The 115,343-nt window shown below is 48.7% G+C and carries 87 protein-coding genes, 4 tRNA genes and 7 pseudogenes (1 of these 98 only partly in view); 9 read left to right on the top strand and 89 right to left on the bottom strand.

Going from position 1 to position 115,343, the window contains the following annotated elements; genetic code table 11:
* The 16 genes and pseudogenes from DWX76_RS03150 to DWX76_RS03070 form a co-directional block, all read right to left on the bottom strand.
* On the bottom strand, positions 1 to 272 hold the 5' end (the start) of the coding sequence (locus DWX76_RS03150; RefSeq protein WP_107000287.1) for a CpsB/CapC family capsule biosynthesis tyrosine phosphatase. The gene continues 505 nt to the left of window position 1, outside the view; 272 of the gene's 777 nt are visible here — the first part of the coding sequence; it begins with the start codon at positions 270 to 272; its stop codon lies off the left edge, out of view.
* 83 nt (positions 273 to 355) lie between these two features.
* Positions 356 to 616 carry an AP2 domain-containing protein gene (locus DWX76_RS03145; protein WP_147353830.1) on the bottom strand — a complete coding sequence of 87 codons (261 nt, stop codon included), beginning with the start codon at positions 614 to 616 and terminating at the stop codon, positions 356 to 358.
* A gap of 961 nt (positions 617 to 1,577) precedes the next feature.
* A complete protein-coding gene (gene recN, locus DWX76_RS03135) occupies positions 1,578 to 3,245 on the bottom strand; it encodes a DNA repair protein RecN (protein WP_118570088.1) in 1,668 nt (555 codons plus the stop codon).
* A 59-nt stretch (positions 3,246 to 3,304) separates the two neighbouring features.
* Complete coding sequence (argR, locus tag DWX76_RS03130) at positions 3,305 to 3,754, bottom strand: arginine repressor (RefSeq protein WP_022359930.1); 450 nt, start codon at positions 3,752 to 3,754, stop codon at positions 3,305 to 3,307.
* A 14-nt stretch (positions 3,755 to 3,768) separates the two neighbouring features.
* Positions 3,769 to 4,638: an NAD(+)/NADH kinase gene (locus DWX76_RS03125; protein ID WP_118570087.1), complete on the bottom strand. Its 870-nt coding sequence runs from the start codon at positions 4,636 to 4,638 to the stop codon at positions 3,769 to 3,771.
* Positions 4,635 to 5,483, bottom strand: coding sequence for a TlyA family RNA methyltransferase (locus DWX76_RS03120; RefSeq protein WP_107000291.1), 849 nt, complete (start codon positions 5,481 to 5,483; stop codon positions 4,635 to 4,637). The genes DWX76_RS03125 and DWX76_RS03120 overlap by 4 nt, the downstream gene beginning before the upstream one ends.
* A gap of 42 nt (positions 5,484 to 5,525) precedes the next feature.
* Positions 5,526 to 7,405, bottom strand: a pseudogene (gene dxs / locus DWX76_RS03115) (1-deoxy-D-xylulose-5-phosphate synthase).
* Between the two features lie 61 nt (positions 7,406 to 7,466).
* Positions 7,467 to 8,357 (bottom strand): polyprenyl synthetase family protein, encoded by an 891-nt coding sequence (locus tag DWX76_RS03110; RefSeq protein ID WP_118570118.1) that lies wholly within the window; start codon positions 8,355 to 8,357, stop codon positions 7,467 to 7,469.
* 5 nt (positions 8,358 to 8,362) lie between these two features.
* A complete protein-coding gene (gene xseB / locus DWX76_RS03105) occupies positions 8,363 to 8,572 on the bottom strand; it encodes an exodeoxyribonuclease VII small subunit (RefSeq protein ID WP_107000293.1) in 210 nt (69 codons plus the stop codon).
* 109 nt (positions 8,573 to 8,681) lie between these two features.
* Positions 8,682 to 9,893, bottom strand: a complete 1,212-nt coding sequence (xseA, locus tag DWX76_RS03100) for an exodeoxyribonuclease VII large subunit (RefSeq protein ID WP_118522080.1) — start codon at positions 9,891 to 9,893, stop codon at positions 8,682 to 8,684.
* A gap of 3 nt (positions 9,894 to 9,896) precedes the next feature.
* A complete protein-coding gene (gene nusB / locus DWX76_RS03095; protein ID WP_107000295.1) occupies positions 9,897 to 10,340 on the bottom strand; it encodes a transcription antitermination factor NusB in 444 nt (147 codons plus the stop codon).
* 429 nt (positions 10,341 to 10,769) lie between these two features.
* Positions 10,770 to 12,223 (bottom strand): annotated as a pseudogene (gene guaB / locus DWX76_RS03090) (IMP dehydrogenase).
* A 381-nt stretch (positions 12,224 to 12,604) separates the two neighbouring features.
* Positions 12,605 to 14,230 carry a chaperonin GroEL gene (groL, locus tag DWX76_RS03085; protein WP_022359939.1) on the bottom strand — a complete coding sequence of 542 codons (1,626 nt, stop codon included), beginning with the start codon at positions 14,228 to 14,230 and terminating at the stop codon, positions 12,605 to 12,607.
* 74 nt (positions 14,231 to 14,304) lie between these two features.
* Positions 14,305 to 14,589 (bottom strand): co-chaperone GroES, encoded by a 285-nt coding sequence (locus DWX76_RS03080; RefSeq protein WP_022359940.1) that lies wholly within the window; start codon positions 14,587 to 14,589, stop codon positions 14,305 to 14,307.
* Between the two features lie 184 nt (positions 14,590 to 14,773).
* A complete protein-coding gene (locus tag DWX76_RS03075) occupies positions 14,774 to 15,130 on the bottom strand; it encodes an Hpt domain-containing protein (RefSeq protein ID WP_107000297.1) in 357 nt (118 codons plus the stop codon).
* Positions 15,131 to 15,142: 12 nt separating this feature from the next.
* On the bottom strand, positions 15,143 to 17,257 hold the full coding sequence (locus DWX76_RS03070; protein WP_412693972.1) for a diguanylate cyclase: 2,115 nt from the start codon (positions 17,255 to 17,257) through the stop codon (positions 15,143 to 15,145).
* A gap of 239 nt (positions 17,258 to 17,496) precedes the next feature.
* Between DWX76_RS03070 and DWX76_RS03065 the strand changes: the two genes are divergently transcribed.
* Genes DWX76_RS03065 through DWX76_RS03055 form a run of 3 tightly spaced genes read left to right on the top strand, consistent with a single transcriptional unit; the run spans position 17,497 to position 19,431 of the window.
* Entirely contained in the window at positions 17,497 to 17,955 is a 459-nt protein-coding gene (locus DWX76_RS03065) for a hypothetical protein (protein ID WP_107000298.1), read from the top strand.
* 18 nt (positions 17,956 to 17,973) lie between these two features.
* Positions 17,974 to 18,738 carry an IclR family transcriptional regulator gene (locus DWX76_RS03060; protein ID WP_107000299.1) on the top strand — a complete coding sequence of 255 codons (765 nt, stop codon included), beginning with the start codon at positions 17,974 to 17,976 and terminating at the stop codon, positions 18,736 to 18,738.
* 15 nt (positions 18,739 to 18,753) lie between these two features.
* A complete protein-coding gene (locus DWX76_RS03055) occupies positions 18,754 to 19,431 on the top strand; it encodes a choline-binding protein (RefSeq protein ID WP_118467961.1) in 678 nt (225 codons plus the stop codon).
* 102 nt (positions 19,432 to 19,533) lie between these two features.
* Here DWX76_RS03055 and hgdB read toward each other — a convergent pair whose 3' ends face one another.
* The 21 genes and pseudogenes from hgdB to DWX76_RS02950 all read right to left on the bottom strand — a co-directional run.
* On the bottom strand, positions 19,534 to 20,685 hold the full coding sequence (gene hgdB / locus DWX76_RS03050) for a (R)-2-hydroxyglutaryl-CoA dehydratase subunit beta (RefSeq protein ID WP_107000301.1): 1,152 nt from the start codon (positions 20,683 to 20,685) through the stop codon (positions 19,534 to 19,536).
* A gap of 2 nt (positions 20,686 to 20,687) precedes the next feature.
* On the bottom strand, positions 20,688 to 22,127 hold the full coding sequence (gene hgdA, locus DWX76_RS03045) for a (R)-2-hydroxyglutaryl-CoA dehydratase subunit alpha (protein WP_107000302.1): 1,440 nt from the start codon (positions 22,125 to 22,127) through the stop codon (positions 20,688 to 20,690).
* A gap of 34 nt (positions 22,128 to 22,161) precedes the next feature.
* Positions 22,162 to 22,955: pseudogene (gene hgdC, locus DWX76_RS03040) on the bottom strand ((R)-2-hydroxyglutaryl-CoA dehydratase activase HgdC).
* A gap of 436 nt (positions 22,956 to 23,391) precedes the next feature.
* The gene (locus DWX76_RS03035; RefSeq protein ID WP_107000304.1) at positions 23,392 to 25,158 is read right to left on the bottom strand and encodes an acyl-CoA carboxylase subunit beta; all 1,767 of its coding nucleotides are present in this window, start codon (positions 25,156 to 25,158) and stop codon (positions 23,392 to 23,394) included.
* 145 nt (positions 25,159 to 25,303) lie between these two features.
* A pseudogene (gene gctB / locus DWX76_RS03030) lies at positions 25,304 to 26,112 on the bottom strand (glutaconate CoA-transferase subunit B).
* 21 nt (positions 26,113 to 26,133) lie between these two features.
* Positions 26,134 to 27,234, bottom strand: coding sequence for a CoA transferase subunit A (locus tag DWX76_RS03025; RefSeq protein WP_022359951.1), 1,101 nt, complete (start codon positions 27,232 to 27,234; stop codon positions 26,134 to 26,136).
* Positions 27,235 to 27,375: 141 nt separating this feature from the next.
* Positions 27,376 to 28,515: a sodium ion-translocating decarboxylase subunit beta gene (locus DWX76_RS03020; protein ID WP_117796388.1), complete on the bottom strand. Its 1,140-nt coding sequence runs from the start codon at positions 28,513 to 28,515 to the stop codon at positions 27,376 to 27,378.
* 11 nt (positions 28,516 to 28,526) lie between these two features.
* Positions 28,527 to 28,964 (bottom strand): biotin/lipoyl-containing protein, encoded by a 438-nt coding sequence (locus tag DWX76_RS03015; RefSeq protein WP_118570086.1) that lies wholly within the window; start codon positions 28,962 to 28,964, stop codon positions 28,527 to 28,529.
* A gap of 183 nt (positions 28,965 to 29,147) precedes the next feature.
* Positions 29,148 to 29,563 (bottom strand): annotated as a pseudogene (locus DWX76_RS03010) (biotin/lipoyl-containing protein).
* A gap of 46 nt (positions 29,564 to 29,609) precedes the next feature.
* The gene (locus DWX76_RS03005; RefSeq protein WP_022359955.1) at positions 29,610 to 29,906 is read right to left on the bottom strand and encodes an OadG family protein; all 297 of its coding nucleotides are present in this window, start codon (positions 29,904 to 29,906) and stop codon (positions 29,610 to 29,612) included.
* Between the two features lie 466 nt (positions 29,907 to 30,372).
* Positions 30,373 to 32,073 (bottom strand): glutamine--tRNA ligase/YqeY domain fusion protein, encoded by a 1,701-nt coding sequence (locus DWX76_RS03000; RefSeq protein WP_118570085.1) that lies wholly within the window; start codon positions 32,071 to 32,073, stop codon positions 30,373 to 30,375.
* A 259-nt stretch (positions 32,074 to 32,332) separates the two neighbouring features.
* Complete coding sequence (locus tag DWX76_RS02995) at positions 32,333 to 32,761, bottom strand: flavodoxin (RefSeq protein WP_022359957.1); 429 nt, start codon at positions 32,759 to 32,761, stop codon at positions 32,333 to 32,335.
* A 41-nt stretch (positions 32,762 to 32,802) separates the two neighbouring features.
* Complete coding sequence (locus DWX76_RS02990) at positions 32,803 to 33,372, bottom strand: DUF3793 family protein (protein ID WP_107000310.1); 570 nt, start codon at positions 33,370 to 33,372, stop codon at positions 32,803 to 32,805.
* A gap of 266 nt (positions 33,373 to 33,638) precedes the next feature.
* The gene (locus tag DWX76_RS02985) at positions 33,639 to 34,442 is read right to left on the bottom strand and encodes a YitT family protein (RefSeq protein WP_412693971.1); all 804 of its coding nucleotides are present in this window, start codon (positions 34,440 to 34,442) and stop codon (positions 33,639 to 33,641) included.
* Between the two features lie 138 nt (positions 34,443 to 34,580).
* Positions 34,581 to 34,653, bottom strand: a tRNA-Lys gene (locus DWX76_RS02980).
* Positions 34,654 to 34,664: 11 nt separating this feature from the next.
* Positions 34,665 to 34,733, bottom strand: a tRNA-Gln gene (locus DWX76_RS02975).
* A gap of 24 nt (positions 34,734 to 34,757) precedes the next feature.
* Positions 34,758 to 34,831: transfer RNA gene (locus tag DWX76_RS02970), tRNA-His, on the bottom strand.
* Between the two features lie 27 nt (positions 34,832 to 34,858).
* A tRNA-Arg gene (locus tag DWX76_RS02965) sits at positions 34,859 to 34,932 on the bottom strand.
* Positions 34,933 to 35,119: 187 nt separating this feature from the next.
* Positions 35,120 to 35,659 (bottom strand): transcription repressor NadR, encoded by a 540-nt coding sequence (locus DWX76_RS02960; protein WP_333489813.1) that lies wholly within the window; start codon positions 35,657 to 35,659, stop codon positions 35,120 to 35,122.
* Positions 35,660 to 35,706: 47 nt separating this feature from the next.
* On the bottom strand, positions 35,707 to 36,513 hold the full coding sequence (gene nadC / locus DWX76_RS02955) for a carboxylating nicotinate-nucleotide diphosphorylase (protein ID WP_412693976.1): 807 nt from the start codon (positions 36,511 to 36,513) through the stop codon (positions 35,707 to 35,709).
* A pseudogene (locus DWX76_RS02950) lies at positions 36,493 to 37,736 on the bottom strand (L-aspartate oxidase); the annotation flags it as partial. The pseudogene DWX76_RS02950 and the gene nadC, both read right to left, overlap by 21 nt.
* Positions 37,737 to 38,099: 363 nt before the next feature.
* On the opposite strand from DWX76_RS02950, the gene DWX76_RS02945 reads away from it, so the two are divergent.
* Complete coding sequence (locus DWX76_RS02945) at positions 38,100 to 38,924, top strand: EFR1 family ferrodoxin (protein WP_118570084.1); 825 nt, start codon at positions 38,100 to 38,102, stop codon at positions 38,922 to 38,924.
* Positions 38,925 to 39,029: 105 nt separating this feature from the next.
* Here DWX76_RS02945 and DWX76_RS02940 read toward each other — a convergent pair whose 3' ends face one another.
* From DWX76_RS02940 to rsmH, 8 genes are all read right to left on the bottom strand, one after another.
* Positions 39,030 to 39,770 (bottom strand): DUF5979 domain-containing protein, encoded by a 741-nt coding sequence (locus DWX76_RS02940; RefSeq protein WP_118570083.1) that lies wholly within the window; start codon positions 39,768 to 39,770, stop codon positions 39,030 to 39,032.
* A 39-nt stretch (positions 39,771 to 39,809) separates the two neighbouring features.
* The gene (locus DWX76_RS02935; protein WP_118570082.1) at positions 39,810 to 43,244 is read right to left on the bottom strand and encodes a right-handed parallel beta-helix repeat-containing protein; all 3,435 of its coding nucleotides are present in this window, start codon (positions 43,242 to 43,244) and stop codon (positions 39,810 to 39,812) included.
* A gap of 34 nt (positions 43,245 to 43,278) precedes the next feature.
* A complete protein-coding gene (gene srtB / locus DWX76_RS02930; protein WP_182429714.1) occupies positions 43,279 to 44,079 on the bottom strand; it encodes a class B sortase in 801 nt (266 codons plus the stop codon).
* A gap of 199 nt (positions 44,080 to 44,278) precedes the next feature.
* Complete coding sequence (locus tag DWX76_RS02925; protein ID WP_147353829.1) at positions 44,279 to 46,726, bottom strand: VWA domain-containing protein; 2,448 nt, start codon at positions 46,724 to 46,726, stop codon at positions 44,279 to 44,281.
* Positions 46,642 to 48,423, bottom strand: coding sequence for a VWA domain-containing protein (locus DWX76_RS02920; RefSeq protein ID WP_182429713.1), 1,782 nt, complete (start codon positions 48,421 to 48,423; stop codon positions 46,642 to 46,644). The genes DWX76_RS02925 and DWX76_RS02920 overlap by 85 nt, the downstream gene beginning before the upstream one ends.
* Positions 48,424 to 48,471: 48 nt before the next feature.
* Entirely contained in the window at positions 48,472 to 49,137 is a 666-nt protein-coding gene (locus tag DWX76_RS02915; RefSeq protein WP_118524622.1) for a hypothetical protein, read from the bottom strand.
* Positions 49,138 to 49,382: 245 nt separating this feature from the next.
* Positions 49,383 to 50,228, bottom strand: coding sequence for a tyrosine-type recombinase/integrase (locus DWX76_RS02910; protein ID WP_118472132.1), 846 nt, complete (start codon positions 50,226 to 50,228; stop codon positions 49,383 to 49,385).
* Positions 50,229 to 50,538: 310 nt separating this feature from the next.
* A complete protein-coding gene (gene rsmH, locus DWX76_RS02900) occupies positions 50,539 to 51,597 on the bottom strand; it encodes a 16S rRNA (cytosine(1402)-N(4))-methyltransferase RsmH (RefSeq protein WP_107000320.1) in 1,059 nt (352 codons plus the stop codon).
* Between the two features lie 525 nt (positions 51,598 to 52,122).
* On the opposite strand from rsmH, the gene DWX76_RS02895 reads away from it, so the two are divergent.
* On the top strand, positions 52,123 to 52,908 hold the full coding sequence (locus tag DWX76_RS02895; protein ID WP_118570078.1) for a MerR family transcriptional regulator: 786 nt from the start codon (positions 52,123 to 52,125) through the stop codon (positions 52,906 to 52,908).
* 234 nt (positions 52,909 to 53,142) lie between these two features.
* Here DWX76_RS02895 and DWX76_RS14835 read toward each other — a convergent pair whose 3' ends face one another.
* The 10 genes from DWX76_RS14835 to DWX76_RS02855 all read right to left on the bottom strand — a co-directional run bounded on the left by DWX76_RS14835 (position 53,143) and on the right by DWX76_RS02855 (position 67,965).
* Positions 53,143 to 54,096, bottom strand: a complete 954-nt coding sequence (locus DWX76_RS14835; protein ID WP_412693970.1) for a PD-(D/E)XK nuclease family protein — start codon at positions 54,094 to 54,096, stop codon at positions 53,143 to 53,145.
* A gap of 47 nt (positions 54,097 to 54,143) precedes the next feature.
* Positions 54,144 to 56,969 (bottom strand): helicase-exonuclease AddAB subunit AddA, encoded by a 2,826-nt coding sequence (gene addA, locus DWX76_RS02890; RefSeq protein ID WP_412693969.1) that lies wholly within the window; start codon positions 56,967 to 56,969, stop codon positions 54,144 to 54,146.
* A 66-nt stretch (positions 56,970 to 57,035) separates the two neighbouring features.
* Positions 57,036 to 59,534, bottom strand: a complete 2,499-nt coding sequence (locus DWX76_RS02885; RefSeq protein WP_412693975.1) for a PD-(D/E)XK nuclease family protein — start codon at positions 59,532 to 59,534, stop codon at positions 57,036 to 57,038.
* Positions 59,534 to 60,502, bottom strand: coding sequence for a hypothetical protein (locus DWX76_RS14830; RefSeq protein WP_412693968.1), 969 nt, complete (start codon positions 60,500 to 60,502; stop codon positions 59,534 to 59,536). The genes DWX76_RS02885 and DWX76_RS14830 overlap by 1 nt, the downstream gene beginning before the upstream one ends.
* 34 nt (positions 60,503 to 60,536) lie before the next feature.
* Entirely contained in the window at positions 60,537 to 62,039 is a 1,503-nt protein-coding gene (gene rpoN, locus DWX76_RS02880; protein WP_118570077.1) for an RNA polymerase factor sigma-54, read from the bottom strand.
* A gap of 90 nt (positions 62,040 to 62,129) precedes the next feature.
* The gene (locus DWX76_RS02875) at positions 62,130 to 62,468 is read right to left on the bottom strand and encodes a DUF1292 domain-containing protein (protein WP_022358993.1); all 339 of its coding nucleotides are present in this window, start codon (positions 62,466 to 62,468) and stop codon (positions 62,130 to 62,132) included.
* A 290-nt stretch (positions 62,469 to 62,758) separates the two neighbouring features.
* Positions 62,759 to 63,292 carry a hypothetical protein gene (locus DWX76_RS02870; RefSeq protein ID WP_118570076.1) on the bottom strand — a complete coding sequence of 178 codons (534 nt, stop codon included), beginning with the start codon at positions 63,290 to 63,292 and terminating at the stop codon, positions 62,759 to 62,761.
* A gap of 14 nt (positions 63,293 to 63,306) precedes the next feature.
* Positions 63,307 to 63,888, bottom strand: coding sequence for a cob(I)yrinic acid a,c-diamide adenosyltransferase (locus tag DWX76_RS02865; protein WP_118570075.1), 582 nt, complete (start codon positions 63,886 to 63,888; stop codon positions 63,307 to 63,309).
* A gap of 225 nt (positions 63,889 to 64,113) precedes the next feature.
* Positions 64,114 to 67,476 carry a TRAP transporter large permease subunit gene (locus tag DWX76_RS02860; RefSeq protein WP_118570074.1) on the bottom strand — a complete coding sequence of 1,121 codons (3,363 nt, stop codon included), beginning with the start codon at positions 67,474 to 67,476 and terminating at the stop codon, positions 64,114 to 64,116.
* A complete protein-coding gene (locus DWX76_RS02855; RefSeq protein ID WP_117796365.1) occupies positions 67,477 to 67,965 on the bottom strand; it encodes a TRAP transporter small permease in 489 nt (162 codons plus the stop codon).
* Between the two features lie 548 nt (positions 67,966 to 68,513).
* On the opposite strand from DWX76_RS02855, the gene DWX76_RS02850 reads away from it, so the two are divergent.
* Positions 68,514 to 69,542: a 3-deoxy-7-phosphoheptulonate synthase gene (locus tag DWX76_RS02850; protein ID WP_118472094.1), complete on the top strand. Its 1,029-nt coding sequence runs from the start codon at positions 68,514 to 68,516 to the stop codon at positions 69,540 to 69,542.
* Between the two features lie 246 nt (positions 69,543 to 69,788).
* On the opposite strand, the gene DWX76_RS02845 is transcribed toward DWX76_RS02850, so the two are convergent.
* From DWX76_RS02845 to DWX76_RS02775, 15 genes and pseudogenes are all read right to left on the bottom strand, one after another.
* A complete protein-coding gene (locus tag DWX76_RS02845; RefSeq protein ID WP_118467923.1) occupies positions 69,789 to 70,526 on the bottom strand; it encodes a GntR family transcriptional regulator in 738 nt (245 codons plus the stop codon).
* Positions 70,527 to 70,824: 298 nt separating this feature from the next.
* Positions 70,825 to 71,823: an SIS domain-containing protein gene (locus DWX76_RS02840; protein ID WP_118467921.1), complete on the bottom strand. Its 999-nt coding sequence runs from the start codon at positions 71,821 to 71,823 to the stop codon at positions 70,825 to 70,827.
* Positions 71,820 to 73,598 (bottom strand): hydantoinase B/oxoprolinase family protein, encoded by a 1,779-nt coding sequence (locus DWX76_RS02835; protein ID WP_118481819.1) that lies wholly within the window; start codon positions 73,596 to 73,598, stop codon positions 71,820 to 71,822. The genes DWX76_RS02840 and DWX76_RS02835 overlap by 4 nt, the downstream gene beginning before the upstream one ends.
* A gap of 1 nt (position 73,599) precedes the next feature.
* Positions 73,600 to 75,663, bottom strand: coding sequence for a hydantoinase/oxoprolinase family protein (locus tag DWX76_RS02830; RefSeq protein WP_118467918.1), 2,064 nt, complete (start codon positions 75,661 to 75,663; stop codon positions 73,600 to 73,602).
* A gap of 168 nt (positions 75,664 to 75,831) precedes the next feature.
* Positions 75,832 to 76,668 (bottom strand): sugar phosphate isomerase/epimerase family protein, encoded by an 837-nt coding sequence (locus DWX76_RS02825; protein ID WP_118467916.1) that lies wholly within the window; start codon positions 76,666 to 76,668, stop codon positions 75,832 to 75,834.
* A 29-nt stretch (positions 76,669 to 76,697) separates the two neighbouring features.
* Positions 76,698 to 77,600, bottom strand: a complete 903-nt coding sequence (locus tag DWX76_RS02820; protein ID WP_118467914.1) for a fructoselysine 6-kinase — start codon at positions 77,598 to 77,600, stop codon at positions 76,698 to 76,700.
* A 128-nt stretch (positions 77,601 to 77,728) separates the two neighbouring features.
* Positions 77,729 to 78,781, bottom strand: coding sequence for a TRAP transporter substrate-binding protein (locus DWX76_RS02815; protein ID WP_118570073.1), 1,053 nt, complete (start codon positions 78,779 to 78,781; stop codon positions 77,729 to 77,731).
* A gap of 87 nt (positions 78,782 to 78,868) precedes the next feature.
* A complete protein-coding gene (locus DWX76_RS02810; RefSeq protein WP_118467911.1) occupies positions 78,869 to 80,164 on the bottom strand; it encodes a TRAP transporter large permease in 1,296 nt (431 codons plus the stop codon).
* Positions 80,157 to 80,609 carry a TRAP transporter small permease gene (locus DWX76_RS02805; RefSeq protein WP_270224273.1) on the bottom strand — a complete coding sequence of 151 codons (453 nt, stop codon included), beginning with the start codon at positions 80,607 to 80,609 and terminating at the stop codon, positions 80,157 to 80,159. Before DWX76_RS02805 ends, DWX76_RS02810 begins: the two co-directional genes overlap by 8 nt.
* A 494-nt stretch (positions 80,610 to 81,103) precedes the next feature.
* Positions 81,104 to 82,339 (bottom strand): MFS transporter, encoded by a 1,236-nt coding sequence (locus DWX76_RS02800; protein WP_118467907.1) that lies wholly within the window; start codon positions 82,337 to 82,339, stop codon positions 81,104 to 81,106.
* The gene (locus DWX76_RS02795) at positions 82,336 to 83,427 is read right to left on the bottom strand and encodes a sialidase family protein (RefSeq protein WP_118472096.1); all 1,092 of its coding nucleotides are present in this window, start codon (positions 83,425 to 83,427) and stop codon (positions 82,336 to 82,338) included. Before DWX76_RS02795 ends, DWX76_RS02800 begins: the two co-directional genes overlap by 4 nt.
* 14 nt (positions 83,428 to 83,441) lie before the next feature.
* On the bottom strand, positions 83,442 to 83,882 hold the full coding sequence (locus tag DWX76_RS02790) for an RbsD/FucU domain-containing protein (RefSeq protein ID WP_118472097.1): 441 nt from the start codon (positions 83,880 to 83,882) through the stop codon (positions 83,442 to 83,444).
* Between the two features lie 168 nt (positions 83,883 to 84,050).
* A complete protein-coding gene (locus DWX76_RS02785) occupies positions 84,051 to 85,316 on the bottom strand; it encodes a diaminopimelate decarboxylase (RefSeq protein WP_118467901.1) in 1,266 nt (421 codons plus the stop codon).
* Between the two features lie 410 nt (positions 85,317 to 85,726).
* Positions 85,727 to 87,162 (bottom strand): annotated as a pseudogene (gene pyk, locus DWX76_RS02780) (pyruvate kinase).
* Between the two features lie 178 nt (positions 87,163 to 87,340).
* Positions 87,341 to 88,183 (bottom strand): rhomboid family intramembrane serine protease, encoded by an 843-nt coding sequence (locus DWX76_RS02775; protein WP_118570072.1) that lies wholly within the window; start codon positions 88,181 to 88,183, stop codon positions 87,341 to 87,343.
* A 351-nt stretch (positions 88,184 to 88,534) separates the two neighbouring features.
* On the opposite strand from DWX76_RS02775, the gene DWX76_RS02770 reads away from it, so the two are divergent.
* Together DWX76_RS02770 and DWX76_RS02765 are read left to right on the top strand one after the other, a co-directional pair.
* Positions 88,535 to 92,791: a 2-hydroxyacyl-CoA dehydratase gene (locus tag DWX76_RS02770; protein WP_118570071.1), complete on the top strand. Its 4,257-nt coding sequence runs from the start codon at positions 88,535 to 88,537 to the stop codon at positions 92,789 to 92,791.
* Positions 92,792 to 92,941: 150 nt separating this feature from the next.
* A complete protein-coding gene (locus DWX76_RS02765; protein ID WP_107000334.1) occupies positions 92,942 to 93,427 on the top strand; it encodes a hypothetical protein in 486 nt (161 codons plus the stop codon).
* Between the two features lie 40 nt (positions 93,428 to 93,467).
* Here DWX76_RS02765 and DWX76_RS02760 read toward each other — a convergent pair whose 3' ends face one another.
* The 11 genes from DWX76_RS02760 to DWX76_RS02705 all read right to left on the bottom strand — a co-directional run bounded on the left by DWX76_RS02760 (position 93,468) and on the right by DWX76_RS02705 (position 105,172).
* A complete protein-coding gene (locus tag DWX76_RS02760; protein ID WP_243022437.1) occupies positions 93,468 to 93,881 on the bottom strand; it encodes a sodium:solute symporter family transporter in 414 nt (137 codons plus the stop codon).
* Positions 93,881 to 95,206 carry a nickel-dependent lactate racemase gene (larA, locus tag DWX76_RS02755; RefSeq protein ID WP_118570070.1) on the bottom strand — a complete coding sequence of 442 codons (1,326 nt, stop codon included), beginning with the start codon at positions 95,204 to 95,206 and terminating at the stop codon, positions 93,881 to 93,883. Before larA ends, DWX76_RS02760 begins: the two co-directional genes overlap by 1 nt.
* A gap of 135 nt (positions 95,207 to 95,341) precedes the next feature.
* On the bottom strand, positions 95,342 to 96,187 hold the full coding sequence (gene xerA / locus DWX76_RS02750; protein ID WP_118468091.1) for a site-specific tyrosine recombinase/integron integrase: 846 nt from the start codon (positions 96,185 to 96,187) through the stop codon (positions 95,342 to 95,344).
* 363 nt (positions 96,188 to 96,550) lie between these two features.
* On the bottom strand, positions 96,551 to 97,111 hold the full coding sequence (locus tag DWX76_RS02745; RefSeq protein WP_147353827.1) for a hypothetical protein: 561 nt from the start codon (positions 97,109 to 97,111) through the stop codon (positions 96,551 to 96,553).
* 213 nt (positions 97,112 to 97,324) lie between these two features.
* Positions 97,325 to 97,897 carry an NUDIX hydrolase gene (locus tag DWX76_RS02740; protein ID WP_117796358.1) on the bottom strand — a complete coding sequence of 191 codons (573 nt, stop codon included), beginning with the start codon at positions 97,895 to 97,897 and terminating at the stop codon, positions 97,325 to 97,327.
* A 55-nt stretch (positions 97,898 to 97,952) separates the two neighbouring features.
* Positions 97,953 to 98,750, bottom strand: coding sequence for a pyrroline-5-carboxylate reductase (gene proC / locus DWX76_RS02735; RefSeq protein ID WP_022359673.1), 798 nt, complete (start codon positions 98,748 to 98,750; stop codon positions 97,953 to 97,955).
* A gap of 598 nt (positions 98,751 to 99,348) precedes the next feature.
* Complete coding sequence (gene rny / locus DWX76_RS02725; protein ID WP_107000340.1) at positions 99,349 to 100,896, bottom strand: ribonuclease Y; 1,548 nt, start codon at positions 100,894 to 100,896, stop codon at positions 99,349 to 99,351.
* Positions 100,897 to 101,116: 220 nt separating this feature from the next.
* A complete protein-coding gene (locus DWX76_RS02720) occupies positions 101,117 to 101,725 on the bottom strand; it encodes a regulatory protein RecX (RefSeq protein WP_107000341.1) in 609 nt (202 codons plus the stop codon).
* A 95-nt stretch (positions 101,726 to 101,820) separates the two neighbouring features.
* On the bottom strand, positions 101,821 to 102,897 hold the full coding sequence (gene recA / locus DWX76_RS02715; protein WP_022359677.1) for a recombinase RecA: 1,077 nt from the start codon (positions 102,895 to 102,897) through the stop codon (positions 101,821 to 101,823).
* A gap of 362 nt (positions 102,898 to 103,259) precedes the next feature.
* The gene (locus tag DWX76_RS02710; RefSeq protein WP_022359678.1) at positions 103,260 to 104,150 is read right to left on the bottom strand and encodes a S8 family peptidase; all 891 of its coding nucleotides are present in this window, start codon (positions 104,148 to 104,150) and stop codon (positions 103,260 to 103,262) included.
* A 71-nt stretch (positions 104,151 to 104,221) separates the two neighbouring features.
* Complete coding sequence (locus DWX76_RS02705) at positions 104,222 to 105,172, bottom strand: polysaccharide deacetylase family protein (protein WP_107000344.1); 951 nt, start codon at positions 105,170 to 105,172, stop codon at positions 104,222 to 104,224.
* Positions 105,173 to 105,616: 444 nt separating this feature from the next.
* Between DWX76_RS02705 and DWX76_RS02700 the strand changes: the two genes are divergently transcribed.
* The gene (locus DWX76_RS02700) at positions 105,617 to 107,023 is read left to right on the top strand and encodes an amidophosphoribosyltransferase (protein WP_118491852.1); all 1,407 of its coding nucleotides are present in this window, start codon (positions 105,617 to 105,619) and stop codon (positions 107,021 to 107,023) included.
* A gap of 149 nt (positions 107,024 to 107,172) precedes the next feature.
* Here the strand turns inward: DWX76_RS02700 and DWX76_RS02695 are convergent, their stop codons facing one another.
* The 8 genes from DWX76_RS02695 to DWX76_RS02665 form a co-directional block, all read right to left on the bottom strand.
* Positions 107,173 to 107,496, bottom strand: coding sequence for a DUF3870 domain-containing protein (locus DWX76_RS02695; protein WP_022359681.1), 324 nt, complete (start codon positions 107,494 to 107,496; stop codon positions 107,173 to 107,175).
* 461 nt (positions 107,497 to 107,957) lie between these two features.
* Complete coding sequence (locus tag DWX76_RS02690) at positions 107,958 to 108,968, bottom strand: GGGtGRT protein (protein ID WP_107000346.1); 1,011 nt, start codon at positions 108,966 to 108,968, stop codon at positions 107,958 to 107,960.
* A 174-nt stretch (positions 108,969 to 109,142) separates the two neighbouring features.
* Positions 109,143 to 109,835 (bottom strand): iron-sulfur cluster assembly scaffold protein, encoded by a 693-nt coding sequence (locus DWX76_RS02685; protein ID WP_022359683.1) that lies wholly within the window; start codon positions 109,833 to 109,835, stop codon positions 109,143 to 109,145.
* A 114-nt stretch (positions 109,836 to 109,949) separates the two neighbouring features.
* Entirely contained in the window at positions 109,950 to 111,296 is a 1,347-nt protein-coding gene (locus DWX76_RS02680) for an MATE family efflux transporter (protein ID WP_337376874.1), read from the bottom strand.
* A gap of 20 nt (positions 111,297 to 111,316) precedes the next feature.
* Entirely contained in the window at positions 111,317 to 112,714 is a 1,398-nt protein-coding gene (gene gltA, locus DWX76_RS02675; RefSeq protein ID WP_118570067.1) for an NADPH-dependent glutamate synthase, read from the bottom strand.
* The gene (locus tag DWX76_RS02670) at positions 112,714 to 113,604 is read right to left on the bottom strand and encodes a sulfide/dihydroorotate dehydrogenase-like FAD/NAD-binding protein (RefSeq protein WP_118570066.1); all 891 of its coding nucleotides are present in this window, start codon (positions 113,602 to 113,604) and stop codon (positions 112,714 to 112,716) included. Before DWX76_RS02670 ends, gltA begins: the two co-directional genes overlap by 1 nt.
* Positions 113,605 to 113,695: 91 nt before the next feature.
* A complete protein-coding gene (locus tag DWX76_RS13890) occupies positions 113,696 to 114,388 on the bottom strand; it encodes a dihydrofolate reductase (RefSeq protein ID WP_412693883.1) in 693 nt (230 codons plus the stop codon).
* Positions 114,385 to 115,083, bottom strand: a complete 699-nt coding sequence (locus DWX76_RS02665) for an MBL fold metallo-hydrolase (protein WP_182429719.1) — start codon at positions 115,081 to 115,083, stop codon at positions 114,385 to 114,387. Before DWX76_RS02665 ends, DWX76_RS13890 begins: the two co-directional genes overlap by 4 nt.
* Positions 115,084 to 115,343: the final 260 nt, after the last annotated feature.

Here is a 115,343-nt window from a genome sequence, read left to right as displayed (position 1 = left end):
TAGAGTTCAAGATCGGGCATCGCCTTCTGGACACGAGCCGCCAACTTCTCCATAAGCTCTTGTATCTGCTGCGGTTTTGTCCGCCAGTGATACGCTACATAGTGTGGGGTGGCTATCACCTTCCGGACGCCCTGCTTATAAGATCTCCGAAGCATCCGGTAACTGAGTGCCATTTTCTCTGCCCCATCATCTATCCCCGGGAGCACGTGTGTATGGATATCCACCACACCCAGCTCTATCTTGTCCGGTCTTCTCTGCGTTTTGCGCGCCATTGCACTTCTCTCCTTAGTCAGTCATTTTTCTGTCTGAATACACGCGAAATAGACAGCTTACACCATCGTTTTTTGCTGTCCACCTACTTCGTCCTGTTCTGATATTGCTCTAAAAATGTGTCATAATACTTTTTCTCTGCTTCCAATCTGGCTTTTACTGCATCCTCATAGTCCACAAATGTCCCAAGGTTATAAACTTTTCCCTGGAACCCGATGCTGGCACGCCATTTTCCATTTTCTCTCCGGTATACACCTCGGTGTCCACTGGTGTTGTTCACTGCCTCTTTCCGGCTCGCGATCCGCTCCAGACAGGTATTTTCTGCAAAATGGATGGATTTGCGCATATTTACTTTTCTCTGTTCCTGCCTAAGGCAGCCACAGCTTCTGGTTTTTCCCAAGCGCAGGTTTTCTTTTTCGATAGCAGCCGCAACTTTTGGTGTGTCCTGTCTTCAGATGCGTCCCGGCTACAGAACATATAGTTCCGCAGTCGCATTGACAAAGCCAGTAGGAATGTATGCTTTTCCTCGTATCATCTCTTTTTAAAACCAGAAGATGATCGAACTTCGTCCCAACGAGGTTTTCACGTCCCATATACTCCCCCTGTACCACATAATATGTATTATGTGGTGCGCGGTCTCCTCCTGTTTTTATAATCAACATGATACTACCATCTAAAAACAGAAAAATCACCCCCTTAGAAGCATATCAGCATAATTTTATAAACTTATGAGTTGCAGGGATTTTGAAAAATTCAGTAAAATCCAGCATTTTTGAAAAAGAAATACCTCTGCTTATTTCTGTATTCCCCTTATGTACCACATAATACATATTATGTCGTCCTGTTTTTCTGACAATATAAAACAAAATCCCAGAAAAACGGAGACTCCTATCATGCCTTGTATTTTTGTGCAATAATGTTTCATTACATATTTATATTTTGCACAGTTGATTTTGTGTGGTTTTCTTTGTTTTTATCTTGTTCAACCTTCTGACTGCTACAAAATCAAAAAAGGATGCATTTCCTGTGACCAGATCCTTCAACCATGTTTTTCCATATTCGGTCGGAATATCCACATAAACAGGCATTCCATCCGTATTATAAATACATGTTTTTGCTTTTTGAAATGTCTTTGTTCCAGTTAAGATTTCTGCCGTTCTTATTTTTATCCCCAATACTTTCTATTTTAACTTTATCATATATGCATCTATTCCAAAACCACTTCGACCTAATTGGTATCTGGGGATCAAAAAAATGCCGCCTTACGCGACATTTTTCTGAATCCGAATCTTATATTTAATTTATAATCACACCTCCAGCTTCCGCTTCTTTGCCAGCTTCTTCATCTCCTCCGCATTCTGCCGCACGGTCTCGGTGATCTCCGCGCCGCCCAGAAGTCTCGCAAGCTCGTCCACCATCGCTTCGCGGTCTAAGGCGCGGATGGAGGTTGCCGTCCGTCCATCGGACGCGGATTTGCGGATCTCGAAGTGCTGGTCCGCCATCGCCGCGATCTGCGGCAGGTGCGTGATGCAGATGACCTGACGGCATTTAGAGAGGATCCGCAGCTTCTCCGATACCATCTGTGCAGTCCGCCCGCTGATACCGGTGTCAATCTCATCAAAAATCAACGTTGGAACCTGATCGGTCTCCGCCAGCACCGTCTTGATTGCCAGCATGATACGCGACAGCTCACCGCCGGACGCCACCATACCGAGCGGCCGAACCGGTTCGCCCGGATTCGTGGAAATCAGGAATTCCGGCTCGTCGATACCGCCCGCCGTGAAATGATCCAGCCGCCTAAACTCCATCTCAAACTGCACATCAAGGAAATTCAGTTCCCGAAGCCCGTCTGCGATCTTCTCCACCAGCTCCCCGGCAAACTGCTTACGCGCTGCTGACAATGCCTCGGAATGTTCTTTCAGTACTGCTTCTGCCTGTTCCAGTTCTTTTTCCGCCTGTTCCCGAAGTTCATCGTAATTCTCCAGTTCCTGCAGTCGCGCTTTCTTTTCTTCCAACGCCTGAAGTACCTCCGGGATCGTCTTCCCATACTTGGTTTCCAGGCTCCGGATCAGGTCAAGCCGCTCCTGTGTCTCCCGAAATGCCGCTTCGTCAAAGGTCATATCGTCCATATATCCGGCGATCTCCCTGGAAAGATCCGAAAGAAGGGAATCTACATCGCACAGCTCGTCACGGATCCCCTTCAATCCCTCGTCAAATGCCATCGCACCATCGATCTCACGGAACGCCCGCGACACCGCATCGCCGGACACCGCGTCATATGCCTGTGAAAGACTCTCAGCGATCCGTCTGGCATTGGAAAACCGCTTAAAATCGGCTGCCACCTTTTCCTCTTCGCCATCCTTTAACGCGGCATTTTCAATCTCCTCGATCTCAAACCGGCAGAAATCCATCTCCCGCAGTCTCGTCTCCTGATCGGATGCAAATGCGGTACATTTCTGTTTTAACTGCATATACAAGCGATAGGCAGCTTCCGTATTCTGTTTGAATGGGAGAAGTTTCTCCCCGCCATACGCATCGAGGATTTCCAGATGTTTTGACGCATTCACCAGCGACTGGTGTTCATGCTGTCCGTGCAGATCGATCAGAAGGCCCGTGATCTCCCGCAGCCTTGCAGCCGTTACCGTCTCGTCGTTGATGCGGCTGATGCTCCGGGTCGGTGTGATTTTCTTAGAAATGATTAAAATTCCCTCTTCATCAGGGTAAACATCGTGTTCCTTCAGCTGCTCGCGCTTTCTCTCATCATCGATGGAGAAAACCAATTCAATGTAGGCGCTGTCGCAGCCCCGGCGGATCATCTCTTTCGGTGCTTTTCCGCCCAGCGCGATCTGGACCGAACCGATGATGATCGATTTTCCGGCTCCCGTCTCACCGGTCAGAATGTTGAGTCCGTCCCCGAACTCCACCTCCGCCGAATCGATCAGAGCCAGATTTTTCACTCGTAAATGATAAAGCATCCGCTTTCCGTTCCTCCTTATCAGCGGTTCCCGCAAAAAATGCGTGAACCCACCTTCCCTCATCCCGCAATCAGCTTGCGGATCTTGTCCATCAGCACGATCGTATCGTCCACCGTACGGACTGCACACATGACCGTATCGTCCCCGGCGATGCAGCCGACAATCTCTGAAAAATGGATGGCGTCGAGCGCTGCCGCGACTGCCATCGCCATGCCTGACACCGTCTTGATGACAAGGATGTTCTGCGCCATATCCATGGAAACGAAGCTATCGTGCAGAATACGGGTATATTTATCATTGAACGCCGTCTGAGGATGGAAAACCGCATATTTCTGTCCGCCGTTTTCTGTCTGGATCTTAGACAGCTTTAACTCCCGGATATCCCTGGAAACCGTTGCCTGCGTGACATTGTATCCCTCTTTATTCAGATATTCCGCCAGCTCTTCCTGCGTTTCAATCTCATATTTTCCAATCAATTCCACAATCTTGCTGTGACGTTCCATTTTCATGGCTCTGACTCCTTTTATATCTGTTTCATTTTGTTCCGTATATTTTCCAAAAATGGCACCTGTTTGAGCTGAATCAATGTCGTCTCGATCTCTGATTTTGCTATCTCGATTGTATCACCCGGCTCAATATCAACCACCGTATCGCCGTCAAAGCTCAGCGAAACCTTCGTCCGCCCGGTCGTCTGAATCCGCAGGCTCAAATGGTTATCCGGCGGCAGAACGATGCTGCGCGAATTGAGTGAATGCGGGCAGAGCGGTGTCAATACCATCAGATCCGCCTCCGGCGCCACGATCGGACCGCCCGCTGACAGGTTGTATGCCGTCGAACCGGTCGGGGTCGCAACCACCATGCCGTCCGCCGAATACTCGTTAAACAGCTGTCCATTGACAGCCAGCTCAAACCGGAACGCATCGATTCCCATACGGTTCAGGACGATATCATTCAACGCGATATCCTCCATGACGACCTTCCCGCCGGAAATCACGCACCCCCTGAGCATCATCCGGCTTTCCAGACGGTAGTGATCTTCCATCAGATCCCGCATGGCAGGCAGAATGTCCTCCTCATGCCCGATCTGCGTCAGATACCCCAGATGCCCCATATTGATGCCAAACAGTGGAATCTTCCGTCCCGCCAGATCACGCGCCGCCTGAATCAGCGTTCCATCACCGCCCAGACAGATCACGCAGTCTGTGTCCTCCGGCACGGTCCGACGATCCGTATAGCGATACGCCGGTATCACCCCAGCATCCCGGCGAAGCCCGTCGTGACGGTCCAGACGGATGCAGCGGCAGCCCTGTTCTGCAAAAAAGCTGCAAATCAGATCGGCTGCCTCCTCTACACGCGGCTTTTCGCGGTTTACAATCAGATAGAAATTTCTCATGTTTTGTCTAACTCCCTGTGAGCTTCCTCAACAACCTGTTCCGGTGAAACCGGACACTCTTTTTCCGCTTTTGCAAGTGCTTCCTCACCAGTCACAGTTTCCTCCGATGCCTGCTCCGGTTTATGCAGGTACAGGAGGTACTCGATATTTCCCTCCGGTCCCTTGATAGGGGAAAATTCCAGATTCCGGATCTCAAAACCGATCTCTGCCGCATATGCCATCACCATCTGAATGACCTCCAGATGCGTGCTCTTCTCGCGGACAACGCCCTTCTTTCCGACTTTCTCACGTCCCGCCTCGAACTGCGGCTTGATCAGTGCAACCACCTCGCCGCCCGGGCTTAAAATCTCCTTGACCGGACCTAAAACCTTCGTCAGGGAAATAAAGGAAACGTCGATCGAAGAGAAATCTACCGGCTCGCCGATATCCTCCGGTGTCACATAACGGATGTTTGTCTTCTCCATGCAGACCACACGCGGATCATTGCGAAGTTTCCACGCCAGCTGTCCATGTCCTACATCGACCGAAAACACCTTGACCGCGCCATTCTGCAGCATACAGTCGGTAAATCCGCCTGTGGACGCGCCGACATCCATACAGACCTTTTGATCCAGCGTCACTCCGAAATGCGTCATCGCCTTCTCCAGTTTCAGACCTCCGCGGCTCACATATTTTAAGGTAGATCCACGTACCTCGATCTTCGCATTTTCATCGAAGGTCGTACCCGCCTTGTCTTCTTTCTGATCTTCTACATATACAATCCCAGACATGATGATCGCTTTCGCCTTCTCACGGGATTCTGCCAGACCTCTCTTGACGAGAAGTACATCTAACCGTTCTTTCATTCTATGTTCTTCCTTCCGCTGCTGCCACTCTTTTGTTTCCCCTCATGCTTCCGCGTCAGTCTGCAGCACACCTTCACGTTTCAGCTGCGCCAGAATCGAATCACTGTCAATTCCCAGCTCATTCCGGAGCACCGACACATTTCCGTGTTCGACGTAGGCATCCGGCAGCGCTATATTAACTACCTTGATCTGCGGATAATGCTTCTGTACATAATCCGTCACCCGCTCGCCGTAACCGCCGCGCAGGACATTTTCCTCCAGTGTCACGATCGTATGGTGCGTTCCTGCCAGATGGTCGATCACGTCGGTATCCATCGGTTTCACAAACCGCCCGTTGACCAGCGTACACGGCTGCCCGGCACTCTTTAATTTCTCCCGGATATGCTCTGCCGTGCTGACCATGCTTCCGACTGCCAGAAGCGCCGTCCCTCTCTCCTCATACAACATCTCGCTGACGCCATACTCGACCGGTGCCAGAAATTCCTTCAAGCCCCGGTAGGCCTCGCCCCTCGGATAACGGATCGCAATCGGTCCATCGTAGGAGATGGCAAACTGCAGCATCTTTTCCAGTTCCCAGCGGTTCTTCGGCGCCATCACGCTCATATTCGGCACAGAGGAGAGAAATGTCAGATCAAAAATACCCTGATGCGTCTCCCCATCGCTTCCGACCAGTCCCGCGCGATCCACGCAGAACACAACCGGAAGATTCTGGATACAGACATCGTGAATGACCTGATCATATGCCCTCTGTAAAAAGGACGAATACACCGCCACCACCGGTTTCAGACCGGCTGCCGCCATACCTGCCGCCGAGGTAACCGCGTGTTCCTCCGCGATTCCCACATCGAAAAAGCGGTCCGGATATTCTTTCGAGAACCGTTTGAGCCCCGTTCCATCCGGCATCGCCGCTGTCACCGCCACGATCTTCGGATTTTCCGCTGCCAGACGGCAGATTTCTCTGGAAAATACATCTGTATAGCCCGGATGTTCCTTTTTCCGGAGCGGTTTTCCCGTTTCAATATCAAATGGTTCAACTCCGTGAAATGCCGACGGATTCTTCTCCGCCGGACGGTATCCCTTGCCCTTTTTCGTAATCACATGGATCAGTACCGCGCGGTTGATCTTTTTCGCCTCGCTGAAAATACGGATCAACCCCTTAATATCATGTCCATCCACCGGTCCCAAATACGTGATTCCCATATTTTCAAACCACATGCCCGGAATCAGAAGCTGCTTGATGCTGTTCTTTGTCCGGAGCAGCGTGCCGACCAGATCCGAACCGATCATCGGGATACGCGATAACGTGCCCGCCACATTCTTCTTCAACAGATTGTAGCCCTCATCTGCACGAAGATTATTCAGATACCGCGACATACCGCCGACATTTTCCGAAATGGACATATTATTATCATTTAAAACAATAATAAAATTTGTCTTGAGCCGTCCCGCATTGTTGAGCGCCTCATACGCCATGCCGCCGGTCAGCGCGCCGTCCCCGATGACGGAAACGATCGAATAATCCTCGCCCAACAGATCGCGCCCCTGCGCCATACCAAGCCCCGCCGAGATCGAAGTCGAGCTGTGTCCCGTGTCGAACGCATCAAACGGGCTTTCCTTCCGCTTCGGGAAACCGCTCAAGCCCCCATACTGGCGCAGCCATCAAAATTATCCTTCCGCCCGCTTAAAATCTTGTGCGTATAGGACTGGTGCCCTACATCCCAGATAATCTTATCCTTCGGAAGATTCAGCGCGCAGAACATTGCAATCGTCAGTTCTACCACGCCTAAATTGGACGCCAAATGACCGCCGGTCCGGCTTGTCGTCTCGATCAGAAACTCTCGGATTTCCGCCGCCAGCTCCTTGCGTTCTTCCTCGCTCAACCGTTTTACATCCTCCGGTCCTTTTATCGTATCTAATACCATTCTTTCATCCCCCAAACCGTTTTCCACATCCGCTGTCGTCCCCGGCCTTCGATTGGATTTTTTATTTTTCACGGCTGACCAGCATCTCGATCAGCTCTTCGAGGAATTCATTCTTTCCAGGCAGGGAATAGAGAATATCAACCGCCGTCTCCGAAAGCTGTTTGACATCATGCTTCGATTTCTCGATTCCCTCCAATGTCACATAAGTGGTTTTATTGTTTTTCTCATCGCTCAGAACCGGTTTTCCAAGCACCTCCTGGCTGCTGGTAACGTCGAGAATATCATCCTGGATCTGGAACGCCAGACCGATCGCCGCCGCCATACGCTCTACTGTCCCGCACTCAGCTTCGCTCGCGCCCGCCATCACGGCTCCGATCACCATCGACGCCTCCAAAAGTGCTCCCGTCTTTAAACGGTAGATAAAATCCAGCTTATCCTTCGGAATCGGCTGATTCGTCAGTTCCACATCCACCGTCTGACCGCCGATCATGCCGTAAATACCCGTTTTTTCGGATAAAATCTGGATACAACGTCCCACCTTTGCCGCATCCGGCGTCATCGCAAATGCCTTTGCCGCCGTCTCGATCGCGTAGATCAGAAGGGCATCTCCCGCCAGAACTGCCATATCATACCCATATGCAACCCAGGTCGTCTTTTTGCCACGGCGGTACTCATCATTGTCCATACACGGAAGATCGTCATGAATCAGGGAAGATGTATGAATCATCTCGATCGCCGCCATCAGCGGCTCAATCTCTTTTCCCTGACCGCCAAACAGACGGTATACCTCACGCATCAGAATCGGACGAAGGCGTTTGCCGCCTGCCTTCACGCTGTAATTCATCGCTTCAAAGATCGTTTTCTGATGCCCTTCCTCTGCCGGAAGATAAGAATATACAATCTCTTCCGCTTCTTTGACTACCTGTGCCAGCCGTTCCTTTGCATTTTCCATCTCTGTCACGCCTCCGTCTCCTCGCCGTTTACGACCATAATCTGTTTTTCAACCTTATCTATCTTTTCACTGCAGGCGCGGACCAGACGCATTCCCGCCTCATACGACGCAAACGATTCTTCCAGCGTGCTGCGGCTGTCCTCCAGCGTCCGCATAATGCCATCCAGACGGTCAAACATTTCCTCGATCGAAAGTTCTTCCTTATTTTCTTCCATCGATCCTGCCTCCTGTTTTATCTAATATACTCTCGGAATCTTTCCTGAAAGAAAACGTGTTCTCAAATCTCTCTGTTATGATTCACACGCAACACAATGAACCACTTTTTTACCCAGGCAGGTTTTCCTGATAAACCTCCCGGATCTCCGCCTCCACGCGTCCATCCGGCAGACGGACGGTCAGCGTATCCCCAGCTTGCAATCCTGTCACTGTCTCCACACGTTTTCCATCTGTATCCGTCACGAACCCATATCCGCCGCTTATCTTTTTTAACGGGGATAGACCATCCATCCGGCTGCACACCAGTTCCAGACGATGGCGCAGATCGGACATCTTTTTCTCCATCTGGCGCGCCATCTTAACTCTCGCATCTTCCAGATACTGCCGTCTCTCATTTAACTGGCTCTGCGGACTGTGAAGCTGCAGGCGCAGACGAAACTGCTCCAGGCGATAGGCATACTGCTCCGCCTTCTGCTCCATCCGCTTCGTCATCTGCTGTGCCGCCGCAATGCACTGCTGCTCAAACAGGTGGTAATCAAAAACCGCCAGTTCTGCCGCCGCCGAAGGAGTAGGGGCACGCAGATCCGCCACATAGTCCGCGATCGTAACGTCTGTCTCATGCCCGACCGCCGAGATTACCGGCGTCCGGCACGCAAAAATCGCCCGCGCCACACTCTCCTCATTGAACGCCCACAGATCCTCAATCGAACCTCCTCCGCGCCCGACGATCAGCACATCCAGATGCAGCGCATCCAGGGTCTGGATCGCCCGCACGATACTCGGCGCTGCCCCTGCTCCCTGCACCAGTGCCGGGCAGAGGACAAGCTGCACGTAAGGGTTCCGCCGTCCCGAGATATTGATAATATCCCGGATTGCTGCGCCGGTGCTAGCCGTCACGATACCGACCGTTTTTGCATACTTTGGGATCGGCGTTTTATATTCCGGGGAAAACATCCCCATTTCTTCTAATTCATTTCTCAGTTTTTCAAAGCGCCGGAATAAATCGCCCGTGCCGTCCAGCGTGATCTCGCTGGCATAGAGCTGGTATCTTCCATCCCGCTCATACACTTCGATACTGCCCTTGACGACCACCTGCTGTCCTTCTTCCAGACGGAACGTAAGTCCCTTCCGCCTACTGGCAAACATAACTGCCTGCATCGCTCCCAGACCGTCTTTCAAGGTAAAATAAATATGACCGGACGTATGATATTTGCAGTTAGAAACCTCGCCCTTGACCGAAATCCGGTTCAGGGCAAAGTCCTGTGCGAACATATTTTTAATGTATGCATTAACCTGCGAAACCGAATATACGCCAGCCATCGCTTATACCAGCTTCGCTAAAATGCCGTTGATAAATGCCGGTGAATCATCGCCGCCGAACTTCTTCGCCAGCTCGACCGCCTCATTGATCGCTACCTTCTCCGGTACATCGTCATCGTGCTTGATCTCGTATAATGCCAGGCGCAGGATCGTCAGTTCCACCTTGCCCATACGGCGGGTAGTCCATCCCTGTGCAACCCCATCGATTGCCTTGTCAAGCTCCGGAAGCACATCCAGAATCTTCTCAACCTTGCTCTTTACGTATCCGCCGTCAAAGGTGTCTAACATCGGATTATGGATGATATCGCCGATTCCGCTCGGAACATCGTCCTCCTCTTTCGGCTCTGTAAAATATACATCCACCTGCTCCTGCATCTCATCCGTCGGGTAAAAATCCGCACAGAAAAGCAGCTTAAAGCAATGTTCTCTCAGTTCTCTTCTGGTCATACTAATCCTCCTGTTACCTGTTTCTATCCGTCTGATACGCCCGATTTGCTACCTCGGTATCGCAAATATCCCTTTCGTAATCCGCCGCAATCGTTTTCTGAATATCCACAGTCTTTCCTGCATAATTGTTATATTTCTACTATTCTAATGTATCATTATACCGTATCCCCGGTTTTTTCACAAGAGTTTGAGAAAAAGAATCCGCCAAAGTTACTGTTCACGGGTAGGCACTTTTGGAACCGAAAGTGCCGTAAGAAAACGTGGTGGCAGCAGGAATTTGCCGTATTTAAATGCGAAGCCACGGCAAATTCCGTCACTGGGCACGTATGCGTGAACAGTAACCCGCCAAAAAAGCGGCATCCCTGCTGAAGCAGAAACGCCGCTTTTATATCGTTTACAATCTTATCGATTGCTTATGCTATCCAATTTTTATTCATCCACGCTGTAGTTCGGAGCCTCTTTTGTGATGTGGATATCATGCGGATGGCTCTCTTTTAAGGATGCTGCGGAAATCTTGATGAAACGTCCGGTCTCCTGAAGAGTCGGGATATCCGATGCGCCGCAGTAACCCATACCAGCACGCAGGCCGCCGAGCATCTGGAATACGGTATCTTCTACCATTCCCTTGTATGCAACACGTCCTTCTACACCCTCCGGAACGAGTTTCTTCGCATCGCTCTGGAAGTAACGATCCTTGCTGCCGTTCTCCATCGCTGCGATGAACCCATGCCGCGGTATACTTTGTATTTTCTTCCCTGGTACAGCTCAAAAGTTCCCGGGCTCTCGTCGCATCCTGCAAACATGGAACCCATCATGCAGACGCTGCCGCCTGCTGCGATCGCCTTCGTCAGATCGCCAGAATACTTGATACCGCCGTCTGCGATGATCGGAATGCCGTACTCTTTGGCAACTGCGTAGCAGTCCATAACAGCGGTGATCTGCGGAACGCCGATACCTGCTACGACACGGGTCGTACAGATGGAACCCGGTCCGATACCAACCTTGACCGCGTCAACGCCTGCCTCGATGAGAGCTTTCGTTGCCTCTCCGGTCGCTACGTTACCTGCGATTACCTGCAGATCCGGATATGCTTCCTTGAGCATTCTGACACAGTGAAGAACATTCTCAGAATGTCCATGTGCAGAGTCGAGAACAACTACGTCTACTTTTGCTTTCACCAGGGCTTCCACACGATCCAGCACGTTTGCAGTGATACCTACTGCCGCGCCGCAGAGCAGACGTCCCTGTGCATCCTTTGCAGAGAACGGATACTTGATCTGTTTCTCAATATCCTTGATAGTAATAAGACCCTTGAGGTTAAAATCCTTGTCCACGATCGGAAGCTTCTCGACACGTGCCTTGGCAAGAATCTTCTTTGCCTCCGTCAGGGTGATGCCCTCCGGAGCGGTAACCAGATGCTCAGAAGTCATGCACTCTTTAATCTTCTTGGAGAAATCTTCCTCGAACTTGAGGTCACGGTTTGTGATAATACCAACCAGTTTTCTTCCCTCTGTGATCGGAACACCGGAAATCCGGAACTTGCCCATCAGCTCATCCGCATCCTTTAATGTATGCTCTGGGGATAAATAAAACGGGTCAGTGATTACACCATTCTCAGAACGTTTTACTTTATCGACCTCCTCAGCCTGCGCCTCGATCGACATGTTCTTGTGAATAATACCAATTCCACCCTGTCTTGCCATTGCAATCGCCATGCGGTGCTCTGTAACCGTATCCATGCCGGCACTCATCAGGGGGATGTTCAGCTGAATCTTCTTGGTCAGATGTGTCGTCAGGTTTACCTGATTCGGAATAACCTCAGAATAGGACGGCACAAGCAGGACATCATCAAATGTAATGCCATCGCCAATAATCTTACCCATTATATTACCCTCACTTTCGTAAATTTTAAACACTGGACATTGAAAACTGTCTGATGTTAATAATTGATTTTAGCAAGTTTTTTGAAATATGTCAACCGGAGAATAAAGGGGTTGACGATAGAATTTACTTACGCTATTTAATTAGCTCATCTTATAAATAATGTCAATCAGATAAGTATTAATAATGCAGTCATCCTTAGCCTCATTTCCCTGCCAATTTTTTACCCAAAAAAGAAGGACTGCCACACCTTCGCATAGCAGTCCTTCTCTCCCCTGGCAGCTGCCTGTCAGAGATTCTTTCTATAAATTACCATTTTTATTTTCTACATTCGATACTGCATCTCTGATGTAACATCTTCCGCCATTTTCCGGCTCTCTTACTTACATCATGCCGCCCATGCCAGCGCCTGCTGCCGGACCTGCCGGTGCATCTTCTTTGATGTTGGCAACTGCGGACTCGGTTGTAAGCAGGGTAGATGCAACGCTGGTTGCGTTCTGCAGGGCACTTCTGGTTACCTTTGCCGGATCCAGGATGCCTGCTTCTACCATATCTACGTATTCCTCATTGTAAGCATCGTAACCTACGCCTACTGGGGACTCTTTTACCTTGTTGATGATAACAGAGCCTTCCAGACCTGCGTTTGCTGCGATGTGGAACAGCGGAGCTTCCAGAGCTTTCAGGACGATACGACCGCCGGTCTTCTCGTCGCCTTCCAGTCCATCTACTACCTTCTGAACTTCTGCTGCTGCGTGAACATATGCAGATCCGCCGCCTGCGATGATGCCTTCCTCAACAGCTGCCTTTGCTGCGGACAGGGCATCTTCCATACGCATCTTAGCTTCCTTCATCTCAGCCTCGGTCGCTGCACCAACACGGATAACGGCTACGCCGCCAGCCATCTTAGCCAGTCTCTCCTGCAGTTTCTCACGGTCAAAATCAGAAGTGGTTTCCTCAATCTGAGCCTTAATCTGAGCCACACGGTCTGCGATGGCTTTCTTATCGCCGCAGCCATCTACGATGATGGTGTTCTCTTTCTGAACTTTAACGGATTTCGCACGACCAAGCTGATCCATGGTGGTATCCTTTAATTCAAGTCCCAGTTCCTCGGAAATAACAGTACCGCCAGTCAGGATTGCAATATCCTTTAACATTTCTTTTCTTCTATCGCCGTAACCCGGAGCCTTCACACCAACAACGGTGAAAGTACCTCTCAGCTTATTGACAATCAGGGTGGTCAGCGCCTCACCCTCAATGTCCTCAGCGATGATGAGCAGCTTGGAACCAGACTGTACCAGCTGTTCCAGCAGCGGCAGAATCTCCTGAATGTTGGAGATCTTCTTATCGGTAATTAAGATGTACGGATCGTCCAGAACGGCTTCCATCTTCTCCATATCAGTTGCCATGTATGCAGATACATAGCCACGGTCAAACTGCATGCCTTCTACCAGATCAAGCTCAGTCTTCATAGTCTTGGACTCTTCAATGGTAATAACGCCGTCTTTGGAAACCTTCTCCATCGCGTCTGCTACCATCTGGCCTACTTCCTCATCAGCGGAAGAGATAGCAGCGACTCTTGCGATATCTGCCTGGCTCTTAACGTCCTTCTTCATGCCTTTGATTGCCTCTACGGCTGCATCTGTGGCTTTCTTCATACCCTTTCTCATAATGATCGGGTTAGCACCTGCTGCCAGGTTCTTCATACCTTCGTTGATCATCGCCTGGGCCAGAACGGTTGCGGTTGTAGTACCATCACCAGCTGCATCGTTGGTCTTGGTTGCTACTTCCTTCACCAGCTGTGCGCCCATGTTCTCAAACGGGTCTGCCAGCTCGATCTCCTTCGCAATGGTCACACCATCGTTGGTAATGAGCGGAGCGCCGAAGGATTTATCCAGAACTACGTTTCTGCCTTTCGGTCCTAATGTAACTCTTACGGTATCTGCTAACTGATTTACGCCCGCTTCCAGGGCTTTTCTGGCTTCTACGCCATATTTAATTTCCTTTGCCATGGTTATCAACCTCCATAATTTTCTTGAATAAACGTTCCGATCAGCATCTGTCTTCCAGACATCCTGCCCATCGATTAACCGATAACAGCCAGAATATCATTCTGTTTTACAATGACATATTTCTCATTGTCCAGCTCAACTTCTGTGCCTGAGTATTTCGAATAGATAACTTTATCGCCAACCTTTACCTGCATCGTGATTTCTTTTCCATCTACCACTCCGCCAGGACCAACCGCGATTACCTCTGCCTGCTGCGGTTTCTCTTTTGCCTGACCCGGAAGAACGATACCTGATTTGGTCGTCTCCTCTGCAACTAACTGCTTTAATACAACTCTGTCAAATAATGGTGTTAACTTCATTATTGGCTCCTCCTTATCCATCCAAATTTATTCCATCTGATTGCTTTTCTTTCGTAATCAGATATGTATCTTCTTCTTACGAAGTATGTTATAACACGTTCTGTTAGCACCGTCAAGTGTTGAGTGCTAAAATTTTAGTAAATTTTACGGGGAGAACTGAAATATTCCATTTCTCCCCGTTCTATTAATTGCTCTCCTCAAATGCCTTAATCGCCGCAACCGTTTTCTCATAACACTCTTTTACCGATGCAAAATCTGCCTCGTATCCGGTCAGTTCTCTGCCTCTCAGTTTTTCGGTCAGCGCTGCGCTTACCTCATAGAAGGCATCAAAGCCCAGGTTCAGACAGATTCCTTTCAGGGTATGTGCCGCGCGGAATGCTTTCTCCGCATCCTTTTCTTTTAATCCATCCTCCAGATCCTGAAAGCTGGAATCGCTCAGAAACTTGATGGCAAATTTTTCCACCAGCGCCACACCTCCAAAGCGTTTCTGAACTCCTTCAAAATCCCCGCCCATTTCTTTGTAGCATTCCTGAATTGTCATGACAGCCTCCTGTTATTTCTCTTCCTCAGTTTTCATACGGCTCAGCTCCTCGCCCGCAGTTCCATACTCTTTTTCAATCGCCTGCGTCACCGCGCCGAAAAACTTCTTCTGTGAATTGTCATAATGTTCAAATTTCTTATTTTTTCGCTCCGGATCACTCATCTCACTCCGGTATGCTGCCTCCTGCAGCTCCTTTTTAATAGGATCCTGAATCTCACACAGGCACTCAAGCAGGAGCGGGTTAAATGTACCACACTCTCCGTTGCAGATCATCTGCACCGCCTCCTCATGAGAATAAGCCTTTTTATAGACGCGCTCACTTGTCAGCGCATCATACACATCCGCCAGCGCCACCACCTGCGCTGAGATCGGGATCTCCTCCCCTTTTAGACCATCTGGATATCCTTTTCCATCATAGCGCTCATGGTGCCAACGGCAGATCTGGTACGCCACTTTCATCAGCGGCTCATCCTCATACATCTGAAGATTCGCAAGCATGTCCGCACCGATCACTGTATGTTTTTCCATGATCTTACGCTCCTCCGGCGTCAGACGACCCGGTTTATTCAAAATCTTCTCGTCAATTCCGATCTTTCCGATGTCATGCAGGGATGATGCCGTGCTGATCAGCATCCGGTTCGACCAGGACAAGGGATATTTGTCCGTCTTCTTGACGAGCTGTTCCAGAATCATCGTCGTCAATATATTAATATTGAGTACGTGCATACCGCTCTCGCCATTTCGAAATTCCACGATCTCGCTCAGAACACTGATCAGCATCCGGCTATTCTTCTCTTTCTCAAAAACCTGGTTCGTCACCATTGCCACCAGGCGGCGCTGTTTCGCATACAATTTGATCGTATTTAAGACACGCCGGTGTACAACCTCCATATCGAACGGGCGCTTGATATAATCAGAAACTCCCCACTCATACGCCTGCTTGATGACCTCGCCCGAATCTTCGCCCGAAATCATGATAACCGGGATATCCCCGATCAGGTTGTTGCGGTTCATGTATTCCAGAACCCCGAAGCCGTTCATCCCCGGCATGACGATATCGAGAAGAATCAGGGAAATCTTCGTCTCATAACGGTTCAGCATGTCGAGACATGCTGAACCATTTTCTGCCTCCAGAATCTCGAATTCGCCTTTCAGCATTTCTGAGAGAACCATACGGTTCATCTCCGAATCGTCCACGATCAAAATGCGGTAACGACTCGCATTGCGCCGCCCGGCTACCACGATCTCCTCCGGTGTCCACTGTCCATCTTTCTCAGTCACAATCATGTTCTTGGAGGTCTTCGCCTGATACATAAATTCGTCCGCCCGGCACATCGCCTTCCCGACTGTCTCCCCGTTCGTCAGCGTACCGCCGATGCTGACTGACAATTTCAGTTGCGGATATCCTTCAACACTCATGTTGCAGATCAGATCCTGTATCCGATGCAGCTTCTCAACAAATGCCTCCAGACTGATGCCCGGCATCACAAGCAGGAATTCATCCCCGCCATAACGCACCAAGCGGTCCGTCTTACGGATACAGCTTATAATCGCCGCCGACACCGTCACCAGCACTTTATCGCCCGCCACATGCCCATATATATCATTGTAGGTCTTAAAATCATCCAGATCGAGCATCGCGATACCGGCATCCATCCGCTGCTCTTTTAACTGATCTTCAAAATATCTCCGGCTGTAGCTCCTCGTCAGTGCATCCGCATACAGCTCGCGCCTGTAGTGTGCAAATTTCTTAACGAGTGCTTCTCTTCCCTCTGCGTCAAGAAGTGTCTCATCATCCAGACAGGAAATCATCTCCACCACACAGGGAACTCCATCCACCTCCAGATACTTCGCGATGACCTGATACATCTTCAGACCGATAAATTCAAGCTTCATGCACTGTCCCTTCATCGCAAGCGCGCGCTGTGCCGCACAATTCTCACAATTCTTTCCTTTTTCCCAGAACGAATAGCATTTGCAGTCCTCGGATCGGAGTTCCCCGTTCCTCACGTCCATCTTATGGAGTAGATCTTTATCTAAAATACGTACAACCGTAAATATCCTTTCCATCTGTGCAATCATTTGTTCCAATTCCTGCGCCGTCATCTTTGTATTCAAATTCATCATTTTATTTTTATCACCACCTAGCAAATATATAATTTTATTCTACATGATTTCCGGTATGACAACAAGCATTTTTCTCATGCTTCCTGTACATAATTACCGCCCCTGTGTTACTGTTCACGCATACGTACCCCGTAACACGTGATTCACACACTTCCCGTTGTTCACAAAAGATTCCCTTTATTTTTTAGGCGTTTCGTATTACAATAAGGATATCGAATCGTATAGAGAGGAGTATCAACATGGCAAAAAAACATTTTGGTAAATTACTGACACTGGCAGCTATCGTCGGCGCTGCAGCAGCTGGTGTTTCTTACGTCTTACAGTATAAATCATTCCACAAGGAACTGGATGAGGATTTCCACGACTTTGAAGATGATTTCGATGATTTTGACGATGCCGGCGATAAAGAAGCTTCCAAGGCTTCTGATACAGCTGCCTCCGAACGCAGCTATGTTTCCTTAAATCCGGAGAAAAAGGAAGCTCCGGCTGAGACTCCAGAGGAAACTTCTGAACATTCTGAGGAAAGCGAAAAAGCTCCGGCTGATGCAGATGTCTCTTCCGAAGAACCAGTCAAAACAGAAACCGTCCGCGCAGATGCTCCGGTTTCCGAGGACGGCGAATCTTCTTCCGAGAAAGAAGATTCCGACGCAGCCCCGGATGACAGCACAACCGTGACGGTTGAGGAAATCACAGAATAACACAGGAGGATTCTTTGCATGATACAAAGTCTTCTCCGCGCGATGGAACTTCTGGAACTTTTAAAAGAAGCCAACCACAAATATTCCATCGCAGAACTTTCCGAATCAACCGGGCTTCCGCCCAGCACAATCCACCGGATTTTGCAGACATTTTGTGAAAAAAAATACGTGATCCGCGATGAACACGCGCACACCTACCAGCTTGGTCCCGCCCTCATCTCTCTCGGTCGGGCGGCGGCTGACAATGTGCGGATTCAGGATGCGGCGCTTCCGATTCTCAAGAACCTCTCCTACTGTACCCGTGAGGATTCCTATCTGATCATCCAGGTTGGCGACAAGGGACTGGTACTTGACAAAACGGACGGTCCGAACCACCTCAAGGTCGTCGAAGAATTTGGCTATGAGATGGATCTGCACTGCGGTGCGATCCGCAAAGCGCTTCTGGCTTTCCAGAGCGACGAATACATCCGCCGCTATCTGGACACACGCTTAACCCGTCCTGAGGCATTTCCAAAGGCGGATCCCGCAGAATTGGCAGAAGAACTCCGCACCATCCGTGAGAAGGGCATTGCCGTTTCCCACGGCGAATACGTCCCGGATGCAGTCGGGATCGGTGCTCCCATTTACGGTATTGACGGACGCATTTCCGCTTCGGTCGGAATCATCGCACCGTATTCCCGTATTGAAGATGACACACATCTTCTGCACCTGCAGGATCAGGTCCGCCACAGTGCGGCAGAATTATCCTATTATATGGGACATACATTTAAGCAGGAGAAATAAAGGAGATTTCACTTTATGATTAATAAACGCTTATTTTTAGCAGGCTTAACAACCGGTCTTCTCTCCCTCTCCGTCGCTTTCCCGGCGATGGCAGGAAGCTGGAAAAATGGAGCTGGTGACAATGCTGCCCGCTGGTGGTACGACAACGGTGACAACACCTGGGCGGCAAATGGCTGGCGCTGGATCGACGGCAACCAGGACGGCGTCAGCGAATGCTACTATTTCGACGCCGAAGGCTGGCTTCTAACCTCCACCACGACACCGGACGGCTACACTGTAAACGCAGACGGCGCCTGGACGGTAAACGGCATCGCTCAGAGCCGCCAGACCGCGGCTTCCAATGAATTCGATAACGAAAGCTGGGACGATTTCCAGAACAGCTCCTCCAAAAAGACGAAAAAAACAGCCACCAGCTCCAGCAGGACGCCAGATTCCGGAAGCTCTGACTCCAGCACCGGCTCATCCGAAGATTCTTCCAGCGATGATAGCAGCAATTCCAACGGAAGCTCCGGCAGCCACAGCAATTCCGGAAGCTCCGGTCCGTCCAAAGAAACCTCTTCTACTTCCGGAGACAAAAAGCCGGATGCTCCAAAGAAGAACTCCAAACAGGAACCAGGCAGCGGCTACCGCCAGGGGTCTGTGACGGATGAGCAAATTGCAAATAATAGTTCTTCTGACTCCACTAAGGAATAAATAAATGTATGCCGCAAGGCGCACCAAACAAACGCCCCCGCAAGAAAATCTCCTGCGGGGGCGTTTCTATCTCATCATTCAGTTTCCCAAACGAATCTTCTATTATTTCTGAAGTGCAAGAACGTCAGCGAATGCCTGAATAGCAGTGCTTGCCTGACCGAAGTCTCTCATCTGCTGGTCGATACCCAGTTTGATGTGCGGAACGCCTGCATCGTTCAGAGCTTTCTTCAGGTATGGATACTCCATCTCCTCCGGATCACAGAACTGCTGCATAAACAGTACCAGACCCTGAGCGCCGCTCTCTTTAACCATGTTAGCTACGAACTCACCACGACGGTTCTTGTCAGATTCCGGATCGTACAGAAGTACTTCGTAATCGATGTTAGCGAACTGTTTAGCCAGTGCTCTAACCGGATCCAGCTCGTCTTCCGGAGCGTCTACACGGAAGGAACGTGTCTCATGTGCTACATCATCTGCAGCGATAGCGATGTTGTTCTCTTCGAAGATAGAAAGCAGCTTCGGATTATCACAGATAATACCGGAGGTAACAACCTTGGTTCCCTTCCAGTCACAGACAGGAAGTTTAGCCAGCTCTGCGTTCAGCTCGTTCAGCTTTGCAGTGTATTCCGGCTTCTCCATGAAGTAGAATGCCTTCAGAACTGCGGAACGTTTGGTTGGTGTGATAACATCACAGTGCTCGTTAGCCAGTTTTACGAACTCACGGCGAGCTGCACGGCTCTTGTTGTATACAACGATAGCATCCTGGATGTCAGAATCAGTAATCTTTCTTCCAGCGATCTCTTCCAGATCAGCTTTTACATGGTTGTACTGATCGATACAGAACTGAAGACCAAACTCTTCGAAACGGTTCTGCGGATGAGCTAAGAAGATAACTTTCATCTTGTCGCCCATAGCTACACGGAAGTTCTGGCTCATCGGACGAAGAGTATCACAGATAGTAGGTGTGATAATACCGTCTAACTGATCCATAGTTCCATCCAGCAGCATCTCCAGAGCTAACTGAGCGATGGTGCAGTAGAAAGTAGCGCAGTACTCTTTTGCACGGCTGATGGTCTTAGTGTTGGAACCCCACATACCCATCGGAACGATACCAGCGGCATATACAAGCTCTTCCGGAGCGTAGTAAGGAAGAACACCAACTACTTTTTTGCCCTGAGCTTTATATTCAGCAAGCTGCTGCTTCGGAGTTGCAGCTTTTACCTTAAATTCTTCTAATAATGCGTTAACACTCATGGTTATTTAGCCTCCTTTGCCTGCTTATTTGCTTCCATTGCCTCAACCAGACCCTCTACACGAGTCTCGTACTGAGCAGCATTGAAGTTACGCGGGTCAGCCTGATCGCCGTCGAAACCAGCACACGGGATACCCAGGTCAGCAGTAAAGCGACGCTGCATCTCAGCCATGTAACCACTCCACGGTTTACAGCTTCTGTTGTAGTGAACCAGAACGCCATCTACCTTGTTATCACGGCAGATGCCTTCACGCCAGTCAACACCCTGCTCGATGCAGACAGAGTTCGGAGCTTTGTAGTAAGCACGAGCCATCTCATCGATGTTGTTGTAAACGAAACCAAATGCCGGAGCATATACAACGGCAGTAACGTTTACACCGTGGGTCTTCAGCGGTTTGAACAGAGCCGGCAGTTTCGGCCAGCACGGAATACCCTCGAACATAACACGGTATTTCTCCGGGAACGGAGTTGTGGTCTCACCCTTCTTAACTGTCTCTTCCAGGTCTTTTGCAAGTAATTCAAAAGCATCACCAGCAGCTACAGTAGCACGTGCAGTTACAACGTCTGCCATGTGGTTGAACAGGTCAAATCCACTGTATGGAGCCGGTTTGTACTGCAGGAAATCACAGACTTTCAGCCAAGCCTTAGCGGTACGGTTAGCGTTTGCACAAGCCTGCTCGAACTTCTTCTCGTCGAACTTCTTGCCTGTCAGCTCTTCCAGCTGTTTGATCGCTTTGTCGAACTGAGCGCGAACGTATTTAACATTCTCATCATGAACTTCTACTGTATTGTTGTACGGGATATCGATCATGATCAGCGGAATGTTACACATACGAGCGATGTTCTCATACCATTTTGTCATACAGTTACAGATGTTGTTGCAGCAAAGAACGAAATCCGGCTGCGGAATACGCATCTGACGAATCGGAGAAATAGCCTCAAGACGTTTCTCTTTTTCCGGACCATCCGGGAGTTTTTCAATCTCAAGCAGGTTGTCCAGCTGCAGATACGGAGTCTGAGTCTTCGGATCCTTCTTCGGTTTTCCGTCTTCACCCATCACTACGTTGCCGTCAGCATCTTTTAATGGTTTACCTGTGCTCGGATCGATGATGTATTCACCAGTCTCCGGATCATACTTACGGGATACACGTACACCAGCTGCATATGCAAGGCTGATACGAGCGTAACCGCAGATATCGTTGTCATATCCAAGATCCTCAGCTGCCTGGCACATCAGCTCACCGTAACGGTTAGCTGCGATACCAGCTGCCTGGTTCTCCGGATACATAACGTGTAAATCAAATGCTGCTGCAAGCTCACACGGGAATTTGGAAGAAGACCATCCAACTAACTCGCCTCTTGCTTTGGCCTCACGCGCCTCTTTGTGTACGTCATCTACGACTTTACGAAGCGCAAGAACACCAGGACTAACTTGTTTTGCCATAATAATTATCCTCCATTCTTAAAAATTAACTTAGTTACTTCTGACGGCTGGCTACCTGATATGCCATCAGGGCTGCGCCAAGCGCGCCGTTATACTGTGTCAGCGGGGATGTACAAATCTTTACGCCAAGCTCAGCCTCAAGCGCATCTACTACGCCCTGGTTCTGAGCCACACCGCCTGTCATAACGACATCCGGCACTACACCGATTCGGTGGGCAAGACCCGTGACACGATGAGCCACTGAACGATGAATACCGGCAATGATATCACATTTATCCGTTCCCATCGACAACTGGCTTATAACCTCACTCTCTGCAAAAACCGTACAGGTGGAACTGATTCCTACCTGCTTCTTGGACATAGCGCCAAGACGGCCTAGATCACTTACCTCAACTTCGAGAACGCGAGCCATAACATCCAGGAATCTTCCGGTTCCGGCTGCACACTTATCGTTCATCTGGAAGTTTGTCATGACACCGTCCTCAACGCGAAGAACCTTCACGTCCTGACCGCCGATGTCAATTACGGTATGAACCTCGGGAAAAGGAAATAAGCGCCCTTTGCATGACATGACAGCTCACTCATCTGCTTATCGGCAATTCCGTCCATCAGAGATGTACGTCCATAACCGGTAGCCAGTGTGAATGCCATATCTTCTTTCTTGAGGCCTGCATCTTCCAGAACTGCCTCGATGGCACGGCTTGGACCGCTGGTACCTGCTCCAACGTCAATCAGAGACTTACCTACGATCTCCTTGCCATCCTTCAGGATGATACATTTGGAAGCTGTAGAGCCTACGTCGATACCTAAAGTGAAAATTTCGCTCATGATGTATCTTTTTCCTTTCAATACTGACTTTCTATGCCTGATTTTTGTTTCAACGATGTTTTGGCAGATCCGTGCTATCACATCGTCTCCACCCATCATAATACCACAAAATCAACTAAAAGTCGCTGTAAAATCTTGAAAATGTTATAAAATAATTCTTAACAAAACTATTACTTATTACTTATCTGCCTGAGTATACCAATAAATCGAGCAAAGGTTCCAGTTCCTTTGCCCGATTTATCTGCAAGCATCCGGCAAAACGGTTCATTTACAGTCATACAGACAAGCCGCTTCGCCAGAGCCTCACACTATTCACACTATCAATTTGTTACTTATCACTATTTACACTATCACTGTCAGCCGCGTACTTACGCGCCTTCTCTTTTTAAAATGTTATCTTAGCGGCACCTATCACAATGCCGTTTTAATTTGATAATTATTTACCGTAGTTGATGAACTCACGAGTAGATCTCGGAGCCAGCATCTGATGCATCGGGCAGATAGCCTGAGCATTCTGATAATAAGCCTCGGTAAATGCCTGGATGTACGGACGAAGATCGGTCAGATCTACGATCTCATCAACCATACCCTGTTTTGTACAATATTTCGGACGAGATTTGTCTGTGTACATCTGGATCATAGCGTTCATCTTGTCGATGATCGGCTGAAGCGGCTCGCCAGCTTTTTTAGCTTTAACAAGCTTTCTGGAGTACATAGCGTTTGCAGCGGTCTCACCCGGCATTACGTAGTACTCGCAAGCACCTGTACCGATAGAGAATACGTTGGTGTTGTTGCCCTGCGGACCACCCAGAACGTAGTGAGCAGCAGCACTTGCCTTACGAAGAGTAACCTCCAGAGACGGAAGCTTAGCATTCTCGATAGAGTAGATCAGGGACTGACCTAAACCAAGCAGCTCTGCCTTCTCAGCGTCATCGCCTACATCGATACCTGTGGTATCCTGCAGCCAGATAACCGGTGTCTTATCACGAGCACACAGAGTAACGAACTCGTTCATCTTAATCAGACCCTGACGGTACAGCTTACCACCGATACCTACAGAACCCTGTTTGTACTCCGGATAGTTCATGAGTAAGCCCTGTACGTTAGCGATAACACCAACCAGAAGGCCGTTAACTTTTGCAAGACCAGCAACGATCTCCGGACCGTAGCCTTTCTTGTACTCGAAGAACTCACTGTTATCGAACAGACGGCCGATTACATCGTAGATGTCGTACGGACGTTTCTGGTTCATCGGGATGATGCTGTACAGATCCTCAGCCGGAAGCTGCGGAGCCTTCGGGCTGTCAACACGGAAGAACTCCAGGTTGAAGCACGGAAGGTAGTTGATGTACTTCTTGATTCCCTCGATAACGCCTAAATCATCCTCGTAAACTTCACGGAAGAATCCTGTCTCATCATAGTGGATCGGCACGGAACCCGGAGCCGGAACGTGATGTTTGCTGTTCTCGATCTGAGCGTTAACGATCTGCTCTGCTGCTTCCTCATCGATGTAACCCTTCGGGTTCATACCGGAAAGGATACCAGCGCCACCAACTGCCATGTTCGCATCTTTATGAGCGATCAGGATAGTCGGGGAAATGCTGTGGTAACCACCACCTGCCGGGTTGGTTCCGTAGATACCTACGATAACCGGAACACCAAGCTGGTTTAACTCAGCGTTGCGGAAGAACGGTGTACCACCACCACGACGGTTCGGGTATACTTTGTCCTGATTCGGGAACTCAACGCCTGAGCAGTTTAACAGGTATACTAACGGCAGATGCAGCATCTTAGCGGTATCTGCAGCACGGAGCAGGTTATCTGCCTGTCCCGGAACCCAAGCACCAGCCATCTTCTTGTTATCAGAAGCGATGATGTAAACCCATTTGCCATTTACACGGCCAAGACCATTCAGAACGTTAGTTGTCTGGAAACGGTTGTCTTCCGGATTGTAAAGGCTGTTTAACGGGCACCATGTACCTGGATCGATCAGGGCGTTGATACGCTGTGTAGCAGAAAGCTGTCCACGTGCGTTTAACTTCTCTTCGGTTGTGATACCAGCATCAAGAGCCTGCTTAATGGACTCATGGATGTCGTTCTCAACAGCCTTCAGTTCCTGCTCGTTTTCCGGATTCGGATTAACCAGAGCTTTACCAACGGTAGGCATATTCTGGAAATATCCTGGCATTGAATACATATTCATGTCTTCTTTTCTCCTTATAAAATAAAAAATAAAAATGGTTATAAATGAATTGCTTGCGGGACAGTTCGTCTCCTGTCCCGCCTGCAATCAGTAACTAATTAATCGACAGAAATGATATCTGTCTTGATTCCCTATGGAAGGCTAATTACTTAGTCTCCTTCGGAACTTTGATGAATGCCTGACCTGGTCGATCTCTTCACGAATAACGCGGATGATCTCCGGATCCGGACCTTCCATCAGCTGAGCTCTGGAGGTATCGATCTCGAAACCAGTGTTCTCCTGAACCATTTCCGGAGAGGAGAATGGATAGTAGTAAGCCAGGTACATTCTCTTGGTCTCTTCGTCGAATTTCATGATACCAAGATCGGTAACTACCATCTGCGGTCCACGGTTGCCCGGAAGACCTGCTCTCTCACGTCCGCCAGGGCCGTCCATCCAGCCACAGCTTGTGATGTAGTCAACATGCTCCATGAATCTTCTCTTCTGATGCTGCATCATGATGATGGTGTTGCAGAAGGTAGCGATTCCGTTTGCACCGCCAGAACCGGTGAAACGTGTGGTAGGTTTAACATAATCACCCTTACCAAAGATACAGGTAGAGTTAACGTTTCCGTACGGGTCGATCTGAGCGCCACCGATGAATGCGATCATACGATCAGCATCATGTAACCACTCATTAGCCTCGAAACCTACGAAACGAACGTTTGGCCACTGTACTGCACAGTGAGCCATGAAACGGTTGTCACCTACAGAACGCGGAACCTCAATCGGAGAACAATCCATAAGACCACTCTCTACGATCGGATGGCAGCTCGGGCAAACAACACGTTTTGCCAGGGATGCACCGATTAACGGAAGACCGGTACCAACGATAACGATCTGATTTTCTTTAATATTTTTTGCGATGGCGTAAGCCTGCATTTCCTGCTTTGTATACTTTGTATAATCAGCCATTTTAGATTTTCCCTCCCTCAATTAATGTCTGGTAGAATAGCCAAGATGCGGCTCATTCTTAAGGTTCATGAGGCGAGCGCCGCCCAGTACGTTGAGCAGATCATCCTGATCCTTGCATCCATATACATACTTCTGAAGGTAATCCTTGAAGGTCTCCGGAATCTTGGTGCCGTCAGCAGCATCTTTTGCAGCCTGTGCAGCAACTTCTGCAGCTTTTGCAAGCTTCTCATCTTCCGGCTTAGCAGCAGCAGCCTTAGCAGCTTTGTCTGCAGCCTTCTGAAGCTGTGCCTTAGCATCCTCAGCGTCAAGGTACTTGGAAGCCTTGTCGTACTCTTTCAAGCCCTTATCATCATCATCATAATAGCCGTAGCACTGTGCCGGCCAAGCACCGTACGGTGCACGAACAACGGCGTCTACACACTCACCAAAGATTCTTGTCTTGGTTGGGTCACGACGGATATACTCATCACTTACGATCTCCTCGCAGGTAACGATACAACGTTTTGCAGCTACAGCGATATCTACGTCATGGAACTCATCACCATCGATGATACAGGTTCCATCCGGAGATGCCTGCTGAACATGGATGATAGCGCAGTCAAGCTTCGGAACCGGAACAGCCAGCAGCTTCTCGCCTGGCTCAAGCGGGTTCTCGATCTCTACGCATTTCAGGTTGTCAACACCTTCCATGGTTCTTCTCTTCTCTTCGCTGATACCCCAGAACTTAACAAGTCCGGAGCCCTGCATCATACGTACCGGCAGGTACGGAAGACCCAGAGACGCAGCATGAAGCTGAAGCATCAGAACGTCCTGAGAATAATCCTCATATGTAAGCTCACCCTTCTCGATAGCTGCACGGAAACGACGAGCTACGTTGGTGTAACCAGAGTTTGCAGTATAGCAGTTGATGTAGGCTCTCACACGGCCCTCACCGATTAACGCATCCCAGTCACCACCTGCCGGGCCAGACCAGCCTACAAAACCAGTTTTACCCTGACGAAGGATCTCGTAAACTGCTGCATACGGTTTACGGTTTGTTGTAAATCCGCCGAGACAAAGTACATCGTTGTCACATACATACTTTTCTACGGCATCGTGTAAAGACATTACTTTATTAGCCACAATAAAGCCTCCTTTAAAAAAATTTTCTATAACTACCTATATAAATAAGTAAAAACGGGATCCGGTACTTCCGGCGCTGCGGTCTTTCGCAGGCCAGATGCAGCCAGATCCCGGCTGCAACAGCCAAAAATCAATATTCGATTAACCGAAAATCAGCATGAAGAAACCTGCTGCTACGGCAGAACCGATAACACCTGCTACGTTTGGTCCCATAGCGTGCATCAGAAGGAAGTTGGTCGGATTCTCTTTTGCACCAACTGTCTGAGAAACGCGGGCAGCCATCGGTACAGCAGATACACCAGCGGAACCGATTAACGGGTTGATCTTGCCGCCGGTTACAGCGCACAGCACCTTACCAAGGAGAACACCTCCGATGGTAGCGAATGCGAATGCAAGAAGACCCATGCAAACGATAGCGATGGTCTGAACACGCAGGAAGATCTCACCGTTTGCGGTCGCACCTACGGTAGTACCAAGCATGATAGTTACGATGTTACACAGTGCGTTCTGAGCTGTATCAGAAAGACGCTCTGTAACACCAGATTCACGAAGCAGGTTACCAAGCATCAGCATACCAAGCAGCGGAGCTACGGACGGAAGAAGCAGGGAGCAGAACAGTACTACGAATACCGGGAATACGATCTTCTCAACCTTGCTTACCTTACGGAGCTGCTTCATAACGATGGAACGCTCTTTCTTAGTGGTAAGAAGCTTCATGATCGGCGGCTGAATCAGCGGAATCAGCGCCATGTAGGAGTAAGCGGCAACGGCGATCGGAGCAACCAGATCCGGTGCCAGGTTGTTAGCTACATAGATAGCGGTCGGACCGTCTGCACCACCGATGATACCGATAGCAGCTGCCTCACCTACTGTAAACAGACCAGTTGCGTTAGCCAGCATGAATGCAATGTAGATACCGAACTGAGCAGCTGCACCAAGCAGAAGGCTCACCGGGTTTGCAATCAGCGGACCAAAGTCTGTCATGGCACCTACTGCCATGAAGATCAGACACGGGAACAAACTGGACTTAACACCGCCGTAGATGATACGCAGAACACCTGCGGTATACCACGGCTCGCTTTCCTTCATCAGGTCAGCCAACGGCAGGTTTGCCAGGAACATACCAAATGCAATCGGAAGCAGAAGAAGCGGTTCGAACTGCTTTTTAATTGCCAGGTATAATAATACAAAAGCAATGAGAATCATTACACAGCTTCTCCAGGTCAATGCTGCGAAACCCGACTGTGCAAGAAGCTCTTTTAATATTTCAAAAAAGTTCATTACCTAACCTCCTAGTTCAGAGCAACCAGAGCAGCTCCTGTATCAACAGAATCGCCAGCCTTAACAAGGATCTTGCTGACTGTACCGTCTGCCGGAGCAACGATCTCAGTCTCCATCTTCATGGCTTCCATAATAACTACTACTTCGCCAAATTTAACTGCCTGTCCTTCAGATACTTTGATGTTCAGGATTTTACCTGGCATCGGAGCTTCTACGGTAGTTGCGCCCGCCGGAGCTGCTGCCGCCGGAGCCGGTGCTGCTGCCGGTGCTGGAGCTGGAGCCGGTGCTGCTGCCGGAGCCGGTGCTGCCGGTCTCTGTACCGGTGCGGATGCTGGAAGAACCGGAGCTGCCGGTGCTGCTACACCATTACGATCCAGAGATTTGTAAGCTTCTAATTTTTCTACTTCAACTTCGTATTTCTTTCCATTGATCGTAGCAACATATTTCATAATTCTTTACGTCCTTTCGAATGTTTATCATTACTGTTCACACATGTGTGCCCAGTAATGGGATTTTGCCGATGCTTTGTATTCCAAATCGGCAAAATCTGTTGCCTGAACTGTATCATACAGAATTTTCAGTTCCGAAAATTCCTTTTTGTAAACAGTTGCTATTTATCATAGTATCGTCTATTAGTTCAGGGTAACCAGTGCTGCACCTGTGTCAACGGCGTCGCCTGCTTTGACAAGAATCTGTGCTACTGTACCGTCTGCCGGAGCAACGATTTCAGTTCCATCTTCATAGCTTCCATCACGATGACGGTCTCACCAAACTTAACTGCCTGTCCTGCAGATACTTTGATGTTCAGGATCTTACCTGGCATCGGAGCCTCTACGGTAGTTGCGCCTGCTGCCGGTGCTGTCGCCGGGGCCGGTGCTGCTGCTGGTGCAGGAGCCGGTGCTGCTGGTGCAGGAGCCGGTGCCGGTGCTGCTACTGGAGCCGGTGCTGCTGCCGGAGCCTCGCCGTAACGCGGCATTGGCTCGTATGCATCGATTCTTTCAAGTTCTACTTCGTACTGTTTTCCATTGAGGGTAGCCGTATACTTCATAACTGCTCTAACCTTCCTTTCGATTTCCTTTCATTCCTGTTTCTCATTACTTAACTTCTGTCACGCTCAAGATCTTAAACTTGTCTGTCGGCAATCCGAGGTCATCCCCGATCGTTGCCATCAGCACGGCAAGTAATTCCTTATCAGCTTCATCCGACACAGCCGGTGCTGCTTTCTGTGCTGCGGCCGGGGCCTTAGCACCATCAGAAACAACGGAGCGGAGAATCTTGGAAATTACCATAATTGCCAGAGCCAGACAGATCAGAGCCAGGAAAACTACCGAAAGACCCAGCAGAGAAACGATAACTGACTGCCCGAAAGGCATAGTTGGTTCAGTCCACATTGTGCATTGCACCTCCTTATTTATTTTAGGTTCTGCTTTCTTTGTGAAAAATTATACTTATAAAATTCCACCAGTAAGATTCCGTATTGTGGAATGCATTCCATTTTTGAAAGCAATTTATAAGGGGCTTTTCCCCTTAACTGTAACAAGTGAAGCCACAGATTGACATGATCAGCTCACTTTACTTAAATTATAACAGTAACCCCCCTGATTGTCAACCAAGCCTTTCATAAATTATGCACAAAAAGCAGGGTGTTTTATTAGCAAAAACAACCTGCTTTTTATAGGTTATTACTACATTTTTCTACATTTTTCTTAATAACCCCCGGAAGAATCGCCAAGACCTCTCAAGCATTTTGCTCATATTCTAAAATGTATTCTGAAAGTCCCGTTCTCTCCTTTTTTCATCAGAACAAAGCCGCTTTTTTCTGTATTTTTTTATACATTTTCAAGAGTTGTTCTCGATTTATTTCGGAAGCTTGAAAGAGCTCTTCAGCGAAACAATCCGGTTGAAAACCGGTTTGCCCGGCTCGCTGTCGCGGCAGTCCACGCAGAAGTATCCATTGCGGACGAACTGAAAGCTCTCAAATGCTTTTGCCTCTTTCAGACCCGGCTCTAAGTAACACTCTTTCAGAACGCGCAGGGAATTCGGATTTAAGTTCAGCGTTCCATCTGCATTAAGTTTGCCCTTTTCCTCGTCTACCAGATTCTCATAGAGACGTACTTCTGCTTTCAGTGCAGTCTGTGCTGCTACCCAGTGAATCGTACCTTTTACCTTTCTTGCATTGAAGCCGGAACCACTCTTCGTCTCCGGATCGTAGGTACAGTGAACAACCGTTACATTGCCGTCTGCATCTTTCTCGCATCCGGTGCAGGTAACAAAGTACGCGTTCATCAGGCGAACCTCATTGCCCGGGAAGAGACGGAAGTATTTCTTCGGTGGTTCTTCCATAAAGTCCTCGCGTTCGATGTAAAGTTCTCTGCCGAATGGAATCTTTCTGGAACCAAGTTCCTCGTTCTCCATATTGTTTGGTGCATCCAGCTCCTCGATCTGTCCTTCCGGATAGTTGTCGATAACAAGCTTGACCGGGTCAAGAATTGCCATCACACGGGACTTCTTTAATTTCAGATCCTCGCGCAGGCAGTACTCTAACATTGCACTGTCGATGGAATTATCTGCTTTGGAGACACCTGCCAGCTCTACAAAGCGGCGGATGGATTCCGGCGTGTAACCTCTGCGACGCAGCGCTGCGATGGTTACCAGACGCGGATCATCCCAGCCATCTACAATCTTATCTTCTACCAGTTTCTTGATATAACGTTTTCCGGTAATGACGTTGGTCAGATACATCTTCGCAAACTCAATCTGGCGCGGCGGGTTCTCAAACTCGCACTCTCTTACGACCCAGTCATAGAGCGGTCTGTGATCCTCAAATTCCAGCGTACAAATCGAATGCGTGATGTGCTCAATCGCATCCTCAATCGGATGAGCGAAATCGTACATCGGGTAAATGCACCATTTGTCCCCGGTGTTGTGATGATGCATATGGGCTACACGATAAATAACCGGATCACGCATATTGATGTTCGGGGATGCCATATCAATTTTCGCACGCAGTACCTTTTCGCCATCCGCATATTTGCCTTCTTTCATCTCCTCAAAGAGCTGTAAGTTCTCCTCGATGCTGCGGTTGCGGTATGGGCTTTCCTTACCAGGATTGTTAAAATCACCGCGGTACTCGCGGATCTGATCAGCTGTCAGATCGCAGACGAATGCTTTTCCCTTTTTAATAAGAAGAACTGCACACTCATACATCTGCTGGAAATAGTTGGATGCAAAAAACAGGCGGTCCTCAAAATCAGCGCCCAGCCATTTTACATCCTCGATGATTGACTCAACAAACTCCGTCTTCTCCTTCGTCGGGTTGGTGTCATCAAAACGGAGATTGAATTTTCCGCTGTATTCTTTTGCCAGTCCAGAGTTCAGAATAATCGATTTAGCGTGTCCAATATGAAGATATCCGTTCGGTTCCGGAGGAAATCTCGTCTGGACATGATCGTAAACGCCCTCTGCCAGATCTTTGTCAATCTCGCGCTCGATAAAGTTCTTGGAGACAGCCTCTTCCTTCTCCTCTCCCTCTGCCAATGGTTTTTTATTTTCTTCCATATACATTCCCTCCGTTGTTTCTTTTCGTAAATTGATACTGTTGTTTGAGTCAAATCAAACAGTTTTATTTTTTATCATATCACATTTTGGAGTTTTCGAAAAGGGGATATTTGCCCACAAAAAAGGAAGCGCCGCGGGAGGACACTTCCTTTTCTGATTTTCAATTTTTAAGCATCTTTATTATGGCAATTTAAGATGTCCTGCGTTCGCAGGTAATTGTACTTCTTCTTATTATATATGTGTTTTTATGCGATTTTACTTATGCGTTTGCAAGAGCCTCGCCCAGTGCCTCGCACTCAGCACCTGCTGCCTCGTCCGGCGTTGCGTTGCAGATTACCGGCTCGCAAGCCATGGTTACGCCCAGAGTCATGCAGTCGCTCTCCCAGGTACGCATCCACTCGCCGTCGCCCCATCCGTAAGAACCGAATAATGCAATCTTTTTGCCAGAGAGAACCGGGCTAACCTCGTCGAACATCGGCTGGAACTCAGACTCCTCTAACTGTTCAGCCCCCATAGACGGGCAGCCAAATGCGATTCTGTCATACTCGCCAGCTTTGTCAGCGCCAAACTCTGCGGAAGTAAATAAATCAGCCTCGCCACCCGCTTTCTTAACGCCCTCTGCTACGTAATTTGCCATAGCCTCTGTGTTTCCCGTTCCGCTCCAGTATACAATTGCTACCTTGCTCATTTTTATTTCCTCCTTGTGAATAATTTACTTACTTAGATTTATTATGCGGCTTTTACAAGCTGAATAATCGGTGTCCCCTGACGGTATTTCTCCCGGCACACTTCCGTGCATTCCCGGTATGAATCAAACCGCCGTTTTGCTTCCTGCGGGTCGCCATACGTCTTCCAGTAACCGCTGCAGGTATAATTTTTTCCCTGATTTTCAATGAATCCAACAACATCCTCAAGCGGATACCCCAGGAAAATGCCAATCTCATGTGGAAAATCATGTTCCAGACAAAGCCGGTTGGAAAGCTGCTTCAAAAAGCCATCGACCGTCTTCTGCATCTGGTAACCAGACTTTTTTAAAAAGTGCTGTACAGATATTTTACCCAGAATAAAGCGAAGCCATTCCTCGCGGTACACCAGAATCAGAAACGCGCCCGTCCGGCTGCACTCTTTAAGCGCCCGCACCTGAAGCCCCGACGGTTCCAGCTCCCGGTTCCAGAAATCAAGCGCTTCCAGGAGTTTATCACGGTTCTGCGGCTGATAGCGGAACAAGTTCGACGGTTTGATGCCACGAAGAGTCGGCGCACACACCTCTACGAATACTTCTTCAAACAATCGTTCCATCTTCCTGCCTCCTGACTGCTTCTCTTAGTTAGCCATATCTACCTTTAGTTAGATATAGCTAACTATCTTTTAAAAAATAAAAGGCTTTTTCTGCCTTCTATTTTCCTTTTCACGGGTTAGTCTTATCTAACTTCAATGAGACTATATCATGAATCACTTACCACGTCAAGCAAATTTTGTTCATTTTTGCTTACTGAGTTTTTTTATCAGTAACATCATTTTCTATCTTTTGGGACGATAAATAATCTCATTCACCGTATACACCGTCACAAATGCCTCGGATCTGTTTTTAATATATACGGCATGAGCTGTGCATATTCGTTTTTATCTACGATCGTGATAATTTCCGTCTTCGGCTCATTGTCAAACGCGCCGAATCCCTGATAGATCGTCGCGCCGCTATGAAGCGTATGCAGGATAAACTGGCGTATCTCTTCTTCTTTTTCCGAGATAATGCAAACTCTCTTTTTCAGATTCAGACCGAAAATAAAACGATCCAACACAATTCCGTTTAAGTATGTGCCCAGAATGCCCAGCACCACCAGTTTTTTATCGCTGAAAAACACGGATGAGAGCGCCACACACATGCCTGGAAGCGCCATCGCTTTTCCCAGCTCCATATGGAAATATTTGTTTAAGAACTTTGCCACGATGTCCAGACCGCCCGACGAGGCATTCATCCGGAACAAAAGAGCCAGACCAACGCTGACAACAAAGATATAGCAGACCGTATCCATCATCGCATCCTGGTTGATCGACACAAAATCCGGAAAAACCTGCTCAAACACCCACAGAAAAACCGGCAGAATCAGTGACGTATACACCGTCTTGACGCCGAACTCGCGTCCGATAAAGAGAAAGCCCACCACCAGAAGCGCCGCATTTAAAATAAAGGTCAGCACTGAAATCGGCAGCGGTATCACATTTCCCAAAAGCATCGCCAGACCGGAAATACTCCCCACCGATACACCGCTCGGAATCAGAAAGAAATAGACGGCTGCCGCCACGACAAAGGTCGCCGCTGTGATCATTGTGTACTCCCCGATTACGCGCATGGACTTTTTTGCCATAACTTAAAACCTCCTCATATTACAATTTCGCGCGAGCGCGCATCATTGGCACGTTAGCGCCTTTTTGTGTAATAGAGACTTCCAAGGGATTTCCCATTACACAAAAAGACACATCGCGTCTGCAATGTGTCTTCGTAATGAGGCATCGGGGATTCGAACCCCGGACAACTTGATTAAAAGTCAAGTGCTCTACCGACTGAGCTAATACCCCATATTTAACTGGGCTAGTTGGATTCGGACCAACGAATGCAGGAGTCAAAGTCCTGTGCCTTACCGCTTGGCGATAGCCATCAGCAAAAGATCCTTTTAAAAGAAGGTGGATATAGGGATTCGAACCCTAGGCCTCCAGAGCCACAATCTGGCGCGCTAACCAACTGCGCTATATCCACCATAGGAATCTGTCGAAACAGATTCGACGAGCCTGAAGGGATTCGAACCCCCGACCCACGGCTTAGAAGGCCGTTGCTCTATCCAGCTGAGCTACAGACTCATATTCATTTTGCGATTCTGACCGTTTTATCCGGCACTGTAACCATTCCCGCACCTGACCTCTCAGCCAACTGCTTATCTGTCTCATCGACAGCAAAGATAGTATATAACATTTGAAAAAGAATGTCAACAGGAAATTTCATATTTTTTAAAATAATTTCAAAAATTCATTTCTTTTGACTTTCCCCCTATTTTTCCACCTCTTCCTGCTCGTATGACAGGAAGTCCGCCAGAAATCCCTTTTCCCGCAGCGCTGCCTCGATCTCGTCGAGAATCTCCTCCTGATCGGCAGCCACGTGATGGAAATGATAGCCCGATGTCACGTTTAAAAGCGGCGTGGAACGCCCAGTCCGGATATTTTCCACAAATGCCTCAACATCGCGGCGGCTGCGGATATTTAACGGCGCCGATACCTTTCCATAGATGCGGTGGTTGACCATGACATCCAGCACCTCGCCGCCCAGATCAACAATCGTATTCAGCTCTTCGCGCGTCTGCTCGGTCGTATGGCACATTTTAAAAAGGCGTTCCGTCTGGTGCGGCACCTCCAGCACATAACCGCGGGCAGTCGCAAGGACAGGGTGTCCCTCGGTACGCAGAAGCGCGATATCCTGCACCACCACCTGACGGCTCACGCCGACTGCCCGCCCCAGCGCCCCGCCGGAAAGCGGTGTGGATGACTGTCCCAGCATTTCCAGTATTTTCTTTCTCCGCTGTACTCCTGTCATCGTTGTTTCCATCCTGTTTTCCCTGTCCTTTCTTAGTTTTTAAATTTTTATAATGCCCGCAGATGTTTGAGGCTCAGATCCAGAATTGGTGCCGAGTGCGTCAGCGCGCCGCTGGACACATAATCTACGCCTAATTTCGTGATCGTTGCGATATTTTCCTTCGTCATATTTCCGGAACACTCCGTCTCGGCGCGTCCGTCGATGATGCGGATCGCCTCCGCCATCTCGTCCGGGGTCATATTGTCCAGCATGATAATATCAGCGCCCGCTTCCACTGCCTCGCGCACCATATCGAGATTTTCCGTCTCCACCTCGATCTTGCGGACAAATGGGGCATATTTCTTCGCCGCCTCAACCGCCGCCTTAACTCCGCCGGCTGCGTCGATATGGTTATCCTTGAGCATCACGCCGTCCGATAAGTTGTAACGGTGGTTGCTGCCGCCGCCAACCTTGACCGCATATTTTTCAAATATACGCATACACGGGGTCGTCTTGCGCGTATCTAAAAGCGTCGTCTTCGTTCCTTCTAAGAGCTTCGCCACCTGGTTCGTATAGGTCGCAATGCCGCTCATCCGCTGTAAATAGTTGAGCGCCGTCCGCTCGCCAGAAAGAAGCACCCGGATGTCGCCGGTGATCACACCTAAAAACTGCCCTTTTGTGACGGTATCCCCGTCTTTTACCTCAAATTTTGTCTCGGTCGCCTCGTCCAGAAGTTTAAACACGCGCTCAAACACCTGTAAACCGGCGATAATACCGTCTGCCTTGGCTAAGAGTTGTACCTCGCCCTTACGGTATTCCGGCATGACCGCGTTCGTCGAAACGTCCTCACTGTTAATATCTTCCTTTAACGCCATGCGGATATACTCATCCGCAACAAGCTGCATCGTAATTGGATTCATACTCTTCGTCCTCCCGTCCGGCGATCTTGCCTGCCGCTCTCTCTGCAAATACAAGGCTTTCCAGCAGACTGTTGCTGGCAAGCCGGTTCTTTCCGTGTACGCCGTTGCAGCTCGTCTCACCAACCGCATACAGGTGTCCATCGTCGTCTCGGAGAAATGATCGACATAGATACCGCCCATAAAATAATGCTGCGCCGGTACGACCGGAGCCGGTTCCTTCGTGATATCGTAGCCCTCTTTTAAGCACTCCTCATAAATGTGCGGAAAATGGTTCCGGATCGTCTCCTCCGGAACTGCCTTAAACGACAGCCATACATGATCGCTGCCCTCTTTTTCCATCTCCTTCTCGATCGCCTGCGTCACCACATCACGCGGCAGAAGCTCATCGACAAAGCGCTCGCCCTTTCCATTTAACAGAACTGCTCCCTCGCCGCGGGTCGATTCTGAAATCAGGAAGCTGCGTCCCGGCTTCTTGCTGTACAGGCTGGTCGGATGAATCTGGACATAATCGAGATGTTCCAGACGCACGCCGTGTTTCTTTGCCACATCCAGCCCATCACCTGTCAGGCTCGGGAAGTTCGTCGAATGCTTGTAAAGCCCACCGATACCGCCGGTCGCCAGAACCGTGTCTTTCGCATGAATCTTTAAAATATCGCCGTCTGCATTCTTTGCCAGAATACCGGTGCAGATGCCCTTTTCTACCAAAATATCCGTCATAACAGTATATTCCCGGATTTCTACATTCGGAAGTTCTTTTACACGCGTCTGCAGGGTCGTCGTGATCTCTTTTCCCGTGATGTCCTCATGGAAACAGATACGCGGCTGCGAATGCGCGCCCTCCTTTGTATATTTTAAACTGCCATCTGGATTTTTGTCAAACCCTACGCCTAATTTCAGCAGATTATTTATCACATCCCGGCTGGAGCGGATCATGATATCCACACTCTCCTTGCGGTTCTCGTAGTGTCCCGCGCGCATCGTGTCCTCAAAATACGCATCATAATCTGTCTCATCCCGCAGCACGCAGATACCTCCCTGCGCCAGCTGGAATCACAGCTCTCTATATCTTCCTTGCAAATCATTAAGATCCGGTCTTCCGACGGCAGGTTTAAAGCGGTGTACAGACCGCCTACGCCACACCCGACGATGACCACATCATAATTTTCCTCCCGGACCATTTTGTTGCCTTCCTTTCTATACCATACGTTTGCACTTATCTTTTTATCCTGCAGATAGTTCAGCCTTCAAATCGCAGAATACTATCTGCCACTCTATGCTCCTATCGCAAACAGAGTTCTCTTTCAATCCAAAACTTCATTTGTGCATCCGCACCAGTATAGCACATATTATTTCATGTGACAAGACATATGTAATGATATTTTGGGCGATTCTGCAAAAAACATATTACTATTCACGCATACGTGCCCAATAACCAAAAAACTCCAGTTTCATTGACAGTCCACCATAAATCCATTAAAATACCTACTATAATAAGGTATTTCGCCGAATTAAATTTAAACATATGAAGAGAAGGTATTTTCATGAAAATCAATCACGTACACGCAGTCTATTTCAGCCCGACCGGCAACGCGAAAAAGGTTATCATCACGCTGGCGCAGGCGATCGCGGATACACTCGGTGTCCCGATGGATTCCTATGATTTCACGCTGCCGGAAAGCCGCGAAAAAGTTCATACATACGGGGCAGACGATCTGCTCGTCATCGGCACCCCGGTCTACGCGGGACGCATCCCGAACAAGATGCTCCCATTTGTACAGACCCATTTTGAGGGAAATGGCGCGCTCGCCGTTCCGGTGGCTGTCTTCGGAAACCGCAACTTCGACAATGGGCTCATCGAGCTTCGCAATGAATTAGAGGCGCACGGTTTCCACACCATTGCGGGTGCCGGTATCCCGACCGAGCACGTATTCAGCGACAAGCTGGCAACCGGACGTCCAGATGCAGATGATCTCGCACAGATCCATGCATTCGGCATCAAAGCAGCTGAAAAGATCACTTCCCTGACCGAAATCCCGGCTCCGATTGCCGTGCGCGGCGATGATCCGGTCGGACCATATTACACCCCGCTCGGCACCGACGGAAAACCGGCTGTCTTCCTGAAAGCCAAACCAGTCACCGATCCGGAAAAATGTACTGGCTGCGGCATCTGTGCAACGGTCTGTCCGATGGGCTCTATCCCGGCAGATGCACCGGACACCTGCACCGGTATCTGCATTAAATGTCAGGCGTGCATCAAGATCTGCCCGGCTGGCGCGAAATACTTCGACAACGAAGCTTTTCTGTCCCACGTCGCGATGCTGGAGCAGAACTATACACGCAGGAGTGAGGCGGAGTATTTTATCTAAAGCTAGCCACATTCCAGCATAGTTTTAGGGCGGCACCATTTTACCGGTGCCGCCCTATCAACCTGCTTTTATGACCGTGGAGTCTTTATTTTTCTATGTCTCGTTCTATTCCTCTGTCTTTTTTCTTCCTGTCATTAATACATAGGCTGCTGCCATCATTCCGACTGTAAGTGCAGTCATCGGCACATTCATCTGATCCTCTCCAGTCTTCGGAAGTCCCTCTTCCGGTACGACCGGCTGAGGTTCTGGTTCAACCGGTGTAACCGGTTCGGTCGGTTCTGCTGCCGGACCAGACGCGGTTGTGGTCGAAGACTTTTTACTGCCAGAACCACTTCCACCGCCGTGACCACCATGACCTCCACCGCCATTATGATCCGGGGTCGGATCTGGTGTTGGAGTTGGATTATCGCCTCCGCTCATGGCATTGACAAATTTTACAACTGCTGTTTCTCCACCAGCGATTGTTCCTACATCTCCTGTTTTCGTCACGGTATAGCCTTCATTTCCGCTCTCTTCCACCGTGTAAGCAGTTCCCTCCGGAAGACCGGCTGCTGACTTGCTCTCGCCGTGCTTTAATGTAAATGTTGCTACATTATCGACAAATTCCATATCGCCATAATTTCCGTTCAATGCAGTGCCGCCCTGCAAGGTTACTTTAAACGTGAACGCTTTTTCCTTGTCTCCGCTTCCGGTGACCTCTTTGGAAACCGTCAGGCTGCCGTACCGGATTGGTGCATTGGTCAGTGTAATGTGATAGGTTTTGTTTTCCTTGTCATATTCTGTACTGGAACTTCCCTTCCATCCTTCCAGCGTTTCTTCTTCCACAATATAGTGACAATCTTCCACCTCTCCATTCGAAACGCATTTTGACGGAAGATCCTCAAACTACGCCGACCAGTTATTCTCCGCATTTAGTTCTGCGTGACTGTCGAGCTTCACTTTTTCACCGCTCGTATCGCCTACGCGGTAGAGATCCACGTACACGTGGTCTGGATGAGTTTCTTCGGTCCATTTTTTGGTTACTTCTACCGCCACATCTGCATATTCCATACCAATCACGACTGGACTGTTCGTTGCAATACCGCCGCCACGCTTGGAAACATTGTCACTGATAACAAGCTGCGCCTCCGAAGACGCCAATTTCTGGTGCTCCTCACTCAACTCTCCATGTAAACCAAATGACTTATTTGTATTGGTATAAATAGCCGGATCCGCTTCTGGATTTCCAGCCTGATAGCGATTTTCCGCCTCATCAGAATACCATCTGATCACACCGCCGCCCAGAGAACGACCGGAAACAGAAATGTGGGTAGTTGCGCTCGGCGGGTTGCTCTGAATCGAGAACTTATCCGGTGTATCGGTTCCTTCATAGCGGATCTCATCTCCTGATGCTTCATAAGAATAGGAAATGCCGCCTGTCTTCCCAGTTGCCTTATTTCCATAAAAAGCGCCGCCCAAAGTTGAATAAACCTCTGTCTCAGAGGTCGGGCACGCCCAGATTCCTGCACCACGCGATGCCCGATTTCCTGTTATCAGAACATTCGTAAGATGAAGCGTTGGATTCTCGTGATTCGTGTAATCAATTCCGCCGCCAAAGCCAGACGATCTATTTTCACTGATCAAACCACTGATTAAATTCACCTGGCTGTTCTTATCCATATTCAGCTTCATACCGCCGCCACGCTGACCCGCTTCATTCTTAGCAATGGTATTTCCTTCCAATGTCAGAACACAATCAGCCGCTCCAAGTACCCACAGCCCGGCGCCATTTCCCATGCTGCTATTTTCTGTAATGACATTGTTCTTCAATGTAACTGTTTTCGATATACGGCTGTAAATCGCACCGCCATCGCCGCCTCTGGCTGCCATCTCTGTAATCCGATGGTTATAAGCATGTGAATTTCGAATCCGGTTGCCTGTCAATTCTGCCGTCTGCACCGCATCCAGATGGATTGCTCCACCATAATCCTTAGATGTATTAGAGAAGAAATAATTTTCATTCAGTGTCACCGTTCCGCGATCTGCAAAAAGCGCACCGCCGCCAAACCAATACTGTCCAGTCGTTCCTGTCATATCAATCGCGCTGTTATAAAACAAATTACACTTCTCCATTTTAACCGCTGCCTGAGAAGTATAGACAGCACCTCCGCTCTGGGCGAAATTTCCCTGTCCACTATATTCTTTGTAATTATTATCTTCTCTTGTAAAATAACCGAAATTACATTTCTCTGCTTCCAGCGTACCTCCATTCATCAAAACAGCGCCGCCGTTTCCAGATAACGCCTGAAAACCTGCCAGAATCGTATTCCTCAGAATGACTGTTCCGCCCTTTGCCTCGATCGCACGGTTATCTGCACCCTTGCCGCTTCCGCCAAGCAGACCATTCAAAACCGTAAAGGTTCCCGATTCCGCAACCGCAAATGCACTGATTGTCTGTTTTGCTTTTGCTTCCGGAACTATTTTTACTTTTACTACTTTTCCATTCAAATCAAGTGTAAGAGCTTTATCAACTGAAACAGCATTTGACAGTCCACAGTTTTTCAGCACCTTCACCGTATCCCCATCATCTGCTGCCGCGAACGCAGCTTCCAGCGTATCATACGCTGTCCCATTTACCTCTGCCACACCGGCAGCTGCCTCGTTTAAAGCCAGCAGAATAGAAAATTCGTTGACGCCAAAGGTCAGTTTTGCTGTTTTTTCACTGTCCTCTGTGCTATCCTGGATTTCAACCTCAGAAAGTTCTGTGATGACATCCTCATGGATATGCAGGATTTTTGTCTCTTCCAGATTTTCTCCTGTCTCACTTTCAACTGCATTCTTTTTAAACTGAATGCTGACCTTGACTTCTTCGGATGGCTCGACTTCCTCTCCTGCCTCGTTTACAAATTTCACATCAAAGGCTGTAAAGGAATCCGCGCGGTATCCTTCTTCATGGATCTGATCGCTCAATGTCTGATGTTCTTCGCTTCCGTCCTTGATCTCTTCTGCTTTCAGCTTTACTTTTTCTTCAAACGCACCCGCCGGTACCGTCAGGGTAAGTACAGCAGAATCTGTATTGACCGTGTAGACCGCATCATCCACACTGCCGGAAAGTCCCAGCTCTGCAGCGGTCGTCACGAATGCAGTAGCTGCCGTATTTTTAAGAAGAACGCTCTCATATGTCTCGCCCTCTAGCCGCTCTGCTCCGTCTTCTATCTCGACTTCCGTCTCCGCATCCGGCTGGTCGGCTGTATTCGTTTCTTTCTCCGATGTCTCATCTTCCGTCTGTATCTCGCTCGCCGTCGCCGGTGCCGCTGTCAGAAACATCTTAAAATGATCCGATCGCGATACCTGCGCCACGTCCCCTGCTTCGCTGCCTGCAGAATCATTCTTTTCATTTTCTGAGCCCGAATCTGCATCCGGCTGACTGTCCTTTTCTTCTGGGGTACCTGTTTTTCCCGCATTACCCGCACCCGAGCCTGCTTCCTGACTCTTTTCCGGCTCGTTTGCCGGGTTCTCTGCTTCTGCCCCGTTTTCTGCTTTATTCGCCGGATTTTCCGCCTCTGAACCTTTTTCCGGTTCACTTGCCGGGTTCTCTGACTTGTCCACCTTTTCCGGAGTTTCCACCGGATTCTCTTTTTCTGGTTCCTGCGAATCTGTCTCTTTTACATTTTCTTTCTTCTCAGACTCTCCAGCCGTTTTATTTGATTTTTCTTCCGCACCATTCGAAATGGAAACTCCCGTTTCTTCGCTTGCTTCCATTTCTTCATCCTGGATCTGCTTCTTTAACTCTTTAGATGAGAGAATCGAAACTTTTCCGCTTCGTTTTCCATCTACCTCTATCTGCCCATATTCTTTCTCAGAAGAACGATTTAACAGCAGAAATAAAATTTCTTCCTCGCCTGTGATCGTATAATGATCCAGATCCTCTTTTTCATCCAGTCTCGCATAGACCTTTAAATTTACCTTTCCGTCCGGTGCTTTCACATCCGGATGCAATTCAAAGAGGGAACCATCTTCCTGAAACAGTGTCTCATACGCTTCTGATTCTTCTCCCTCAAAGGTTAGGGCATCTTCCTTGACCGGTTTTCCTTTCACCGCTTTTAATAGTGCCTCACTCAGCTCTTCCCGATCTAGGACAAAATTCTGATTTTCTTCCTCCGCCTCATTCTTTTCCAACAGCGGAGCCGTTGCTGCCAGCGCCGTCGTACTTCCAATACTGGTACTGATCATACTGGTGCACAAACAGACAGACAAAAGACGCTTCATCTGCTTCATTTCTTTATGAAACAAATGATGCCTCTGTTTCCGGCTCCTCCCCTTTGTCTCTAACTTCTTCATATTCTTACCTCCTGTTATAGATCTATTTCCCATTCTATTCTGCCGCCTCATACGCATATAGAATTGTCCGGGCATTGTTAAATTCATAGCTGCATGTCACAAATGAATACAAACGCATGATCGTTCCCTCGATCGGCGCGGACGCGCTCGCGCCCGCTGTCATCTGCTGAATATATGACGCAAATTCTTCTCCCGATGCAAACTCCGTTTTCCGTCGGATCGCATCCGGCGATGTGCAGACAGCCGCCAGGGCTTTTAAATGAATCTCCCGCTCCGGCGTATAAAGAATGATTTCTGAATGCTGATCGAAATAGCCCTGATCCTTGTATCTGGAAATGTCCTTAAACATACTTCCATTCTTCATGTGATGGCCGTACAGCACATTATGCAGGGACGAAAAATCTGCCTGATCGGCATAGTCCAGAAAAATCGTGCCCGCCGTGCTCTTCTGCCCGTTCAGGTCACGGTGCAGGTAATAATCATTGTCCTTCCCCTGAACCACCGGATAATTGATCTGTGTTCCCGGAATCTGAATCCAGGCAACGACGTCCGGATTCTGGGAATCCAGCACTGCGAAATCAATTGCTGACACATATTCTGTCTCCTTTATTGCATCCGTCTCATCTATCTCATTTTCCACTTCTGGCACTTTTTTCTCCGGCATTGTTTCTCCTGTCGTCCCTGCTTCCGACATTCCCACAACCTGAGCGGTCAGCTCTTCATGCGCCTTCTCCTGACGCATTTCATCCCATTTATGCATTGCCACCCCCGCTGTACCGAACGCCAGACAGATGACAGCTATCACAGCCGCTGCTTTCCGTGTCCACTTTTGCATCGATCCCTCCATCTTTGCCCGTGAAACGTTCTGCGCCTTTATTTGTTAAGCAAATTATATATTTTTATAAATGATGTATTAATTTGCATACAAAACGAAACAGATAACAGCATAGTTTTAGGACAGCGCCATTATTTCTGGCGCCGCCCTAAAAACCTGCTCTTATAACCGGGCAATTTTTATTTTTCTATGTCTCGTCTTACTCTTCCGTCTTTTTTCTGCCCGTCATTAATACATAAGCTGCTGCCATCATTCCAATTGCCAGCAGAGCCATCGGCACATCCATCCGATCCGTATCTCCGGTCTTCGGAAGTCCTTCTGCCGGTACAACCGGCTGAGGTTCTGGTACAACCGGCGTAACCGGTTCCGTCGGCTGGGCTGCCGGTCCCGACGCGGTTGTGGTCGAAGACTTTTTACTGCCAGAACTACTTCCGCCTCCGTGACCGCCGTGGCTTCCGCCTCCGTTATTGCCTGGATTCGGGGTCGGGGTAGGATCAGATCCCGGTTCCTGGCTTCCATGTTCTACCACATATGATACGGTCGGCTTCGGGAATTCTTCTGGCCGATACTCATTTCCACGGCTGTCTACCGGATACAGGACCGCCTCCTGATTGGTATAGAGCCCTTCATAGTGCTGGCTGCCGTCCCGGTCATATTTTCCATATGTTCCATCCGCCGTCTTTGGGTTTATCAGTTTTACGGTATAGGTCAGCTGCACCGGTGCAAAGTTTGAAACTGGTTCATTTATATACCAGGTAAACATCTCTGTCTCTGCCTTATTTCCCGCGTCATATACCACTTTAAAACGATAATTCTGCGGTCCCGGTTCTCCGTCTCCAAAATACCAGGTGTTGCCCTCCTGATACATAGAAAGCGCTTTTCCCCCTACTGTCAGCTGGTCTAAGTGATCGAAATCAAAGTTATAATCCTCTTTCACATAACCCATATAATCTTTCACAACAGAACCTTTATCAACGGCATACAAAATATCATTTTCTATACTTTCAAATGAAACCTGCTTTCCATTCGCGAGGTACCGCATGAAACTCATTCCCCACTCATAGTTACTTGCCGTTCCGGGCGGCGTAATCGGCATCGCATAGCAGTGATATCCTTCCGAAGCTGCCTGTGCGTACGCCTCGTATGAAAGATATAATGCCTTATCGATCGAATTCACATAATTTCCTGCTTCCTCCACCGGTGTAATAAGCGATGCATCCGGTTCCGTTCCATATGGATAGTCGTGTGTATCCTTCTGCTCTGAAAGTCTGGCTCCTATGCCGGTCAGCCATGCATTCCAGTCCGTCGGTGCCTGATTATTTCCATACTTGGATTTCCAGTTATCCGGTCCTGCAAAATGTTTCGGAGAATCTGCCATAAATCCCCAGGCAACCGCCGTCGGATTCTCATTAAACATATAGGTAATACCATCACTGACAACTACCAGTGTCTTGCGTTCATCTGCCACTCCTGTATCCTGGTCTAACATTGATTTACCCGCTAAAATACCTGCGTGAAGATTGGTTCCACTCTTAATTTCCTGACAAATGGCTGCTTCAATCGCCTCATATTGGGTCTCCAAATCCATAAATCCATCCGTATGCGCTTCCTTGTTAAAGAGCACTACTCCCACTTTGACCTTTGCTCCCTTTTCCTGCACTTCTTTCTTGAGGTTCTGAAGCATTTCCAATGCCTGCTCTTTCAGTCCCGTGCTGGTTGATTTATCTAAGACAAGCACCACATCACTTACCAGCTGCTCCTCCGCTGACGGCAAGGACAAAGCCACTTGAGACTTAAAATTTTCATCCAGCTGTTCCGCTGTCTTCGATTTAGAAGTTCCTCCCTCTGGAATCGTCGGAAGTTCTCCTCCCGGAATCGTATATGATACAGTCGGTTTCGAAAATACTTCCGTTTTTCCTTTTTCCTGATCGCTTCCAACCGGATGCAGCACTGCTTTCTGGTTCGTATAAAGTCCATCATACTCTTCGCTTCCGTCTTCATCGTACCGTCCATACGATTCTCCTGGATTGTTCTTCGGATTTACCAGTTTTACCGTATAGGTCAGCTGCACCGGTTCATTATTTTTTACCGCCTCATTCATCGTCCAGATGAAATGTTCTCCTCCTTCTTTATCCGACGGATCGTATTCCACCTTAAAACGATATTGAGCTGCATTCACGTCTTCATTTCCAAAATAAACGGTATTTCCATCTTTCCATTTAGAAAGCTCCCTGCCGCCAACAGTCAGACGGTCGATGCTCTTTAAGTCAAAATTGTAGTCATCCTTGACCCAACCCATATAATCTTCCACAGTCGAGTCCCGATCGACGGCATAAAGGATATCATTTTTGATATCTTCAAAACTTACCGTTTTTCCGTCTGCCAGATATTTCACAAAGCTCGGTCCCCATGGATAGCTTTCACCAGCAGATGAACCAATCGGCATCGCATAGCAGTGATACTGTTCCTTCGCCGCTTCCAGATATGCCTCATAGGAAAGATAGAGCGCTTTATCAACGCTATTGGCATATTTTTTTCCTTCATCAGGTGGGGTACATGGCGTTAAATCTCCTGGCTCATATGAATGGTCAAATTCATCGCCTGTGCATCCATCTGCGCTTTGATTGTACCCAGGCGCTCGTTCCACTCATCCTCCGATAATGCTTTATTATTCCCATATTTAAGAATCCAGTTATCCGGTCCCGCCCAGGAATGTTCTGAACCATCATTCTCAAATCCCCAGGCAACCGCCGTCGGTTTTTCCCCAAAAATATAGGTAATGCCATCGCTTAAAAGCACCAGGCTCTTTCTTCCTGCTGCCACCTGCGTATCCTCATCCAGCATTTTCTTGCCTGCAAGGATTCCAGCCGAAAGATTCGTTCCGCTGCTAATATTCTCACGGATCGCTGCCGCAATCGCATCATACTGGGTTCCCAAATCCATAAAGTCAGACTTGTGCGCTTCTTTATTGAAAATAACGACTCCAACCTTTACTTTTGCGCCATTTTCCTTTGCCTGCGCCTGCAGCTCCTTAAGCATCTCTAACGCCTCATTTTCCAGCTGCACGCTGGTAGATTTATCCAGCACAAACACAATGTCATTTTCCAGTTTTTCCTCCGCTGACGGAAGGGAAAGTGTTACCTGGGATTCAAAATTTTCGTCCAGATTGGTAGCTTTTTTAGACTTCGAAATCTGCCAGTGTGGAATTTCTTCCACTTCCACTGCCGACAAAACAGCTACGTCTGTCAGACCAAGCTCCATCGCGGAAGTTACAAATGCGGCTGCGGATGCATTCTTAATGCCTACCGTTTCATATGAATCCCCCAGAATGCGTTCGAAATTGTCTTCTTCTGCTTCGTCGCCTACAATCGCCTTATTTTTTTCGTTTTCATCGTTCTCGTTCTCTTCTTCTTTTGCATCAGACGGAGATGCCATTGCAGCTGAAGTCAAAAACATCGAAAAATGAGCCGAACGTGATACCTGAACTGAACCTTCGTCCTGGGCGCTGTCATTTTCTGAATCCGATGTATCTGCATCGGATGTATCTGTTTCGAACGCATCCATGTCTGCTTTTTCATTCTCGTTCTCAGAATCCGGTTCCGATAAATCTTTCTTGTCATCCGCTGCTTCCGATTCTTCTTTTATTTGATTGTTACCTGTATCTGAAGCATTTTCCTGCTCCTTTACATCGTCCTCCAGAGCCGTATCCTCTTCTGTGATATCTTCACTTCCTGCCGGAACTGCACTTTCCGGTTCTTTTACCTCATTTTCTATCTCGGTCGGAACCGCTTCCTCTGTCTCCAGCTCAACCTGCTTTTTTACTTCACCAAATGGCGCAACCGTCATCCATGCGCTGGCTCTTCCATCCACCAGAATCCGTCCGGTGCGCTCTTTTGAAGAAGAATTGGTCATCAGGAAAATAATTTCTTCATTTCCGCTGATCGTATACTGATCCATGTCCTCTTCATCCTCTAAGCGGGCATACATTTTCAAAGTAAGCCGGTCGTTTTTCTTCTCGAAATCTGGATGCAGTTCATATAGATTTCCTTCTTCAAACAGTCCCTCGTAGGTTTCTGCCTCATCGCCGGAAAACGTAAATGCATCCTCTTTTACTGTCTTTCCTTTTTTAGCAGCATCCCGGATTGCCTGCCTGAGGACTTCTTTTTCCAATGAAAATTCCTGTCTTTCATCCCCTCCTTCGGATGTGGCAGCTGCAAATGCGGCTGTATTTGCCACGCTTGTGCTCAACATACTGCTGCACAAAAGCACTGACATGAAACGCCTTGACTGACGCCCAAACCAGCCTTGACTGTAACTTTTCCCCTTTTTCTTCGTTTTTTTCATTCTTTTTGCCTCCCGTCTTATCATCAACACAGGTTCCCTTATGCGGATTTAAATACCTCCATTCTGCACCGCTTTCACGCCATGTTCCCGCAAAAATGGCTCGTACAATTCCTCTTCTGCTTTTTTCCGCGCTGCCACCGCATCCTCAAGGTTTACGAAGGTTCCAAGGTTGTACACTTTTCCCTGAAAGCCGATCGCTGCCCGCCACCGGGAATTTTCCCGCTGGTAGACGCCTCGGTAGCCGCTTGTATTGTTTGCCGTATTTTTCTGGTTGGCGATTCGTTCCAGGCAGGTTCCGCCTACAAAATGAATCGCTTTTTTCATGTTTTTCTTTCGTGTCTCCGCCTGCAGGCACCCACAGCTCTTGGTTTTTCCCGCGCACAGGCTTTCTTTGGATGCCTCAATCAGGCGTCCGCAGCTACAGACACATTTCCAATATTCACCTGTCCGGTTGGAATTATCCGCCTCTTCAAGCACTTTCAAACGTCCGAACTGACGACCTGTCAGATCGATCCGCCGACTGGACGGAAGTTCCTTCCGATAGCACCCGCAGCTTTTCGTATGCCCTGTTTTCAGATGGGACTCCTCCACGGTTTTTTCTTTCCCGCAGTCACACCGGCACAGCCAGTAATGGCGGCGGCTTTTTTCTGCCTGTTTTATCTCCCGGCAGACGGTCAGGCGTCCATACCGGCGCCCCGTCAGATCTTCTCTCACATACTCCACCTCCCCGGCTGACATAATGGGAATTATGTCATATCCACCTGTTTTGTTTTTTCTTTAATTTGCAAGGTTTTTGTCGGATTTTGGATAAAATATCTGTACTTTCAAGTACTGTTTTTTAACGTCTTTGTAGGTTGAAATTTTTTCTCAGAAGTGATAAACTTGATAATAAAATCATATATTTAGATATGTATGCAGATTTTTTTCATTTCATGACATAATTCCCATTATGTTTTTCGTCAATTTTCCCTATCAATCAACAAACCTAATTCCAGCTGTCTGCGGCACGCTTCACGGCTGCTGATGATCGTATAACGTCTTGTCGTTTCCACGCTGCTGTGACCCAGATAGTCTGCCAGACGGACCAGATCGTGATCGCGCTCATAAAATATCTTGGCAAACAGATGGCGCAGATTGTGCGGATATACCTTGCTCGGAAGAACACCCGCTTCGGTGCAGACGGATTTCATGTCCGCCCACACATTCTGTCTGCGGACTGCCTGCCCGTTTTTTGTGACAAAGATGCTGCCTCTCACAATCCGCTGCTTCTGGCAGTACTGCGTCAGATACAGCATCAGCGACTGCGGCAGCAGGATCACCCGCTGTTTTCCCTTACAGTCGATCACTACTTCCCCCTGTGCCAGCGATTCCGCTGTAATATATGAAAGCTCGCTGATTCGTATGCCCGTGCTCGCGATCGTCTGCAATATCGCACAGAGGCGTTCATCGCCGCGCTCCCGCGCCGCCTTAACTAACTTTTGATAATCGCTGCGCGTCATTTCCTGTCTCTCATCACAGAAAATCCGCTTCTGCACCCGGAACGTGCGGACACAGTATTCCTGTCTTCCGATAAAATGAAAGTAGCTGTTCAGAGACGCAAGCATCGAATTGGCGCTGGACGTTTTATAATGAGCTTGCAGATATTCCTTAAAAGATATAATTGTATTTTTATCCCAGTCTTCATCAGCAAACATCAAAAACTTTCTCACGTCCCTGCAGTATTTTTCGATCGTGTGGCTGCTTTTTTCCTGTTCTCTCAAATAATCCCTAAATCGTTCCAATTCATTTTGTGTTTCCTGTTTCAATACGTTTCCTCTCTTTCTCACGAAACTTTCTCGCGTATTTGTTTTTTTCGCAGCTGTTTTTTCTTTCACAACTGTGACCACTTTTCTATTTTCTGAAAAGTAATCTTATAGTATACGCACCGGAAACAGAAATCTCGCAAAAAAAACATTTTTGCTCTTTTAATCGGATTTTTGCAGAACCAGACATCACTGCGCCCGAAATTTTTTCACATGGACTCTCTTTGATCTTCACAATAAAAACAGGACAGCCGCTCCCATATTGCTCGGAACAGCTGCCCTGTTTTTTCATATATTTTCTTTTATATTCATTTTACTCGTCCGCCCGGATCGCCCAGCGCATCTTCGTCGAGCGGGCACGCGGGTTCTGTACGCACTCCTGCGCGGACGGGCGCACCACATCTTTGGAATATTCTTTATAGATACCGGCGCGATATCCCTCTTTGAGCGCCGCTTTCACCAGTTTATCCTCTCCGGAATGGAAGGTCAGGATCGCTGCCCGTCCGCCCGGTCGAAGCGCATTTGGAAGCTTCTCCATAAACTCATAGAGTACTTCAAATTCCTGGTTTACATCGATCCGGAGCGCCTGGAAAACACGCTGACAGGTCTTCTTGACTGTCTCCTTTTTCTCCTTTTCCGGAAGGAAATCCAATGTTTTTTCAATGATTTCACGGAGTTTCGTGGTCGTATCGATCCGATTTCCACGGCGGATCTCATCCGTGATCGCTTTTGCCAGCTCCTCGCAGTACGGTTCGTCTGAATTTTCGTACAGCATGCCCGCCAGCTCCTCACGCTCGATCGTGTCAAGGCGCTCGGCGGCGCTGATGCCTTTTTCCTGATTCAGGCGCAGGTCCAGCGGTCCATCTACCTTGAACGAAAAGCCTCGCTTCGGATTGTCAATCTGCATCGAAGACACGCCCAGATCGGCTAAAATAAAATCAAAACCACCCGCTTCTTTGGCAATCTCATCGATTGTACAGAAGTTCTGGAGACGGATTGAAAGCATGTCCTCGCCATAGCCCGCTTCTTCCAGGCGTTTCCGCGTCTTGGCGGATTCCTCCGGATCAACATCGGTCGCATACATATGTCCCTGCCCTTTCAGGCAGGCCAGCATTGCCTTCGTATGTCCGCCGTATCCTAGCGTCGCATCAAATCCGACCTGCCCCGGCTGGATCTGCAAAAAGTCCAGAATCTCCTGCACCATAATGGAAATATGCATGCCCGCTGGTGTATTTCCCTTCTGAATCACGTGCTGGATCGTGTCCTGATACTTCTCCGGCTGCAGCTCTTTATATTTTTCTTCAAATTTCTTTGGATATTTTCCTTTATATCTGACACGCCGTTTGTGTGGTGTCTGATTTTCCTGATCCATAAAAGCCTCCCATATCTGCTTAGATTTTCCATTGATTTTCCCATCTGTCAAATCGAAAATCATATTGGTTCAAGCATATATGGAAGGCGTTCAAATGTCAATTCTTTCTTGATTTTTCCAGATAAAACGCAGCATCATAGGTATACAATAAAGGCGTTTTGGTTGAAATGTTTCTCCGGGCAGATGTTTGCAGATGAGCCATCAAATCTTTCTGTATATAAAATACTCATTCTCCCCAATGTCTGACGCTCCTGCCTGCCCGGATACTCCTTTTCAACGTGCATAGTATGACGAATTGTGTGGCGTTTTGCATCGGCGGGATACTTGACACAGCATCCCGCTTTCAATAAAATGATTATACATCGTACATTGATGTGCGATACAATCCCTTTTTAGCTAATTTATATAATTTTTACTTATTTTTCATGTAATTATAAAAAACTATGAGTGTAAAAAATTGCACCAGAACCCTACATAACAAATATACATGATTGCACATCTTATGGATATCTAACAGGAGGTTTTATGACGCACGATAAAAAACGGCTGCTCTCGATCGGCGAGGCAGCCAAAGCGTTGGAAGTGACCCGGCGCATGATTTTAAATTATGAAGACAAGGGGCTTATTCTGCCGGATCAGAGAGACGGTATCAATGGAAACCGTTACTATACAGCAGACACCGTCTCGCGCATCCGGAGCATCCGCATTCTGCAGAATCTCGGTCTCTCGCTGGATGATATCTATGCCTATTATCACGGCACGACGGATCTGGAGCCGCTGATCGCGCGTCTGGAAGATCTGCGTGACGAAATCAGCCGGAATATTGAGAAATTAAAAGAACATTCAAAAGGGCACAATGACTTTGAAATCCGACAGATAGAACTTCCCGCCCAGACCGTTTACTGCCAGGATCTGCATTCGACAGAACTTGAAGACAAGAAAGAGCAATTACGTAGCGTCTTCATCAAGGCGATCCGCCAATATGGTTCTGACACCACCCAGCATATGTTTTTCACCGAATACAACCTTTCGAATCCGGGCGATTTTACCTGCTGCATCGCCGTCCCGCCGGAAAGCCTGGGTGAACATCTCGTCACCCTGCCCTGCCAGAAAGCGCTCTGTATCTTTTATCACGGTGCCTATGAAGGTCTTCCGGTAATTGTGAAGCACCTTTGTGCGTATACAAACAAATATCAGATTCCATTAAAGGGCACCGCCCGCCACCTCTATCTGGAGGGACCGCCCCAGCACAAAAATCCTGAGAATTTTCTGACGCAGGTAGCGGTTCTGATGGCGGATGATACCCTTTAACCAAAACTTATTTCTCTAATTTTATTATTTTAATTCCTCTGGGCGCAGCACGCATTGACCCACTCTATAAAGTTATCGGCCGCGGCAGCCCGCATGGACATAAACAAAGCCCTGATCCGTATAATCCGTAAAACTCCGGTACTCCGTCAGATCCTCCTGCGCCGCATATCCCGGCGTATTGACTGGAAATACGATCGGCTCCGAACGTGCCTATCTGTACCCAGAATCACTGCCTTACACTTCAATCGCCCCAAACCGGAACGAATACAGGTAGCGCTCCGCCACCCTTTTTCCTGTCATCTGTTCTAGTGCGCGGGTATAGTAGCGCACCTGTGCCTCATAGCGGCGGATCAGAATGTCTGAATTTTCCACATAATCTGTCTTATAATCCACCAGAACCAGCTTGCCGTCCTCCTCAAAAAAGGCGTCGATGATACCCTGTATCAGAATCCGCTCATCCGAATCCCAGTCGCCCATTTCGCGCGCCGGAATACCGATGACGAACTGTTTTTCCCGGTACAGTTTCCCGGCTGCTGCCGCTCTCTGCATGCGTTTTCCCAATGAACTGGCTGTCAGTTTTGCCAGATCTGAGCCGCGCACCAACGCCGCCGCCTCGGCATCCATCCGCCCCTCAGCCGCCAGCTTCGCCGGAAATGCATTTAACTCCTGTCTCGACATTGCCCGCTCAAACGGCAACAACTGCAACACACGGTGGTACGCTGTACCGCGCGTCGCGCCGCCTTTTTCTTCCTGCTCCTTCTCCATAAACACTGGCAGCGTCGGCAGAAATACCATCTCCTCCTCTTCTTCCTCCATGCCCTTTTTCTTGAGTTCAGAAACGGACATCTTGGTGTTGAGACTCAGATCGTCCAGGTATGGGTACTGGAAATGGTAGTTGCTGCTGATGATCGATTCTATTTGCCTGATATTTTCGAGCCGATTTTGCGTGTTTGGATGATTCTCGTCATTCGACAAATGGCTGTCCTCCCCCGCCAGCCACCGCAGCCACTCTCTCGATAACGTCTGGCGTATCTGCGTGCCGATCTCACGGTCGATCTGGTCGGAAAGCGTTTCCGTCTGATATGAAATCCACGGATTTTTTTCCGGAATACTCATCAAAATCCAATCCAGATACGAGGAAGCCAGCGTCAGAATCGTATACGGAATCGCTCCGTGTTCGGCTGCCACTGCGCTCCACTTCGCAATCCGATCCTCCAATTTCCGGGAGGACGCCGTCAGATCAGTTTTTCCTTCGCACGCGTCAGCGCCACGTAAAGAACACGCAGTTCCTCGCCCAGCGCCTCCAGTTCCATCCGGCGTTTCATCACATTTTTCTTGAGCGTCGGTCCCTTGATGCGCTTCTCGCTGTCCAGATAGTCGGTTCCGATTCCCAGATCCGCGTCGATCAGAAGTTTCCCCCGCGTATCCTGCTTGTTAAAATTTTTTCCCATTCCAGCTACAAACACGATCGGAAATTCCAGCCCCTTGCTCTTGTGGATGCTCATGATCCGCACCACCGTTCCCTCGGAATCCGCCACCGGCGCCTCGCCAAAATCTGTGTTATATTTTTTCAATTTTTCAATATACCGGATGAAATGGAACACACCCCGGTAGCTCGTCGCCTCATAGGCTGCCGCTTTCTCCACCAGCATATCCAGGTTGCCGCGCCGTCCCGCCCCGCCCGGAAGCGCCGATACATAGCGGTAATAGCCCGTTTTGTCGTAAATCCGGTAGAGGAGTTCGTGCATCGGCAGGTAAACAGATTCCTGGCGGAATGTATCCAGGAGAGTAAAGAGTTTTTGGAGTTTTCGGCGCAGGTTATTCTTTTGAATTAATTTATTTTTTTGAAAACGAAACGCATCCGCGATCGACGACTCGTCACTTTCGTCATTCGACTTCACCGGTCCATCCTCGTTCATATACTCCACAACCGCCCGGTAAAGCCCTGCATCCCGCGACCGGTTAACGCCCGCCTTATGTTCCGCCACAATCCACGCCATCTCCTCATCAGAAACGCCGCCAAACGGCGATTTGAGCACCGACGCCAGGGGAATGTCCTGCATCGGATTGTCGATGACTGCCAAAAGATTCAGCACCGTCTCGACTTCCAGCGTATTAAAATATCCCGTCCGAGACTCTGCGACCGCCGGAATCCCCTGCGTCGCCAGCACCTCGATAAATTCTTCCGCCCATCCGCTGACGCTTCGAAGCAGAATCACAATATCCCCGTACTGCGCCCGACGGTAAGCGCCAAGCTCCTTATCCCAGATCGTGATCCCCCGTTTTTTATCCGTCATCTCACGGATCTTTCCGGCGATCATGCGCGCTTCCAGCTCTCTGGCGGTGTAATCGGCTGCCTCATCATCCAACTCGGGGGATTCCGTCTCTTTCTGCGGCTGCGCCGACAAATCCACCAGCAAAAGCTCCGTCTTTAACTCATCCAGGCCATCCCGCTCTTCAAAGGCTGCGCCCGGATGCAGTGCCGCATCTTCCGTATAGGATATATTTCCCAGCTTTTCCGTCATGATACGGTAAAAAATCGCATTGATCGATTCCAGTATGTGATCCCGGCTTCGAAAGTTCTGGTGAAGCTCGATCTTCTGGTGCGCGCTCTCCTCCGACGTGTATGTACTGTATTTTTCCAGAAATAATTCCGGTCTCGCCAAGCGGAATTTATAGATACTCTGCTTGACATCGCCCACCATAAACACATTCGGGCGGTCAAAGCGTTCACCGCTGATGCACTGGATCAACGTCTCCTGAACCAGGTTGCTGTCCTGGTACTCGTCCACCAGAATTTCGTCGTACTGCACGGCGAGCTCATCCGCGACTGTGCCTGGTACACGCACTGTCCAGGCATTTTTCCCCTGCATCTGATCGGTTTCTTCTGCACTTGAAGTTTCCTCCGCCTCGGAACATTCTGCTTCCGGTTCTGTCAGAATCTCCAGCGCAAAATGTTCCAGATCATGAAAATCTACCACATTTTTCTCTTTCTTCTTCGCCCTAAACCGCCGTCCAAATTCCTGTGCCAGCTCCAAAAGTTCCAAAATCCGCTCTTTTCCAGCTTCCATATCCGCAAGCATCTGCTCCGGGGATGCAAACAGATACTCTCCTTTTAACTTTTCAACTGCTTTTTTGACCCGGCTGCGGCAGTCGGAAACAAGCGCCTTTTTCTCCGGATCGACCTCCCCGTTTTTGCCGCGGATCGCCGCCAGACGCGAAAACGTAAATTGTTCCAATGCCTCCGAGATCGTTTCAAACGAACCGGCTGCCCCACAGACTGCCTCCGCATGGCGCAGATCTTCCTCGATCATCGGCAGGTACGGCATCGGTCCCCCCGTCTCCTGGCAGATCTCCCACGCCTCCCGAAGCTGTATTTTCCACTCCTGCGCCTGCAATGCAATATCACGCAAAAGGAACTGCATCCACTCCGTCTGCTCCAGCTCTCCCTGTTCGGTCAAGAGCAGCTCCTCACGGCATTTTTCATACCACGCATCCGGCCACGGGTTACTCTGGGCGAAATTGTAGACCTGCATCACATACTCGGCAATTCCATCGTCCGCCTTGCCCGTCGCATACGCGTCCACAAACTCCTCATACCGTTTCCCGCCGTCGCGGTAATAATCTTCCAGCAGCCCATCCATCACATCAGCGCGCATCAGAAGCATTTCGCCCTCATCGCCAACCCGGAATGCCGGATCGATGTCCAGCCGGTCAAAATGTTCCCGCATGATATGCAGGCAGAAGCTGTCGATCGTCGTGATCTGGGCAAACTGAACCAGAACTGCCTGCTGCTGGAGATGTTCATTTTCCGGCTCCGATTCCAGTTTTTTCTCAATCGCCGCCTGGATCCGCTCCCGCATCTCCGCCGCTGCCGCCCGGGTAAAAGTCATGACAAGCAGGCGGTCTATGTCCTTCGGGTTCTCCCCCTCCGTGATCATCTGGATGATCCGCTCAACCAGCACCGCGGTCTTGCCGCTTCCGGCCGCTGCCGACACCAGGAGGCTTTTCTCCCGCCCCTCAATTACCTGCTTCTGTTCCCTGGTCCAATTTACTGCCATTTCTCGCCCTTTCCTTTTTCATGACTGGTTCTTCTTTCATTCCCACAGTCACAGCCAAACACAAACTTACCGTTCCGTTTCCTTATCCTTTTCTTCCATCTTCCCCCAGATCTCCTCCGGGCTCAGCTTATCAAAACGCCGGAACTGGTAGCCGTCCGTTTTCAAATCAAATCCGCACACACTATGGTACGGGCAATAATCGCACGCCGTTTTCTGGCCGTTTTTGTACGGCGACGCCGCAATGTTTCCATCCAGAATCTCCCGCCCCATATGCTTCATTTTCCGGTTCACATACGCGCCCAGCACACGGAATTTTTCTTCCCCTGCCGCCTGCGAACGCCGCTCAACGATCGCCTCATTTTTAATCGAAACCGGCACAACATCCGAATCCGCCGTCGCCTCCTCGCCCAGCCGGTTATCCAGATGTGCCAGTGCCTCCCGATCGCCGTTTACCAGCCCGTTCATCCGCAGTGCCTTCAAAATATCGGCATTCGTCTCCTCCTCCGACTCCACCGGCTTGCGCTCCACCATCGGATCCTCGATATGATAATAGAAAAGCCCCGCTGGAACCACCGTTTTATCCGGGTATTCCCGCCCGATCTTCTCCATCGCCGCATCCATGTAGACAACCAGCTGCAGCTGCAATCCATAATAAATATCCGTCAGATCAAATTTCGTTTTTCCCGTCTTGTAATCAATGATCTTAAGGTACAGCCGGTCGCCATCCTCGCAGAGATCGATTCGGTCAATCCGCCCGCGCAGATGGATCGCCTCCTCGCTTGAAAGCGGAATCCGCATCGCTTTCAGGTGATCCATCGGTGAAAAACTGACCTCAAACCCGGCTGGCTCAAAATCACCTTTTTTTAGCTGTTCCGTCAGTGCCCAGATCGTCCGATCCGTGATCCGGTATACCTTCCGTTCCAGATACTGGTTCCGGTACGAGCTTCCCAGAATCGCATTGCCGTATTCCTCCGTGACCGACGCCACACACTCCGCCACCATTTTCTGGCGGTCTTCCTCCGAAATGCCGGAAAACAGACGATTTTCCTCTTTCATCCGCGTGAAATACATGTCGATCGCCGCATGGAACAGATTTCCGATATCCGACGGGGCAATCTCGTACATCTGCCGTTCCGACAATTCCAGCCCATACGAAAGAAAATGTGCATACGCACACGACGCATACAGCTCCATACGCGTCACACTGCCCCGCAGAATCGGGCTATAGAGCGCCCGCGCCGCCGCCTTCCCGATGCCCGTATCCTGATAGGTATAAAATGCAGCATCCGAGAGCGCCTGCATTTCATCCCGGTACGATTCTGCCTGAATAAAGTATCGGTACAGCGATATAAACTGGTCATTTTCCCCGCTTTTTTCATCCTGCAGTCCCCGAAGCACCCAGCTCATGCCAAGCTCCGGCGACCAGAGCGCTTCCTTCTCTTCCTCCGGCTGTTCCAGACGTTTCTCCGGAAATAATTTAAGCAGCTGCAGCATCAGACTCGAAGGACGCATCGCTTTTCCCTCGGCAGAGGACGCCGCACACGACAGATAGAGATAGTCCGACGGCTTTGTCAGCGCCAGATAGAGATAAAATCGCTGCAAAAAGCTTTCCTCCCGCGCGGTCGGCGCCAATTCTACCTGCATTTCCCGCAGCGCCCGGCGATCCGCCTCCGAAAGGATCCCACCGCGTCCCGAAACAGACGGCACTATCCCGTCATTGACTCCGGCAAAAAACAACACTTTTATATTGGAAAGACGGGTTCGCGTGATATCGCCGACCACGATCCGGTCCACGACCGCGGGGATCAGTCCTACCTTGATCTCCGCAAAACCGGCGTCCAGAATCTCTGCATACTCCCGCTGTCCCATGACCTCCTCGCCGAGAAGCTCCACAATCCGGTCAAACAGATCCATCACCAGCCCATACACCTGCCCGTACTCCTTGGCAAGACTCATATCGCCCACTTCTTCAAACTGCTGCGCCATCGCCGCCAGCTTCTGCTCCATCTCAAGTGCTTCGAGAAAATGGACCAGCGCCTCCGTCCGCTCGCGCACCGTTGCTTTGCGGTTGGAAAACACCTCCCGAAGCGGCAGAAATGGTGTGACAACCGCCTCACGGAACTGATTTAACTCATCCAGATTGATAAGCTCTGCCCCCCGGTACACGCGCTCCCATGTACTGTTCCACCGCTTAAACCCGCGGATTCCAAGCGCAATCACATAATTTTCCGCCTGATAGATCACTTCCGGTGAAAGCCCCGCAAGCGGCATCACCAGCCCTGTTTTCAGGAATCGAAACACCGATTCATAGGAAAAGCCCGATTGCAGCACCTCCAGCGCCGCCCGGATTAGTTCCACCATCGGGTTACTTAAAATATTTTTCTTATAATCAATAAAACACGGGATCTGATTCTTCTCAAACTGCCTCAGAATCTCCCGCGAATATGTCTCCAAGTCGCCGGTAATCACCGCGATCTCCCGGTAACGGATGCCCTCCGATGCCACCAGACGCCGGATTTCTCCGCATAAGAAAGAGATTTCCGCCTGCGGGGTTGCTGCTTCAATTAGACGCAGGCTTTCCCGGTCGTGTTCAGCCGCAGCCCGCTTTCGTTCCCGCTCCCAGAATGATACACCTTTCCCCTATATCGGAATAATTCATTTTCAATAAATCCCAGTTCCGGGCTGTCCTTAAATCTCCACATTGGTTTTTCTTTCAACAAAATATCCTCATCCCGGCTGCATCCGGCAGCTGCAGCACGGTCAATCAGACGGCAGACGGTATGACGGCTCATGTAAAAGAGCTTCTGCTGCACGCTCTCGCGGTACGGATTGTCCTCCGGATCCATCGTGACCGTCACGATCACCTTCCGGCAGCACCGGAATAAGAGTTCCAGAAGCTCATACTGGATCGGCGTAAAGCCCGTATAGCCATCCAGCGTCACAACGCTGTCGCGGATGAGCTGTGACTGCGGCAGCACCCGGCAGAGAAGGCTTAAAATTTCTTCTTTTACGATCACTTTTTCCTCGGTATACGCCTGGAATGCCCGGTATAAAACCTGCATATCCAGAAGCTTCTGGCGCAGCAGCGGGCTTTTCGTCTCCCCGATCAGCGTCTCCAGCTTTTCCTCCGTGATGCCGTACTGGAAAAACTCAGACAGCATCGATTTGATCTCGCTGATAAAGCCCGCCTTGTCCAGATGCCCTCCAAACAGGTGCAGATTTCCCCGGACGCCCGATGAGACGCGCCGCAGAACCATCGATTTTCCCATATCATCCAGCACCGCCAGATTTTCAATCGCCAGTTCCTCAAACACCCGGTATGCCAGACGCTCAAAACTGACAATATCGATATTCATCACGCCATGGTTCGGATGCAGCATCACGATCTCTTTCTGCGTCTGCATCGTAAACTGTTCCGGCACCAGAGCAAAAAAACGTTCGTCCGGCTCTTCCATCGACTGACGGATCAGATTTTCATACAATGTCCGTGTCTTTCCCGAACCGGAACCACCGATTATAAATTGCAATGACATAGTTTTCCCTCTGTCTTTCTGTCTATGTTTTCTGTCAGATACCAAAGCACTTCCGCCCGGATGCATCCCGGATTCCCATTTCTTCCCGGTATTTCGCCACAGTCCGCCGCGACAGCGTGATCCCCGCTTCCGCCAGTTTTTCTGACAGCACGCGGTCGCTGAACGGCTTTCTCGGATTTTCCGTTTTGATCAGATGGCGGATTGCCTCCCGCGGATCTTTGCCTGTTTCCATCCGATTCACCATTTCTGCCTGAACTGCCGTTTCTTCCTGATTCGCCGCCTCTTCCCGTTCTGCCATTCTTCCCTTATCCGTTGTCCCGAATCCCTCCGCAGCCATGTGTCTTGAAAAGAAATATGACAGCGGAAAAATCCCCCAGCGGCATTGCAGATATTTTTCACGCACTGTCCGGCTCAGCGTCGGCTCGCTGACCCCCAGCGATTTAGCCGCCTGTTTCTGCGTCCACGGAGCCAGTTTTCCACTTCCTTTTGCAAAAAACTCCCCCTGTACGCACAAAATCTCTTCTGCCAGCCGCGACAATGTCTGATTGCGCTGCCCAATGCACTGGCAGACCCATTCAGCCTGTCGGATTTTTCCCTCGATGTAGTCCTTCGCCTCCGTCTCGGTATCTTTCTGCTTCATCAATGACAGATAATACGGATTGATGGCAATCTGCGGCAGTGTCTCATCGGAAAGCTGCATTTCAAATCCGTGTTCCGTCTGTGAGATAATTATATCTGGTACAATATATTTATCATAGCTCTCATCCCCATATCCGCTTCCCGGTTTGGGATTCAGCTCCCGGATCCGCGCTGCTGCCAGAAGCACTTCCTCCAGCTTGCAGGAGCATGCACGGGCAAGCTGCTTCATCTGGTTTTTTCCAAGCAGATCCAGATGGTTGGAAATGATGCGTGCCGCCAGAATTTCGGTTCGCATCGTTTCATTCTGAACAATATTAATCACCACGCTGCCGTCCTCTTCCAAGCAAGACAACTGCATCAACAGGCACTCCTTCAGCGACCGCGCCCCGATCCCGCGCGGTTCCAGCCTGCCAAAATTTTTCCAGATACGCTCCCCTTCTGTCTCATCAATTCCCAGCCCAGCGCAGAGTTCTCCAAAATTCACGCTGAGATATCCGCTTGCATCCAGATTTTTGATCATATAGCGGAATATTTTTTCTTCTCTTTTCGTCAGATGCAGCATACACGCCTGTTCCAGAAGCGATTCCAAAAGCCCATCCTGGCTCCGTCCCGGCTCTAATCGTCCCGCCTCTTCTTCCTCATCCTGATAATAGGTCTGGTTCTGGCGGTCAAGGCTGGCAAGTTCTTCAAGTCTGCTGATTTTCTCGTTCAGCTCTCCATTTTCTTCCAGCCGTCCGTTCTCCAGCTCCCGCTCTTCCAGATCCACCACCGGATTTTCCAGCGCCATCTCTTCTATGTACTCTTTCAGCTCTATCTGCCCCATCTGAAGAATATTTGCGGATTGTATCATTTTCTGGGACAAGGTCTGTTTGAGCTTTAACTCCTGTTTCAGTTCCATCGTACCACCCCTGAAAAGATGTAAAACGCCCAGATGCCTCGCCGTTTCTGCCTGCGAAGTACCTGGGCGTCCTGTCTTTTGCCTGCCTAATTACTGATCCAGCTCGTCCTCGCCGACCAGCTCATCATATTCCTGCTCGTCCAGAAGCTCGTCAAACGCATCTGCCACGATCTCATACTCATCATCGTCCTCGATGTTTTCCAGGTTCGGCTGTCCGTTCTCATCCTCGCTGTAACGGTACAGATATACCTCTCCGTCCTCTGCCTCGATGTCATCCATCGGAAGAAGGGCAATATAATCCTTACCGCCTGCCGGGAAAATCGTCAGAACAACACACTCAATCTCTCTGCCGTCATCCAATGTCAGAGTCACGGTCATCTCCTCGCCGTTGTCGATCTCTTCCTGCGTCATATTCTTATTATCTGCCATATTTTACCTCTTTCTTTTCTATGCCTTTTCTACGTCCCACAAGATCCGTTGGCGGAATCCTGTCTTGACTCCACTGTATCAGAGTATTCTGTAAAAATCAAGACTTGACTTCCTCATTGTCCTCTTCATCTGCCGCCTCGTTACTGTTCACGCATACGTGCCCAGTAACGGAATTTGCCGCATTTAAATACGGCAAATTCCTGCTGCCGCCACGTTTTCTTACGGCACTTTCGGTTCCAAAAGTGCCTACCCGTGTACAGTATCGCCGCTTCATTCCGATACGCCGCCATCTATTCCAGCCCCTCATCCGGCACCTGTACGCGCATTCCACGTGCAAATGCCCGGTTTAAGCGGATTGTGTGCCGTGCCAGCGGGTTAAACAGCATATAGATGCAGAATACCGCCTCGATAAATTCGATTGCCGCCGCCATCACCAGCATAAAAACCAGCGGAAATGGCAGCCACCAGCTCATCTGAAGCAGCGATACGCCGCCCCACACGATACTCGCCCCACGCCCGATCAGCATCAACACCGTAAGCACCGGGCTCTCCCGCAGCATCAGCATATACCAGCCATAAAAAATAAACGGTCCCAAAAGCGTCATGACCGCATTTGTTTTCTCCATTCCATAGACAAATGTCATAATCAGATAAAACAGGCAGTACAGAACCCGCACCCCCGTCAGAATCCGTACCATCCAGTGCAATGTCTCATTCTGCTCCCCGTAACCCGGAAGTGTTTTTTCCATCTGTTTTCCCCACATTGCCCATTCCCGCTGCACTGCAGCGTATTCCGGACGATGCTTTCTCTTTATAAATCCCATTCAGAGTCCCCTCTCTAATATTCAATTCCCCGCCGCGCCAGGATTTTCCGGTCAAACGGATGCTTGATTTTTTCCATCTCTGTCACGTAATCAGCCCGCAAAAGCAGCTCCTCCGGCGGTTTCCGCCCCGTCATCACAACCTCCAGCCCCGCTGGTCTGTGATCCAGAAAATCCACTATATCCACCAGCTCCAAAAGTCCCGAAGAAAGAGAAGCGCAGACCTCGTCCAACACCAGCAGAACATCGCAGGTTTCACAGAAGTTATTCTCCTCCGGTGCTTTCGAACCGTTCTCTTCTGCTTCCCCACACCGCTTCACTGCCTCACGGCACGCCGTCTCAAACATACTTTTATAATAATCCGCTGCCTCCTGCTTCACTTCATCGGTCATTTTCCACGTGAATCCAAATGTTTTTTCACAGGGAATCAACGTCACCTCCGGGAGCCGCTTTAAAATCTCCACCTCCCCAGACTGGTTCGTTTTTAAAAAGCGGGCAGCAACTACCTGTTTTCCCGTTCCTGCCGCCCGGACCGCCAGACCGATCGCCGCCGTCGTCTTTCCTTTTCCATCGCCGCAGTACAGATGTACACATCCCATATATTTTTCCTTTTCTTCCTTTTTATCTCGCTTTTCAGCGCACCAATACTAACTATCTTATCATATCAAACTGCCAACCACAATATTTGCCCGATTGAAAATTTACATTGAAATATTTCCCCATATACGCAATCTGGCGGTCTGATCCCAAGGACCAGAACCGCCAGAAAACCAAACTCAATGATTCAATTTTACCAAACTTCTAACTTCAAACTTCTAATTTTCCTATTTGAATGCAGCAACCAGCTCTTCCGCATCCTTATAACCCTGTTTTTTCAGTTCCCCGATATACCACTCGGTCACTGGTTCTACAACCGCCTTGAAGGAATCGATATCCAGATCCTCATACGGGGTGACCTCGACACCATTCTTGGACTGCCATCTGGAGAGGATCTCGTCGTCGCCTGCGCGGTTGATCTCGCGCTCGTACTGAACAGCAAGTTTACCGCACTCATCGACTACTTCCTGCTGCTCCGGTGTCAGGCTGTCGTAAATATCCTGGTTGATGCAGAAGAACAGGCAGTCATAGTTTGCATTCCACATGGAAACGTATTTCTGTACTTCCTGTACGCTTGCCGCATCAATCGCCGGAAGCGGGTTCTCCTGACCGTCTACCGTACCCTGCTGCAATGCCGTGTAAGTCTCGGACCAGTTCATGTTGGTCGCATCTGCGCCCCACAGCTCGTAGCACTTCATCAGAAGGTTTGAACCAGCCACACGTACTTTCAGGTTCTTCATATCTTCCACGGAACGAACCGGGCGCACGCCGTTCGTGAGCTGACGGAAACCATTTTCCGCCATACCCATACAATGCAGGTCATAGGAAGAAAGAATCTCATCCATCTTCTGGCCTGCCTCGCCGTCCAGCTTCGCGTCGGCGTCCTCCACTGAATCAAACAGATACGGCAGCGATACCACGTTGAAACGCGGGTCAAATGCCGAATAAATCAGGTTGCTGTGCATCGAAATCTGCACCGGATCTCCGTTCATCAGCGCCTGGATGCCCTCGGACTGGTTTCCACCGGTCAGCTGATCCGCTGCGTAAACATCTACTTTTATCTTGCCGCCCGTTGCCTGATCCATGAGCTCGCCAAACTTGCGTCCTGCCTGTGCCCAGGTACTGGTTTCTGTCGTGGAACACGTAAAGTTCCAGGTCATTTCCGGCCAGTTCAGGTCACTGTGATCTTCCACCTGATAGGTCGAAGAATTTTCAATGCCCGCCGTCTTAACTGCACTAGCCGCATTTTCAGTAAAGGTGTTTACCAGATCCTCTGCATCATCAAAGCCCTGGTTTTTCAGTTCTCCGATAAACCATTCCGTTACCGGCTCAGCTGCTTTCTTAAAGGATTCGATGTCGAGGTCCTCATATTTCAGCACCTCCACACCGTTCTTAGTCTGCCAGCGATCCAGAATCTCCTCATCGCCTGCACGGTTGATCTCACGCTCGTAAGCAACTGCCTTACGGCCTGCCTCATCAACAACCGCCTGCTGCTCCGGTGTCAGGCTGTCATACAGCTTCTGATTGATGCAGAAGAACAGGCAGTCATAGTTTGCGTTCCACAGGGAAACATATTTCTGTACTTCCTGTACACTCGCCGCATCAATCGCCGGAAGCGGGTTCTCCTGCCCGTCTACCGTGCCCTGCTGCAGCGCCGTATACGTCTCGGACCAGTTCATATTGGTCGCATCTGCGCCCCACAGCTCATAGCACTTCATCAGAAGGTTCGAACCAGCCACACGCAGCTTCAGGTTCTTCATATCTTCCACGGAACGAACCGGATGTTCGCTGTTGGTCAGCTGACGGAAACCATTCTCCGCCATACCCATACAATGCAGGCCATAGCTTTCCAGGATCTCAACCAGCTTGTCGCCCGCCGGACCATCTAAGACTGCATCCGCTGTCTCAACAGAATCAAACAGATACGGCAGTGATACAACATTGAACCGCGGGTCAAATGCCGAATAAATCAGGTTGCTGTGCATCGAAATCTGCACCGGATCGCCGTTCATCAGTGCCTGGATGCCCTCAGATTGATTTCCACCGGTCAGCTGATCGGCTGCGTAAACATCTACTTTGACCTTGCCGCCGGTCGCCTGCTCCATGAGCTCGCCAAACTTGCGTCCCGCCTGTGCCCAGGTGCTTGTCTCGGTTGTGGAACACGTAAAGTTCCAGGTCATATCCGCCCAATCCAGATCGCTGTAATCGCCGATCGTGTTGAAATCGTCATTGTCTGTCTGGGTGGTTCCGCTGTCGCCTCCGGCTGTCTCGCCATTTTCAATGGCTGCCGCACTTCCCAGTGCCGCCGGCAGACAGGTCGAAATCTGCGGAATATAAGTAATTATCAGTAAAACAACAATGGAAGCGGCTACCATCGGAACGACTGCCCTGGAAATCTCCTGCAGCGTTACGCGGATACCGTCTCTTAATTTGATGCCGATCGCGACAAACAGGTTGACACCGACCGGAGGTGTTACCTGACCAATTGCCAGGTTGACCGTTGCCATGATACCAAATGCGATCACGTTGTAGCCCAGTGCCTTGCAGACCGGCAGCATGATCGGGATGAAAATGTACATTGCAGAATTTGCATCAATAAAGCAGCCCGCGATCAGGAAAATAATGTTACAAATCAGCAAGAAAGTAAACTGGTTGCCTGCCACTCTTGCTAACAGTTCGGAAGCAGCCGTCGAAATACCGAAACGGGTGCAGACAAAGGAGAACAACGACGCACACGCTACGATCAGCATGATGCCGCCGGTGGTCTTTGCCGAATCAATCAGAATTTCCCACAGGTCTTTAAATTTTACTTCCTTATAAATAACCATGCCGACAAACAGACCGTACACAACGGATACGGCTGCCGCCTCGGTCGGTGTAAAGATGCCTCCGTAGATACCGCCCAGAATGATGACCGGCATCAAAAATCCCCAGAAAGCATCCTTAAATGCGTTCCAGCGCTCTTTTGCGGATGCTTTCTCTACGTTGGACGGCACGACATGATCGCGGCGTACCTCCAGCATAACGACAACTACCAGAGCCAGACCCATCAGGATACCCGGAATGATGCCTGCCATAAACATATCTCCGATGGAAACACCTGTGATCGACGCGTATACGACAAACGCGATACTCGGCGGGATGACGATCGCGATGGAACTGGAAGTTGCCATCAATGCCGTCGAGAAGGCTGCGGAGAAACCGCCCCGCTCTATCATCGCCGGAATCAGGACCGCACCCAGGGCCGCTACCGTCGCCGGACCGGAACCGGAGATCGCGCCGAAGAAGCAGGCTACGATGATACACACATTCGCAATGCCGCCTTTTCTGTGACCGACACAGGTGTCAACGAAACGGATCAGGCGCGTGGAAATCCCCGCCTTCGCCATGATATTTCCGGATAATACGAAAAACGGAATCGCCAGCAGCAGGAATTTACTGATGCCGGAGTAAATATTCGTCGCTACAATCGTTAAAGAAGTACCGGAATACAGGATCGCCGCTGCGGAAGAAAGTCCCAGACAGACGGAGATCGGCACATTCAGCACCAATAATACGAAAAAGGTAATAAAAAGAACTGCGCTAACCATTTATTTGTCCTCCTTTTTCGTACACTCATCGAGACAGAACTCGATAAAATGAAGAATCATGCACGCCGAACCGATCGGTACAAAGGACCAGAAGATCCACTCCGGCCAGTTCAGCACAAAGGTACGTTTCTGGTTCGCAAGCTGCGCCAGTACCTTGTCCATGCCATAGTAAAATAAGATTCCCATAAAGAGAACCGAAAAGATCGTAATCAGAATCACAACCGGCTTCTTTGCTGATTTCGGCAGACGCTCTGTTACCAGATTTAAGCCTACCAATCCGCCCTCACGCGCAGACAGCGCCGCGCCAAGCAGCGTAATTAATACGAAAATGGCAACAACCAGTTCCTCTGTAAAGGACCAGGACTGGTGAATCACCTTACGGGAAAATACATTTCCCACCGTCAGTACAAGGATCAGGAGCATCGTGACTACCAGCACGGTTTTCTCAACCATCGCCACAATATCCATCAGCTTTTTATATCCATTCATACTGCGCTCTCCTCCTAAAATAAGTATCTCATTTTTCCACATTTCTGTCGGCTGTACGCATTCATCTGAACGTTTTTGTGTCATAGGACACAATTTCCTAAGGCATAAAAAAACGCCCCCAGATAATAGGGACGAATGAAGTGCCAGATTTCTGCTAAATGTTCTGTTTTTCTCGGAAAACACGCAAACATATGCAACACCAAACAAACAAACGCTGCTCCCGCTTGTGCGGGATTCGTACAAAAACAGTGACCGCCGCGCCCTTGCTCTCAGTCAATCGAGGCATGAACGGTTCCGTTTTCATATGGAACAATATCAAACTAAAATTAAATATTGCTGATATGGAATATATTCTACACTTTTTTAATAAATACGTCAACCATTTTTATAGACTACGGTCTATTTAATAAAAGCTGCGTAAAAATAGCATAAAAGAAATAAAATTCTTTTCCCTCAACCTATTGATGATTTGATTTTTCTATACTATAATAAACATCATACGCTTTAAAGTGCGAAAATCTTTTAGACAATACAGGAGGATAAAACTCATGGGATTTGAATATGTCAGCAAGCTGCCGACCCCGGACGAGATTCGTGCACAGTTTCCACTGGCACCGGAGCTGGCCGCAGAAAAAGCTCGAAAGGACGCTGCTATCCGTGACGTCTTTACAGGCGACAGCGACAAGTTTCTTGTCATCATTGGTCCGTGCTCTGCTGACCGGGAAGATGCGGTTATTGATTATGTAAACCGTCTTGCCAAGGTACAGGAGAAAGTGAAGGACAAACTGATTCTGGTTCCTAGAATCTACACCAACAAACCTAGAACAACCGGTGACGGCTATAAGGGACTTTTACACCAGCCAAATCCGGAAGGTAAGCCAAACTTATACCAGGGTCTGATCGCGATTCGCAAACTTCACATGCGTGTGATCGAAGAAACCGGCTTCTCGACCGCAGACGAGATGCTATACCCGGAGAACCTGACCTACCTTTCCGACGTTATGTCCTATGTTGCAGTCGGCGCACGTTCCGTTGAGAACCAGCAGCACCGCCTCGTTGCCAGCGGCATCGACGTACCGGTCGGCATGAAGAATCCGACCAGCGGCGCACTCTCCGTCATGCTGAACGCCGTACACGCAGCACAGCACGGTCATGAGTTCATCTACCGCAGCTGGGAAGTAAAGACACAGGGCAACCCGCTGACCCACACCATCCTGCGTGGTGCTGTCAACAAGCATGACCAGTGCCTGCCGAACTACCACTACGAAGACCTGAAGCTGCTCTTAGACCTCTACAACGAGCGTGATCTGAAGAATCCGGCCTGCATCATCGATGCAAACCACTCCAACTCCAACAAAAAATACATGGAGCAGATCCGTATCGTCAAGGAAGTACTCCACAGCCGTCGTCACTCCGACGATATCCGTAATTTCGTCAAAGGCGTCATGATCGAAAGCTACATCGAACCAGGCAACCAGAAAGTTGGCGAACACATCTACGGAAAATCCATCACCGACCCGTGTCTGGGATGGGATGATTCCGAGCGTCTGCTGTATGAAATGGCTGAAGGATTGTAAAATATAGAAATATGCAGAAAAAAAGTCCGGTGGAAAAGCTCCGCCGGACTTTTTTTCGTTAGGAATTCGGATTTCAAAAAGGTTAAAGGATTAAATCTTTTGTATCATGCATTTATTATGGTTATAGTATATCATTCCTATCTCCAAAATGTTTGTATTCTCTTTAAATAAATTATGAAGAAATTCTTAAGATTCACCATTTCGATGCAATAAAAATCTGATTTTCTGCATTAATGAATATTAGGTTTATTGTTCAATTGATTCACATACATAAAAAGAACAGGTTTCGCCATTAAAAAGCTGTACTCCTGCATACAGAGGCTCTCTATCATATGTATATGTCACACTCTTAATATAAAGAAGCGGTGTTCCCTTCTTAACTTTCATCAGTTTTGCTTCTTCGGCCGTGGCTCGGCATAATTCAATCCGCTTCTCTGAGGAAGCAACTCTTACCTTGGCCTCTTCCTGCAGGCACTCAAACAGAGAATTATCATTAAACTGCTTTTCCAGAAGGAAGGAATATTTTACCGGAAAGTAATTCTTCTCAATGGCTACCGGTTCCCCATCCGCTGTACGCAGACGCGAAATATAAACCACATAGGATCCAGGTTCCAGATTTAACTGTTTTTGAATCTTGTCATCTGCCAGAACCAGCTTGTTTTCAAGCATCTGTCCTCCAGGCTTCATATTCATATGACGGCACATTTCTGAAAAGCTCTGGAGATTTTTTATATCCTTCGCGAATTTCTGTCGGCAGATGAAGGTTCCTTTTCCCTGCTTCTTTTCCACAAGGCCCTGGCTCACCAGATCATCCACTGCACGCCGAACTGTGATCCGGCTCACATTGTACTGTTTTGCTAACTCTGCCTCTGCCGGAATTCGTTCCGTTGCATTATAAACCCCATTCTCAATATCTCGTTTCAAACTCTCCACAATCTGTGCATATAATGGAACTATGCTGTTTGGATTTGTATTTATCTCCATACCCTTCTCCTTTTCATTCTTTATAATAATTGAGCCCTACATCTATATAGTCAAAATGATATATAATGTTATATACACTATCATACTATTTGTATTGTTCCATTACAAGCTTTTTTTCGTTATTTTAACAAAGAAATTGTATTTTTTTTTACTCGGTATAAAAAAGAAAAAAGCAGGCCCACAACAACTACAAGGTTGCAGGCCTGCTTTTATATTATATTTTTGTAACTATTCAGAACTCCATTCGAAAAACCGCTGCTTTGCAGCTTCTGTTTTGCTCATGTGGTTACTTCAATCCTTAATAATCAAATTTCCACATATACCGGCGATATGTCATCGGATGCATTCTCACATCTGCCATTGCTGAAATAAACTGCTTGGAAATCGGATGGAACAGAAGTGAATTGAAGTATTCTGCAACACTCTCATCCAGTTCGCCTAAGCCAAGCTTCTCTGCATCGATAACCCAATGATGACCGCCAAACTGATTTAAGAAGCGTTCTGCTCTCTCATCTACCGGTCTTGTTCGTCCAATGCTCTTGAACAGAAGGATGGCAAGATCCTTGTCACAGGTCTCAAAAGCACCGTGGAAATATTCACCAGAATGAATCGGAACACAGTGTACGGTCTGCATCTCCTGAAAGAAGCAGAATGCATCTGAATAGGATACCTCCCAGGCTGCACCACTTGACATTACATTCCATACAGTATCATCTTTGTAGGTCATGGCAAATTTAGCTGCCTCCGCACGCACATCTGTATATGCTTTTCCGTAAATTGTTTCCAGCTTCTCGAATCCTTCCAGAGCCTGATCATATGCCTCATAATTGTCATATTCTTTTAAGAGCCAGAACGCAATCTTTAACGCCGTGCCCTGGCTGTTGTAATGAACTAAGGTTGGATCCTTATACCACTCATCTGCATGATAGTAGGTAATATAATAATCAGCCGTCTGCGCTGTCAGAGAATCTGCATATCCGGATAAACCAACCGTAACGGCGCCTTTTTCTTTTGCCACCTTTAATGCTTCCACGGTTTCTGCCGTTGCCTTAGTGGAGGTTCCAATCACAAGTGTATTCTTATCTACATTCTTCGGAGTTGCATTCACGAACTCACTGCTGTTATATCCCTGAACACGCAGAGAGCTCTCCTGATTTAACAGAAACCGTGCCGGATAAGAGGATGCAAAGGATCCTCCGCAAGCCACGAAAATAACCTGTTTTAATCCGCCATTTTTATCCAGATCTGCTTTGGCTTTTGTCATCACATCGATGACTTCCTGCATACCTTTAATCATAGAATTAATCCTCTCTTTCTTACGTTTTGCCGTATCTTATCCTCTGAGGCTTTGGTTGCCTGTTCGTCTACCTGATAATGAACTCCATCTGATACAACAACCACACCATAATCTTTTTTCGCTGCCTCTACAGACACCTTTTTCTCAATGACATCCTTTAATACCTTTTCCGGCTCACGCTTCATCGGATCACCATATCCGCCTGCACCAGGAGTTTCAACCCGGATGATATCGCCCTTCTTTAACGGAAAACTGGTTGTCTTGTGTCCCATTTTTGTGATAGTTCCATCCGGAGTTACACGGTAGAATGCACCGGCAGCGCCTTCTTTACCGCCATCTAATCCCCATGGATGGAATTTATGACGATCACCTAATCCGGTATATGCCACATCATCCTGCATCATCTCTAACTCACGCTCGATACCAAGGCCGCCTCTAAACTGGCCGGCACCGCCTGTATCTTCCTTCAGTTCATATTTTCTGGCAAGAATCTTTGTGAACTCCATCTCGGTTGCCTCAATCGGCATATTAGAGGTATTGGTCATGTTTACCTGAACACCAGATAAACCATCTAATCCCTTCGAAGCACCGCCGCCTCCGGCAATAACCTCGTGGAAAATAAACACACTGTCTGTTCCGATTGCACCTTCACCTGCTAAGATGGTGGTGGTACAAGCACCATTACCAGCCGTTACGACGGTATCCGGGAAGATTGGTGCCAATGCTCCGAAAATGGCATCCGGGATTCGCTGCTGGCAGTCAATCTGTGCACCAATCGGACTTGGTTCTGTTGGATTAACGATACAGCCCTTCGGTGCAATGATCTTAATCGCACGGTTAATTCCCTCATTGGCTGGGATATCATCTCCCATTAATGCCTTAATGGAGAAGAATACGGCTGCTTTCGTACAAGGGTACGGCACATTGATCGGTGCTTTAATCTGCTCAGCGGTTCCTGTAAAATCAATTGTCAGGTCATCACCCTTAATGGTAATTTTCACTTTAATCGGAAGCGGATCCGGATATTTGTCGCCGCAGCCATCCACATAATCGGTATAGCTGTATTCTCCATCCGGAAGTTCTGCAACGACTGCACGGACACGGCGCTCCGAATAGCCTACCAGCTCTTTCATGCACTCAATCAAATCGTCCTGATAACGGGCATAAGCTTCCTGAATTCTCTGTACACCGATCAGGTTTGCTGACATCTGTGCGGTCAGGTCGCCCTCTCTTTCCTGTGGAACTCTGGTATTATCAAGAAGAAGGTCCATAACACTCGGAATCAGTTTTCCATTCTGGCGGATACGGATTACCGGAATTCGAATACCTTCCTGGAATAAGCTATCTGCATCTCCGGAGGTAGAACCAGGTACCTTACCACCGATATCTGAATGATGCGCAATATTGGCAATCCAGCCAACCAGTTTATCTCCCACAAAGGCCGGTGCTGCGATTACGATATCCGGCAGATGATTGCCGCCGCCATGATACGGGTCATTGGCAATATACATATCGCCTGGCTGAACATTTTCCTTTCCAAATTTTTCATAAATATTAGGAACTACACTCAGCATTGAGCCTAAAAGTGCAGCTAAACTTTCCACCTGGGCAACACTATTTCCATCCGGATCGATTACTGCAGTACACACGTCGCGACGTTCCTTCATATTAGTAGAATATGCACTGCGGACAATGATTCCATAAGTCTCCTCAGCAATGGACATCAGAAGATTGCGGACAACCTCAACTGTTACGGTATCAATCTGTTTTGCCATCTTACTTCGCCTCCTCATCATGAATCTTTAAGTTGTGATATCCATCTACGTGGATGACCCATCCTTTCGGAACCACTAACGTAGTATCCATCTGTTCGCAGATGCACGGACCAGGAATCGACTGACCCGGAACAAATTTATCTCTTAAATAGACCGGTGTTTCAACATACTCATCACTGTTCTGGAACAGAACCTGACGAACTTCGATCGGTTCTGGAATCGGTGCCTCCGGATGAAGCTCTGCTGCTTTCAGGTCCGGTTTATCGATAACGCCGATAGCGGATACACGATAACTTACAAACTGTACAATCGCATCTTCTTTGCAATAGCCGTAGCTTCTCTTATGCTCTGCATGGAAATCAGCCAGTGCTTTCTTCAAAGTCTCTTCCGTCATCTTTCCTGCCGGAACCGGAATGCTGATCTCAAAGTTCTGACGCTGATAACGCATATCAACGGCAAATTCAAAGTAACGTCTGTCTGCCGGAACACCTTCTTTATCCAGAAGACCGGTTCCCTGCTCTACCATATTGTCAAACTGCTCATTGATGTCATCTAAGTTTCCGGCTTCACCATTCATGATCTTAGTTCTGGATAAGTCGAATTTTGTATCTGCCAGAAGAAGTCCGAGACTACAAAGAGTACCTGGATGCGGCGGAATCAATACTTCCTTCATTCCCAGTTCTTTTGCCACCTCGCATGCATGAAGCGGGCCGGCGCCTCCGAATGCCATCAGGCTAAATTCGCGGACATCATATCCCTTTTCTACGGATACGCTTCGGATTGCACGAACCATGTTGGAATTTACGACTGTGATAATACCGTTCGCTGCACGTTTCATATCCAGATTGGATTTATCACAAATTTTTGTCTTGACAGCGTTTTTAGCCAGTTCAATATCTACATACATTCTGCCGCCAAGAATCTTCTTCTGATTCAGCTTGCCAAGAACAATATTGGCATCTGTTACGCAAGGATTCTCACCGCCGCGCATATAGCAGGCCGGTCCAGGTGTTGCACCCGCACTCTTAGGTCCTACCTTTAAGGCACCGCCTTCATCAATCTTTGCAATGGAACCGCCGCCGGCACCGATGGTAATAATATTAATCATCGGGATTCTGGCCGGATATCCTTCTACATAACGCTCATTCGATACCTGCGGTGTATAATTTTCAATTAAGGAAATATCTGCGCTGGTACCACCCATATCAAAGGTAATAATCTTGTCTGCTTCGCACTGTTTGCCAATATATGCAGCTGCGATAACACCGGCACTCGGTCCGGACAATGCTGTCTTAATCGGGCAGTCGATGGTTTCTTTTATTGAAATGATGGAACCATTGGACTGGGTTACATAGGGCTCTACCTGAATACCAAGCTTCGCAATGGAATCACGGAAATTATTTACATATTTTTCCATAACCGGTCCCAGATAACTATTCATAACCGTTGTACTCATACGGCTGAACTCACGGAACTCCGGTGCCAGTTTACTGGAAATCGTAACGTATGCTTCCGGGAACTCTTCATGAATGATCTCTTCAATTCTTTCTTCATGAACCGGATTAATGAATGAGAACAAAGTACAAACTGCAATTGCTGTCACACCCTGTGCTTTTAAGTATCGAACGACCTCTCTTGTTTCGTTCTCATCCAGCGGAGTCTCAACACTTCCGTCGTAACGGATTCTCTCTGTTACCGTACAGTTTAAACCGGACGGAACCAGTGGATACGGTTTCTGTGCCTGAAGATTGTAAAGAGAAGGACGTCTCTGGGTTCCGATTTCCATCAGATCCTTAAATCCTTTGGTAGTAATAAGGCCAAGGCGGCAACCTTTCTTCTCGATTAATGCGTTCGTTCCTACGGTTGTACCGTGTGCCAGATAACTAACTTCTTCCGGAGCTGCTTTCTTAATCTCTAATACATCCTGAACGCCCTTTACAATTGCTCTGGACGGATCCGCCGGTGTGGAACTATCCTTGTAATTGAACAACTCACCTGTTTCCTGATTAAAAACAGAAAAATCTGTAAACGTTCCTCCAACGTCTACGCCAATCATATATGACATAGTATTTCCTCCTATGTAGTGTATTTTTCAAGCTGCACCTTCCGGGTATGGTCGTTTACCCATCCGGACTTTTCAGGATATTGACATCATACAGTTTATATTGTTATATAACGTCATATCTCCTTTACTGATAACATACTCTTCTTTCCGTCATTTGTCAATACTTTTTCAATCAAAAATTCCATGCTTTTTGAGCCACCTTATGCTCTGTATATCTGCCTGCCTTGGATTAGAGCGATACCTCGGATCATTCTGCTCCAGCGCATACATTCCCTTATATCCAGCTGATTCAAGAATATCCAGATATTCACAGATGGGAAGATCCCCATCCCCAAGGGCCATGTGAACCGCCGGGTGGGAATCATGGAGATGAATATGTGATAATTCTGCTCCATGGGCTAAGTAACGTTCTATCTTCTGGTCCATATAAACCATTTGTCCTATATCCAGCATAGGCTTCATGCTTCCTGAAGGCATAAGGGAAATCATCTCTTTCTGCTGCTCCGGCGTGTTCAGCACGTTCGAAGACAGAGGTGTCAATGTCTCCAGCACAAGTAAAATACCCATTTTCTGAGCCTTTTCTGACAAACGATGCAGGCTCTCTTCGCTCCGCTTCCACGCATCCTCCACTGGTTTGTTGAAATAACCGCATCCAGCTGAAACCAACACCTTTGGGCAGTTCAATATTTCTGCTGCATAAAATGCACGTTCAAAATTGCGTATGCTATATTCACGTATTTTTTCATCTTCTGCTGCCAGATTGACCGGATACTGGCATTGCTCCGGCGTGATACAGCATACTGAAAGCTCACGGCTCCGAATCTGAGCAGCTTTTTCTTTCAGCTGCGCTTCGTCCATCGTATCCAGACAGAAGGACGGACCTGCTGCCCAGAGTTCCACATTTTGCATTCCCAGTAAAACAGCCGTATCCAGAAAGTACTCGAACGGATACCGCAGATACTGATAGCTCCCCAGTGCAAATCGTTCCTTTGATATCTGCACCATGACCCTCACTTCCTTTTTTATTTTTGTTTTTATAATTCTCTGTAAATCCGGTCATGCTCAGACTTCGGTACCGGCACACCGTCTCCAAAGGCACCATTCTTCAAGCAGGTTCCTGCTGAAAATACAGCTGCCGCTTTCAATGCCTCCGGAAGTATCTCTGCCCTTATCTCACTGTTTTTCCAGCTTCCCTCCGGTTGTGTTTCCAGCTTTTTCAAGATGGTAATCAGCATAGCAGTGGCAAAGCTGTCTCCGGCTCCCATGGTATCCACCGGAGTGACATAATCCGGCAGCTGGCAATAAAACCGCTCCCCATCAAAAACCGTTGCTCCCTTACTTCCACGGGTAGCTGTCACCACACTGCATCCCTTTTCATACAGCTTCCGGCACAGTTTTTCTGTCTCCTCATCATTCAGATCACTACAGGATAGAAATGCAAAATCAATATATGGGCATACACGTTCCACCCTGTCTTCCTCATTCCAGCGATACGAAAAATCATAGCTTACCAAGGGAGAAAGTCCATGCAGGGCTGGAAGCAGCCCATCGGTAAACCCATTGTTGGTTGTATGAATCAAATTAAAACCATCCGCATATTCCAAATCCTCTTTTTCCAGATAAATTGGATGCTGCTGCAGAACACCACCTTTATTGCTTCCTTTAAATACACGATCTCCATCTACAAGGGTTACTCTGGCAAAGCCATTTTCTCCTTCATAGATGCGGCAATGACTGTGTCCGACTCCGTGTGCATCTAAAGATGCCTGCACGTGATCCGCTACTGCATCCTTTCCAAATACTCCCATAAAATCCGATTCTGCTCCCAGCATTCTTGCATATACCGCAAAATTTACTGCCTGACCACCCGGATACATGGTTCCGGTATGCAGATATACATCACACACATTATCTCCAAGACCTAATACTTTCAGCATTTTCTGTTTCCTCCTGTATTTTTATCGATTGAATTTGTTTTGAAACGAAAAGCGGCCGCCTGGAAGAGGCCGCCATTCCCTGGCAGTTCTGTCCCAAGCGGCAGCATTATTCTTAATTTAAATTTTACTTATTTATTAAACTGACGAGTCTGATCATAAAGATCCTTGGTTGTAAAGAAGCCTTCATCCTGAAGCTCTTTTCCTAACGGTTCTGCTGCATCAATAAATGCCTGGCGATCAATGTCACAGAATGTTACGCCGCCTTCGTTAATTAACCACTCTTTATCTTCCTCCCACTTGTCGAGAGTTCTTTCAGAATGATGAGAAGCTACCTGTGCTGCTGCATCAGAAATTACTTTCTGATCTTCTTCCGATAAGCTGTTCCAGAACTGAGTGGAGAAGCAGATCTGCTCAACCGGATATGCGTAATCCACATCTGCTACATATTTTGCAGACTCATAGAGGCCTGCAGAACGATAGGAGTCTTTCGAACACTCACCACCGTCAACTACGCCCTGCATTAAAGCAAATGGATATTCGGACCAGGCAACTACAACCGGTGTTGCTCCCATCGCTCTCGCATTTTTCTCAAAGATCGGAAGGTTCGGAATACGATATTTCATGCCAACCATATCTTTCGGGCTCTTGATCTCTTTGTTTGCAAAGAAGATACGCGGATTCTTCTGGAATTCGAAGTTTACTACGTGAATTCCCTGATTATCCAGGCTCTCCCAGATTGGATCTGCCACATCACTCTTTAAGTAATTAATCATGGAATCGTAATTGTTAAATGCAAATGCCATGGAAAGAATGTTTAAATCAGATTCATAAGTTGCCAGGGTATCTAAGGCACACATCATGCCCTCCTGCAGTCCTACCTGAAGGTTCTCCAGCATCGTGGTCTCATTGCCAAGCTGCTCTGCGGGATAAAACTCAAAGTAATATCTGTCACCGATCTTATCATTTACCAGATCACAGAACTCTTCACAGGACTGCGGTGCCGGCTCTCCGATGGCTCCGGAGTTACCGAATTTGACAACCTTAGCTCCAGCCGGAGCCGGTTTTGTTTCTACTGTATCAGCTCCGCCTTCAGTCTTATCGGTGGTCTGTGCGGAGGCCTGCTCCGATGTGGTTGTCTGTGCAGTGGACGATCCACAGCCTGCTAATGTGCCTACTGCCATGGCTGCCGTCAGGACAAGTGCAATTTTTTTTCTTCATAAACTTTCCTCCTTAAATTGTGTACTTTATACTATCTTAATCTCTTACTCTTACATGGATCCTAACAGTCTCGGAAGGAACATGGTCAGCGGCTCCCAGAATGTTGTAATCATCAGTGTAATAAACATCGGGATCAGAAACTGTACCGTATATTTCAGTGCAGTTTCAAATTTATTACCGGTCGCCTTCGCTGTTACAAACAACGCTGGTGCCATCGGCGGAGTGATTAATCCAAGTGTTACATTCAGTACGGCCATAACACCCATCTGAACATAGCTCATACCAAGAGCCGTTGCCAGATTCATAAGAAGCGGTGCCACCATAATCAAAATCTGCATGGAACCAATAAAGCAGCCCAGGAATAATAACATTGCATTTAATACTAAAAGAATGATGATTTTATTTCCTAAGGACATCAGAAGAGTTGTCATAAAACCAATCAGACCACTGGTTACAATTACCCAGTTAAATACAAGACCGGTTGCACACAGACACATGGACATACCCGCGCTGGCTAATGTATCCTTTAATGCCTTTGTCAGCATCTTAAAGCTGAAACGTTTTAAGCAGATAGCCAGGATGACGCAATACATAGCTGCTACAACGGAACACTCTGTAGGAGTAAAGATACCGGTCATAATGCCAAGTACCAGGATAGCAGGTCCTCCCAGTGCCGGAAGTGATGTATACAGAGAGTGGAATCGCTCGCCCCAGGATGCCTTCGGTGCCCGCGGGCAGGCAATGTGCTGGGTTTTCACTGCAATCGGAATCCAGATCATCATGGCCACGCCCATCAGGACACCCGGTCCCATACCAGCCTGGAACATAGCCAGTGTGGAGGTCTGGCTTAAGAATGCCCAGACAACGAAGTTGATGGACGGCGGAATAATCGGTCCGATACCTGCGGATGCTGCCGTTACTGCTACTGAGAAGTCTGGATCGTATCCGGCTTTTGACATCGCACTTACCTCAATGGTTCCAAGTCCTCCGGCATCTGCCAGAGCGGAACCGGACATTCCGGCAAATACCATGGAAGATAATACATTGGCATGTGCAAGTCCTCCCGGGAGATGACCGATCCATTTTTCAAACATTCCAAATAGTCGGTCCGTTAGTCCCACTTCATTCATAAAGCATCCTACAAAGAGGAATGCCGGTAATGCCAGCATGTTGAAATCAGCCAGGGAGTTTGCTGTTTTCTGTGCAAACATAACAAATGATTGATGGTTAAATACAATGAATTCAAACGCTGAAGCCAGCATTGCGTATGCAATCGGTACTTCCAGAAGAATTAATACCACAAAGGTGATAAAATAGACGGCTAAATAGGGATCCAGATTAGTCAAGAAGACCGCCTCCTTCCTTTTCTACCGGTACACAGATGGATTCATCTCCGGTAATTACAAATGCGATTGCCTTATATGCAGACATTACCAGCATAATCACTCCCATCACCAGAACCGGCAATGCATAGTAATAACCCTTGCTGATAGGAAGTCCTCCAACGGGAGGCATCTTCTTCTGCATCTGAAACAGCTGCCAGGATGCCGGAATATAAACCCAGCTTATCACAACAATCAAAAAGTTCGTAAATGTAAACATTCCTCTGCGAAATGCCTTTGGCATACGGTTCATGATAAACTCCAGAACTGCATGACCATTGTCCCAATAAACGGTACACCATCCAAGACACATGGACCATATCATCAACGCTGTTACACATTCATCAATTCCGTATATAGGGTGCTTAAATATAAAACGCATCAATACCTGAAGGAACAATAGTGCCATAAAAGCGAATATCATGTATCCGGTAAATACTTCCACCACACTATTCGCTTTATCCATAGCCTTACCAATTGAATAGATACTTTTCTTCATACTCTAATTGCCGCGCTTCGCTGCTGCGAATACGTACTCTCCTTCCTTTAAAATTAATTTCTATCATATAATGTCATGTGCTATAAGGGGTTCCTGGTTTTCTCTGCTCTGGCCGACCTATCCATTCAAATACTCGTCCAGATCCCCTTATATTATAATACCTTCAAAGACATCATATATCGTTATGTTATTTTTACCATACTTTGATTCATTTTGCAAGTATAAATTTATTTTTCATCGTCGCTTTTTATATTATCATAGGTTTTCTCCTTTCTTTTTTGTAAATTTTGCCAACTTTTGATTCATTTGCGTTATTATACGCAAAAAGTGGAACTCTCTCCTTCGTTGGAGAGCAGTTCCACTTTCATCTTATAACATTATATAATCTTTTGATGTCTCTCATTCTAACACTGCATCTTTTTATTGTCAAGCCTCTCTTTTAAAAAAACAAGAATAAAAAATAGGAGGTTCATGCTTCCCAACAAAAAGCTAAAGAGAATCAAGAATTCCGGGTAAAACAGATCGCACAGCTTCCCCCCTGCCATGTTTGCACATACGGTTCCGATCACACTGCTGATGGTTAGACCAATGGAAATACTAAAGCTTTTCAGACGTTCATCCGATGTTTCCGCAAAACACTCTACGCTGGCACTCATATAAAGGGCAAAACTGACGGACTGAAGAATCTGCCCCAGATAAAGAGACCACTCACCCGAAAAAAGCTGAAAGCAAATCGGACGAAGCAGGTTTGTGCCCAAAGCTGCTGCCATCCCCCAGAGGGCCGGATAGGTTTTCTTTTTTCCAATATAGGCTAACAAAAGCAGACTCAAAAACTCTACTGCAGCTCCTATTCCACAAACATTTCCAAATAATTCCGCATCTCCTCCACGCTCCGCAATAATCAATGACAGGAAGCTGCCAACTGGCCGATGACTGAACCAATAAAGAGTGCTTATTGTTAAACAAAACAAAAAACGACGGCTTTTTACCAATTGCTGAAACGCCTGAACAAACGAAAGACTTTTCTCTGCCTCCCCTTTCTTTCGATGATTGCCAAGCCTGGTATCCGGAAGCAGGATGAGAAATGGAATCATCATAAGAAATAAAAGAATCTGCATCTGAAAATAACGATTCCATCCCCAGTGTTTGAAATAAAATCCTCCAATCACTGACATCACTGCAAATCCAATGGAACCACCGGCACGAATCCGGCTGTATATCAATCCCGGATAACTTTCCTTACTTAAATTAACCCAGGCATCCATCAGCTGACTAAAGGGATAGGCCAATCCGGCTGCCAGAACCAGCCCCGGCAGAAGCAGCCATGACTGGTTCATGAATTTTGTGCAAAAAGCACACACCATTGATACGATACCGATACAAACTAAAAGGTATCTTCTGGTGGGCAGAAATGTATCTGTTATATAGCCTCCCACCGGTTCCATCAAAAGATTGGCCAAAAATGTCAAACTGGTAATAATTCCGCAGACTGTGGCGCTATAGCCCTGCTCTGTTAAAAACAAAACGATGAAACTCGAAAAGACACAATAGACCGCATAATAAATAAAATAAGCCGAAAAAAACAGAACAGTACAGCTCCTTTTCCCTTTCACTAATGTATCTTTTCCCGCCCCAGTCATAACAAAACCAAAGGAATAACCGCCAGCGATAATCTCTGATTAAAAATACAGTTTCCATCCTGCCAGCCTTCCTCGTAAAAGCAAGCAATCGCATCCTTTCCTGCAAGATCCGATGCTCCCCCTTCTTCTGCTATCATAAGTCCATCGTTCCATGTAACACCATCATCTTTACTAAGCCGAATCGTGAGCTTCTGACGAGCGTCAAGACTCCAGCGAACAGACTCTCCCTGTTTCTGCCGTTCCAGCGCCGGTTCATCTCCATAGGCACAATTAACAAAAGCCATCTTCCCATCTGACAGTGACAAAAGAGCGCCTCCACAGATTGGATCCGGAAGTTCTTGATTTAACCAGGGTTCTCCCCAGCGTATAGTATCTTCCCCATCTATCTCTTTTTTGCTTTCACAAAAAGCTCTTCTTCTGACTCCCGGAATTTCATGGCGCATGGTTGCAAGCAGTGTTCCATCACTCCGTTCTGCCACGGAGCTTTCTGTGGGATCGCCAACCCCGTTTCCCGCCGGAACTACACTGCTGCATCTCCATGTTTTTCCTTGATCCTGACTGGATAGACATGCAAAACAAGCTGGGAGATGGGCATTTTCCCCACGGCTCAGCCACAATGGAAGTATCAGTGTCCCATCTTTTTTGCTTATTCCATGACCAGGTGCAATCGCCCACAATGTAACCGGCCATTCTTTCCGGAATCCGTCAATCAGGGATGTCAACTCCCTTTCCGTTCCAAATGAAACACCATTATCATCGCTTTCTTTCAAAAATAATCTCTTATAATCCTGACACCAGAAAAAATAGAGCTTTCCCTCCGCTGCTGCTATTAACAAGGGATTATGAATCAGCTCATCGTCTTTGGGAGAAACCATCGTAACCCGCTCGCCGATTGGCTCTATCGTTTCACCTATCATGCGATATCTTCTTAAAAACAGAGTTCGGCTGTTTCCTCCACCTTTTCTTCCTTCATAGGTCAGGAGCAAATCCCCATTGGAGGCTGTCACGATTCCCGGTACGCGATAGGAATCAAAACCATGCTCATTATTTTCTTCTACCACAATCCGGGTATATTTTTTTTCTGCCATATGGTCCTCCTATCTTACTTCTCCAGTGAAAAAGAACAGTCATATTGTTTTACATATTTATCCATTCCGGAGGCTGAATATAATACCATCGTACAGCAGCTGCCAAAATCACCGGTACGCACTACGACTTTGGCCTTCTGCATCGTTTCCGTTAAGCGATCCTGGCTGATGGTTCCGCCAGGCAGCTGCGGCAGCAGCGACTGAATCTTTTGATACATAGCATCATTATACTGGGGCATTAACTCAAACACTTCGTAACGCTCTGCCACCAGGTCGTTCATGATTGCGCACATCGTCTGTTCAAGGGTTGGAACTCCTCTTATCAGTGACACATCAATTACATTGCAGCCATCCGGAATCGGCATATTAGCATCACAAATCACAATTGCATCCTTATGGCGGGCCGTGGCTAATGCATATCCAAGCTCTGCGTTAATCACCGTGTTCTTAATCATATACTACTTCCTCCTTTTTGCAGCATTATGTTATATAATGTCATTACGTTATATGATAAGTATAGAGGAAAGAACAAAAAAGTCAATGCTTTCGATAAAATATGGCATAAAAAGAACGGACTCTGTCACATCTTGTACAGAATCCGTTCTTTTTCAATTTTTTATGGACTAAATATTCTTAAACAGATCACAGAAATCAAAGGTCGCAAAATAATCCTTCGGTGTCTCTGCCCGGCGGATCATCTCCACGGAACCATCCTCTTTCAGGAGCAGTTCAGCCGAACGCAGCTTTCCGTTGTAGTTGTAGCCCATCGAAAAACCATGTGCGCCGGTATCATGGATGACAAGGATATCGCCCATATCAATCTTCGGAAGCATCCGGTCAATCGCAAATTTATCATTGTTCTCGCACAGGGAACCGGTTACATCGTATTTGTGGTCGCACGGCTCGTTCTCTTTTCCCATGACCGTGATGTGATGGTATGCGCCGTACATCGCCGGGCGCATCAGGTTGACTGCACACGCGTCCACACCGATATACTCTTTGTAGGTGTGTTTCTCATGGATTGCCGTTGTCACAAGGCAGCCATACGGCGCCAGCATGAAACGTCCCATCTCTGTATAAAGCGCTACATCGCCCATGCCAGCCGGAACCAGAACTTCCTCATAAACCTTGCGGACGCCCTCGCCGATTGCAAAGATATCGTTCGGCTCCTGATCCGGGCGGTAAGGAATGCCAACGCCACCAGACAGGTTGATAAATTTAATATCTGCGCCGGTCTCTTCTTTCAGCTTGACCGCCACCTCAAATAATACCTTCGCAAGCATCGGATAATACTCATTTGTAACCGTATTGCTTGCAAGGAAAGCATGGATACCGAAATGTTTCGCACCTTTTGCTTTCAACACCTTGAATGCCTCAAATAACTGCTCGGTTGTCATACCGTATTTCGCATCGCCTGGGTTGTCCATGATATCATTGCTGATCTTGAACAGTCCGCCCGGATTGTAACGGCAGCTGATCGTCTCCGGAATATAACCGATCGTCTTCTCCAGGAAATCAATGTGCGTAAAATCATCAAGGTTGATGATCGCGCCCAGCTCGGCAGCCATCTTGAATTCCTCCGGCGGTGTATCGTTGGAGGAGAACATGATCTTCTCGCCATCGTACTTCATCGCCTTTGCCATCATAAGCTCTGTCAGCGAAGAGCAGTCCACGCCGCATCCAAGTTTCTTTAAAATATCAATTACAAATGGGTTCGGTGTTGCCTTTACAGCAAAATACTCTCTGAATCCCTTGTTCCAGGAAAATGCACGCATCAGGCGCTCGCCATTCTCGCGGATTCCCTTTTCATCATACAGGTGGAACGGTGTCGGGTATGTTTTCTTGATCTCCTCCAGCTGCTCCCGTGTTACAAATGGTTTCTTCTCCACTTTTACATCCTCCGAACTAAAATCTACATATAAAACTAAAAAGTCTGGACTACCGGGAACATACACTACTCCCGGCACGCCCAGACTCCTTTGTCCTGCTACTATTTATACACCAAAAACCGTGTTTTATCAACTGATTTCCCGAAAAACGCCCACAAATGGGCGGTATTTGTTACTGTTCACGCATACGTGCCCAGTAACGGAATTTGCCGTGGCTTCGCATTTAAATACGGCAAATTCCTGCTGCCACCACGTTTTCTACGGCACTTTCGGTTCCAAAAGTGCCTACCTGTGAACAGTAACTGGTATTTTTCTCCTTTTCTCCGCCAGGACACAAACTCCGGACAAATTGAATCATTTTCCAGATACATCTATGAACCGGGCACAGATTCAGGCGCAGAATCCAGTTTCTACTCTACCACCATTACACGCATAATATTCGTATCAGCTACCGGTTCATGGCGGTTGGCACGTGTCACCACACCCGCGGTTGCAACCACAATCTCACCCTCTTTGACGATACCTTTCTCTTTCAGCAATTCCACCGATGCAAATAAGAGCGCATCCGTCGATTCGGCGCGTTTTGCATGGAATGGCTTAACACCCCAGTAGAGCTGCATCTGGCGGACAGCGTCATGCTCGGGGAAAGTCCTGCAATCAATGCTTTCGGACGCCATTTCGAAAGCATTCTCGTCGTAAATCCGCTGACACTCGGCGCCACAATGACCGGCGCTTCCAGATCGGAGGCGGTCGCTACGGACGAATAACATACCGTATTAGATATATTTCGAAGATTTTCCGCCGATACCTTTCTTCTCTGGTAGAACATATAATCCAGATATTTCTCCGACTCCTCGGCGATCTGGCTCATCATGCGGACTGCCTCGATCGGGTAACTTCCCATCGCCGTCTCGCCGGACAGCATGACCGCATCGGTTCCCTCATACACTGCATTCGCCACATCCGATACCTCGGCACGCGTTGGTCGCGGGTTGCGGATCATTGAATCGAGCATCTGGGTCGCCGTGATAACGACCTTGCACGCTAAGTTACACTTGCGGATGATCATCTTCTGAATGTGCGGAACCTTCTCTGCCGGTATCTCCACGCCCATATCGCCCCGGGCTACCATGATGCCGTCGCTCGCCTCAATGATGGAATCAATATTTTCAATTCCTTCTTCATTCTCGATTTTAGCGATAATCTGCATGGCAGAACCTTTTTCATCCAGAATCTCCCGGATCTCGCGGATCGCATCGGCATTGCGGACGAACGAAGCCGCCACAAAATCAAAGCCTGCATCCACGCCGAAACGAATGTCTTCCTTATCTTTATCGGTCAGCGCCGGAAGCTTGACCCGTACTCCCGGTACATTGACGCCCTTCTTCTCGCCCAGCTCGCCGCCATTTTCAATCCGGCAGACGATGTCTGTTCCATTGACCTCCCGCACGTGTAGCTCAATCAGGCCATCATCGATCAAAATGCGGTCGCCCGGCTTTACATCCTCCGCCAGCCCCGCATAGTTGATGTAGCCGCGTGTCTCATCCCCCACAATCTCCTCGGTCGTCAGCGTATACAGATCGCCCTCTTTCAGCGTCACTTTCTTTCCATCTTTTAATTTGCCGGTACGGATTTCCGGTCCCTTGGTATCCAGAAGCGATGCGATCGGAATCCCCAGCTCCTCGCGCACACTTTCCAGAATCTCCAAACGATGTTTATGCTCCGCATGATCGCCATGCGAAAAGTTAAAACGTGCGACATCCATGCCATTTAACGCCAATTCCTTCATAATCTCCCGGTTATCGGTGTTTGGTCCCATTGTGCAGACAATCTTTGTCTTTTTCATGCTGTTATTCCTCCTCATATTCTGTCATTTTTTTAAGAATTTTCCCATCAGCGAATCATTTATAGCCTCTTTTGTATGCTTTATCCAGCCTATTTAAACCCCCTGCGTAACTGTTCAGTAAATGCGCAGACCTGCTGAACAGTTACTCCCCTGCTAAAAAACAATCCACCGCCTGATTCTATTTAGAATCTTTCAATTCTTCTTCGGTCACGTGTTTGTGCGTATACAGATGATCCATGCAATATTCCAGATTTCCCGCACACTTCGAACAATAGCGGAATTCCAGGTTCGGATCATCCTTCTCGGTGCGTCCGCAGACTGCACATTTATGATGCGTCAGCGAAATTTTCTGAATCTGCGCCTTCTGCATCTCGTTTTTAAACTTCTGCTTACGGATCATCTCTTTCGGACTGGCCTTCCGATAGTTGCGCGTCATCAGGAAGAAAACGATAAAATTGAGCATCGAAACAACAATCTCAATTTTCGCGATAATGCCACCCGTTAAAAAACTGTAGACCAGAAGCGCTCCGTACATCATTCCGAGGTATTTCGCCCGGATCGGAATAAAAATCAGAAGGAACTGCATCTCCGGGAAGGTGCAGGCAAACGCCAGAAACAGCGATTCATTTAAGTAATACGGGGACATCGGCACCGAAAAGCCGGTCACACCGTACACCAGGAATGCCGCGATGATGTGTCCCAGCACGCCCATAAAGAAAAACATATTAAATCGGAAGGTTCCCCACACGCGCTCCAGCGTCGATCCAATCGAATAATAGAGATACATCGCGAGCAGCGCAAAGAGGACGCCCGACTGAGGCGGGCATACGAGAAAGGTCACGATTCTCCACACCTGCCCCCGCAGGATCGCCGCCGCATCAAGTGCCAGATACTGCACGTAAAAATATGGATTAAACAGGCTCATCACAAATCCAGCCGCATACATCATGATGATGTAGTACATCAGATTCGGGATCGCAAACCGACCGAATTTGCGCTCTAATTTTCTAAAAAAATTCATAATTCACATCCTTTTCCGTTTTCCTTCCATTATAGAGAGCGGCGGATTCTTTGTCAAATTATATTGTCGCTTCCACCACGTTATCTTACGGCACATTCGGTTCCAAAAGTGCACGCCTGCGCTCTGTAATGGCTGCATTCCAACTCAGAAAAAGCGGTATTTTCCACGCAGAAAATGCCTTTCCTTGTACAGGAACGCCCTTCTCCCATTATGCGCGATATTAACAAATTTTGCACATTTTTAGCATCTTTTTAACGCACCCTACCGATTGTTTTCTTCCTTATTCTATGTTAAAGTATAGCCGAATACATGTGTAATACAAAGGAGGGAAGGGCACTGCCCCGATTGTACATGAATTCCTGTAAAAAATTAGGAATCGACATCGGTTCCACAACGGTTAAAGTATCTATTATTGAAGACGGCGGTAAGCTTCTTTTCGCCGATTATAAACGTCATTTTGCAAACATACAGGAGACGCTCGCGGACCTGCTCCGTGAGGGTGAAGAGAAACTTGGCGCACTGACCGTCGAGCCGGTCATCACTGGTTCCGGCGGTTTAACACTTTCTAAGCATCTGGGCATTCCATTTGTCCAGGAGGTTGTAGCGGTTGCCACATCCCTGAAGGATTATGCCCCGCAGACCGACGTTGCCATCGAGCTTGGCGGCGAGGATGCGAAAATTATTTATTTTACCGGCGGCATTGACCAGCGTATGAACGGAATCTGCGCCGGAGGTACCGGCTCTTTTATTGACCAGATGGCTTCGCTGCTTCAGACGGACGCATCCGGTCTTAATGAGTATGCGAAAAATTACAAGGCAATCTATCCGATCGCGGCGCGTTGCGGCGTTTTCGCCAAGACGGATATCCAGCCCCTCATCAATGAGGGCGCAACCAAAGAGGATCTGTCCGCCTCCATTTTCCAGGCGGTTGTCAATCAGACCATCAGCGGTCTGGCATGCGGCAAGCCGATCCGCGGCAATGTTGCGTTTCTCGGTGGACCGCTTCATTTCCTCTCGGAGCTGCGCGCGGCATTTATCCGCACCCTGAATCTGGGGACGGACCAGATCATTGCCCCGGATCACTCGCATCTGTTTGCGGCGATCGGCGCGGCGATGAACTCTGATCCGAAGACGACTGCCAGCCTGCACGATCTGATCGAACGGCTTTCCCACGGCATCAAGATGGATTTCGAGGTAAAGCGGATGGAACCCCTCTTTACTGATGAAGCTGACTATGAAAAATTCAGAACCCGCCATGCAAGTCATGACGTCAAAAAAGGTGATTTAGCGACCTACGAAGGCAACTGCTACCTCGGCATTGACGCCGGTTCCACCACAACCAAGGTGGCGCTTGTCGGCGAGGACGGCTCTCTTCTATACCGCTTCTACAGCAACAACAACGGCAGCCCGCTGGCGACGGCGATCCGCGCGATGCAGGAGATCCACGACCAGCTTCCTGAGAAAGCACAGATCGCTTATTCCTGCTCCACCGGTTACGGTGAAGCGCTCTTAAAATCTGCCCTGATGCTGGATGAGGGCGAGGTCGAGACGATCTCCCACTACTACGCAGCGGCGGCATTTGAGCCGGATGTAGACTGCATCCTTGATATCGGCGGTCAGGATATGAAATGCATCAAGATCAAGGACGGCACCGTAGACAGCGTACAGCTCAACGAAGCTTGTTCGTCCGGCTGCGGCTCCTTTATCGAGACATTTGCTAAATCCTTAAATTACAGCGTACAGGATTTTGCCAAGGAGGCACTCTTTGCCAAAAATCCGACCGACCTCGGTACCCGCTGTACTGTTTTCATGAACTCTAACGTCAAACAGGCACAGAAAGAGGGCGCTTCCGTCGCAGATATTTCTGCCGGACTGGCTTACTCCGTCATCAAAAACGCCCTGTTTAAGGTTATCAAGATTACCAACGCCTCCGATCTCGGAAAACACGTGGTCGTACAGGGCGGTACCTTCTACAACGATGCGGTTCTCCGCAGTTTTGAGAAGATCTCCGGCTGTGAGGCAGTCCGCCCGGACATTGCCGGTATCATGGGTGCCTACGGCGCGGCTCTGATTGCCCGTGAGCGCTACGATGCTTCCAAGACGACCACGATGTTGCCGATCGACAAGATCTTAAGCCTGACCTACAAGACGACGATGGCACGCTGCCAGGGTTGTACAAACCACTGCGTCCTGACGATCAACCGTTTCGATGGCGGACGTCAGTTCGTGACCGGAAACCGCTGTGAGCGCGGACTGGGCGGCAACAAACAGAAAAAAGACATTCCGAACTTATTCGACTATAAATACCACCGTATGTTCGATTATGAACCGCTGACCGCCGATCTGGCGCCGCGCGGTACCGTCGGCATCCCACGTGTCCTGAATATGTATGAAAACTACCCGTTCTGGGCAGTCTTCTTCAAGGAACTGGGGTACCGCACCGTTCTGTCCCCGAAATCGACAAGACAGATCTACGAACTTGGTATTGAATCAATCCCGAGCGAATCCGAGTGCTACCCGGCAAAACTCGCGCACGGTCATATCGAATGGCTGATCCGCCAGGGACTGACCTACATTTTCTATCCGTGCGTTCCTTACGAGCGCAACGAAACCCCGGAAGCGGGAAATCACTACAACTGCCCGATGGTCACATCCTACGCGGAAAACATCAAAAACAACGTAGAATCCCTGACGGATCACAAGGTACATTTCCGGAATCCGTTTATGGCATTTACAAATGAGGAAATCCTGACAAAACGTCTGGTCGAAGAATTTACCAGGGATCAGTCGATCCCGGAGAAAGAGATCCGCGCCGCCGCTCACAAGGCATGGCAGGAACTCATCGCCTCCCGTCAGGATATGGAAAAGAAGGGCGAGGAAGTCATCGCCTGGTTAAAAGAAACCGGACACCACGGCATCGTGCTGGCAGGCAGACCGTACCATGTAGATCCGGAGATCAACCATGGCATTCCGGAACTCATCACTTCCTACGGTTTTGCCGTGCTGACCGAGGACTCCGTCTCCCATTTAGGACGCGTTGACCGTCCGCTGATCGTCACCGACCAGTGGATGTACCACTCCCGCCTCTACGAGGCAGCTTCCTATGTGAAGACACAGCCAAACCTGGATCTGATCCAGCTCAACTCCTTCGGATGCGGTCTGGATGCAGTTACTACTGATCAGGTCAATGATATTCTGACCCGTTCCGGCAAAATTTATACGCTGCTCAAGATCGACGAGGTCAACAACCTCGGCGCCGCACGTATCCGTGTGCGCTCCCTGATCGCCGCAATTCGTGTGCGCGAGATGCGCCACTACCATAAACCGATCGTTTCCAGCGCATACAGCCGTGTTTATTTCACGAAGGAAATGAAGAAAAACTACACAATCCTCTGCCCGCAGATGTCGCCGATCCATTTCGACCTCATCGAACCGGCAGTCCGAAGCTGTGGTTACAACCTGGAGGTGCTGCAGAACTCCGACCGTACCGCTATCGACACAGGACTTAAGTACGTCAACAACGACGCCTGCTACCCGTCCCTGATCGTGGTTGGTCAGATCATGGATGCGCTGCTCTCCGGCAAATACGACTTAGAGCATACAGCTGTTATCATGAGCCAGACCGGCGGCGGCTGCCGTGCTTCCAACTATATCGGCTTTATCCGCCGTGCCTTAGAGCGCGCCGGTATGCCGCAGATTCCGGTTATCTCGTTAAATGCCAACGGCATGGAGACGAATCCGGGCTTCAAGATTACCCTGCCGCTTCTCACCAAGGCAATGCAGGCGGTTGTCTACGGTGACCTCTTCATGCGGGTTCTCTATGCGACCCGCCCATACGAGGCAAAAGCCGGTTCCGCCAATGCCCTGCATGAGAAATGGAAAGCAATCTGCATCAAATCGCTGCAGAAACACTCTTTATCCATGGCAGAGTTTAACCGCAACATCCGCGGTATTATCCATGACTTCGACGAACTTCCGAGACGCGATGTCCAGAAACCGAGGGTTGGCATTATCGGCGAGATCCTGGTAAAATTCTCCCCGTTAGCAAACAACCACGTGGTAGAGCTTCTGGAAGCCGAGGGTGCCGAGGCTGTAATGCCGGATCTGCTTGATTTCCTGCTTTACTGCTTCTACAACAGCAACTTCAAAGCCGACAATCTGGGCGGCAAGCGCTCCACCGCACACCTGTGCAACATGGGAATCTCCCTGCTGGAGTATTTCCGCCGCACCTGCCGCCGCGAACTGGAACGCAGCACACATTTCCTTCCGCCTGCACGGATTCAGGATCTGGCGTCGATGGCGAAGCATTACGTTTCCCTCGGCAATCAGACCGGCGAGGGATGGTTCCTGACTGGTGAGATGCTGGAATTGATTCACAGCGGCACGACGAACATCATCTGCACCCAGCCGTTCGGCTGCCTGCCGAACCACATCGTCGGAAAAGGCGTCATCAAGGAACTGCGCGCCAGCCATCCGGAGGCGAATATCATCGCCGTAGACTACGATCCGGGTGCCAGCGAAGTCAATCAGCTGAACCGTATCAAACTGATGCTTTCCACCGCACAGAAGAACCTGCCAGAAAGGAAAACGGAGTCAAGAATTGGATGATTTTGAATTGATTTTGGATAAAATTTCCAGCTGACTTTTAAAGACGTCTGTGCTATAATAAATTTATATGGAGTTTAAGATAGGCTGTGGGTTCCATAGCCTATCTTCTATATAGGGGAACAAAAAGACAGACTAAAAGGAGATCTCAGGATGAAATCAAAATTATTCCTCTGCGCGGCTCTGGCTGCGGCTCTCTACGTGACGCCGTCTTATGCAGCTGATTATTCCGCACAGGTTGTGAGTTTTTCTCAGGAGGACCCGGACAACCTCTCCATCGAGCTGACCGGCTCCAAAGTAATTACCGACGATTTTTCATTCAAACTTCCATCCCAGGCATTTTCGAGACTCATCATGGTTCCGAGCGGGGATTCCTACGAGGTATATGAAAAAACAGCCTATGAAGCCAACGGAGGCGGACTTCTCTTCCGCATTCTCGCATTTGAGGACACGCATTACCGCGATTTAAACGGCTGCACCATCTTAGGCTTCTGCGGCAACAAGATCTTCATTCTGGATCCGCACTACGACGAGCAGTATGCCAGCGACAGCGAAGAATATACACAATGCAAAGAAATCGTGACCTCGATCAAGAAGAGTTTCATTTCCTATATCAAAGACGCCGGGACGGTTGAGTAGCATCGAATCGAATATAAATATGCAAAAAGAACGTCAAATTCTAAGTTTTTCGCTTGGGTTTGACGTTCTTTTTTACTTTAAACTCTTCTATTTTTGGCTCTTCTATTTTCGTCTTTGTGCCATAGAGGTCCCTTACAAGACCGCTGATGGTCGTGTACTGGCTTCTACGCAGGTAACGGACTGCCAGCATAGAAGAAACAACCGCGCCGATCGCCCATGCTGTATCATACCAGCCTGCCGACAGCCCCACGGTAAAAGAGTTCTCCGCGATACCGATCGTCGAAGCGCCGCCGATCGCCAGACCCGCGATACTAGCTGCCACGACAAACGCATTATTTTTCCCTTTATATAAAAGGAAGTTCTCTGAATCCTTTTTCTGGCTGTAAGACACATAGATACTGATGCCAAACAGCAGAAGCACATATAAAATAACAATTAGCAGCGGAATATTCATTACTTCGCGCCTCCATTTTCCTCTGCCTCGCGGCAAATACGCTCGTAGGCTTCCTTTGTCTGCGGGAGCACGCTTCCGCCGTACGGAATTACATATACATCTTTTCCGTTAAAGTCTACCTCTGCCAGCAGATCCTTCATATCTTTAAACGATCTTACGCCCATATCCCGAACCAGCTCCGGCTCCATGGAAGACAGAAGCAGCGTCTTCGAACGACGAATGGACTCGCAGGCTGCGTAGAAAATATAGCCACCGATGGTGAAAGACGCACGCAGTGCCTCATCCAGGCATCCCTTAGAGAGAGGCTTAATCCAGTCGAAGAAATCCTTGGAACCGCTTCCCTCCGGGCATTCCGCCAGCATAATGAGTGTACCGCCCTCTTTGACCGCTCTCGATGCGTTAAACAGCGTCTTGGTGGACTGATAAAAATTCAGATCCTTCGGGAAACCGCCGCAGCTTGCAATTACGACATCTGCCTGATAGTCAATCGGTAGTCCGTATCCCTTCTGTACATAACTGCAGCTTGCCTGCCATGCCTTGTCAAACTCACCACAGAATAAACCGCTGTGGCGGGAAGACGTATCTACCACGATATTGATACCGAACGTAACATGCACCATGGCACCTGCCTCGCGCATATCCAGATTGATCGGGTTGTTCTCCACCAAACCGCTGCCGACACGCACATCCGTCATCGGTTTCTCCGGATCCAACGCACGCTCATGGTTCATGCGGATCGTCTCACGGGAAGCAATACCTGGAACGATGCTCTTTCTTCCGCCGCCGTAGCCTGCCATCAGATGGTGCACCGTACCGCCGATGCAGATGACCTTTCTGCCGACTGCCAGCGGATTGACCGATACACGCGTTCCGAAGGACGTCGTACCGATATATACCAGATCCGGCGCATCGCAGTCATGGTCAGTCACGCTCGCTACATGGTCATAGACAAACTCGCTTGCAAGTTTTCTGCGATCCTCCGCCGTATTCTTGCGGTGTGTTCCCAGTGCAACCACAACCGCAATCTGGTCATATCCCACGCCCATCTCATCGTGCAGATATTTTACCAGAAGCTCGCAGATCACGTCCTGACGCATCCAGAAACGCGTCATATCACTGATCACGATCGTAACCGGATCGGTCGGTGCAATCAATTCCTTTAACGGCTTCGTGCCAATCACACCATCCGTCACACAATGCAGAAATTCTGCTTTTATATCTTCAATGACCCGCATCTTATTTTCATACAGGTATTTTACACTCTTCGCACCGTCAATCTCAAAATCGACCGCCGACGTTCCGTACTTTAAATGTACTTGCTCCATTGTCTTTCTCCTTCACATTTTCTCATCCGCGTTAAACGTTTGCGCTTTAAACCACTAAAGTATATAATAAAGCACCTGTTTTGTCAAGTCTTTCACAAAACAGGTGCTTTATTTTTATAATTTATATGATATTTTTCAATCTTCCCGGTACGCCGCATACATCTGCGTCGTCGCCATATCCGAATGTCCAAGAATCGTCTGAACCGCCCGCATGTCTGCACCTCTCGCAATCAGGTGCGCCGCAAAGGAATGGCGCAGCGTGTGCGGCGTGATATCTTCCTCAATCCCGGCTTTCTCGCCGTAATATTTGATAATCTTCCAGAATCCCTGCCGGCTCATCGCGCCGCCCGTACAGTTGACAAAGAAATAGTCCGATCCCTTTCCACGCAGCAGCTCGTTTCTCGCATGTTCCAAATACTCCTCCAGCGCTGCTTTCGCCGAACGTCCAAATGGGATCGTCCGCTCCCTCTCCCCGTCGCGACAGACCAGAAATCCAATGTTCATATTGATATCTTCCATCTGGATCCCTATAAGCTCTGACACCCGGATTCCGGTCGCATATAAAAGAGCCAGCATCGCCTTGTCCCGAATCTCCTTCGGTGTCTGCCCGGATGGCTGTGCCAGAAGCGCTGATACCTGATCGACACTCAGGACCACCGGCGCCTTTTTCTCCACTTTCGGCGCATGCAGACTTTCCGCCGGGTTCCGCCGGATGCATGCCTGCATACATTCATAATTAAAAAACGCTTTCATCGCCGCCATCATCCGTGAAATGGTGGTAGCCGCCTTTCCCTGCTCTTCCATATGAAGAATATATCCATGCAGGCTGGTCTTTGTCACCTTCGCCGCCTCCCGGATCTCTTTCTCCTCCAGATAAGTAATCATCTGCATCAGATCTCTCCGATATGACTGTACGGTATTTTCCGATGCCTGTTTTACCTCCCGCAGGTACTGTTCAAATCTGTCTACTTCCCCTCTCATACTTCCCCAATCTATTCTCGTAACCATTTCCGCCATTCTTTTATTCACGGCATTTTCTGCCAAACCCCCAGCCTGCAGGCAGATATCGTTCCGCGGTAATCCTATCGATTTCTCCATCTGAACCATCCATTCTCCTGAGGTTTTCTCACCCTATCTGCAACTTACCTTCTTCTCCACAAACAGGGCTTTTATCGTCCGCAGGTATCATTATATCTACATTTTCCCATAAAATCAAACATAATTTTCCCCACTTTTCCTACATTTTTCGACTGATTTACATAAAAATACAACATATGGTGCGTCCACTTTTTTTACCCCCATATGTTGTAAATTTTGAATTATATTTTTATTCGGACAGCCCCATTAAAATAGGCAGTGTGAGACCAGTAATGATACAAAACCAGGATTCAGCCACACTTCCAGCGCAGTTCCCATCCCCAGCACCAATAAAAGGATTAAAAATCCAGCCGTCCGTATCCGCCTCTCCTTTGCAAGCGCCCAGGAAAGAAGCAGCCAGAACACAGGAATATAAAACACCACCTGTGGAAATAACGTCGCCACAAATACAGGCAGTCCCCAAAAACCGCCCCAGCCAGTAAATCCTGCCAGCAGCCATGCCTGCTCCAGACCTAAGACGAGACAAGCCCCCCACGCAGCCAGACATGCGACCGGCGTCATACCTGCCAGCCACAGCATCAGCGCCATCCCTGACCGCTGCAGCCAGACCTGAAAAAACAAAGTTCCCCGGCTGGCTGCCTTCATTCCGGCGTTTAGATGCCAACCGGCACCCGATGGATCTCCAATTCCTTGTCCAAGCCTCGCTGCCAGCACACTTTCCAGCCCGGCATGTCCGCTCCCGGACGAAATTTGAAAACAAACGGCTGCTATCGTCCCCAATACAATCCCAAGGATCCAAAAAAACACTGATACATCCCAGGTACTTAAAGCCGGAAGCCGGAATCTCCTTTTCACATGCAATCCCTGCCTATTCCTTTGTTACCTTATCTGTATTCAGTGTTTTTTATAATATGCCTTTATATCTGCCTCTATATGCTGTTAGCTTCATGCGTCTTTCAACGTTTAATCCATATATTTATTTCATCACAGATGCTCACAGTGCTTCGCTGATCCTTATTTTTACTTCTGTCCTGCTTTGCAGGCATACGCCAGAATCGCGGACACAGTCTTTCCATCCGTCAGCTCTCCTGCGTAGATCCGTTTCAAAAGGTCGGAAAGTTCCCACGCCTCTACCTCAATCTCCTCGTCCGGGTCAAGATGCTGATGGGTTTTCTTGAGATCGCGTGCCAGAAAAATATCCAGCGCCTCATCACAGAACGCGATCGTTGTGTTGACGCTCATCAGATATTCCAGATGGTCACAACGGTAGCCCGTCTCCTCCTCCAGCTCGCGGTACGCGCAGTCAATCTTCGCCTCATCCGGCGAATCCAGCTTACCAGCCGGAATCTCCAGTGTATAGCGGTCCAGCGCATTGCGGTACTGACGCACCATGAGAATCTTTCCATCCTCCGTAACCGGAAGCACCGCTGCCGCGCCGTCATGATGGATAAAATCCCATTTTGCCTGATGTCCGTTTACCTCGACGGTATCTTCGTACATTTTCAAGATGGTTCCCTGATATTTTAACTCTCGTTTCAGGCGTTTGACCGGCACGGACTCCAGCGATGCCTGCTTTTCTACTTCCTGTTCCATATTTTCTCACCCTTATATCCAGGTTCCTTCTGGGTTCTTTTTCAACATTTTTTCACTATTTCAGGTCGATGCACTTCTCATAGCATGCGTCACATGCCTTGATAACCGCATTCCGCAAACCATACTCCTCCAGGACGCTGACCGCGTAGATCGTCGTACCGCCCGGCGAGCAGACATCATCTTTGAGTGCGCCCGGATGCTTGCCGGTCTCGAGTACCATCTTCGCACTGCCGACAACGCCCTGCGCCGCCATCCGGTAAGCCACATCTCGCGGCATGCCGTACTTAACGCCCGCATCTGCCAGCGCCTCGATGAACATATAGATGTATGCCGGTGCACTGGAACTGATACATACAACCGCATTCATCATATATTCCGGAACGATCTCCATCATACCAAAAGATTCAAAGAAATTGCTGATCATCTGCTTTTCTGTCTCTTCAAACAGCTTCTTGTCGTAGCAGACACCTGTCATACCCTCGCCGATCAGCGCCGGCGTGTTCGGCATCGCACGCACGATACGGCGGTCACCGCCCAGCTTCTCGTTGACACTGTCAATCGTGATACCCGGTGCAATCGAAATAATAATATTTTCTTTCGTTACATGGTCCTTGATATCTGCCAGTACATTGTCATAAAACTGCGGTTTTATAGCTAATACGATATATTTTGCATTTTCCGCACAATCCTGGTTTGTGTCAACCGCCTTGACACCTGTCTCTTTCTCTATCTGTGCCACTCTCCGGCGGTTCAGATCCGTAAAAGTGATGTCTTCCGTTTTATATTTGTTCAGCAGGCTTCGCATGATCGCATAGCCGATATTTCCCATTCCGATAAAACCAATTTTCGCCATAATCTTTGTCTCCCTCCATCTGCCATCCGGCACTTCCCTGCCGGATGAGCCTCCATTTGTTGTCTGACTGCAGCTGCTCTTTCCAACAGCCACATCTGGCTTTCTATTCAGCATCTTGGTAACGGTTCAATCTTCTTACCATTACGCCACAATAAATGCATGAAGCTGCTAAATAATCACTATTTTTCAACTCTATCATGCTATAATACTCGTCTTTTGGACAGTTTGCAAGCAAAATTTCTCCGCCTGCCTTCACGCTCACGACCCTTTATTTTACCCTGCTCATGCAAATTTTCAGTCTGTCCGAAAAACAGAGTTTCCGTTTTCCGCTTCATGAAAAAAAAACTGTATTTTTCTGTATTTCTTTCTCTCTCAAAAAAGATGTAAAGAATGTGCTTTGGCACATTCGGGCGTCTCGCGCGGTCGCTTGCGACATGTTTCTGCTTCGCGCGAGCGCGCATCCTCGCGGAGCGTTTTTTTGTTTCATAGGACGCAATTTCCCATGAAACAAAAAAGTCTTATGAATGTAATGTATCTTCATCCATAAGACTTTTATTTTCATGCTCAAGTTTACTCCATGCAGCCCTGCTGCCGGGTTTTATTTGGCGTACTCGGTAACTCTCGATTCACGGATTACATTGACCTTGATCTGTCCCGGATACTGTAACTCTTCCTGAATCCGCTTTGAAATCTCTCTCGCCATCAGAACCATATCATCGTCGCTGACCTGTTCCGGTACAACCATGATACGCACCTCACGACCTGCCTGAATTGCGTAGGATTTATCAACACCCTTATAGGAGTTCGTGATATCCTCCAGCTGTTTCAGACGGTTGGTATATGTTTCCAGAGTCTCTCGTCTCGCACCTGGACGTGCCGCTGAAATCGTATCAGCTGCCTGTACCAGACATGCAATCAAGCTCTGTGGCTCTACATCGCCGTGATGGGCTTCCACTGCATTGATAACGGTTGCGGACTCTTTGTACTTCTTACAGAGCGCCACACCCAGTTCTACGTGGGTTCCCTCCTGCTCGTGATCGACTGCCTTTCCAATATCATGTAATAAACCTGCACGTTTGGCGGTCCGTACATCGACGCCCACCTCAGCCGCCAGAAGTCCGGCTAACTGTGCAACCTCAATCGAATGCTTCAATGCATTCTGACCGTAACTTGTCCGGAATTTCATCTTACCAAGCAGCTTGACAAGTTCCGGATGGATACCATGAATGCCAACTTCCAGAAGAGCCGCTTCGCCCTCCTCGCGCATCATGTTTTCCACTTCTTTCTGTGCCTTCTCTACCATCTCTTCGATTCTGGCTGGATGAATCCGTCCATCCACAATCAGACGTTCCAGTGCAATACGCGCTACCTCTCTCCGGATTGGATCGAAGCCAGACAGGACAACTGCCTCCGGCGTATCGTCGATGATCAGTTCCACGCCCGTCAGAGTCTCCAGTGTACGAATATTTCTTCCCTCACGTCCGATAATTCGTCCCTTCATCTCATCATTCGGAAGCTGTACGACTGATACGGTTGTCTCAGCCACATGATCCGCAGCACAGCGCTGAATCGCTGTCACCACATAATCCTTGGCTTTCTTCTCTGCTTCCTCTTTCGCTTTCGCCTCGAGATCTTTGATCAGCTTCGCCGTATCATGCTTTACATCTTCTTCCACGGAACGCAGCAGATATTCCTTTGCCTGTTCAGAGGTTAAACCGGAGATCTTCTCCAGTTCCAGCATACCTTTCTCATAGAGAGCCTCTGCCTCCGCAGTCTTTCTCTTAAGTGCCTCCTCCTTGACATTCATACCCGCTTCACGCTTTTCCATCGCTTCTGCTTTTTTGTCCAGGTTTTCTTCTTTGCTCAGTACACGTCTTTCATAGCGCTGAAGCTCAGCTCTTCTTTCCTTTGTTTCTTTCTCAAGCTCATTCTTTGTCTTTAACGACTCTTCCTTCGCTTCAAGGAGAGCTTCTCGCTTCTTTGTCTCAGCAATTTTCAATGCTTCATCTATTATTTCCCTGGATCGTTCTTCTGCGCTTCCAATCTTCGCCTCATATGTCTTCTGGCGATGCTGATTCGCAACGACCCAAGTAATAGCTGCTACAATAACACCTGTAACGATAACCGCAATTATTACTTGTGACACAGGAGCACCTCCTTATTTAGTTTTCATTGTACGAAAATACAATACTATAATTTTAAACGGTTTTATACAGTATGTCAAGCAGAATAAGCGCTTCCTAACCAGCTTCCTGGGACACCTTCAGACAGCGTTCTGTTCTGTTTTATAATACATTTGCACGTTCACAATCATGAAACAGAATCCATTCAAAATTATCTTTGGTAAATGACTCTGCGCCTGAAAGTCAACTAAGTGCATCCTCCTGCTCCTTCATCTCTCTCCGGATATCTTCCCATGAAAATCCCCGCCTCATCAGATAGGCAATGATCTTTTTTTCCTCCTCCGGCGCTGTCTCTCCCGCCCTGTAATGCTTCTTCTCAAGCAAGACGCGGATTGCCTCGCCCGAATCATGTTCTGTCTCTTCCAGCTGCTCCCGGATGATCTCGCGCGATATGCCTTTTCGCTGCAGGTAAAGCTTCAATTCCGCCTGGCTTTTCCGCTTTCCATGAACCTGCAGGTAATTCGCCGCATATCTGGCATCGTCCACAAAATGATATTCCTGCAAAAATCCAATCGTCTCCTGCACGATCGAATCCGGATACCCGTCCTGGAAAAGGCGGCGGCACATTTCTCCTTCCGTCCGGTCCTGCACCTTCAAAAGATTCAGCGCCCTCTCATGTGCCCGGCGGCTTAAAAGATCCAAAAGCTCCCTCTCCGTTCTTTCTTCCAAAACCGCGCCCTCACAGACACCGTATTTTTCTAATTCCCCATTATATAAAAGAAAGGCAAAGTCCTCATCCGTGAAAACTTTGCACTTTCTCTTATCCAGGGATTCTACGCGTTCAATCCGCATATACAGCCCCTTTTCATAGCTACAGTTCACACGCTGCCAGCTGTAACTTTTCCTGTTACTGTTCACACATATGTGCCCTGTAACAGGATTTTACTCTATTTTTCGTCCTCTGCGTCCACTCCTACCGGCGGAAGCTCCGTCGGTGCTTCCTTGGACGCCTCCGGCATCATCGTGTCTTCGGAAAGTCCGTATTTGACACGTACCTTGTTCTCAATCTCAAGGCAGATTTCCGGATTTGCTGCCAGGAAATTCTTCGCGTTCTCGCGTCCCTGACCGATCTTGCTGCCCTCATAAGCATACCAGGCGCCGCTCTTCTCCACGATGTTCTCCTTCGCCGCCAGATCCAGGATATCGCCCTCACGGGAAATACCTTTTCCGAACATGATATCAAACTCTGCCTCACGGAATGGCGGAGCAATCTTGTTCTTCACAACCTTGATGCGGACACGGTTTCCAATTACTTCGCCGCCCTGCTTCAGAGACTCAATCCGGCGGACATCCATGCGGACAGAAGAATAGAACTTGAGTGCCCGTCCACCGGTCGTAACCTCCGGGTTTCCGAACATGATACCAACCTTCTCACGCAGCTGGTTGATAAAAATAACGATACAATTTGAACGGCTGATTGCTGCGGTCAGCTTTCTGAGTGCCTGCGACATCAGACGTGCCTGCAGACCTACGTGGGAATCACCCATCTCGCCGTCAATCTCTGCCTTCGGAACCAGTGCGGCAACCGAGTCCACAATCACGATATCGATCGCACCGGAGCGCACCATCGTCTCGGTAATCTCAAGAGCCTGCTCGCCGTTGTCCGGCTGGGAGATATACAGATTATCGATATCAACACCGATCTTCTTCGCATATGCCGGATCGAGTGCGTGCTCTGCATCGATAAATCCAGCGATACCGCCTCTCTTCTGTACTTCTGCCACCATATGCAGGGCAACCGTCGTCTTACCACTGGACTCAGGTCCGTATACCTCGATGATTCGTCCCTTCGGAACACCGCCCAGTCCCAGTGCAATATCCAGGCTCAGGGAGCCGGTCGGAATCGTCTCTATATTCATATTCGCACCAGAATCACCCAGCTTCATCACTGAGCCTTTTCCGTATGCTTTCTCAATCTGTGTCAACGCAGCATCCAATGCTTTCAGCTTGTCTTCTTTATTCATCTTTCCCTCCAAAACGCCGCTCCGCGGCCAATCACGAACAAATGTTCTAAACTTAGTTCTATCATAGCGGATCCGGCTGTAAATGTCAACTGTTTTCTTTTGGTTTTCCCCCGGACGCACTGCAGGATGCTGCCGGATCTATAACCTGATTCTGCGATTCAAAGTATCTACAATTATATCATTTTCCGGCTGGTTCTGTCTATTATTTTGCCGAGAAAAGCTGCTACCCGAACTGTGTCGTACGGAATTTTCAGTTCAGAAAATTCCGTACGATACAGTTACGCTGCCACCATTACTGTTCACACAAAACCTTCCGTTGCAAAAATGTCTGCCTGTACACGTCATCTGGCACCGCCCCGCTTCTACTCTAACAGCCGCCCGATATCCAGCGCTCCCCAGCCCTGCTGGTTGCGCGGCAGCCCCAGATCCACTGCCCGCTCTTTAAAGCGAAGCTTCACATCCCGGTTCGTCATGTCCGGGTTCTGCTCCAGCAAAAGCGCCGCCGCCCCCGCGACAAGCGGCGTAGACATGGACGTCCCGCTTTTAAAACGGTACCCGTTCCGCCGCAGGTTACAGCTCACAATCCGTGATCCAGGCGCCACAATGTCCGGCTTGCAGATGCAGGCGTCCGTCGGCCCCCGCCCCGAATAGTCCACCATCCGGCTGCCTGCCACCTCTACCTCCCGGTCATCATCCGCACATCCCACCGTGATGACCTTCCGGCTGATCCCCGGCGTTGTGATCGTGTGCGCGGCTGGGCCATTATTTCCCGCTGCCACCACGACCACATACCCGGCATCCCACGCCGCATCGACACCGCGCACCAGCGCCGAATCTTCGCTCATTCCCTTCGGTGTAAAGGAGCCAACCGATATATTGATAATCCGGATCCCGTACTGGCTGCCATTCTGGCGCACCCAGCGAAGCCCTGCCAGCACATCCGATACATACCCATTTCCCCTCTGATCCAGCACTTTCAGGCAGACCAGCTGCGCCCCCGGCGCCACACCCTGATAGCGTCCCGCCGACGCCGTGCCGCTGCCGGCAATCATCCCTGCCACATGCGTTCCATGCCCATTGTCATCATACGGCTGCTGTTTTTTCTTAAGGAAATCCCGAAATCCGTAAACACAATTTTCCAAATCCGGATGCAGAAATACCCCTGTGTCCAGGATCGCCACCCCGACGCCTTTTCCTGTCAGTCCTCGTCTGTACGCCTCATTGCAATGAATCCATTCTCTCGCCCGGTTCACAGGAAAAAGCCCCCATATTCTTCCCTTACTGTTAGAATATGGGGGCTTTCGCCGTATGTGAATGCAGCCACTTATTTGTGGAAGCTGTAATAGACGGTTCCGCCTGCCAGTCCACCGCGGAACTGCGCCAGCTCACTGACCGTCACCAGCTGATAGCCGCGCTCCACAAGCGCCGGAATGATCGTGACTGCCGCGTCACCGGAAGCATTGTAAAGCTCATGCATCAGAACCACCGAGCCATCTTTTACCTGGTTTAACACGGTCTGCACCGACGAAGCCGCATTGCGCGTCTTCCAGTCCAGCGTATCCACATTCCAGAGTACAATCGGCTGGCTGATATTGGCAAGCACAGTGCTGTTTTTTCCACCGCCCGGAAGACGGACTGTTTTCGGTGCCTCGCCTGTGATCGCGGCAACCGCCTGATTGCAGGCCTCCACCTGCTGACGAATCTCCTGTGCGCCTAACTTCTGGAGATACTTGTGATCCTGCGTGTGATTTCCAATCTCATGCCCATTGGCATACATCCGCTGAATCTCACTCTTATAGGAATTCACACGGTTTCCGACCACATAAAAGGTCACACGGCCGCCGTACTGCTCCGCGCAGTCCATGATGCGGTTTCCAACCGGGGCATACGGACCATCATCAAAGGTCAGTGCCACCATCGGTGCATTCGGATCGATATAACGACCGCCGCTGGCTACCATTCCATCCGGAACCTGGCTGTCCCCCTGCTCCGTTCCCTGTGTCTCAGAAGCAGTCTGTCCGTTATTTCCTGTCTCCTGGTTCTCTGTTGTCTGCTGTCCTTCCGCTGCGCCAGCATGATTCTCGCTGCCAGCAGCCGTCTGTGCATCCCCCGCCTCATTCTGGGAACCGGACGCCTGCTCCCGCCTCTGAATCAGCTCCATATCCGATGCCGGTCCGGACGGCACATCATCCGCATACGCCGCAAACGACGCCCCTACCGTACAGACCGCCGTAAGTAACAGTGCTGCTGCTCTCATTTTCCATGTTTTTCTCATACCGCTCCAAAACCTCCAAATTGTTTTCTTTTTCTTCTGCCATTCCGATGCAATCCGGAACAGCCGACCATGTGACATACTCACGTACAATGGTTTTATTATATCACACTCTTCCTTTATTAAGAACACTTCGTCCCATTTTACTTCTTACATTTTTCTGACAAGGTTAGTGTTCACGCATACGTGCCCAGTAACGGAATTTGCCGTGGCTTCGCATTTAAATACGGCAAATTCCTGCTGCCGCCACGTTCTCTTATGACGCTTTCGATCCCAAATGTGCCTGTAAACAGTTCCAAAGAATATTCATAAGTATTTTTAATAAATATTTCATATTGTGTAATACACCTAATATATGATATGATAAAAATGATGTCGTTACGCATCACAACGCGTGCAACGTAACACATGGAGTTTATTGACAAAAGAGTTGAAAGGAAGTAACAAATGGGCGGATTTTTTGGTGTCACATCAAAAACAAACTGTACACTGGATCTTTTTTTTGGTACGGACTATCATTCCCATCTGGGAACACGACGCGGTGGTATGGCGGTTTATGGAGAAAACGGTTTCAGCCGTTCTATCCACAATATCGAGAATTCCCCGTTCCGTACAAAATTTGAGCACGATGTCGATGAAATGCAGGGTAACATGGGCATCGGCTGTATCTCAGATATGGAACCGCAGCCTCTGTTAATTCAGTCGCACTTAGGAAGCTATGCCATCACCACAGTCGGCAAGATCAATAATGAAAAAGAGCTGATTCAGGAAGCATTTAAGAAAGGGCATATTCATTTCATGGAAATGAGCGGCGGCAAGATCAATGCAACCGAGCTGGTCGGCGCTATCATCAGTCAGGCAGATTCCCTTGTTGAAGGTCTGAAACTGGCACAGGAAAAAATCAAGGGTTCCATGACCATTCTCCTGCTGACCCCGGAGGGCATCTATATCTCCCGTGACCGCCTCGGACGTACCCCGGCGATCATCGGACGCAAAGATGGTGCGTTCTGTGTTTCCTTTGAAAGCTTTGCATACATCAACCTTGGATACACGGACTACAAAGAACTGGGACCGGGCGAGATCGTCCGCATGAACGCCGACGGCGTAGAGGTACTCAGCCCGGCTCGCAAGGAAATGAAAATCTGTTCTTTCTTGTGGGTTTACTACGGTTATCCGACCTCCTGCTACGAAGGAATCAACGTCGAGGAAATGCGGTACCACTGCGGTCGTATGCTTGCCAAACGCGATCAGTCCGACGCCGATCTGGTAGCCGGAATCCCAGATTCCGGTATCGCGCATGCAGTCGGCTACGCCAATGAATCCGGCATTCCATTTGCCCGTCCATTCATCAAATATACCCCGACCTGGCCGCGTTCCTTCATGCCGACCAATCAGAGCCAGAGAAACCTGATCGCACGTATGAAGCTGATCCCGGTTGACGCCCTGATCCGCGACAAGAGCCTGCTCTTAATCGACGATTCCATCGTCCGCGGCACCCAGCTCGGCGAAACAACCGAATTCCTGTATCAGAGCGGTGCCAAAGCAGTACATATCCGTCCGGCTTGTCCGCCGCTGCTGTTTGGATGTAAATATCTGAACTTCTCCCGCTCCAATTCCGAGCTGGATCTCATAACACGCCGCATCATCCGCGACCGTGAGGGCGACAATGTTTCCCCGGAGCTTCTGGATGATTATGCAAACCCAGACAGCCAGAATTATAAGGAAATGGTCGAAGAAATCCGTAAACGCTTAAACTTTACCTCCCTGCAGTTCCACCGCCTCGACGATTTAATCGAATCGATTGGCCTGGAACCGTGCAAGCTGTGTACGTATTGCTGGAACGGAAAAGAATAATGTTGTAGAATACGTTTCTATGATAACCAAAATGGCAGCCCATCAATTTCTGCTGATGAGCTGCCATCTTTATTCTGTTAATTCTCTGCCAATCGTTTTATCAGCACCGTGCCTTTATAGTTTATACAAGCACACCGCCAATACCCACATCACTTCTGCCCTGTCACCATCATATAACGGTTATGTGCGTCCTTCAGACAGGCAATGAGCGGCTTCTGAGTCAGTGCAAAATACCTTTCCCGGATACTCTGCTGCATCTCGTCCAAATCCGTTTTCAAACTCTTTCCAAGCAGCATCGACACAACAAAATTGCGCGTCACCGACAAAATCGTATTGCACTCCAGATCAAGAATCTTTCCCGTCGCCCGTTCTACTACAAAACTCACATAAAACTCGCCGTGCAGGCTGTAAATCGCGTCCTCCTTGCTCGGTTTCGCCTGACCTACAACCAGAATCGTATCATCCTTATACATTATATCGTTTCCCCTTTTCTTCGAAACTGCCCTGATAAAAGCAGTTTCATCCATATACTGGTTTTATGATACCATGTTCTTAGGAAAGGTACAAGCTACGCTTCCTCGGAACCATATAAAATATGTAGGATTAGTTACTGTTCACGCATACGTGCCCAGTAACGGAATTTGCCGTGGCTTCGCATTTAAATACGGCAAATTCCTGCTGCCACCACGTTTTCTTACGGCACTTTCGGTTCCAAAAGTGCCTACCCGTGAACAGTAACTAGGATTACAATACATCATAAAAGGAACCAAACGCTCTCACGAGAAAAGGGATCGAAATCGACCCCTTTTCCCACTCTTCTTAGGTTAACAAGTATGGTTAACAAATAGTTAACAAGTAATTAACAAATGATGTACTTTTTACTGCTTTTTATCACATCTAACCACCCTTAAAACCCTTGAAAAATCAATATTTTTTAGAATTTTCCAGCTGTAGCTGCTTCCTCAATGGAAACTGCAACCGCCACAGTAGCGCCAACCATCGGGTTATTACCCATACCGATCAGACCCATCATCTCTACATGAGCCGGTACAGAGGAAGAACCTGCGAACTGTGCATCGGAGTGCATACGTCCCATGGTATCAGTCATACCGTAAGAAGCCGGACCTGCTGCCATGTTATCCGGGTGAAGGGTACGTCCTGTACCGCCGCCGGATGCTACGGAGAAGTATTTCTTGCCTTTCTCTACGCATTCCTTCTTATATGTACCTGCTACCGGATGCTGGAAACGGGTCGGGTTGGTGGAGTTACCGGTGATGGAAACGTCTACGCCCTCTTTCCACATGATCGCTACACCCTCGGTAACGTCATTTGCACCATAACAGTTTACTTTCGCACGAAGTCCCTTGGAGTAAGATTTTCTCCACAGTTCTTTCACTTCGCCTGTGTAATAATCCATCTCTGTCTCTACATATGTAAAGCCGTTGATACGGGAAATGATCTGAGCCGCATCTTTGCCAAGACCGTTTAAGATAACGCGAAGCGGTTTTTTACGGACTTTGTTTGCTTTCTCTGCGATACCGATCGCACCCTCTGCGGCTGCAAAGGACTCATGACCTGCCAGAAAGCAGAAGCAGTCGGTCTCTTCTTCCAGAAGCATCTTACCTAAGTTTCCATGTCCCAGACCTACTTTACGCTGATCTGCTACGGAACCCGGAATACAGAATGCCTGCAGTCCCTCGCCGATCGCTGCCGCCGCATCGGCAGCTCTGCGGCAGCCTTTCTTGATTGCGATTGCCGCGCCTACCGTGTAAGCCCAGCACGCATTTTCAAAACAGATTGGCTGGATCTTCTTTACCTGATCGTATACATCCAGTCCGGCATCCTTCGTGATCTTCTCAGCTTCTTCGATCGAAGCAATGCCATAGCTATTTAATACGGAATTGATCTTGTCAATTCGTCTCTCGTATGATTCAAATAATGCCATTGTGATGTTCCTCCTTAACTATGTACCCTGTGATTATTTGTTACTGTTCACGCATACGTGCCCAGCAACGCAATTTTGCCGATGCTTCGCATTCCAAATCGGCAAACTCCGATGTCAGAAATGTATCGTACGGAATTTTCAGTTCAGAAAACTCCTATCTATGTACAATAACGATTATTCCTGTCTCGGATCGATAATCTTAACTGCATCGTCTACACGGCCGTACTGACCTTTTGCCTTCTCATATGCAGTGGTCGGATCGTCGCCCTTCTTGATGAAGTCGGTCATCTTACCTAAGTTTACAAACTGGTAACCAATGATCTGATCTTCTTCATCCAGTGCAATTCCTGTTACATAGCCTTCTGCCATCTCAAGGTAACGCGGACCTTTTTTCAGAGTTCCATACATCGTACCTACCTGAGAGCGGAGTCCTTTTCCAAGGTCTTCAAGGCCGGCACCAATCGGAAGCCCCTCTTCAGAAAACGCACTCTGCGTTCTGCCATATGCGATCTGGAGGAACAGCTCACGCATGGCGGTGTTGATTGCATCACAGACAAGGTCTGTATTTAATGCTTCCAGTACGGTTCTTCCCGGAAGAATCTCTGCTGCCATCGCTGCAGAATGGGTCATACCAGAACATCCGATCGTCTCTACCAGAGCCTCCTGAATGATACCTTCCTTAACATTCAGGGTCAGCTTACAAGCACCCTGCTGCGGCGCACACCAGCCAACACCGTGTGTTAAACCGGAAATATCCTTTACTTCTTTGGACTTAACCCACTTTGCTTCCTCCGGGATCGGAGCAGCGCCGTGATTTACGCCCTGGGCTACTGGACACATATTTTCTACTTCTTGTGAATAAATCATTGTAAGACTCCTTTCGAAATGATTGGATTTTGTACTTTGTTAATTTTATCACATCAATCCTGTCCCTATTATCTCACGAAATTCTCAATTCGTCCATAGGTTTTTTGTAACTTTTCAGACGGTTTTCTCATCTTTCTTTCTCTCCAAAAAAACATACAAAAACACGACAAAACTGACGAACAGAATACACCCCTTTACCATGCTGGAAATACTTAACGCCCACCAGATACCGCTAAGTCCCATCACAGAGGACAACAACACCGCCACTGGGATGCGCGCGGAGGTAAAAGTCACGCTAACGATCGACGGATACAGCGTTCGCCCCAAACCGGAAAACGCACCGATCGAGGTCTGTTCCACCATCATAAACATCTGGCTCAGTCCCACGATCCGCAGGTAATTGACGCCGATCGCCATGACCTCTTCTTCCTGCAAAAAGATCGAGAACAGCGGACGCGCCATTCCGATCAGCAAAAATGTCGTGCAGAGTCCCCACGCCGCCGTCATCGCGATCGCACAGAAATAGCCGCGGCGCACACGGTCATACCGCTTCGCCCCATAATTCTGTCCGAGGAATGCATTGACTGCCGCCGAAAAGCCATCTCCGACCATCCAGGAAACGGATTCAATCTGACTGCCAACACGCTGTGCCGCCACTGCCAGATCCCCCCATCCGGTGATAAGGCGGGTCAGAATCATCGAAATTCCAGCGTAAATCAGGTTCTGCACCGCCGACGGCACACCGATCCGCACGATCTCCCTCCAAACCTTCACCGGAACCAGCACCCAGAGACGCAGATGCGGAAACAGCACCTTTTCCCGCAGGACTGCCTTGAAAAACAGGAGGCTTACGAGCGCCTGTGCCGTGACCGTCGCAGCCGCTGCTCCGCTGACTCCCAGTTCCGGAAATGGTCCGATTCCAAAGATCAGCACCGGATCCAGCACAACATTGAAGACAAGCCCCGCCACGTTGACGATAAACGGTGTCCGGCTGTTTCCCGCCGCCGTCAAAAGTCCTGTCAAGATCGCATTTAGATAAGAAAAGATCACAAGCCCACAGGCGATCCGCACATACCATTCTGCCTGTGCAATCACCTCCGGGCTGTTTAATTTAAAAAATCCAATTAACCGACTGGCTCCAAAGAGCGAAACCAGCCCATACAGCACGGCAAACAAAATCCCCAGCTGCAGCGCACCTCTCGCATACTGCGCCGCACTGTCATTTTCTCCCGCACCAAGACAATGGGCGGTCTTTACCTGACCGCCCGTTCTCGCCAAAATCGCAAATCCCTGGGAAAACCAGGTATACATACCTGCCGATCCCACCGCTGTGACGGCACCTGCCCCGAGGCGTCCGATCCACGCCATATCAGTCAGATTGTAAAGCATCTGAACCAGAGAAGTCGCCATGATCGGAAGCGCCAGCCGGGTCAGTGCCGGGGCGATTGCTTCATTCAGCAAATCTACATGATGAGATTTCATTATTTTGCAGAAAGATACTCGTCGATGCCTCTTGCACCTGCTCGTCCGGCTTCCATCGCGAGAATAACCGTAGCCGCGCCAGTCACTGCGTCGCCTCCGGCGTAAACGCCCTCTTTCGTTGTCTTTCCATTGCTCTCATCCGCCACGATACATCTCCAGCGGTTAATCTCCAGACCTTTGGTCGTATTGGAAATCAGCGGGTTCGGGGAAGTACCCAGCGCCATGATAACAGTATCTGCATCGATCGTGAAATCAGAACCGACCACCTCAACCGGACGTCTTCTTCCAGATTCATCCGGCTCGCCAAGCTCCATACGGCGGCATACGATGCCTTTGACCCATCCGTTCTCATCTTCGAGAATCTCAACCGGGTTGGTCAGAAGGTCAAAATGGATGCCCTCCTCTTTTGCGTGATGTACTTCCTCCACACGTGCCGGAAGCTCTTTCTCACTTCTTCTATATACAATATGAACTTCTGCACCGAGACGCAGAGCCGTTCTTGCCGCATCCATCGCTACGTTTCCGCCGCCGACTACAACTACCTTCTTCGATTCCATGATCGGTGTGTCATAATCATCGCGGAATGCCTTCATCAGGTTATTTCTGGTCAGGTACTCATTTGCGGAAAATACGCCGTTGGCATTTTCACCCGGAATACCCATGAACTTCGGAAGTCCGGCACCAGAACCGATGAAGACTGCCTGGAAACCTTCTTCATCCATCAGCTCGTCGATTGTGATAGATTTTCCGATAACTACGTTTGTCTCAATCTTAACGCCCAGCTTGCGGACATTCTCGATCTCCGGCTGTACAACGCCGCTCTTCGGAAGACGGAACTCCGGAATGCCGTAGGTCAATACTCCGCCCGGCTCATGAAGTGCCTCGAAAATGGTTACTTCATAGTCCAGTTTTGCCAGATCGCCTGCACAGGTCAGACCTGCAGGACCGGAACCGATGACTGCTACTTTCTTTCCGTTTGTCTTCTCCGGCGCTGCCGGTACAAAACCATGCTCACGGGACCAGTCTGCCACGAAGCGCTCAAGTTTACCAATGGAAACCGCCTCGCCCTTGATACCGCGCACACACTGTCCTTCACACTGGGATTCCTGTGGGCAGACACGTCCACAGACTGCCGGAAGTGCCGAAGAAAGTGCGATGACTTTCGCTGCCTCCTCAATATTTCCCGCTTTTACTTCCTGGATAAACGCCGGAATATTGATGGAAACCGGGCATCCAGCGATACATTTTGCATTTTTACAGTTCAGACATCTCTCAGACTCCGCAACTGCTTCTTCCATATTATAGCCGAGACATACCTCTTTAAAATTAGTCGCACGTACCTTCGGATCCTGCTCTCTGACCGGCACCTTTTTCATCATATCTCTCTTTGCTTCCATTATTTGTCACCTCCGCACTGTCCGCATCCGCCGTGATGAGTATCGCCCTCTTTCAAGCGCAGCATCGCTCTGCCTTCCTGAGTCTTATAAATTCTCTGACGTTCCATCGCCTCGTCAAAATTAACAAGATGTCCATCAAACTCCGGTCCGTCTACGCAGGCAAATTTGACCTGGTCGCCTACGGTGACACGACAGGCACCACACATACCGGTTCCATCTACCATGATCGGGTTCAGGCTGACAATCGTCGGAATCTCCAGTTTTTTCGTCAGCAGGCAGACAAATTTCATCATGATCATCGGTCCGATTGCAACACAGACATCGTACTTGCATCCCTGTTTTTCAACTAAATCCTCGATGACACCTGTAACCATACCTTTAATGCCAAAGCTGCCATCATCAGTTGTGATGTAAAGGTTTCCGGCTGCCTTCTCCATCTCCTCGGTCAGGATCAGCAGATCTTTGGTCTTAGAACCTACGATAACATCTACATCAATGCCGTGCTCATGCATCCATTTTACCTGCGGATAAACCGGAGCCGCACCGACACCGCCGGCTACGAAGAGGTATTTCTTCTTTTTCAGCTCTTCTACATCCTCATGGATAAACTCGGACGGATTTCCAAGCGGTCCTACGAAATCATGGAATGCATCCCCAGCCTTGAGGGTACTCATCTTCTCGGTAGAAGCTCCCACGGTCTGGAATACGATCGTGATCGTTCCTGCCTGACGGTCAAAATCACAGATGGTCAGCGGGATTCTCTCGCCCTCTTCGCCCATCTTGACGATGACAAATTCGCCCGGCTCACATGCACGCGCTACACGCGGTGCTTCTACAACCATCAGATAAATCTTATCTGCCAGTTTTTCAGCTTTTAAAATCGGGTACATTCTATTCCTCCTTACAGTTATATGAACATTTTATTGTTTGACTTTTCAGAATTCTCAATTATTTTACCACTTTGTCCTATTTTTGACAACCTTAGAGCGATTCCTTTTCCAGCTTCCGATATTCCCTGAATTCATAGCACAAATTGAAAAATGTCTGCTCGCCGCTTCGTCTTACCAGTTCCCAGCCTTCTTTCTCCAGATCAACCATATGTGTGTCTGCCACATAGGAAAAATCAATCCAGGTGATCTGCGCTGTGTCGCAGAACGGAAGGAACTGCCGGTAAACCGACTCGCCGCCGATGATGACGACATCTACATCTGTCAGATGTTTTTCCTGTTTCAGCTCGTCAATCCGCACCAGCGCCTCCTCGACACTGTGGCAGATCTCTGCCCCCTTTACGCTCAGAGCCTTCTTTTTTGTCAAAATCAGGTTGATTCTGCCATCCAGCGGTCGCTGAGCCGGGAAAGTCAGAAACGTTTTATAGCCCATCACGATGATTTTTCCCATCGTTTCCTGCCGGAATAATTTCTGATCCGCCGGGATCACCGTCAGCATCTGCCCTTTATTGCCGATACCCCAGTTCCGATCCACTGCCGCAATCAGCTGAAAATGTCTCGGAAACCGTTCCGGAAACTGTCTTTTGAGTGTCTTCATCATGCTCGCCGCATTGATATAGAATGCCTCGTCTGGCTGTTCTTTCTTATCTACATGAGAATGGAACACGCGCTCCATCTCCCGAAGCGCCGTCTCTTCTTCCGGGAACCGGTTCATAATATCAATCATTGCATCACGCTGTCACGAAGCTTCTGCATCAGGACATCCCAGATCGTCGCCTTATCCGCTTCACTGACAAAGCCATAGTGGTTTAAAATAATCTCTTTTGCATCCAATTCCGATGAATACTCGATCGATTCTTCTGCCGCCTTATAGTCTACCAGAAACGACGGCATATAACTCCCATCATGCCCCATGACGCCTACCGTCTCACTGCACAGCATCAACTCATCGTCAATCAGGTAAGACATGGAACATTTCGTGTGGCCGATCGTCGCAAACGCGTAGATCGTATGGTCGCCCAGTTCGATCGTCTCACCGTCCTCCAGCGATACATCAATCTGTAAATCTGCATCGTCATATTCCGAATCCCATGGAAGCCCCGCCGCTTCTGCCGCCTCGCTGCTTAGACGCCGGATCGTCTTCAAAGCGCCCGGTTTCACTAAAATTTCTTTTGCGCGCTCGGAAGCATATGTTTTCACCCCCGGCCATGCTTTCCGCACCGCCGGAAGCCCCGCTACATGATCATAATGGGAATGGGATAAAAGAACCGCGTCTAACTCTGCATCGCCCAGTTCTCTTTTTATATTTTCCACCATCTGATCGGCAGCATACGCCATCCCCGCCTCGAACAGGAGATTGGCTTTTCCCTTTATCAAAAACACTGCACCGCTTCCGCAGCCAGATACATCAATCACCGTCATTGCTTTCTCATCCTTTTTGTTTGAATTTAAAATCGAACTGAGAAAATTTGAACAAAAACAAATCCTCAAATCCATATTTCGTATTTGATTTTATTTTACTGGATCTTTATGAGAAATACAAGGACTGCTTCAAATCAGATGAATGTAAGGAATAATAGGGTAACTGTTCACAAATAGGAATTTTCTGAACTGAAAATTCCGTACGATACAGTTCTCGCAGCAGATTTTGCCGATTTGGAATGCGCAGCATCGGCAAAATC

It is taken from the genome of Clostridium sp. AF21-20LB, from assembly GCF_003478795.1.
GTDB classification, from domain to species: Bacteria; Bacillota; Clostridia; order Lachnospirales; family Lachnospiraceae; genus Otoolea; species Otoolea fessa.
The sequence above is the reverse complement of the archived record's forward strand: the minus strand, read 5'-3'. Positions and strand labels throughout refer to the sequence as shown.

Coding starts and splice junctions, on each gene's coding strand:
- DWX76_RS02695 (WP_022359681.1), bottom strand. CDS start 107,496: ATGTATAAGGATGATACGATTCTGGTTGTAGGTCAGGCGAAACCGAGC.
- DWX76_RS02820 (WP_118467914.1), bottom strand. CDS start 77,600: ATGCTGAAAGTATTAGGTCTTGGAGATAATGTGTGTGATGTATATCTG.
- proC (WP_022359673.1), bottom strand. CDS start 98,750: ATGGCGAAAATTGGTTTTATCGGAATGGGAAATATCGGCTATGCGATC.
- xseA (WP_118522080.1), bottom strand. CDS start 9,893: ATGGCTGGCGTATATTCGGTTTCGCAGGTTAATGCATACATTAAAAAT.
- DWX76_RS02830 (WP_118467918.1), bottom strand. CDS start 75,663: ATGTCATATATGATTGGCGTAGACGTTGGAGGAACGTTTACAGATTTT.
- DWX76_RS03075 (WP_107000297.1), bottom strand. CDS start 15,130: ATGACAATTCAGGAATGCTACAAAGAAATGGGCGGGGATTTTGAAGGA.
- DWX76_RS03005 (WP_022359955.1), bottom strand. CDS start 29,906: ATGTGGACTGAACCAACTATGCCTTTCGGGCAGTCAGTTATCGTTTCT.
- DWX76_RS02805 (WP_270224273.1), bottom strand. CDS start 80,609: ATGGCACTATTGTTCCTTCAGGTATTGATGCGTTTTATATTTAAGCAC.
- DWX76_RS03120 (WP_107000291.1), bottom strand. CDS start 5,483: ATGAAAGAACGGTTAGATGTACTTCTCGTCAAGAGAGGTCTGGCAGAA.
- DWX76_RS02945 (WP_118570084.1), top strand. CDS start 38,100: ATGAAAATCAATCACGTACACGCAGTCTATTTCAGCCCGACCGGCAAC.
- DWX76_RS02895 (WP_118570078.1), top strand. CDS start 52,123: ATGACGCACGATAAAAAACGGCTGCTCTCGATCGGCGAGGCAGCCAAA.
- DWX76_RS02825 (WP_118467916.1), bottom strand. CDS start 76,668: ATGGTGCAGATATCAAAGGAACGATTTGCACTGGGGAGCTATCAGTAT.
- DWX76_RS02850 (WP_118472094.1), top strand. CDS start 68,514: ATGGGATTTGAATATGTCAGCAAGCTGCCGACCCCGGACGAGATTCGT.
- DWX76_RS02920 (WP_182429713.1), bottom strand. CDS start 48,423: ATGAAAAAAACGAAGAAAAAGGGGAAAAGTTACAGTCAAGGCTGGTTT.
- DWX76_RS03000 (WP_118570085.1), bottom strand. CDS start 32,073: ATGGAAGAAAATAAAAAACCATTGGCAGAGGGAGAGGAGAAGGAAGAG.
- DWX76_RS02665 (WP_182429719.1), bottom strand. CDS start 115,083: ATGACGGTGATTGATGTATCTGGCTGCGGAAGCGGTGCAGTGTTTTTG.
- DWX76_RS02775 (WP_118570072.1), bottom strand. CDS start 88,183: ATGAATTTTTTTAGAAAATTAGAGCGCAAATTCGGTCGGTTTGCGATC.
- DWX76_RS02990 (WP_107000310.1), bottom strand. CDS start 33,372: ATGGAACGATTGTTTGAAGAAGTATTCGTAGAGGTGTGTGCGCCGACT.
- hgdB (WP_107000301.1), bottom strand. CDS start 20,685: ATGAGTGTTAACGCATTATTAGAAGAATTTAAGGTAAAAGCTGCAACT.
- rpoN (WP_118570077.1), bottom strand. CDS start 62,039: ATGGAACTGAAACAGGAGTTAAAGCTCAAACAGACCTTGTCCCAGAAA.
- DWX76_RS02840 (WP_118467921.1), bottom strand. CDS start 71,823: ATGATTAAAGGTATGCAGGAAGTCATCGATGTGATGACAAAAGCCAAA.
- DWX76_RS03110 (WP_118570118.1), bottom strand. CDS start 8,357: ATGGAAAATGCAAAGGAACGGCTGGCACAGGTAGTCAAAGAAGCGGAA.
- DWX76_RS03070 (WP_412693972.1), bottom strand. CDS start 17,257: ATGATGAATTTGAATACAAAGATGACGGCGCAGGAATTGGAACAAATG.
- DWX76_RS02855 (WP_117796365.1), bottom strand. CDS start 67,965: ATGAATGGATATAAAAAGCTGATGGATATTGTGGCGATGGTTGAGAAA.
- DWX76_RS03055 (WP_118467961.1), top strand. CDS start 18,754: ATGATTAATAAACGCTTATTTTTAGCAGGCTTAACAACCGGTCTTCTC.
- DWX76_RS02815 (WP_118570073.1), bottom strand. CDS start 78,781: ATGGCAGTAGGCACATTAGCAGGCTGTGGATCGTCCACTGCACAGACA.
- DWX76_RS03080 (WP_022359940.1), bottom strand. CDS start 14,589: ATGAAGTTAACACCATTATTTGACAGAGTTGTATTAAAGCAGTTAGTT.
- xseB (WP_107000293.1), bottom strand. CDS start 8,572: ATGGAAGAAAATAAGGAAGAACTTTCGATCGAGGAAATGTTTGACCGT.
- DWX76_RS02985 (WP_412693971.1), bottom strand. CDS start 34,442: ATGGCAAAAAAGTCCATGCGCGTAATCGGGGAGTACACAATGATCACA.
- groL (WP_022359939.1), bottom strand. CDS start 14,230: ATGGCAAAGGAAATTAAATATGGCGTAGAAGCCAGAAAAGCCCTGGAA.
- DWX76_RS02740 (WP_117796358.1), bottom strand. CDS start 97,897: ATGGAACAGGAAGTAGAAAAGCAGGCATCGCTGGAGTCCGTGCCGGTC.
- DWX76_RS02795 (WP_118472096.1), bottom strand. CDS start 83,427: ATGGCAGAAAAAAAATATACCCGGATTGTGGTAGAAGAAAATAATGAG.
- DWX76_RS14830 (WP_412693968.1), bottom strand. CDS start 60,502: ATGTCATTGCAATTTATAATCGGTGGTTCCGGTTCGGGAAAGACACGG.
- DWX76_RS02790 (WP_118472097.1), bottom strand. CDS start 83,882: ATGATTAAGAACACGGTGATTAACGCAGAGCTTGGATATGCATTAGCC.
- xerA (WP_118468091.1), bottom strand. CDS start 96,187: ATGAGAGGGGAAGTAGACAGATTTGAACAGTACCTGCGGGAGGTAAAA.
- DWX76_RS02670 (WP_118570066.1), bottom strand. CDS start 113,604: ATGTACCCGATTTTAAAAGCTGAAAAACTGGCAGATAAGATTTATCTG.
- DWX76_RS03035 (WP_107000304.1), bottom strand. CDS start 25,158: ATGAATATGTATTCAATGCCAGGATATTTCCAGAATATGCCTACCGTT.
- DWX76_RS02860 (WP_118570074.1), bottom strand. CDS start 67,476: ATGGTTAGCGCAGTTCTTTTTATTACCTTTTTCGTATTATTGGTGCTG.
- DWX76_RS02690 (WP_107000346.1), bottom strand. CDS start 108,968: ATGGCATTATTTGAATCATACGAGAGACGAATTGACAAGATCAATTCC.
- DWX76_RS03125 (WP_118570087.1), bottom strand. CDS start 4,638: ATGAGAAATTTCTATCTGATTGTAAACCGCGAAAAGCCGCGTGTAGAG.
- DWX76_RS02765 (WP_107000334.1), top strand. CDS start 92,942: ATGAAATCAAAATTATTCCTCTGCGCGGCTCTGGCTGCGGCTCTCTAC.
- hgdA (WP_107000302.1), bottom strand. CDS start 22,127: ATGGCAAAACAAGTTAGTCCTGGTGTTCTTGCGCTTCGTAAAGTCGTA.
- DWX76_RS13890 (WP_412693883.1), bottom strand. CDS start 114,388: ATGATTGATATTATGAACCGGTTCCCGGAAGAAGAGACGGCGCTTCGG.
- DWX76_RS02935 (WP_118570082.1), bottom strand. CDS start 43,244: ATGAAGAAGTTAGAGACAAAGGGGAGGAGCCGGAAACAGAGGCATCAT.
- nadC (WP_412693976.1), bottom strand. CDS start 36,513: ATGGCGTTAAAGGAAGATATTAACAGTGAGGACGTTTCGACGAACGCG.
- DWX76_RS03020 (WP_117796388.1), bottom strand. CDS start 28,515: ATGAACTTTTTTGAAATATTAAAAGAGCTTCTTGCACAGTCGGGTTTC.
- DWX76_RS02800 (WP_118467907.1), bottom strand. CDS start 82,339: ATGACTGGGGCGGGAAAAGATACATTAGTGAAAGGGAAAAGGAGCTGT.
- rsmH (WP_107000320.1), bottom strand. CDS start 51,597: ATGGATCAGGAAAATCAGACACCACACAAACGGCGTGTCAGATATAAA.
- DWX76_RS02720 (WP_107000341.1), bottom strand. CDS start 101,725: ATGCGGATTGAACGCGTAGAATCCCTGGATAAGAGAAAGTGCAAAGTT.
- nusB (WP_107000295.1), bottom strand. CDS start 10,340: ATGACCAGAAGAGAACTGAGAGAACATTGCTTTAAGCTGCTTTTCTGT.
- DWX76_RS02760 (WP_243022437.1), bottom strand. CDS start 93,881: ATGAATATTCCGCTGCTAATTGTTATTTTATATGTGCTTCTGCTGTTT.
- larA (WP_118570070.1), bottom strand. CDS start 95,206: ATGGAGCAAGTACATTTAAAGTACGGAACGTCGGCGGTCGATTTTGAG.
- DWX76_RS02865 (WP_118570075.1), bottom strand. CDS start 63,888: ATGGGATGTGTACATCTGTACTGCGGCGATGGAAAAGGAAAGACGACG.
- DWX76_RS02835 (WP_118481819.1), bottom strand. CDS start 73,598: ATGGCAAAACAGATTGATACCGTAACAGTTGAGGTTGTCCGCAATCTT.
- DWX76_RS02960 (WP_333489813.1), bottom strand. CDS start 35,659: ATGACAGGAGTACAGCGGAGAAAGAAAATACTGGAAATGCTGGGACAG.
- DWX76_RS02770 (WP_118570071.1), top strand. CDS start 88,535: ATGAATTCCTGTAAAAAATTAGGAATCGACATCGGTTCCACAACGGTT.
- recA (WP_022359677.1), bottom strand. CDS start 102,897: ATGAATAAAGAAGACAAGCTGAAAGCATTGGATGCTGCGTTGACACAG.
- DWX76_RS02995 (WP_022359957.1), bottom strand. CDS start 32,761: ATGAGCAAGGTAGCAATTGTATACTGGAGCGGAACGGGAAACACAGAG.
- addA (WP_412693969.1), bottom strand. CDS start 56,969: ATGGCAGTAAATTGGACCAGGGAACAGAAGCAGGTAATTGAGGGGCGG.
- DWX76_RS03060 (WP_107000299.1), top strand. CDS start 17,974: ATGATACAAAGTCTTCTCCGCGCGATGGAACTTCTGGAACTTTTAAAA.
- DWX76_RS03065 (WP_107000298.1), top strand. CDS start 17,497: ATGGCAAAAAAACATTTTGGTAAATTACTGACACTGGCAGCTATCGTC.
- DWX76_RS02685 (WP_022359683.1), bottom strand. CDS start 109,835: ATGATTTATTCACAAGAAGTAGAAAATATGTGTCCAGTAGCCCAGGGC.
- DWX76_RS02700 (WP_118491852.1), top strand. CDS start 105,617: ATGGGCGGATTTTTTGGTGTCACATCAAAAACAAACTGTACACTGGAT.
- recN (WP_118570088.1), bottom strand. CDS start 3,245: ATGCTTTATCATTTACGAGTGAAAAATCTGGCTCTGATCGATTCGGCG.
- DWX76_RS02845 (WP_118467923.1), bottom strand. CDS start 70,526: ATGGAGATAAATACAAATCCAAACAGCATAGTTCCATTATATGCACAG.
- DWX76_RS02875 (WP_022358993.1), bottom strand. CDS start 62,468: ATGGCAGATAATAAGAATATGACGCAGGAAGAGATCGACAACGGCGAG.
- DWX76_RS03145 (WP_147353830.1), bottom strand. CDS start 616: ATGCGCAAATCCATCCATTTTGCAGAAAATACCTGTCTGGAGCGGATC.
- DWX76_RS02870 (WP_118570076.1), bottom strand. CDS start 63,292: ATGGGATTTATAAAGAGAAAGCATCGTCCGGAATACGCTGCAGTGCAG.
- DWX76_RS03015 (WP_118570086.1), bottom strand. CDS start 28,964: ATGAAATATGTTGCTACGATCAATGGAAAGAAATACGAAGTTGAAGTA.
- gltA (WP_118570067.1), bottom strand. CDS start 112,714: ATGGAAGCAAAGAGAGATATGATGAAAAAGGTGCCGGTCAGAGAGCAG.
- argR (WP_022359930.1), bottom strand. CDS start 3,754: ATGAAAATGGAACGTCACAGCAAGATTGTGGAATTGATTGGAAAATAT.
- srtB (WP_182429714.1), bottom strand. CDS start 44,079: ATGCAAAAGTGGACACGGAAAGCAGCGGCTGTGATAGCTGTCATCTGT.
- DWX76_RS02705 (WP_107000344.1), bottom strand. CDS start 105,172: ATGAGAAAAACATGGAAAATGAGAGCAGCAGCACTGTTACTTACGGCG.